This window comes from Streptomyces sp. NPDC045956, from assembly GCF_056430705.1.
The window spans coordinates 409,489-522,803 of the sequence record NZ_JBWKKZ010000005.1; the positions used below are offsets into that span (position 1 = coordinate 409,489).

At 72.6% G+C, this 113,315-nt stretch carries 98 protein-coding genes and 4 pseudogenes (2 of these 102 only partly in view); 43 read left to right on the forward strand and 59 right to left on the reverse strand.

From position 1 onward, the window contains the following. Window positions 1–568, forward strand: partial view of a hypothetical protein gene (locus tag AC07FV_RS16435; RefSeq protein WP_479087841.1) — the 3' portion only. 1,424 nt of this gene lie to the left of the window's left edge; 568 of the gene's 1,992 nt are visible here — the last part of the coding sequence; its start codon lies off the left edge, out of view; its stop codon occupies window positions 566–568. Between the two features lie 130 nt (window positions 569–698). Here AC07FV_RS16435 and AC07FV_RS16440 read toward each other — a convergent pair whose 3' ends face one another. From AC07FV_RS16440 to AC07FV_RS16470, 7 genes are all read right to left on the reverse strand, one after another. Then, window positions 699–1,508 carry a GvpL/GvpF family gas vesicle protein gene (locus tag AC07FV_RS16440; protein WP_479087843.1) on the reverse strand — a complete coding sequence of 270 codons (810 nt, stop codon included), beginning with the start codon at window positions 1,506–1,508 and terminating at the stop codon, window positions 699–701. Further along, on the reverse strand, window positions 1,505–1,819 hold the full coding sequence (locus AC07FV_RS16445; protein WP_356611528.1) for a gas vesicle protein K: 315 nt from the start codon (window positions 1,817–1,819) through the stop codon (window positions 1,505–1,507). Before AC07FV_RS16445 ends, AC07FV_RS16440 begins: the two co-directional genes overlap by 4 nt. 61 nt (window positions 1,820–1,880) lie before the next feature. After that, the gene (locus tag AC07FV_RS16450; RefSeq protein WP_479087845.1) at window positions 1,881–2,810 is read right to left on the reverse strand and encodes a gas vesicle protein; all 930 of its coding nucleotides are present in this window, start codon (window positions 2,808–2,810) and stop codon (window positions 1,881–1,883) included. Next, entirely contained in the window at window positions 2,803–3,270 is a 468-nt protein-coding gene (locus AC07FV_RS16455; protein ID WP_479087847.1) for a gas vesicle protein, read from the reverse strand. Before AC07FV_RS16455 ends, AC07FV_RS16450 begins: the two co-directional genes overlap by 8 nt. A gap of 216 nt (window positions 3,271–3,486) precedes the next feature. Further along, window positions 3,487–4,023, reverse strand: a complete 537-nt coding sequence (locus AC07FV_RS16460; protein ID WP_479087849.1) for a hypothetical protein — start codon at window positions 4,021–4,023, stop codon at window positions 3,487–3,489. 136 nt (window positions 4,024–4,159) lie between these two features. After that, window positions 4,160–4,765, reverse strand: a complete 606-nt coding sequence (locus AC07FV_RS16465) for a class I SAM-dependent methyltransferase (RefSeq protein ID WP_479087850.1) — start codon at window positions 4,763–4,765, stop codon at window positions 4,160–4,162. 33 nt (window positions 4,766–4,798) lie between these two features. After that, window positions 4,799–5,041, reverse strand: a complete 243-nt coding sequence (locus AC07FV_RS16470) for a DUF5133 domain-containing protein (RefSeq protein ID WP_479087852.1) — start codon at window positions 5,039–5,041, stop codon at window positions 4,799–4,801. Between the two features lie 262 nt (window positions 5,042–5,303). Here AC07FV_RS16470 and AC07FV_RS16475 point away from each other — a divergent pair, with 262 nt between their 5' ends. Both AC07FV_RS16475 and AC07FV_RS16480 read left to right on the forward strand, forming a co-directional pair. Further along, on the forward strand, window positions 5,304–6,149 hold the full coding sequence (locus tag AC07FV_RS16475; protein WP_479087854.1) for an RNA polymerase sigma factor SigF: 846 nt from the start codon (window positions 5,304–5,306) through the stop codon (window positions 6,147–6,149). A gap of 168 nt (window positions 6,150–6,317) precedes the next feature. After that, the gene (locus AC07FV_RS16480) at window positions 6,318–6,773 is read left to right on the forward strand and encodes an ATP-binding protein (RefSeq protein ID WP_479087856.1); all 456 of its coding nucleotides are present in this window, start codon (window positions 6,318–6,320) and stop codon (window positions 6,771–6,773) included. Window positions 6,774–6,815: 42 nt separating this feature from the next. On the opposite strand, the gene AC07FV_RS16485 is transcribed toward AC07FV_RS16480, so the two are convergent. The 4 genes from AC07FV_RS16485 to AC07FV_RS16500 form a co-directional block, all read right to left on the reverse strand. Then, on the reverse strand, window positions 6,816–7,787 hold the full coding sequence (locus AC07FV_RS16485; protein WP_479087858.1) for an anti-sigma factor RsbA family regulatory protein: 972 nt from the start codon (window positions 7,785–7,787) through the stop codon (window positions 6,816–6,818). Continuing rightward, entirely contained in the window at window positions 7,784–8,638 is an 855-nt protein-coding gene (locus AC07FV_RS16490; protein WP_479087860.1) for an MEDS domain-containing protein, read from the reverse strand. The genes AC07FV_RS16485 and AC07FV_RS16490 overlap by 4 nt, the downstream gene beginning before the upstream one ends. A 186-nt stretch (window positions 8,639–8,824) precedes the next feature. Continuing rightward, window positions 8,825–9,184, reverse strand: a complete 360-nt coding sequence (locus AC07FV_RS16495; protein WP_479087862.1) for an STAS domain-containing protein — start codon at window positions 9,182–9,184, stop codon at window positions 8,825–8,827. Then, window positions 9,181–10,497 carry a PP2C family protein-serine/threonine phosphatase gene (locus AC07FV_RS16500; protein ID WP_479087864.1) on the reverse strand — a complete coding sequence of 439 codons (1,317 nt, stop codon included), beginning with the start codon at window positions 10,495–10,497 and terminating at the stop codon, window positions 9,181–9,183. The genes AC07FV_RS16495 and AC07FV_RS16500 overlap by 4 nt, the downstream gene beginning before the upstream one ends. Before the next feature lie 268 nt (window positions 10,498–10,765). Here AC07FV_RS16500 and AC07FV_RS16505 point away from each other — a divergent pair, with 268 nt between their 5' ends. Further along, entirely contained in the window at window positions 10,766–14,926 is a 4,161-nt protein-coding gene (locus AC07FV_RS16505; RefSeq protein WP_479087866.1) for a SpoIIE family protein phosphatase, read from the forward strand. Next, complete coding sequence (locus AC07FV_RS16510; RefSeq protein ID WP_384701952.1) at window positions 14,926–15,222, forward strand: STAS domain-containing protein; 297 nt, start codon at window positions 14,926–14,928, stop codon at window positions 15,220–15,222. Before AC07FV_RS16505 ends, AC07FV_RS16510 begins: the two co-directional genes overlap by 1 nt. Window positions 15,223–15,278: 56 nt before the next feature. Here the strand turns inward: AC07FV_RS16510 and AC07FV_RS16515 are convergent, their stop codons facing one another. Next, a complete protein-coding gene (locus AC07FV_RS16515) occupies window positions 15,279–16,226 on the reverse strand; it encodes a DUF389 domain-containing protein (protein ID WP_479087868.1) in 948 nt (315 codons plus the stop codon). A 219-nt stretch (window positions 16,227–16,445) separates the two neighbouring features. Here AC07FV_RS16515 and AC07FV_RS16520 point away from each other — a divergent pair, with 219 nt between their 5' ends. Beyond that, complete coding sequence (locus AC07FV_RS16520; RefSeq protein WP_479087870.1) at window positions 16,446–16,943, forward strand: cupin domain-containing protein; 498 nt, start codon at window positions 16,446–16,448, stop codon at window positions 16,941–16,943. Between the two features lie 27 nt (window positions 16,944–16,970). On the opposite strand, the gene AC07FV_RS16525 is transcribed toward AC07FV_RS16520, so the two are convergent. The 4 genes from AC07FV_RS16525 to AC07FV_RS16540 are packed head-to-tail and all read right to left on the reverse strand — an operon-like array spanning window position 16,971 to window position 29,540. Beyond that, the gene (locus AC07FV_RS16525) at window positions 16,971–22,955 is read right to left on the reverse strand and encodes a hypothetical protein (RefSeq protein ID WP_479087872.1); all 5,985 of its coding nucleotides are present in this window, start codon (window positions 22,953–22,955) and stop codon (window positions 16,971–16,973) included. A gap of 26 nt (window positions 22,956–22,981) precedes the next feature. Further along, window positions 22,982–25,504 carry a hypothetical protein gene (locus AC07FV_RS16530; protein ID WP_479087874.1) on the reverse strand — a complete coding sequence of 841 codons (2,523 nt, stop codon included), beginning with the start codon at window positions 25,502–25,504 and terminating at the stop codon, window positions 22,982–22,984. 52 nt (window positions 25,505–25,556) lie between these two features. Further along, window positions 25,557–28,463 carry a DUF6603 domain-containing protein gene (locus AC07FV_RS16535; RefSeq protein ID WP_479087876.1) on the reverse strand — a complete coding sequence of 969 codons (2,907 nt, stop codon included), beginning with the start codon at window positions 28,461–28,463 and terminating at the stop codon, window positions 25,557–25,559. Window positions 28,464–28,469: 6 nt separating this feature from the next. Further along, the gene (locus AC07FV_RS16540) at window positions 28,470–29,540 is read right to left on the reverse strand and encodes a WD40 repeat domain-containing protein (protein ID WP_479087878.1); all 1,071 of its coding nucleotides are present in this window, start codon (window positions 29,538–29,540) and stop codon (window positions 28,470–28,472) included. A 522-nt stretch (window positions 29,541–30,062) separates the two neighbouring features. On the opposite strand from AC07FV_RS16540, the gene AC07FV_RS16545 reads away from it, so the two are divergent. Continuing rightward, complete coding sequence (locus AC07FV_RS16545; protein ID WP_479087880.1) at window positions 30,063–32,012, forward strand: phospholipase D-like domain-containing protein; 1,950 nt, start codon at window positions 30,063–30,065, stop codon at window positions 32,010–32,012. 128 nt (window positions 32,013–32,140) lie between these two features. Then, window positions 32,141–32,515 (forward strand): antibiotic biosynthesis monooxygenase family protein, encoded by a 375-nt coding sequence (locus tag AC07FV_RS16550; RefSeq protein ID WP_479087882.1) that lies wholly within the window; start codon window positions 32,141–32,143, stop codon window positions 32,513–32,515. Window positions 32,516–32,616: 101 nt separating this feature from the next. Here AC07FV_RS16550 and AC07FV_RS16555 read toward each other — a convergent pair whose 3' ends face one another. The 7 genes from AC07FV_RS16555 to AC07FV_RS16585 form a co-directional block, all read right to left on the reverse strand. Continuing rightward, the gene (locus tag AC07FV_RS16555) at window positions 32,617–34,812 is read right to left on the reverse strand and encodes an FG-GAP-like repeat-containing protein (RefSeq protein WP_479087884.1); all 2,196 of its coding nucleotides are present in this window, start codon (window positions 34,810–34,812) and stop codon (window positions 32,617–32,619) included. 151 nt (window positions 34,813–34,963) lie between these two features. Then, window positions 34,964–35,521, reverse strand: a complete 558-nt coding sequence (tpg, locus tag AC07FV_RS16560) for a telomere-protecting terminal protein Tpg (RefSeq protein WP_479087886.1) — start codon at window positions 35,519–35,521, stop codon at window positions 34,964–34,966. 12 nt (window positions 35,522–35,533) lie between these two features. Further along, window positions 35,534–37,801: a telomere-associated protein Tap gene (gene tap / locus AC07FV_RS16565; RefSeq protein WP_479087888.1), complete on the reverse strand. Its 2,268-nt coding sequence runs from the start codon at window positions 37,799–37,801 to the stop codon at window positions 35,534–35,536. Between the two features lie 112 nt (window positions 37,802–37,913). Continuing rightward, complete coding sequence (locus tag AC07FV_RS16570) at window positions 37,914–38,654, reverse strand: hypothetical protein (RefSeq protein WP_479087889.1); 741 nt, start codon at window positions 38,652–38,654, stop codon at window positions 37,914–37,916. A 70-nt stretch (window positions 38,655–38,724) separates the two neighbouring features. Next, window positions 38,725–40,059 (reverse strand): enolase C-terminal domain-like protein, encoded by a 1,335-nt coding sequence (locus AC07FV_RS16575; RefSeq protein ID WP_479087891.1) that lies wholly within the window; start codon window positions 40,057–40,059, stop codon window positions 38,725–38,727. Window positions 40,060–40,103: 44 nt separating this feature from the next. Next, entirely contained in the window at window positions 40,104–41,441 is a 1,338-nt protein-coding gene (locus AC07FV_RS16580; RefSeq protein ID WP_479087893.1) for a gluconate:H+ symporter, read from the reverse strand. A 566-nt stretch (window positions 41,442–42,007) separates the two neighbouring features. Further along, a complete protein-coding gene (locus AC07FV_RS16585; RefSeq protein ID WP_479087895.1) occupies window positions 42,008–42,883 on the reverse strand; it encodes a LysR substrate-binding domain-containing protein in 876 nt (291 codons plus the stop codon). Between the two features lie 506 nt (window positions 42,884–43,389). Here AC07FV_RS16585 and kdgD point away from each other — a divergent pair. Further along, the gene (gene kdgD / locus AC07FV_RS16590; protein ID WP_479087897.1) at window positions 43,390–44,316 is read left to right on the forward strand and encodes a 5-dehydro-4-deoxyglucarate dehydratase; all 927 of its coding nucleotides are present in this window, start codon (window positions 43,390–43,392) and stop codon (window positions 44,314–44,316) included. Window positions 44,317–44,522: 206 nt separating this feature from the next. On the opposite strand, the gene AC07FV_RS16595 is transcribed toward kdgD, so the two are convergent. Beyond that, the gene (locus AC07FV_RS16595; protein ID WP_479087899.1) at window positions 44,523–45,032 is read right to left on the reverse strand and encodes a hypothetical protein; all 510 of its coding nucleotides are present in this window, start codon (window positions 45,030–45,032) and stop codon (window positions 44,523–44,525) included. Window positions 45,033–45,331: 299 nt separating this feature from the next. Here AC07FV_RS16595 and AC07FV_RS16600 point away from each other — a divergent pair, with 299 nt between their 5' ends. Further along, window positions 45,332–45,586, forward strand: a complete 255-nt coding sequence (locus tag AC07FV_RS16600; protein ID WP_479087901.1) for a hypothetical protein — start codon at window positions 45,332–45,334, stop codon at window positions 45,584–45,586. Here AC07FV_RS16600 and AC07FV_RS16605 read toward each other — a convergent pair. The 10 genes from AC07FV_RS16605 to AC07FV_RS16650 form a co-directional block, all read right to left on the reverse strand. Further along, window positions 45,572–47,188: a SpoIIE family protein phosphatase gene (locus AC07FV_RS16605; protein ID WP_479087903.1), complete on the reverse strand. Its 1,617-nt coding sequence runs from the start codon at window positions 47,186–47,188 to the stop codon at window positions 45,572–45,574. The genes AC07FV_RS16600 and AC07FV_RS16605 overlap by 15 nt on opposite strands. After that, window positions 47,185–49,071: a hybrid sensor histidine kinase/response regulator gene (locus AC07FV_RS16610; RefSeq protein ID WP_479087905.1), complete on the reverse strand. Its 1,887-nt coding sequence runs from the start codon at window positions 49,069–49,071 to the stop codon at window positions 47,185–47,187. The genes AC07FV_RS16605 and AC07FV_RS16610 overlap by 4 nt, the downstream gene beginning before the upstream one ends. Next, window positions 49,068–50,114 carry an ATP-binding SpoIIE family protein phosphatase gene (locus AC07FV_RS16615; protein ID WP_479087907.1) on the reverse strand — a complete coding sequence of 349 codons (1,047 nt, stop codon included), beginning with the start codon at window positions 50,112–50,114 and terminating at the stop codon, window positions 49,068–49,070. The genes AC07FV_RS16610 and AC07FV_RS16615 overlap by 4 nt, the downstream gene beginning before the upstream one ends. Then, entirely contained in the window at window positions 50,102–50,521 is a 420-nt protein-coding gene (locus tag AC07FV_RS16620) for an anti-sigma regulatory factor (protein WP_392888346.1), read from the reverse strand. Before AC07FV_RS16620 ends, AC07FV_RS16615 begins: the two co-directional genes overlap by 13 nt. Beyond that, the gene (locus tag AC07FV_RS16625) at window positions 50,518–50,895 is read right to left on the reverse strand and encodes an STAS domain-containing protein (protein ID WP_383644097.1); all 378 of its coding nucleotides are present in this window, start codon (window positions 50,893–50,895) and stop codon (window positions 50,518–50,520) included. Before AC07FV_RS16625 ends, AC07FV_RS16620 begins: the two co-directional genes overlap by 4 nt. Continuing rightward, the gene (locus AC07FV_RS16630; protein WP_479087908.1) at window positions 50,892–51,740 is read right to left on the reverse strand and encodes an STAS domain-containing protein; all 849 of its coding nucleotides are present in this window, start codon (window positions 51,738–51,740) and stop codon (window positions 50,892–50,894) included. The genes AC07FV_RS16625 and AC07FV_RS16630 overlap by 4 nt, the downstream gene beginning before the upstream one ends. Window positions 51,741–52,499: 759 nt before the next feature. Then, on the reverse strand, window positions 52,500–54,332 hold the full coding sequence (locus tag AC07FV_RS16635) for a cholesterol oxidase substrate-binding domain-containing protein (protein WP_479087909.1): 1,833 nt from the start codon (window positions 54,330–54,332) through the stop codon (window positions 52,500–52,502). A gap of 286 nt (window positions 54,333–54,618) precedes the next feature. Continuing rightward, window positions 54,619–55,353, reverse strand: coding sequence for a dienelactone hydrolase family protein (locus AC07FV_RS16640; protein ID WP_479088039.1), 735 nt, complete (start codon window positions 55,351–55,353; stop codon window positions 54,619–54,621). Between the two features lie 774 nt (window positions 55,354–56,127). Beyond that, window positions 56,128–56,559, reverse strand: a complete 432-nt coding sequence (locus tag AC07FV_RS16645; protein WP_479087910.1) for an RNHCP domain-containing protein — start codon at window positions 56,557–56,559, stop codon at window positions 56,128–56,130. A gap of 19 nt (window positions 56,560–56,578) precedes the next feature. After that, window positions 56,579–56,917: an RNHCP domain-containing protein gene (locus AC07FV_RS16650; protein WP_479088041.1), complete on the reverse strand. Its 339-nt coding sequence runs from the start codon at window positions 56,915–56,917 to the stop codon at window positions 56,579–56,581. 662 nt (window positions 56,918–57,579) lie between these two features. On the opposite strand from AC07FV_RS16650, the gene rsgA reads away from it, so the two are divergent. From rsgA to AC07FV_RS16665, 3 genes are all read left to right on the forward strand, one after another. Next, complete coding sequence (gene rsgA, locus AC07FV_RS16655) at window positions 57,580–58,695, forward strand: ribosome small subunit-dependent GTPase A (RefSeq protein ID WP_479087912.1); 1,116 nt, start codon at window positions 57,580–57,582, stop codon at window positions 58,693–58,695. A gap of 17 nt (window positions 58,696–58,712) precedes the next feature. After that, entirely contained in the window at window positions 58,713–59,459 is a 747-nt protein-coding gene (locus tag AC07FV_RS16660) for an SAM-dependent methyltransferase (RefSeq protein WP_479087914.1), read from the forward strand. A gap of 718 nt (window positions 59,460–60,177) precedes the next feature. Beyond that, complete coding sequence (locus AC07FV_RS16665; protein ID WP_479087916.1) at window positions 60,178–61,044, forward strand: GNAT family N-acetyltransferase; 867 nt, start codon at window positions 60,178–60,180, stop codon at window positions 61,042–61,044. A gap of 29 nt (window positions 61,045–61,073) precedes the next feature. Here AC07FV_RS16665 and AC07FV_RS16670 read toward each other — a convergent pair whose 3' ends face one another. The 4 genes from AC07FV_RS16670 to AC07FV_RS16685 all read right to left on the reverse strand — a co-directional run bounded on the left by AC07FV_RS16670 (window position 61,074) and on the right by AC07FV_RS16685 (window position 62,951). Beyond that, window positions 61,074–61,400, reverse strand: coding sequence for a DUF1048 domain-containing protein (locus AC07FV_RS16670; RefSeq protein ID WP_479087917.1), 327 nt, complete (start codon window positions 61,398–61,400; stop codon window positions 61,074–61,076). Between the two features lies 1 nt (window position 61,401). Beyond that, window positions 61,402–61,758 carry a DUF1048 domain-containing protein gene (locus AC07FV_RS16675; protein ID WP_479087918.1) on the reverse strand — a complete coding sequence of 119 codons (357 nt, stop codon included), beginning with the start codon at window positions 61,756–61,758 and terminating at the stop codon, window positions 61,402–61,404. Then, complete coding sequence (locus tag AC07FV_RS16680; protein ID WP_479087919.1) at window positions 61,755–62,081, reverse strand: PadR family transcriptional regulator; 327 nt, start codon at window positions 62,079–62,081, stop codon at window positions 61,755–61,757. Before AC07FV_RS16680 ends, AC07FV_RS16675 begins: the two co-directional genes overlap by 4 nt. A gap of 210 nt (window positions 62,082–62,291) precedes the next feature. Then, entirely contained in the window at window positions 62,292–62,951 is a 660-nt protein-coding gene (locus AC07FV_RS16685) for a hypothetical protein (protein WP_479087920.1), read from the reverse strand. 236 nt (window positions 62,952–63,187) lie between these two features. Here AC07FV_RS16685 and AC07FV_RS16690 point away from each other — a divergent pair, with 236 nt between their 5' ends. The 3 genes from AC07FV_RS16690 (at window position 63,188) to AC07FV_RS16700 (ending at window position 67,267) form a co-directional block, all read left to right on the forward strand. Further along, window positions 63,188–64,723 (forward strand): helix-turn-helix domain-containing protein, encoded by a 1,536-nt coding sequence (locus AC07FV_RS16690; protein WP_479087921.1) that lies wholly within the window; start codon window positions 63,188–63,190, stop codon window positions 64,721–64,723. A gap of 349 nt (window positions 64,724–65,072) precedes the next feature. Further along, window positions 65,073–65,795 (forward strand): polyprenyl diphosphate synthase, encoded by a 723-nt coding sequence (uppS, locus tag AC07FV_RS16695; RefSeq protein ID WP_479087922.1) that lies wholly within the window; start codon window positions 65,073–65,075, stop codon window positions 65,793–65,795. Further along, window positions 65,792–67,267, forward strand: coding sequence for an oxygenase MpaB family protein (locus AC07FV_RS16700; protein ID WP_479087923.1), 1,476 nt, complete (start codon window positions 65,792–65,794; stop codon window positions 67,265–67,267). Before uppS ends, AC07FV_RS16700 begins: the two co-directional genes overlap by 4 nt. A gap of 60 nt (window positions 67,268–67,327) precedes the next feature. On the opposite strand, the gene AC07FV_RS16705 is transcribed toward AC07FV_RS16700, so the two are convergent. Next, window positions 67,328–67,996, reverse strand: a complete 669-nt coding sequence (locus AC07FV_RS16705) for a DUF4232 domain-containing protein (RefSeq protein ID WP_479087924.1) — start codon at window positions 67,994–67,996, stop codon at window positions 67,328–67,330. Window positions 67,997–68,330: 334 nt separating this feature from the next. Here AC07FV_RS16705 and AC07FV_RS16710 point away from each other — a divergent pair. After that, window positions 68,331–69,102: pseudogene (locus AC07FV_RS16710) on the forward strand (SpoIIE family protein phosphatase); the annotation flags it as partial. Between the two features lie 36 nt (window positions 69,103–69,138). On the opposite strand, the gene AC07FV_RS16715 reads toward AC07FV_RS16710, so the two are convergent. The 3 genes from AC07FV_RS16715 to AC07FV_RS16725 form a co-directional block, all read right to left on the reverse strand. Next, window positions 69,139–69,780 (reverse strand): sigma-70 family RNA polymerase sigma factor, encoded by a 642-nt coding sequence (locus tag AC07FV_RS16715; protein WP_479087925.1) that lies wholly within the window; start codon window positions 69,778–69,780, stop codon window positions 69,139–69,141. A 190-nt stretch (window positions 69,781–69,970) separates the two neighbouring features. Continuing rightward, complete coding sequence (locus AC07FV_RS16720; protein WP_479087926.1) at window positions 69,971–70,690, reverse strand: hypothetical protein; 720 nt, start codon at window positions 70,688–70,690, stop codon at window positions 69,971–69,973. 198 nt (window positions 70,691–70,888) lie between these two features. Next, on the reverse strand, window positions 70,889–71,083 hold the full coding sequence (locus tag AC07FV_RS16725) for a hypothetical protein (RefSeq protein ID WP_479087927.1): 195 nt from the start codon (window positions 71,081–71,083) through the stop codon (window positions 70,889–70,891). A 72-nt stretch (window positions 71,084–71,155) separates the two neighbouring features. Here AC07FV_RS16725 and AC07FV_RS16730 point away from each other — a divergent pair, with 72 nt between their 5' ends. From AC07FV_RS16730 to AC07FV_RS16740, 3 genes and pseudogenes are all read left to right on the forward strand, one after another. Next, window positions 71,156–71,833: a 2-phosphosulfolactate phosphatase gene (locus tag AC07FV_RS16730; RefSeq protein WP_479087929.1), complete on the forward strand. Its 678-nt coding sequence runs from the start codon at window positions 71,156–71,158 to the stop codon at window positions 71,831–71,833. Between the two features lie 80 nt (window positions 71,834–71,913). After that, window positions 71,914–72,531, forward strand: coding sequence for a hypothetical protein (locus AC07FV_RS16735; RefSeq protein ID WP_479087930.1), 618 nt, complete (start codon window positions 71,914–71,916; stop codon window positions 72,529–72,531). Window positions 72,532–72,650: 119 nt separating this feature from the next. Continuing rightward, a pseudogene (locus AC07FV_RS16740) lies at window positions 72,651–73,116 on the forward strand (hypothetical protein). 155 nt (window positions 73,117–73,271) lie between these two features. Here AC07FV_RS16740 and AC07FV_RS16745 read toward each other — a convergent pair. Genes AC07FV_RS16745 through AC07FV_RS16760 form a run of 4 tightly spaced genes read right to left on the reverse strand, consistent with a single transcriptional unit; the run spans window position 73,272 to window position 77,098 of the window. Beyond that, window positions 73,272–74,666: an NAD(P)/FAD-dependent oxidoreductase gene (locus tag AC07FV_RS16745; protein ID WP_479087932.1), complete on the reverse strand. Its 1,395-nt coding sequence runs from the start codon at window positions 74,664–74,666 to the stop codon at window positions 73,272–73,274. Further along, entirely contained in the window at window positions 74,656–75,849 is a 1,194-nt protein-coding gene (locus AC07FV_RS16750) for an MAB_1171c family putative transporter (protein WP_479087934.1), read from the reverse strand. Before AC07FV_RS16750 ends, AC07FV_RS16745 begins: the two co-directional genes overlap by 11 nt. Then, a complete protein-coding gene (locus tag AC07FV_RS16755) occupies window positions 75,846–76,463 on the reverse strand; it encodes a toxin (protein ID WP_479087936.1) in 618 nt (205 codons plus the stop codon). The genes AC07FV_RS16750 and AC07FV_RS16755 overlap by 4 nt, the downstream gene beginning before the upstream one ends. Beyond that, the gene (locus AC07FV_RS16760) at window positions 76,460–77,098 is read right to left on the reverse strand and encodes a hypothetical protein (RefSeq protein ID WP_479087938.1); all 639 of its coding nucleotides are present in this window, start codon (window positions 77,096–77,098) and stop codon (window positions 76,460–76,462) included. The genes AC07FV_RS16755 and AC07FV_RS16760 overlap by 4 nt, the downstream gene beginning before the upstream one ends. Window positions 77,099–77,349: 251 nt before the next feature. On the opposite strand from AC07FV_RS16760, the pseudogene AC07FV_RS16765 reads away from it, so the two are divergent. The 5 genes and pseudogenes from AC07FV_RS16765 to AC07FV_RS16785 form a co-directional block, all read left to right on the forward strand. Then, window positions 77,350–77,573, forward strand: a pseudogene (locus AC07FV_RS16765) (short chain dehydrogenase); the annotation flags it as partial. Window positions 77,574–77,655: 82 nt separating this feature from the next. Further along, complete coding sequence (locus AC07FV_RS16770) at window positions 77,656–78,225, forward strand: snapalysin family zinc-dependent metalloprotease (RefSeq protein WP_479087940.1); 570 nt, start codon at window positions 77,656–77,658, stop codon at window positions 78,223–78,225. Between the two features lie 238 nt (window positions 78,226–78,463). After that, the gene (locus tag AC07FV_RS16775; RefSeq protein ID WP_479087942.1) at window positions 78,464–79,156 is read left to right on the forward strand and encodes a GntR family transcriptional regulator; all 693 of its coding nucleotides are present in this window, start codon (window positions 78,464–78,466) and stop codon (window positions 79,154–79,156) included. Window positions 79,157–79,355: 199 nt separating this feature from the next. Then, window positions 79,356–80,627, forward strand: a complete 1,272-nt coding sequence (locus tag AC07FV_RS16780; RefSeq protein WP_479087944.1) for an amidohydrolase family protein — start codon at window positions 79,356–79,358, stop codon at window positions 80,625–80,627. A gap of 74 nt (window positions 80,628–80,701) precedes the next feature. Beyond that, entirely contained in the window at window positions 80,702–81,994 is a 1,293-nt protein-coding gene (locus tag AC07FV_RS16785; RefSeq protein WP_479087946.1) for an amidohydrolase family protein, read from the forward strand. Between the two features lie 47 nt (window positions 81,995–82,041). Here the strand turns inward: AC07FV_RS16785 and AC07FV_RS16790 are convergent, their stop codons facing one another. Together AC07FV_RS16790 and AC07FV_RS16795 are read right to left on the reverse strand one after the other, a co-directional pair. Next, window positions 82,042–82,386: a hypothetical protein gene (locus tag AC07FV_RS16790; RefSeq protein ID WP_479087948.1), complete on the reverse strand. Its 345-nt coding sequence runs from the start codon at window positions 82,384–82,386 to the stop codon at window positions 82,042–82,044. Between the two features lie 74 nt (window positions 82,387–82,460). Next, a complete protein-coding gene (locus AC07FV_RS16795; RefSeq protein ID WP_479087950.1) occupies window positions 82,461–82,895 on the reverse strand; it encodes an STAS domain-containing protein in 435 nt (144 codons plus the stop codon). 106 nt (window positions 82,896–83,001) lie between these two features. Here AC07FV_RS16795 and AC07FV_RS16800 point away from each other — a divergent pair, with 106 nt between their 5' ends. Beyond that, window positions 83,002–83,358, forward strand: a complete 357-nt coding sequence (locus tag AC07FV_RS16800) for a helix-turn-helix transcriptional regulator (protein ID WP_479087952.1) — start codon at window positions 83,002–83,004, stop codon at window positions 83,356–83,358. Between the two features lie 126 nt (window positions 83,359–83,484). Here AC07FV_RS16800 and AC07FV_RS16805 read toward each other — a convergent pair whose 3' ends face one another. Then, the gene (locus AC07FV_RS16805; protein ID WP_479087954.1) at window positions 83,485–83,940 is read right to left on the reverse strand and encodes a VOC family protein; all 456 of its coding nucleotides are present in this window, start codon (window positions 83,938–83,940) and stop codon (window positions 83,485–83,487) included. A 225-nt stretch (window positions 83,941–84,165) separates the two neighbouring features. Between AC07FV_RS16805 and AC07FV_RS16810 the strand changes: the two genes are divergently transcribed. From AC07FV_RS16810 to AC07FV_RS16845, 8 genes are all read left to right on the forward strand, one after another. Further along, a complete protein-coding gene (locus tag AC07FV_RS16810) occupies window positions 84,166–84,402 on the forward strand; it encodes a hypothetical protein (protein WP_479087956.1) in 237 nt (78 codons plus the stop codon). A 202-nt stretch (window positions 84,403–84,604) separates the two neighbouring features. Continuing rightward, window positions 84,605–85,258, forward strand: coding sequence for a YceI family protein (locus AC07FV_RS16815; RefSeq protein WP_479087958.1), 654 nt, complete (start codon window positions 84,605–84,607; stop codon window positions 85,256–85,258). Between the two features lie 133 nt (window positions 85,259–85,391). Beyond that, the gene (locus AC07FV_RS16820) at window positions 85,392–85,961 is read left to right on the forward strand and encodes a glycerol-3-phosphate responsive antiterminator (RefSeq protein WP_479087960.1); all 570 of its coding nucleotides are present in this window, start codon (window positions 85,392–85,394) and stop codon (window positions 85,959–85,961) included. A gap of 241 nt (window positions 85,962–86,202) precedes the next feature. Then, entirely contained in the window at window positions 86,203–87,468 is a 1,266-nt protein-coding gene (locus AC07FV_RS16825) for an MFS transporter (RefSeq protein WP_479087962.1), read from the forward strand. A 17-nt stretch (window positions 87,469–87,485) separates the two neighbouring features. Next, the gene (locus AC07FV_RS16830) at window positions 87,486–88,262 is read left to right on the forward strand and encodes an SDR family NAD(P)-dependent oxidoreductase (protein ID WP_479087964.1); all 777 of its coding nucleotides are present in this window, start codon (window positions 87,486–87,488) and stop codon (window positions 88,260–88,262) included. Between the two features lie 56 nt (window positions 88,263–88,318). Further along, window positions 88,319–89,782, forward strand: a complete 1,464-nt coding sequence (locus tag AC07FV_RS16835; protein ID WP_479087966.1) for an FAD-binding oxidoreductase — start codon at window positions 88,319–88,321, stop codon at window positions 89,780–89,782. Window positions 89,783–89,876: 94 nt separating this feature from the next. Next, window positions 89,877–91,316: an FGGY-family carbohydrate kinase gene (locus AC07FV_RS16840; RefSeq protein WP_479087968.1), complete on the forward strand. Its 1,440-nt coding sequence runs from the start codon at window positions 89,877–89,879 to the stop codon at window positions 91,314–91,316. Window positions 91,317–91,358: 42 nt separating this feature from the next. Beyond that, window positions 91,359–94,115: a SpoIIE family protein phosphatase gene (locus AC07FV_RS16845; protein WP_479087970.1), complete on the forward strand. Its 2,757-nt coding sequence runs from the start codon at window positions 91,359–91,361 to the stop codon at window positions 94,113–94,115. A 13-nt stretch (window positions 94,116–94,128) separates the two neighbouring features. Here AC07FV_RS16845 and AC07FV_RS16850 read toward each other — a convergent pair whose 3' ends face one another. The 4 genes from AC07FV_RS16850 to AC07FV_RS16865 form a co-directional block, all read right to left on the reverse strand. Beyond that, window positions 94,129–94,893, reverse strand: a complete 765-nt coding sequence (locus AC07FV_RS16850) for a DUF1275 family protein (RefSeq protein WP_479087972.1) — start codon at window positions 94,891–94,893, stop codon at window positions 94,129–94,131. Continuing rightward, the gene (locus AC07FV_RS16855; RefSeq protein ID WP_479087974.1) at window positions 94,890–95,954 is read right to left on the reverse strand and encodes an NAD(+)/NADH kinase; all 1,065 of its coding nucleotides are present in this window, start codon (window positions 95,952–95,954) and stop codon (window positions 94,890–94,892) included. Before AC07FV_RS16855 ends, AC07FV_RS16850 begins: the two co-directional genes overlap by 4 nt. A 323-nt stretch (window positions 95,955–96,277) precedes the next feature. After that, window positions 96,278–97,246 carry a DUF3500 domain-containing protein gene (locus AC07FV_RS16860; protein ID WP_479087976.1) on the reverse strand — a complete coding sequence of 323 codons (969 nt, stop codon included), beginning with the start codon at window positions 97,244–97,246 and terminating at the stop codon, window positions 96,278–96,280. 208 nt (window positions 97,247–97,454) lie between these two features. Beyond that, window positions 97,455–98,030 carry a dihydrofolate reductase family protein gene (locus AC07FV_RS16865; protein WP_479087978.1) on the reverse strand — a complete coding sequence of 192 codons (576 nt, stop codon included), beginning with the start codon at window positions 98,028–98,030 and terminating at the stop codon, window positions 97,455–97,457. A gap of 280 nt (window positions 98,031–98,310) precedes the next feature. On the opposite strand from AC07FV_RS16865, the gene AC07FV_RS16870 reads away from it, so the two are divergent. The 3 genes from AC07FV_RS16870 to meaB are packed head-to-tail and all read left to right on the forward strand — an operon-like array spanning window position 98,311 to window position 103,319. Then, entirely contained in the window at window positions 98,311–100,122 is a 1,812-nt protein-coding gene (locus tag AC07FV_RS16870) for a methylmalonyl-CoA mutase family protein (RefSeq protein WP_479087980.1), read from the forward strand. Beyond that, the gene (gene scpA, locus AC07FV_RS16875; RefSeq protein ID WP_479087982.1) at window positions 100,122–102,302 is read left to right on the forward strand and encodes a methylmalonyl-CoA mutase; all 2,181 of its coding nucleotides are present in this window, start codon (window positions 100,122–100,124) and stop codon (window positions 102,300–102,302) included. The genes AC07FV_RS16870 and scpA overlap by 1 nt, the downstream gene beginning before the upstream one ends. Window positions 102,303–102,314: 12 nt before the next feature. Beyond that, window positions 102,315–103,319, forward strand: coding sequence for a methylmalonyl Co-A mutase-associated GTPase MeaB (gene meaB / locus AC07FV_RS16880; protein ID WP_479087984.1), 1,005 nt, complete (start codon window positions 102,315–102,317; stop codon window positions 103,317–103,319). 85 nt (window positions 103,320–103,404) lie between these two features. On the opposite strand, the gene AC07FV_RS16885 is transcribed toward meaB, so the two are convergent. Continuing rightward, complete coding sequence (locus AC07FV_RS16885) at window positions 103,405–104,058, reverse strand: TetR/AcrR family transcriptional regulator (protein ID WP_479087986.1); 654 nt, start codon at window positions 104,056–104,058, stop codon at window positions 103,405–103,407. 283 nt (window positions 104,059–104,341) lie between these two features. On the opposite strand from AC07FV_RS16885, the gene AC07FV_RS16890 reads away from it, so the two are divergent. From AC07FV_RS16890 to AC07FV_RS16905, 4 genes and pseudogenes are all read left to right on the forward strand, one after another. Then, window positions 104,342–106,264 (forward strand): RICIN domain-containing protein, encoded by a 1,923-nt coding sequence (locus AC07FV_RS16890; protein WP_479087988.1) that lies wholly within the window; start codon window positions 104,342–104,344, stop codon window positions 106,262–106,264. Between the two features lie 231 nt (window positions 106,265–106,495). After that, window positions 106,496–107,359, forward strand: a complete 864-nt coding sequence (locus AC07FV_RS16895) for an alpha/beta hydrolase (protein ID WP_479087990.1) — start codon at window positions 106,496–106,498, stop codon at window positions 107,357–107,359. A 119-nt stretch (window positions 107,360–107,478) separates the two neighbouring features. Beyond that, window positions 107,479–107,758, forward strand: a pseudogene (locus tag AC07FV_RS16900) (LacI family DNA-binding transcriptional regulator); the annotation flags it as partial. Between the two features lie 388 nt (window positions 107,759–108,146). Further along, window positions 108,147–108,521, forward strand: coding sequence for an ATP-binding protein (locus AC07FV_RS16905; RefSeq protein ID WP_479087992.1), 375 nt, complete (start codon window positions 108,147–108,149; stop codon window positions 108,519–108,521). On the opposite strand, the gene AC07FV_RS16910 is transcribed toward AC07FV_RS16905, so the two are convergent. Then, window positions 108,475–108,978 (reverse strand): ribosomal maturation YjgA family protein, encoded by a 504-nt coding sequence (locus AC07FV_RS16910; RefSeq protein ID WP_479087994.1) that lies wholly within the window; start codon window positions 108,976–108,978, stop codon window positions 108,475–108,477. The genes AC07FV_RS16905 and AC07FV_RS16910 overlap by 47 nt on opposite strands. A gap of 191 nt (window positions 108,979–109,169) precedes the next feature. Between AC07FV_RS16910 and AC07FV_RS16915 the strand changes: the two genes are divergently transcribed. Further along, a complete protein-coding gene (locus AC07FV_RS16915) occupies window positions 109,170–109,385 on the forward strand; it encodes a hypothetical protein (protein WP_479087996.1) in 216 nt (71 codons plus the stop codon). A gap of 141 nt (window positions 109,386–109,526) precedes the next feature. Here the strand turns inward: AC07FV_RS16915 and AC07FV_RS16920 are convergent, their stop codons facing one another. From AC07FV_RS16920 to AC07FV_RS16930, 3 genes are all read right to left on the reverse strand, one after another. Next, window positions 109,527–110,516 carry an MASE1 domain-containing protein gene (locus AC07FV_RS16920; protein WP_479088043.1) on the reverse strand — a complete coding sequence of 330 codons (990 nt, stop codon included), beginning with the start codon at window positions 110,514–110,516 and terminating at the stop codon, window positions 109,527–109,529. Between the two features lie 50 nt (window positions 110,517–110,566). Next, window positions 110,567–111,397 (reverse strand): PP2C family protein-serine/threonine phosphatase, encoded by an 831-nt coding sequence (locus tag AC07FV_RS16925; RefSeq protein WP_479087998.1) that lies wholly within the window; start codon window positions 111,395–111,397, stop codon window positions 110,567–110,569. A gap of 269 nt (window positions 111,398–111,666) precedes the next feature. Next, the gene (locus tag AC07FV_RS16930) at window positions 111,667–112,224 is read right to left on the reverse strand and encodes a pyridoxamine 5'-phosphate oxidase family protein (RefSeq protein ID WP_479088000.1); all 558 of its coding nucleotides are present in this window, start codon (window positions 112,222–112,224) and stop codon (window positions 111,667–111,669) included. Window positions 112,225–112,365: 141 nt separating this feature from the next. On the opposite strand from AC07FV_RS16930, the gene AC07FV_RS16935 reads away from it, so the two are divergent. After that, window positions 112,366–113,184: a siderophore-interacting protein gene (locus tag AC07FV_RS16935; protein ID WP_479088002.1), complete on the forward strand. Its 819-nt coding sequence runs from the start codon at window positions 112,366–112,368 to the stop codon at window positions 113,182–113,184. A 124-nt stretch (window positions 113,185–113,308) separates the two neighbouring features. On the opposite strand, the gene AC07FV_RS16940 is transcribed toward AC07FV_RS16935, so the two are convergent. Continuing rightward, on the reverse strand, window positions 113,309–113,315 hold the end of the coding sequence (locus tag AC07FV_RS16940; RefSeq protein ID WP_356611668.1) for a VOC family protein. Its footprint extends 386 nt past the window's final position; 7 of the gene's 393 nt are visible here — the last part of the coding sequence; its start codon lies beyond the right edge, outside the window — the gene reads right to left on this strand; its stop codon occupies window positions 113,309–113,311.

Below are 113,315 nucleotides of genomic sequence, written 5' to 3' on the forward strand. Positions count from 1 at the left end.
CCACCTCACCTACACCCCGCTCCCCGGCGGCGGCACTCCACCGGCCCGCGGGCCCAGGGAGGCGACCGGCACGGCCGCCCTGACCGCGTGGAGCCGGCTGGCCTGCGACCTCGGCGGCCGCCCCGACGCCCCGGTCCGCGCGGTCAACCTCTGGGACTTCGCCGAGCAGCGCCTCCCCCGCGGAGCCGGACGCGCCCTGTGGTCGTGCTCCCGTGCGGTCACCTGGCGCGGGGACGGCGACGTCTCGGTGCACCTGCGCACCGAGGGGCCGACGGCCGCCCGACCGGTGGCGCGGGAGGACGACACGGCCGCGTGCAGCAGGTTCGGCCGGCACGTCGTGGCCGGAACGCGCTGGCGCTCGCCGGAGGGCGACTGGTACGTCCTGGCGGCGGGCAGCCGCGCGGTGACGAGCCTCGACGTCACCGGCGACGTGAGGGCCGAGGCCGACGGACCGAGCCTGGCCCGACGGGCCGCGCACGACACGGAGTTCGAGGTGACCGGCCGGCTGAGGACCGGGGAGACCCTCCCCGGCCTCCCGGCGGCCCGGCCCGACACGAACGCGCCGTGACGGAGCCCGTCCCCCACCGCGACACAGGCCGAGGCGGAACTCAACCGGTGCGGTGGCCACCGCCCGCACGGCTCCTGACGCCGTGCCGGTCACCCGGACCGGCCGACCGGGCCGGGCGTCCCCACCCGTTTCAGCCCGCCGCGGGTTCCACCGCCGCCTGGGGTCGCGTCTCGGCGAAGGAGTACGGGGGCCAGGGGCCGAGGAAGCGGATGCGGAGCGCGGGTTGCCCGGCCTGCGCGTCACTCAGGACGGCGCCGACCGAGTCGATGTCCTCGCGCCGGACGAGCAGCGCCGCGGACAGGACGCCGGTCTCCGCGGGGTCGCGGTGGGTCGCACCGCGGTCGCGCAGGTCCTCGACCACAGCCAGCAGGCGACGCCGGAGTCCGGCGTGCAACGTGTCCGCGACCTGCCCGGCCGCGTTCTTCTCGCGCTGCTCCCGCTGCTTGGCGAGAAGTCGGCGCATGCCCGGCGACCGGGTTCCCGTCTCGGTCTCCTCCGGGCCGGTGGCGCTACCGTCGGCGGCCGCGGCCGCCCGGTCGAGGGTGACCTCCACGCGCAGTTCGCACCGCCCGGACAGCGCTTCCAACTGCCCGGTGACGTCCGCCTCCTGATCCCGGACCCAGTCGCCGAGCCGCTGCTCGGCAGTGCGTCCGGAGGCGGTGTCGGCCGCGACCAGGACGTTGAAGGTCATCGGCAGCACACTGCCGACCCGTTCCCAGACCGTGGTGACCGCCTCGCTCTGTTCGGCGACCCAGCGCCGCACCTGGTCGTCGCCGCCCTGGAAGGGGGCCGGCGCGGCCTCGTGCACCAGCGCGGCGACGCCGGTGCCCGGCACGGCCACCACACGCAGGGGACGTCCGTCGAGACCGGTGACCCCCTCGGCGGCGTCCGGCCGGTCGGGCAGCAGCGCGTACACGTACAGCGCGGTGTTCTCCGTCATCGGCCGGCCTCCTCCGCCCAGCGCTGCGGGTTGATCAGCTTGTCCACGACGTCGTCGACCACCTCGTCCAGCCCGCGGTGCAGGTCGGCGACCGAGCCGACGATGCCGTGGTCCTCCTTGATCTGCTCCATCGCCTCGTCCAGTTCCAGCAGGGCGTCGGCGAGGCGTTCGGCCTCCTCCGGGGCGAGGTCGCCGCCGTCGATGCGCCGCATGGCCTGGCGGTCCAGTGCCTCCTGGATCACCTCGACCAGCGTCACGACGAGGGACAGCACCCCGTGCTTGAGGCTCTTCTCGTCGACGGTCAACGGCATGTCGTCTTCCCTTCTCTTTCCTGCACGGTCCTGCTCCCGGTTGCGGTGCTCCCGGTACCGCTCACGCGAGGGCCGGCTCGGGGGCCGCGGACGTCAGCCACCGGAGCCAGCGCTCCGGGTCGTCGGCGGAGAGCCGGATCTCCTCGCCCGCCGTGGTGCGCAGCACGAGGACGCTCCCCTCGCCGCCGGGCCCGTACCCGGCCGCACGCGCGACCCCGGCCACGTCCGTGGTGTCCAGCACCAGTGCGGGCCGTCCGTCCACGGGCGACTTCCAGGTGAGCCGGCCGGCCGTGAGCCGGGCTCGTCCGCCCCGCCACAACGGGCCGGACCTGCGCGGTTCCTCGTACCACAGGTGTCCCTCGGCGATCGGCGGCTCCTCCTCCCCGGCGGACCCGGTCGGCAGGACCGGCGCGAGGCGCCCGGCGAGGGACTCGACGAGCAGGTCGTGCAGTGCCTCCGGTTCCCTCGCGGAGAGCAGGTCCCGCCGGCCGCCGGCCGAACGGACCTCGAGGCGCAGGCGTTCCTCGCCGCCGACCGTCTCCTCCGGCTTCAGCCGGACGTCGGCCACGGCGCCGAGTTCGGTCTGCCAGAGCACCTCCCTGGGCTCCTCGCGCAGCACGACGAGACGCTGGTCGGTGAGGTACACGGTGCCGGGCCGCCAGCCCTGGTAGACGCCCTCGGTCAGCAGGTGGCCGCCGCTCATCCGGCGGACGATGCCCTCCCCCTCGCGCAGGTCGAGGGCTCGGCGGACGGCGGAGCGCTCGGCCCAGGCGCGGGTGGCCTCGTCCCAGTTGCGCATCATGCCGTACTCCAGCATCGTCTCCATCCCGGCGATGGCCGCCCGCACCGAGACGCCGATCAGCGGGATGTCCGCGACCGCGACGATGAGGTCGAGGTGGAGGACCGCGCCCTTGTTGAGCAGCACCTCGACGAGGTCGTCCAGGGTCACCCTCGGTTCGCGGGTGGGCCGCATCGGGGTCGGGTCAGTCACGCCGCTCGGCCTCTCGTCCGCTCGCGGCCTCCTCGTCGGCCGCGCCGTCCGCCACGGCTGCCCGGCCGTCCGTGTCCTGGCGGCCCGTCAGCTCGGCCTGCCCTCCGCCGTCCCGCAACTGCGCCTGCGCACTGCGCCAGCCGCACCAGGGACACCACTGGTTCAGCAACTGGTCGACGGGGGCGCGCTTGCCGCACGCCGGGCAGGTCTCCTTCTCCTCCCGGGTCTCGCGCCACGCGGCGGTCTCCGTGTCCGTGCCGGAAGGGAACTCCAGTCCGTAGCGGGCGGCCGTCTCGAAGGAGGCGAGGGCCGCACGCAGCCGGATGCCCAGCAACTCGACCCCGGCGACCGAGACCATGATGTCGGCGTTCAGCACCAGGCCCTTGTCCAACAGGGTCTCCACCACGTGCGCGAGGCTTCCCTCGCCGTCCCGCCGGGGCTGCATGGGGGCCGCGCTCACCGCCGGCACCGTGCGGGCCGACGGCTCGCGTCCAGGGGCGACCGCGGGAAACCCGCCCTCACTCGGAGTGGTCCTTCCGGGAAAGCTGCTCATTCCAGCCGCCTTACCGGTCTTCCGGCATTCATACACCGTGGCGTGTCGCATCGGATGAGCTCAGCGTCACAGGGGGGACGCGCGGAAGGGGTGGGCCGTGATCCCCGGCAGCCGGCGCACGCGCTACTCGATCAGCGCGTCCGCCGCGATGACCAGGAGCCCGATCAGCATGTCCATGAAGCCCGCCCGGAAGGAGGACGGCCAGCCCAGCCCGGCGGTGCGGGCCGCCGAGACCCCGAGCACGAACAGGGCGACGGTGTTGAACAGCAGGGCCCCCTCGACCGCCGTCTCCTCCGTCCACCACTCGGCGACCGCTCCGAGCAGGAGGCACACGGTGGGCAGTACGGCGGCCGTCAGCGGCCACTCGGCCAGCACCGCCCGCGCCCTGCCCGGCTTGGCCGACCCCTCACCCGACGCACGCCGGGCGATGACGTGCGCGTACCCGTGGGCGGCGCCGGACGCCAGAGCGGTGAGCAGGACCCACAACGCGTCCTGCCCGGGATCGGCCTCCTCGCCCGGGACGTCCAGCGCGGCCACCATGGCACTCGCCAGCACCAGACCGTAGATGCCCCTGAACAGCCAGCGTTCGGCGAGCCCCGGACGGAGGGCACCCTTCGGTGGGGCGGGCTCGGGGCGGACGTCACGGGCGCGGTCGGGCATCGCATCGCCTCGGTGCGGAGGGGGACTGGGCCCCCATGCTCACCCGCTGGTCGCCGCCCGGGACGACGCCACGCTGACCGGGGCGCTCACCGACCCGCACGAGTGGGCCGCCCGGGACGGATCGGCCCCCCGGGCGTCAGCGGCGATGGACGCTGACCGCGTAGCCGCCCCCCTCGTAGGGGTCGGCGTCCCAGGTGGCGAAGCGGTCGGTGAGGGAGAGGCCGGCCTCGGCGCAGTACGCGTCGTACTGCGCCAGGGTGAGGCCGGGCGGCACCGGGAGGTGCTCCCGGTCCAGGCCGAAGCCGGCGACGAGGAGGCCGCCGGGGCGCAGGGCCCGGGCCAGTACGCCGGCCACGGCGGCCTCGGTGCCGGGGGCGAGCAGCGGGAAGACGTTGCCCGCCGCGACCACGAGGTCGAAGCCGGGGGTGAGTCCCGCGGCGGCCGGGTCGAAGTCCGACAGGTCGGCCTGGACCCAGGTCAGCCGCGGGGCGGTGCGACGGGCCACGGTGAGCATGGAGGCGTCCTGGTCCACGCCCGCGCCGTCGTACCCGAGTTCGGCGAGCTGGACCAGGACCCGGCCGGTGCCGCAGCCGGCGTCCAGGACGCGCGATCCGGGAGGCACCAGCGTGGCGCACAGGCGCGCCTCGCCGTGCACGTCCTGACCTCGTTCGGCGAGTTCCGCGAAGCGCGCGGCGTACTGCTCTCCGGACCCGCCGCCGGTCAGCTGCTCCCATCGGTTCATGACGGGAAGCCTATGCCCACCCCCGGCCGTGACCTACGCGGCGAGTGCCTCCTCCTCACGGGAGACGCTCGTACGGTCGGTGTACTGCTCCAGCAGCGCATCGGCCGTGCGCAGGGCGTCCTCGGCCGTGCGGGCTCCGGTCATCACGCACAGCGTGTAGGTGGTGTCCTCGAGCGTCCTGCTGGTCAGGCCGGTGGGGCACACGTCGTGTTCGATGCGCGCCTGAGCGAACCGAGCCAGGACCGAGCGCAGTTCCTTCTCCGCCGGAATGATCATTGTGGTGCGTCTCCCCTCACAAACCCCGCCGGTAACGGCCTCATGGCACCTGACGGCCTCGATCGGGGACCGGTGCGCGTCAGGCAGAACACCGAATGCCCCACGCCGAGAGGTCTACACCCCCCGTGACCGCGCACCTGGCGGCGCCGTCGGAGCGGCGTATGGAAAAATTATTCGTACGGCGTTGCATACACCCCCGACCCGGGGGTATTGGCCGGGTCGCTGCTGACGAGCAGACAGCTGGAACAGAGAGGGCCCCATCATGGCGACAATGACCGCACGGATCACCGAGCACACCACCACGGGCATGCCGGAGGTGGCGGACCCGTCCAAGGTGGCACCGAAGGACGCGCGGGAGTTGTCGAAGCTCTTCTTCCAGCAGCTGACGGCCCTCGAGGAGGGCACACCGGAATACCAGTACGCGCGCAACACCCTCATCGAGATGAACATGTCCCTCGTCCGCTTCGCCGCCGGCCGGTTCCGCAGCCGCGGACCGGAGGAGATGGAGGACATCGTCCAGGTCGGCATGATCGGCCTGATCAAGGCCATCGACCGCTTCGAGCTGACCCGCGAGGTCGAGTTCACCTCCTTCGCGGTGCCCTACATCGTCGGTGAGATCAAGCGCTTCTTCCGCGACACCTCCTGGGCCGTGCACGTGCCCCGCCGCCTCCAGGAGGCCCGCGTCCAGCTGGCCCGGGCCACCGAGGAGCTGCGCAGCCGCCTGGGCCGCAACCCCACCACCAGGGAACTCTCCGAGCTGATGAGCCTGCCGGAGGACGAGGTCGTCGAGGCCCGCCTGGCGGCCAACGGCTACAACTCCGCCTCCCTGGACGCGGCCATCAGCGGCAGCGAGGACGGCGAGTCCGCCCTCGCCGACTTCATCGGCGCCGAGGACACCGCCCTCGCCCTCGTCGAGGACTTCCACGCGCTCGCACCGATGATCGCCGAGCTGGACGAGCGCGACCGCCAGATCATCCACTGGCGCTTCGTGGAGGAGCTCACCCAGAAGGACATCGGCGAGCGCCTCGGCGTCTCCCAGATGCACGTCTCCCGCCTGATCTCCCGCCTGCTGGCCCGCCTGCGCGAAGGCATGCTGGACGTGGCCTGAGCCCGGGGCCCTTGACCGCGGGCCACCGGGACAGCGGGCGCCGCTCCCTCGCCGGGCGAAAGGCAGTGACCGGCGGAAAGCGGAACTATCGTAGGGACGGCGAATGTTCCGGCGAAGCGGGAGACGTCGGCGCGCAGCGCATCACGCGGGGGTAACGTGGCGATTGACATGGGTGGAGCCGGGCAGAACGGTCCGTCGATACGACGGGGGCCGGACGGCGCGCAGGCGGGTCCGCAGGGGCTCTCGACGACGTTCCGGCGGGAGACCCTGCGGATCGCCGAGGCCCGTCGGGTCGCGGTCGAGTACGTCACCGCCTCCCAGCGGGGCGGCGAGCAGCCCGTGTCCGAGAGGGCGACCGACGCCGTCCAGCTGGTGGTGAGCGAGCTGATCACCAACGCGGTGAAGTACGGGCGCGGGCTCATCGAACTGACACTGTCCCGCACCGGCGACACGCTGACCGTCACCGTGCGGGACGGCGGCACCACGCTGCCGGTCACGAGGTCGGCCGATCCCGGCCGGGTGGGACAGCACGGTCTGGAGATCGTGGCCGCCCTGAGCCAGTCCCTCGAGATCCTGCCCGAGGCGGCCGGCAAGCGGGTCACCGCGCTGATCGCGCTCCGCTAGACCGGCGGTGTCCGTCCCGTCCACCGGACGGCACCGGGCCGCTCAGCCGAGGCTGACGTGGAGGCGTACGGTCGTGCTGTTGTGACCCGTGTGCACCTCGAGCAGGTCGCACAACTGGCGGACCACCCACATGCCGTGTCCGCGTTGCCGCTGCGGGTCGGGGGGCAGATAGCCCACGAACCAGCCGGAGTCGTTGTCGCCCGTGCTGGTGACGTCGCACACCACGCGCCGGCCCGAGCGCCGCATCACCAGCTCCCCGGCGCCTCCGCCGTGCTGGACCGCGTTGGTGGCCACCTCGTTGACCGCGAAGACCAGACGCCCGGTCCCGTCCTCGGACAGGCCCATCCGGACGGCGGACGCGGCGACTTCGGCCCGCACGGCCGACAGGTCGGTTCCGAAGCGCATGACGAGGTCTCCGTCCTTCGTGCCCAAGGGCTGGAGCGGCCGTCGCCAGCCGCCCTCGGCCGTCGGATCCACGTACCGGTCGCTGGGCTGGACGGTCGCCGCCGCCTCTATCACCGGATGGGTCCGGCGGGCGCCTGCCACCACGTCCTCCGGCAGGACACGGGTGTCGTACGGGCAGACGATCCAGGCCGGGCAGTCGGCGAAGGCCACGTTGACGGCGGCCTCGTAGCGGGTCCACTCGGCCGTCTCCAGCGCGTCCCTGGAGGTCCAGACGGGCTCACCGATGACGCGCACCCGGCGGTGCCCCCCGGTGCCGGTGAGCCGGTCGACGTACCGGTAGTAGTCGCCCAGCGTGCGACCGGGCGTGCGGTACCACTCCTCGGCGTCCCCGAAGTCGATGTGGGCACGGGCCCCGTCGAGGGCCTGTCGCAGCAGGTCCGTGTTGCCCGGGGTGGTCACCGCCAGTACGGCGTCACCCTGATCCAGGCCGTCCAGGCAGAACGGCACCGTCGCGGCGAGGAACTCGTCGTCGCTGCCGTAGATCAACGCCTGGTGGGCGAGGTTGCCGCCGTGCGCGGGCAGCGGGTCCAGGGTGAGCGTCTCGGTCACGCGGTGGCCCTCCGCGGGGTGACGACCAGGGCCGGCGTCTCGTCGAACCCGACCATGGTGATCACCTGGCAGAGCAGAGGCGCCAGTTCCACCACGTGGAGTCGCCGGCCCGGCTCCAGCCCGGCCGCGCGCCGGGACAGGGCGCGGACCCCGGCGAGGTCGATGAACTCCAGGTCCGTCATGTCCACCCGGAGGTCGCCCGGCCAGGACACCGCCGTGTCCAGCGCCGCGGCGAGGGCGTGCGTGGTGCGGTGATCGACGCTGCCGGCCACGCGCAGGGCGCGACGCCCATCGTGGAAGGACGGGAGCAGGCGGAGCGTGCCGTCGTCGTGGAGCGGCTGGGCCTCCACGGCTCCGGGGTGGCACCGGTCGAATCCGTCCAGCTGCGCGCTGGTGAAGCGGCGGGCGTCGTACTGGCAGATGGCGGAGGCCTTCTGCCCGGCGAAGACCGAGTTGACCTTGGTCTCGTACTCGCCGAGCCGGTCGGCGCCGGGAACGGCACGCAGGGCCCAGCCCATCTCACCGCTCACCCGGAACCCGGTGTAGCCGCCGGTCAGCGAGTCCCTGACCTCGCGCTCCAGGACGGTCACCATGTCGTCGGCGTCGAAGGAGCCGGACGCCAGGTAGGTCTCGTCGGCCGTGGTCACCACGAGCTGACCCGTCTCCAGCGCGGGACCGGGGTCGATACCCGCCCCGGTCAGCCAGCCGATGACGTCCGCCGGGGCGCACTGGTCGGCGAAGTACATGACCCGCTCACCGCGCTCTATGCCGGCGGACAGGTAGGCCGTGACCACCCGGCGCTGCTCGTCGTCATCGGCGAACGCCAGGCACAGGTGATCACCGTGATCCATGTCACGGACCCGGCGTTCCGTACGCTCGTGTGTGAGCACTGCGGTCCCCAACCCCTCCCCCACCGCTCCGACCGGCCAAGGCCCCACGTCTCGTGCGGCTGGACGCGTGTACCCGCCAGTCTAGTCCGTCCAGGGCCCGCCGACACCGTCGCCGCCGAAGAAGCGGGAGGGCCGGATCGGGCCCGCTCACCCTCCCAGGGAGGCGATGGCGGCCTCGGTGGTCGGGTGGAAGGTGAAGACCTGGTCGAGTCCGACGACGGTGAAGACCCGCATCTGGTCCGGATTGACCCCGGCCAGGCTGAGCGGGGAGCCGGTCGCCTGCGCTCTCTGGTAGGCGCTGATGAGCACGGTGATGCCGGTGGAGTCGCAGTAGGTCAGTTCGGACAGGTCGATGACCACGCCGCTGTCGTCGAAGGGGGCGTCGTTGACCGCCTGGGTCAGGAGCTGGGCGGTGTGGTGGTCCAACTCGCCCGACACCTCCAGGACGAAGGTTCCCGACGGGGTCGCGTGCGGGGTGACGGTCAACAGGTGTTCGGAGTCGGTCACCGGTTCTCCTGGGGACGGGGTTCGATGGGGGCGGGTACGGACAGCGCGAGGACGGCGGTGTCGTCACTGACTCCCTCGCCCAGACGCTCCAGCAGCGCTTCGACCGACTGGAGCAGTTCGTCGGCCGTGCGCGGCGCCGTCTCGCTCAGGTGACGGGTCAGACCGTCCTCGTCGAGCATGGTGCCGTCCGGGGTGCGCGCTTCGGTGAGACCGTCCGTGTAGAGCAGGAGGCATTCACCCGGGAGGAGCCGTGTGGTGTTCTGCACGAACTGCGGGTCGGGCAGCATGCCGACGAGTTGGCCTCCGGCCGTGGAGATCGCCTGCACGGTTCCGTCCGCGCGCACCGCGAGGGTGGAGGGATGCCCGCCGCCGGCCAGCGTGATGGCGTGGGAGCCGTCCGGCAGGGGTTGCAGGACGCCGAAGACCGCGGTGCAGTAACGCGGGTCACTGCCCTGGTACTCCCCCTTGAGGACGGCGTCCAGGTTGGCCAGCGCGGTGCACGGGTCCGGGTCGTAGATGGCGGCGGCGCGCAGGGTGTAGCGGGTCAGCGAGGTCAGCGCGGCGGCGTCCGCCCCCTTGCCGCACACGTCGCCCAGGAAGAACGCCCACCGGCCGTCGTCCAGGGGGAAGAGATCGTAGAAGTCTCCGCCCACTTCGTCCGGTGAGGCCGTGTGGTACGCCGCGGCCACCTGGAGGCCGGGGACGTCGGGGAGGGCGGGCGGCAGCAGCGTGCGCTGGAGGGCCCGGGCGAGGCGCTCCGCCTCGGCGCGCCGCTCGCGTTCGGCCGCGACCGTGCGCATGGCCGAGAGCCGCAGCTCCAGCTCGTCCATGACGAGCGCGGCCAGGTCCTGGAGGGCCTCGAGCTGGTCGTCGGTGGGTTTGCGGGGCCGGGTGTCCAGGACGTCCACGGTGCCCAGGCGCTGTCCGTCGGCCGTGGTGATGGGTGCGGCGGCGTAGAAGCGGACGCCGAGGTCGCCGCGGACCAGGGGGTGGGCGAACGCGCGGCTGTCGGTGTCGGTGTCGGTCACCACGTAGGGCTCGCCGTGGAGGATGGCCGAGGCGCTCATGCCGGGCGCGCGGTCGGTCTCGGTGACGCCGCCGACCCCGTGGGCGGCCTTGAACCACACGCGGTCGGTGTCGACGATCGCCACGGTGGCCATGGGCGCGTCGAAGAGGCGTGCCGCCAGGGAGGCGATGCGGTCGAAGGCACCGTCGGGCGGTGTGTCCAGTACCTGGTAGCGGCGGACGGCTGCCAGCCGCGCCTCCTCGGCGACCGGTAGCGCCGGACCGGCCTGCACGGGGCTCGCCGTCATCGTCTCCCCTGCTCCTCGTGTCCGGCCGCTGATGACCGTCCGGGCGGTGGGTACCCGGTCGGCTGGCTTATCCTACGAAGTCGTCGCACGTGGTGGGCAGGCCCCCGGGCTTTTCCGCGTACGCGGCGACCGCAGTGGCGATGCAGGTGCCTTCCCCCGGTGCTGTCCTCGGGCGGTGGTGGGCGGACGGCAAGGAGTCAGGCGAGAGACGGCGCCCCGCGGGCCTGCCGTCTCGGCTGCCTGTCGGCGGCGTGAGGGAAGGGGCCCGGTGGAGCGTTCGCACGACGCTGCCTGTGAGACCGCGTCAGCGGTCGGAGCAGGCGTGTTCACTGCCGACCAGGAGATCGGCCAGGATCTGGCCCGCGTGGACTGGTCGGCGACCGCGCTGGGCGCGCCGGAGCAGTGGCCGCAGAGTCTGCGGACCGCGGTGAGCATCCTGCTGTCCTCCCGGTTCTCGATGTGGATGGCGTGGGGTCCGGACCTCACGTTCTTCTGCAACGCCGCCTACCGGCGCGACACCCTGGGCGCCAAGTACCCGTGGGCCCTGGGCCGGCCGGCCGGCGAGGTGTGGGCGGAGATCTGGGACGACATCGGCCCGCGCATCGACACCGTCATGAGCACGGGCGAGGCGACCTGGGACGAGGGCCTGCTGCTGTTCCTGGAACGGTCCGGGTACACGGAGGAGAGCTACCACACCTTCTCCTACAGTCCGCTGCGGGACGACCGGGGCGCCGTGGTCGGCATGCTCTGCGTGGTCAGCGAGGACACCGAACGGGTCATCGGCGAACGCAGGATGGCGACCCTGCGCGATCTCGGCTCCGACCCCAGCGTGGTCCGCACCGAGCAGGAGTGGCTCGCCTTCGCCAACCAGCAGCTGAACGGCAACCGACGGGATCTGCCGTTCACCCTGACCTACCTCCTGGCGGACGACGGTTCCGCACAGTTGGCGGACGCCACGGGACTGGCCGGGGGGCACCCCGCCGCGCCCGCGACGCTGCCGGCCGACGGCTCCGGTGTCTGGCCGGTCGCGGCGCCCACGCGCGGCGAGTCGGTGCTGATGTCGCTCGAAGACGCTCGGTTCGGTGGCCTGCCGGCCGGGGACTGGCCGCGCTCGCCCTCGCAGGCGCTGGTGCTGCCGCTGCTCCAGCAGGGCGGCTCCCCTTACGGGTTCCTGGTGGCCGGGCTGAACCGCTACCGGTCGCTGGACGACGCCTACCGCGGGTTCGTCGAGCTGGTCGCGGGTCATCTCGCGGCGGGCATCGCCAGCGCCCGCAGTTACGAGGCCCAGCAGCGGCGGGCCGAGGAACTCGCGGAGCTGGACCGGGCCAAGACGGCCTTCTTCTCCAACATCAGCCACGAGTTCCGCACGCCGCTGACCCTGATCATGGGACCGGTGGAGGAACTCCGCTCGCAGCTGGCCGGAGCCGACGCCCAGGTGAGGGAGGAGCTGGACGTCGTCCACCGCAACGGTCTGCGCCTGGGCAAACTGGTCAACTCCCTGCTCGACTTCTCCCGCATCGAGGCCGGCCGGATGCAGGCCCGCTTCGAACCGGTCGACCTGTCCCTGGTCACCGCCGACCTGGCCAGCGTGTTCCGCTCCGCCGTCGACAAGGCCGGTCTGGACTTCCACATCGACTGCGCCAGGCTCCCCGAGCCGGTGTACGCCGACCGTGGCATGTGGGAGAAGGTGATCCTGAACCTGCTGAGCAACGCGCTGAAGTTCACCTTCGACGGCTCGATCCGCGTGGGGGTGCGCGCCGAGGACACGCACGCCGTCGTGACCGTCGCCGACACCGGCATCGGCGTGCCCGCGGCGGAGATGCCGCGCCTGTTCGAGCGGTTCCACCGGATCGAGAACGCCCGTTCCCGTTCCAACGAGGGCAGCGGTATCGGGCTGGCCCTGGTCAAGGAGCTGGTGGGGCTGCACGGCGGCACGATCACCGCCGACAGCACCGAGGGAGGGGGAACCTGCTTCACGGTCCGTCTGCCGTTCGGGTCGGCCCATCTGCCCTCCGACGCTCTCGTGCCCTCCCGGGACGGCCGGGGCTCGTCGACCGCCGACCCCTATGTGCAGGAGGCGCTGCGCTGGCTGCCGGACGAGGTGGCCTCCGACGCCCGCACCACGGTGACCGCGGCCGACCCTTCGGGGTACGCGACCGCCCCCGCCGTCTCCGCGCGGGTGCTCGTCGCCGACGACAACGCCGACATGCGGGAGTACCTCACGCGGCTCCTGGACGGTGCCGGGTACGAGGTGGACACCGTCGACGACGGTCTGGCGGCCCTGGAGGCCGTCCGGGCCGACGCCCCCGATCTGGTCATCAGCGATGTGATGATGCCCGGTCTGGACGGCCTCGGTCTGGTGGCCGCTCTGCGCACCGACCCGCGGACCGTGTCGGTGCCCGTGGTGCTGCTGTCCGCGAGGGCCGGGCAGGAGGCTTCCATCGAGGGTCTTCAGGCCGGTGCCGACGACTATCTCGTCAAGCCGTTCGCCGCGGCCGAGCTTCTGGCCCGGGTGCGGGCCAACGTCGAGCTGGCACGGCTGCGCAACCATCAGGCGCGCTGGCGCAAGGCCTTGGTGGACTCCCTCCAGGAGGCGTTCTTCGTCTGCGACGAGGAGGGCGCCGTCATCGAGATCAACACGGCCTTCACCGACATCCTGGGCTTCGATCCCGAGGGCCTGCCCTACCGGCCGGTGCACCCCTGGTGGCCGGACGCCGAGCGCGACCCCGAGGCGTACCGCGAGGTGGGCGAGGCCTTCGCGCAGGTGCTGAACGATCCCAAGGGGTCGTACACCATTCCCGTCATGCACCGTGACGGTCACCGGCTGTGGGTGACCGCCACCTTCAACCGGGCGCAGGATCCGGACACCGGACGCCAGGTGACCGTGGGTACCTTCCGCGACGTCACCGCCGAGCACTACAGGGTGCAGCGCGAGAGCGCGCAGGCCGCCCTGAGCATGCGGCTGACGCAGGCGACCAGCCTGCCGGAGGCCCTCGCGGGCTCGCTCGCGGTGCTGAAGGACCTGTGGCGCGCCGAGTGCGTGCTGGCCGCGGTCGGGACCACCGGGCAGGAGGTGTCGGTGACGGCTACCGATGCCGACCTGCGCTGGCAGGACCTGTCCGCCGAGCGCCGGGAGCAGTTGTCGGGCTGGCTCGACGGGCCGCTGCTGACGCCTGTCGACGACACCGACGGGGCGGGCATCACCGTGAGCCATCCGGAGGGCTCGATGGTGCTGTGGATCGACCTCGGCGAGCACCGGCCGTTCGTCGGTGAGGAGGACCGGCTGCTGCTGTCCGTCCTCGCCGGCCAGCTCGCCCAGGGGCTGGCCCGCGCCTACCAGATCGACCAGCAGCGTGAGACGGCGATCGCCCTGCAACGCTCCATCCTCGGTCCGTCCGACCTCCCCGAGGGCTTCGCCGTCCGCTACGAGCCCGCCACCCGTCCGCTGGAGGTCGGCGGTGACTGGTACGACACCGTCCGGCTCCAGGACGGCCGCATCGGGATCGTCGTCGGGGACTGCGTCGGGCGCGGTCTGGAAGCGGCCACCGTCATGGGTCAGTTGCGCAGCGCCTGCCGCGCCCTGCTGCTGCAGGACTCCAGCCCGGCACAGACCCTGATGGCACTGGACCACTTCGCCGCCGGAGTTCCGGGCGCGATGTGCACCACGGTGTTCTGCGGGGTCCTCGATCCGGACACCGGCAGCCTCACCTACTCGAGCGCCGGCCATCCGCCGGGGATACTCACCCACCCCGACGGCTCCATCGTCCTGCTCGACGAGGGCCGCTCCCTGCCGCTCGCGGTCCGCCCGGGCAGGGAACGCCCCGAAGGCACCTGTACCGTGCCCGCCCGCGCCACGCTGCTGCTGTACACCGACGGTCTCGTGGAGCGTCGTCGGCGCCCGTTGACGGCGGGCATAGACCAGGCCGGCGAAGCCGTCCAGGCAGGACGCGACGTGGCGGTCGACGATCTCGCCACACACGTCATGTCGCAACTGGCGCCTTCCGGCGGCTACGACGACGACGTGGCGTTGCTGCTTTACCGCCACCCGGCCCCCCTGGAGGTGGCCTTCCCGGCCGAGTCCTCGCAGCTGGCGCCGGTCCGCAAGGCGCTGCGCAGTTGGCTCGACCAGTGTGAACTCCCCCCGCACATGGTGCAGAACGTCCTGGTGGCGGCCGGGGAGGCGTGTGCCAACGCCATCGAGCACGGCCACCGGGACGCTCCCGGCGACACGGTGCGCCTGCGCGCCGAGGCACTGGTCGACGACCTGCGCCTGACGGTGGCCGACACCGGCCGCTGGAAGGCGCCGCAGCCCGTGGCGAACAGTCACCGCGGCCGGGGCGTGGCCCTGATGCGGGCGCTGATGCACCAGGTCACCATCACCTCCGGCACCGCCGGCACCACCGTCGACATGCACACGAGGATTGCCTGATGAGCACGCTTCTGACCCTGACTCCGAGTCGACGGCCCGATGGTGTCCATCAGTTGACAGCCGTCGGTGAGATCGACATGAGCAACACCGACGCGCTCGCCAGAGCGATCGAGACGACGCAGGGCCCTCTCGTCCTCGACCTGACCGAGGTCGAGTACCTCGACAGCGCGGGACTGAGCGTCCTCTTCCGCCACATCGACCGCCTCCAGCTCATCGCCACCCCGCTGCTCGCACCGGTGCTGGAGGTCTCCGGGCTGTCGGAGCTGACCACCGTGCGCGGCCCGGGCGACGCCTGACGGTCCGTCGGGGCGCCCCGGGCCGCGTACGGCCGGCCCGGGGCGGGCACCGGGGGTCAGGAGTTCTCCGGTTTCCTGAAGCGGCTGCGCCGGGTCGCCCACAGGGCCTTCTGGGTGACCAGGGTCAGGGTGCCCGCCACGACGATGCCGAAGAGGTTCAGCAGCAGCTGTTCGCTGGAGCCCACCATCTGGTCGGTGTCACCGAAGCTCAGGGCGACGGCCGCGTTGGCGGCGGCCGGGACCGTGGTGACGGAGATCGCCACGCCCACCAGGGCGCCGGACTTCGCCGAGGTCAGCGACAGCGTGCCGGCGATCCCGGCGAGGATCGCCACCACGAAGGAGAAGGCGTCGGGGGCGTAGACGAAGCCGGTGTTGGGCCGCTCGCCCTCCAGCATGCCCTCGGTGAACAGGCCGAACCCGGCCATGATCCAGCTGAAGCCCACCGTGACCGCCATCGCCACCGCGAAGCCCACCAGCAGGGCGATCAGTGAGCGCAGTGCCAGGCGCGGGGCACGCTGCACGACGGCGGTGCAGATGCCGGCCAGCGGACCGAACTCCGGGCCGACCGCCATCGCTCCCACGATGAGGATCGCGTTGTCGAGCACCACGCCGCAGGCCGCGATCACCGTGGCAATGGTGATGAAGACGACATAGGTGATGGAGAGGGTCGACTCCTCGTGCGTCGCCTCCTCCAGTTGTTCCCACAGCACCGCGTCGGCGGGCTCGCCCGGGGCGTCCTTCTCCGCCTTGTCGGCGCGTTCGGACAACGACAGGTCGATGTTCTCCGCGGTGATGGCGCCGCAGCGGTCGATGCCCAGCGCTCTGAGCCCGCCGACGACTTCGTCGCCGGCCTCCCGGGCCACGTCGCACATGACGACGTCGCCCTCGGGATCGCGGGCGACGCCGGGCAGCACGACCAGGTGGGTGGTGCCCACCGTCCGCTCGATGAGATGGACCACCTCGTCGGTGCGGTCGGCGGGGGTGATCACGCGCAAGTGCAGCATCCGGTATTTCTACCGGATGCCGCGACCGCCGTCACAGCGCCCGGGGTCCGTACCGCGACCGCCCGTGGCCGTCCCGGCCGATCCGTGCCCGTCTCCGGACGGCCTGCGAATTGGCCCAGGGATCGGGCCGTCGATTGCACCACTCACCTGGTCAACTCAGCGTTCAGAATGGTGAGTACGAGGGCACCGAGGGGGCCCGCCGACAGGGGAGAACACCAGATGAGCGACATGCGGACCGACTTCGCGCCGGTTGTGACCCGAGCCGGCGAGGCGGAGACGACGAGCGACCCCAGCAGCACGATGACGCTGCTGGCCGACTCCGAGGCGACGGGTGGCCTGTTGACGAGTTACCGCTCGACCTTCGCCGAGGGCGCGGTGGGCGCACCGGCGCACTTCCACACCCGGGCCGCGGAGATGTTCTACGTCATCGACGGCTCCCTGCGCGTCCTGACGGGCGAGACGGTGACCGTGCTCGGCGCCGGCGACTTCCTGCTCGTGCCGCCGCACACCCCGCACGCCTTCGCCGCGGCCCCGGGGTGCACGGCCGATGTGCTGTTCACCTTCACTCCGGGGATGGCGCGCTTCGACTACCTGCGGCTGCTGGGCCGGGTCATGCGCGGCGAGGCGGGGTTCGAGGAGATCAAGGCGTCCTCGGAGCGTTTCGACAACCACTACGTCGACAGTCCGGTGTGGAACGCCGCGTCGGCCACGGGCTGATGCCCGTGCGCGGTGCCCCGGGTGCCGTCACGGCCAGGGGTCGGTGGGACGCACCGTGTCGAAGGCGAGTCCGCTGGAGCTCTCCCCCGTCCCGGGGCTCTTCTCCCTGCGGACCCAGCTGTGCCACGAGCCGTCGCACCAGCGAGCCAGCACCGGGCGGCGGACGACGTGCACCCCGTCGCGCGGCACCTCCTCCTCGTGCACCCACAGATCGGGGGTGAGGAGCCGGCCCTCGGGGGCAGCGTCGCGGCCGGGGCCGGTGAGCGAGGTCAGCCGGAAGTGGATCCGGGCGGGGGCGTCCGCCTCCGGAACGAGCGGGAACCAGTGGTCGGGAACGATGCTCTGCACCGCGTACGCGGGCAGTTCTCCGGCCACCGTCGGTTCGGGCGGCCGGGCGCGCGCCCAGCGGTCCCGGCGGTCGACCTGTTCGCCCCGCTCGTCGGTGAAGTGGTGCTGCACGGCCCACGCCAGGTTGGCCAGTTCGTCGCGGGCCAGCATCACACGTTCCAGCGGCTGCCCCGACTGACCGCGTTCGGTGGGCAGCATCATGAGGCCCGAGGTTGCGGGGTGGTCCGGATCCGGGCCGCTCAGCTGGAACATGGACCATCTCGGGTCGTCCCGGCCGGCGCGCCGCACCAGGTGGTGGCGTCCGAAGACGTCGCGTACCAGCAGCTGGTCCAGCACGGTCAGGGAGGCGGTGGGGACCTCCAGCGGGACCAGGAACCAGTCGTTGCCGAAGACCGTGGCGAACGAGATCAGCAGCAGCCGTCCGGTGTCGAGCGTGGACACGTCCGTCGCCCCCAGGTCGACGCGGGCGTCCTCCATCTCCCAGAACCGGTCGGCGGGCAGCCCGCCGTAGCGCACCGTCGCGGGGAGGCTCTCCTCGGTGAACGGGAGGCGCTCCCCCGGCGGCGCCCCCACCGCGTCGGGGTCCGGGTGCACGTCCAGGGAGTACCAGTCGAGGCCGTCGCCGTGGTACTCCGCGGCGCGCAGCACCGTCCCGCCGACGGACAGTTCGGCGGCGTACTCGAAGCGGTGGGGGTCGAAGCAGTCCGGGCCGTGCTCGGTCTGCCGGCCGGCCCACCAGCCGCGCCAGGCGGCGAGCACCTCGCCGAGCCGCGGGTCCGGTCCGACCGCGAAGGTCCCCTTGTCGAGTGCCTCCGCCACCGACGCCGCGTCGGGGACCCGTCCGGCGAGCAGGCCGACCAGGCTCGCGTCCGGTTCCCCGGTCCGCAGCAGGTGGGGGGCGAGTGCGTCGAGAGCGGTGGCCGGCAGGGCGGCGTCGTGGCACATCCTCAGCAGTGCGGCGCCTCCTTCGGCGCACAGCCGCCGGTCGTCCGGGGACGGCGGCTCGTCCTCGATAGCGGTGTCCAGCGGGCCCAGGCGTGGGTCGTAGCGCACCCAGTCGGCGGCTCCGGCGGGCCGCCAGGCGTCGAGGGGAGCGCTGGCGCCGGTCATCCGTACCACCGCCGGGGAGCCCGCGTCCTGGGCGGCGAACTCCCCGAACTGCCACTGCCGGGTGAGGAGCCACAGCGGGTCGTGCACCCGGGCCGCCAGACCCGACTCGACGTCGGCGGTGCGGTGCGTGGTCTCCAGCCGGAACGGCCCCTGCGGGTCGGTGTTGGGCCGCTCGGTCTCGATCCGGGACAGTGCGGTGCCGGTCGCACCCTGCTGGGAGATGCTGATCGCCGGGAGCAGGTCGTCGAGTCGTTGCAGGTCGTCGCGGTCGACGGCGCGCAGCCGGGCCAGGTCGAGGGTCTCGCGCAGCACCTGGACCAAGGCGTCGGCGGTCCAGCCGCGGCCGAGGTCCGGGGGGACCGCGAGGAGCATGCTGTGCGGGGCCTTGGCGTCCGGGCGGTCGTAGTGGAAGGCGACTCCGGTGAGTTCGGTCTGCGGGGCCGGCGGGGACGTCTGCGCGGGCTGTTCGGAGCCGGGCAGCAGCTCGATCCACTCGTCGAGGACGAGTCCGGTGACCGTCGCGTCGGGCGCGAGGTCGGCCGGTGCGTGCCAGACCAGGTGGGTCGTCGCGGGCGGGCGTTGCTCGGCCGGGAAGGTGCCGCCGATCCAGGCGTCGCCGGGCAGGGTGGGATGCTGGGCCGCGCGCAGTCGTTCGGCTCGTCCGGCCCGCGCGCCGGCCAGCAGCAGGGTCTCGTGCAGGGCGCGTACCGCGGGGCGGACGGCCGCGTTGCGCATGAGCCAGTCCTCGATACCGGCTCCGGGCAGCTCGGCGCGGCCCGACGGCGGCGGTGTCGGCCCGCTCAGGGCGGGAAGCAGCGGCACGTCCGCCCCGAGCACGTCGGCCAAGGCCGTCCTGGCGCGCGACAGCCAGGCGTCGCTCGTGTCCGGCGTGAGCTGCCGCGCCGCCAGGGCGCGCAGTTCGGTGGTGGCGGGGTGGCCGACCGCCCGCGGGCTGTCGGCGAAGGCGGCCAGTCGCGTCTGGACGGCGGTCGGGTCGGCCGACCGCCCGGCCGGTTCCTCGGGCAGCAGGGCGGGCAGCAGTGGCTGGGCGGTGGACAGCAGCGTCCTGATGCGGGTCGCCGTGCCGTGCAGCGCGCTCCAGCCGGGTCCGGAGAAGGCGACCGGCGTGTCCGCCGCCACGCCCTTGGCGTCGCGCACCGCTCGGTGCAGTCCGATCGGTTCGACGGCCGCCGCGTCCAGTACCGTGCTCAGCGCACCCAGCCCCAGGCCGTCGGCGGCGAGTTCGAACTCCTGCCCGTCACCCAGCAGGCCACCGAGCGCCCAGCCCGCCGCCGGACCGAGCAGGTGGGCGACCCAGCTCTCCAGCTCGGGGTGCAGGTCGGCCACCGGATCGCTCGGCCAACCGGTCGCCCCGGGGGGTCCGGCGGGCAGGAGCACGGCCGTGCGGTGTGTCAGTGCGCGTGCCCGGTGCGGGGTCCGCAGCACCCGGAAGGTGTCGGGTACGTCCTCGCCGCGGCCGAGGGTGTCCGCGGTCAGGCCCGCGCGGATCGGGTTGCCGCCGACGAGTTGGTGGACGCTCTCGGCCAGCACCAGGTCGCCGACCGCGTCGAGCGCGTCCGCGAGGTCCTCCAGCAGCGGTGTCACCGCCGCCCGGTCCGGGTCCGCCCGGACCACCGGTTCCCCGTCGATGACGCTGGACCGGTCGCCGGCGGTCGCCCCGGCCCGGGCCAGGGCCATGCCGTCGACGACGTTGCGCGCGGAGATCGCCTCGGCGCTGCGCGCCCACAGGTCGGCGTCGGCTTCCGGCACCGGGGTCTCGGTCACCACGGGGAGGGGGAACTGCCGTCGGAACCGCTCGACGAGGTGGTCCAGTCCGGCGTCGTGCAGGGCCCGTTCGAAGCGGTAACCGAGCAGCGGTCCCAGGGTCTGGCCCTGGCGCACGCCGCCCAGCAGCCAGCGGGCGACCCGGGCGCGGCGGGAGGTGAGGTCGACGGCGTAGCTCTGCTCGTCGGGGTTGCCCAGGAAGCCGGAGCGCAGGACGGCCGCCGTGGCCGCGTGCTGGAGCGAGGGAGCGTGGATGTAGCCGTCCTCGGCCGACACCTCGACGGAGGTGTCGGTTCCGTCCAGGACGATGTCCTGCTGCTCCCGCGCGTGCGGCGGGCCGAGATTCTCCACCCAGCCGTACGCCCCGAGCCGGGTGCCGACGACGCCCCCCGCCCTCAGCTCGCCGAGCCGGCCCGACGCCAGGGAGGTGATCCAGGCGTCCAGGCGGTGCGCGTGGACGTCCACGACCTCCATGAGCAGCTCCGGCAGACGGGTCACGGGCACGGCCGCGAGGGCCCGCAGCGCCTCCTCGAACCGGGGCAGCGCGGTCGCGGCCTGCCGGGCGGCCTCGACGCGGGCCGCGCGGTCCTGGTCGCTCAGTCCTTCCAGCACGTCGGCCACCAGTTGGTCCACGTCGCCGGTCACGGCCAGCGCCCGGCGCAGCGGATCGTCCGTGCTCTCGCCGAGGTCGCCGTGGAAGGCCGACCAGTTGGGCAGGAAGAGCAGGGCGTCGAGGAGTCCTGTGGCGTCCGGTTCGGTGGCCGGCTCGTCCGGCCCGGTGGCCGGCGTGCCCTCTCCCGGTGGTTCCGCGCCGTCCGGTGGCTGTTCCCCGGCCGGTGGTCCGCCCTCGGCTGCCGGCTCCTCCGGCGGGGCGGGGAGGTCGAAGAAGGTGCCGCGCCGGGGTGGTGTCTCCCGGCCCGTGGACAGCTCCACGGGCCACGCGAGGTCGTACGCCGGCGCGTCCAGCTCGCCCGCCAGGAAGGCCCGTACGGCGCCGAGGTAGTCCGCGGTCGCCGTGGCCCGGGCCGGGAAGGCCTCCGGGTCGGGGGTGATCCGGTCGACGAACGCCGGGACGCCGGTCTCCTCGTCCAGGCCCCAGCCCAGGAAGGTCGTCCCGTCGCCGCTCGTGGTCCAGCGCACCGCCGCGTCGGGCGGTATCCCGGGCAGGCCCGTGCGGGCCGGGGGCGCGTCGCGCTCGGTGCTGGACACGGCGAACTCGGGCCCGTTCATCCGGCGCATGGCCAGACCGGTCGCCACCGGCAGTCGCCGCAACGCCTCCACCGCGACCCCGTCCACCGGCTCGCCCGGCCGGATCCTGGGAACGGGGTCGACGGCGCTCTCGTCGTTCAGCGCGCTGCGCCAGCACTCCCGCAGCCTCAGCAGCCAGGGTGCGAGCAGCGCGCCCGCGTCGTCGACGCGTTCGGCGCGCCAGTCGTCCAGCGCGGTGACGGGCAGGACTCCGTACGGCTGGCGGCCGACCCGGAGCACGGGGAGGGGCCCACGGCTGCGGACCTGCCGGGCGAGGTGTTCGCGGACCGTGCGCCAGGGTCCTTCGGGAGCGAAGGCGGCCCCCTCCTTGGTGCCGAGGTCGAGTGTGGTCAGCGCCGCCTCGGCGAAGCCCTTGCCGAGGGTGGGCCAGGTGAGCAGGGTGAGGGCCGCCACGGTCGCCGGATCGGTGTCGGCCGCGCCGGGACAGGAGCGGAGGAAGCCGGCGTCGGGGAGGCCGAGGGCCTCGGCCAGCGCGTCCGCGACGGGCCGCTCCCCCGCCTCCGGGTCGGGGTCGGGGCCCGGGAAGGCGGGAGCCGAGGACCAGCCGGAGCGACTGCGGGGCGTGTTGTTGGTGGCGGTGCCCGAGGGCAGCAGACCGAGTCCGCCGCCGAAGCGGTGTCCGTGCAGCAGGTCGCGCAGGAGGGCCGCGCCGTCCGCCGGGGTGTCCTCACGCACACCGACGACGAGCAGTTGGTCGAGGTGTTCCGTGCTCTCGGGCGGGAAGACCAGCTCGATGCCCATTCCGGCCTTGAGGGCTTCGAACCAGTCGGTCTCCCAGCCCTCCTCCTCGCCGCGCAACAGGCCGATGGGCAGCGGGTCCGGGATCGGGCGGCCGGGTCTGTCCACCACCACCTGGCCGTCGCGCAGTCCGAGGAAGCGCCACCGCTTCGGCATCCGCACTCCGTGACCGGGGCGCTCGGCCGGATCGTCGGGGCGCGTCCCGGGCGGCGGGGCGCCCGGGCGGCAGGCGTGGACCGTCCAGGACGCCCGGGCGGGACGCAGCTCGGTCAGTACCTGCTGCCAGGCTTCCGGGCCCGGGTTCTGCCAGTAGGCGGTTCCCGCCCGGGCCTCGGCGGGGGTCAGGGCGGGCTCGAACCAGGAGAGCTGGAGGTCGTCCGGGTAGACCCGCACCCGCAGGGTCCGCGGCTCCCACCAGATGGTCTCCAGCCGCACCGGAAGCAGAGCGATCGGTGCGGTGTTGTCGTCGGGGAACAGGGGCTCCCCCTCGCCGAGGGCCACTGTCAGCTCCTCCTGGGCCGCGGCGGCCAGGTCGTTCAGTTGCCGGGCCCTGCCCTGCAGCTCCGGCAGTGCGGCCTCGGCCTGGGCGAGGAGCACGGCGGACGGCACGGTGTCGGGGAAGTTGGGGTCGGCGAGGCCCGCCGCGACGTGGGCCCGCAGGCGCAGCACCACGGCCGACTGCTCGTCGGCGAGCGCCTGGGCGGTATCCGCTTCGGTGCGTGCCCGGTCCGCCTGTGCGCGGGCTGCGAACGCGTCGGTCATGTCGGTTCCTGTCCTCGTGACGGGGGTCAGCCGCCCAGCAGCCTGGAGACCCGGAAGGCCAGCTGGAACGGCTGCTGGAAGGCGATGCGCGCCATGTCGGCCGCGTCACCGGCCCACGCGGCGGACCCGTCCGCGGACGGGACGGGCGGGGGCGGGACCAGCGGGACGCACTCCAGGACCTCCACGTCGAGGCCTTCCCACGTGAGGTCGGCCCAGGTCTCCATCGGATCGGGCTGAGGTCCGGTGTCGAAACCGAACTGGGTGCCCTGCATCGGTTCGCGGAACACGAAGAACCAGTCCTCCGTCCGGGCCCGTTCCTCGCTCAGACCGGCGAACAGGTACAGCACGGTGGACTCGTCCAGTGCCATCGGGGTGGCCGCCGCCCCGTCGAACGCGGGCGGCAGCCTGCCGCCCGCCCCCGGTACGGCGACCAGGGAGGTGCCGGGGAAGCGGCGCAGCAGCGCGCCGCGCACGAGCAGCGCCAGGTCGCCCGCGCGTCCGGTGCGCAGCCGGCTGCCCAGCGGGGCGTCGGGCGGCCACAGCGCGATCTCCTCGACGTCGGCGTCGTCGCCGGGCCAGAACCGGGCGAACGGGGTGCCGCGCTGGTCGGTGGGGAACTCCCGCCAGAGCAGTTCCCGGTTGAACTCGTGGTTGAGCCCGACCAGCAGCGCGGCGACGAACTCGGGGTTGGTCTCCACCAGGGTCACCGAGTCGGGTGGCAGGGACTCGATGCCCGGGAGGGCCCACTCGGGCCAGCGGGAGAACAGTTCCCCGGCGATCGGCACGGTGAACCTCGGGTGGGTCATGATCGGCCGCAACGGCCGGGAGGGGTCCTCGGTGCGCCGGGCCCAGAAGTCGCCGGGGACACGGTCGGCCATGCGCAGGACCTGCTGGTGCGTGGGGCTGAGCCGGTCGCGCAGTTCGGTCGGCAGGCCGGGGCTGCCGGGCGTCTCCTCGACGGTCATGCCCATGGTCCGCAGGCTCCGCACGAGGACCGGTTCGGCTGGTGCGCTTCCCCCGTCCGTGCCGCGGTGGGCGCGGCGGGACAGGGCTCCGTTGACGCGGGTCAGCCGGCTGAAGGAGGTACTGGCCGCTCCGGTCGGTACTTCCTCCGCCGAGGCGAGCATGGTGGCCAGCGTGGTGGCGTCCGCGTCCGGCTGGAGGGCGGACACGGTCAGGCGTGCGCCGGCCGGCGCCAGCAGGGTGACCAGGTCGGCCAGGCCCAGCGGGCCGAGGTGTTTCTCCTTGGCGCGCTCGGCCGCGGCGGCGGCCAGTTCCCCCGTGGCCAGCAGCCGGTTCGCCTGCCGGATCTCACCCGCCTGCTCCCAGGCCCTGGCCATCAGGAACTCCTGTTCCAGTTGCACGTAGCGGGTGCCCAGTGCGGCGGCCACTCTGCGGCGGACCTCCAGATTGAGTGCGGACATCCAGCTGTCCGGTGCGGTGGGCACGGTCTGCTCCCCGGTGTGGTGGCTGCCGTAGAGCGGCGGTCCCACGGCGGCGGCCCGTCGCTTCTCCGCGGCCTCCGGGTCGACGGCGGGTTCCGGGGCGGGCCCGCGGAGGCGGACCGCGGCGTTCAGGCGCTCCGCGAGCAGGGTGCGGAAGCGTTCCTGGGCCGCGGGGTCGGTCCAGGTCTCGGGCACCGTCGTGCCCGGTGGCCGGAGTGCCCCGTCCATGGCCACCGTGGCCGGCCCCGGGGAGGGCTCGGCGGGCCAGGGGCGGCCGACGTCGAGGGTGCGGCTGCCGAGTCCGGCGTCGGCCGCGGGGCGGAACACCAGTCGGCGTGCCAGTGCCTCGAAGGTGCCCGCCTCCCCGGTACGGAAGGTCCACCAGTGGTAGACGGGCAGGTCCACGGTGCCGGTGCCGGCGAGGGGCCAGGCGTCGTCCGTGGCCGCTCCGACGGATGCCGCGCGCAGTCCCGCGTCCCGTCCGGCGGCGGTGGCGGGCACCACCGCGGCGATCCAGCCGCGGTCCGGGGCGAGCCGGCGCGGGCACAGCAGCCGGGCGACGACACCCGGCGTGTGGTCGCGCGCGCCCTGCTCGACGAGGCGCCTCGCGCTCTCCGTCTCGGTGACGGTGTCCGGCAGACGCGCTTCGACGTGGGCCCAGGCCCATCGCTCGGTGAGCCGCGGCAGCGCGGTGACCGGAGCCGTCAGCACGGGCAGCGGGTGAGCGGGCCGCGGTGGGGCCGCCTCGTCGTCGGCCACCACGATCAGGGCGAGCCAGGGCTGCGGTGTCGGCGGGACGAGCCCCGGCACCATGGCCGGGGACAGCAGCCAGGGCAGGTCGGCGTGGGCCAACTCGACCCCGGCCAGCACGTTCTCCGGGGCGTCGGGCGTCCCGGGGCGCGGTTCCTCCCGCAGGACCGTGCCGTGGTCGAAGCCGAGCACGTCTCCGGGGCCGACCAGGGCGAGGTCCGGTCCGGGCACCGTCGGGCCCTCGTGACGGCCCTCGATGTCACGGCCGAAGCGCACCGAGGTGGCCAGCGTCCGTCCGGTGGCCGAGGCGCCGGCGCCGGTCCGCGCCCAGGAGAAGAACCATCGCGTGCTCATGCGTCGCTCCCGACGGGAGAGGGGGGCCGGGTGGGTGCGCCGTCCCGGGTGCTCATCGGTGTTCCCAGGTCTCGACGAACCGCGGGGGTCGCGCGGCCTGGGCGCGGGCGGCCTCCCAGGGGTCCCTCGTGGCGTCGACCGGGGTGAAGTCGTCGATCAGCGGCTGGAGGGTGTCGGCGGCGACCATGGTCAGCGTCGCCGGTCGCACCGTGACGGTCACCTCCGGGGTGCGCCACCTCGCCAGCCGCTCGGCGGCGCCGGCCGGCAGGGTCGCTTCGTGCTGGAGGAGGCCGGGCCATAGCGAGGGTTCGCGTTCCTGTTGCGGCTCGTAGGCGGTCTCGTAGACGTCGTCGACGCGGTGCCCCTCGCCGGTGCGGCTCTGCTCGGTGTGCGCCCGCAGTCCGCCGGCGTGGCTGACGAACGCGGGCTCGGTGAGCTGCTGGTCCTCGGTGAGGTCGAAGAACTCGCCGGGGACGAAGCGCTCGGGCAGTGAACGGGCGCCGTCGGCGGCTCGGGGCTCGCCGAAGGTCACCTCTTCGATGGTCCAGGTCTGCACCGGCACCGGTCGCCGCTCGAACCGGGAGATCGGCACGCCCAGTGGCACCACTTTCTGGGTGATGCGGAGTGCGGCGTCCGGGTGCACCAGTGTTCCCTCGGTGAGTTTCCCGGTCGCCTCGGGTGTGAAGACCAGGCCGGTGCGTTCGGCGGCCGGCCGCTCGGCCGCCCAGGCCGCCGTCCGGCGCAGTTCCTCGGCGAGTACCGGCAGCGGTTCACGTCCGCGGCGGTCCGTGACGGGCGGGGGCGGTCCCCAGAGGATGTCGAAGTCCAGCTCGACGTCCCAGAACAGCACCGAGATACTGCCGGTGCCCCAGGCGTGCCAGCGGGCCGGCCCTTCGAGCGTGAAGTCCAGAGCGACACCGGCCAGTCGGCGCCCGAACGCGCGCACCGCGACACCGGCACGTACCTGCACGGCGAAGGCGAACACCGGGTCGAAGACGAACAGCGCGTCGAGCCCGAGCCAGCCCGTCACCCCGCAGCCCGCGATCGTCGCGTCCAGTTGCACCTGGCCACCGAACATCACGGCGTTGGAGGTGACGGCGAAGTAGGCTTCCATGCGCAGTCCGAAGCCGTTGCCGGGGGCCAGGTCGATCTGGAGCCGGTCGAGCGCGGGCACCCCGGCCGGGCGGGTGTAGCGCGGGTGGAAACCGCCGGTGGACAGGACGAACTCGGGTCGCGCGCCGCCGCGTACCAGGAGGTACAGCTCGCCGCGCACGGCGAGGCCGACGATCCACGAGCCGGTCAGCGACACCAGCAGTTCCACCATGGGGACGGCCGGTTCGATGCGTCCGAGCACGCCGGCCTGGAGGCGGACCAGGGGCAGGGCGGGATCGGGCAGCCCGACCAGGAGGCGTCCGAGCAGGATGGCCCTGGGCGGCGCGGGCAGTTCGAGGATCACCGCTCCGGACAGCGACACCATCCGGGCGCCCCAGGTGAGGCGGATCATCGGGCCGACCAGGATCCTGCCGGGCGCCACGGGGAACGCCGAGCCGAGGGAGCCGATGATCTCCTTGGCCCGTTCCACGGCGCGGTCGGGGAACAGCACGTGGTCGGCGTTGCCGTCGCGGACCAGCTGTTGCAGGGCGGTGACTTCGACGCGCCGGTTGATGCCGACCAGCCCGCCGACCGCTTCCAGCGCGAATCCCAGGCCGAGCTGGATGCCCGGGGGCGGGAACTGGGCGGCGAGCAGGACCAGGAAGCTCGTGGGGGCGTCCCCTTCGGGTGGCCGGAACAGGGCCATGGCCTGGAGGCGCAGTACGCCGAGGTCCATGTCGATCAGCCCGCCGTAGCTGTGGTCCTCGTTGCGGCGGACCATGCCGCCGCCCGACACCGGCGGCACCTTGAGTTCCGTGCCGATGGCGTCCGGGAAGCGGGGGCGGGGGTTGCTCCCGTCGAGGCCCGGGCGGGTCCCCGAGGACAGGGCGACGGGCAGTTCGACGCCGGCGCCGTCGATGAAGACCCGCAGGGGCAGTCCCGGCAGCCCCGCGGTCGCCGACACGGACAGGCCGACGCGTGTGCCGTCGCCGTCCGAGATCAGCTCCAGCGCGGCGTCCCGGGTGGAGACGTGCGGTGCCTTCAGTCGCAGGGGGAGGGGGACGCGCAGGGTGCCCGTCCCGGTGAAACGCAGTCCGGCCGTCCGGTCCGCGCGAAGGGTGACGTCGACCGGTCGGGCACCGCCGGCCGCCGGGTCCGTCCCGCCGCCCCCGACGAGTGCGGCCAGCGCGGCCGGCAGGATGGACGCGGTGAGCCCGCGCAGCTCGATCTCGAAGGCTGCGGCGCTGTCGGGTGCGGCGGTCACGGTCAGGGCGATGCCTTCGACGCCCACTCCCGGTCCGTCGGTCATCCCGGCGGCCAGCTTCCCGGTGCGCTGCACCTTGATCGTCGCGGTGCCCCGGGTCGCCGCCGGCTGGAGCCCGGGGCCGAAGGCGGCGTCCCAGCCCTCCGGGGCTTCTGGGCCGACCGCGATGCTCGCCTCCGCGCTCCAGGGCTGCGGCACCGTGGTGGGCAGCGTCAGTGTGGCTCCCGGGGTGACCACCAGGTCGAACACCGGCCCCTCCGGCGTCACTCCGAGGACGGCCCGTCCACCCGCCGGACCGGACGGATCGGTCAGCACGAGGGCCACCCCGAGCGGGGCGCCCGGGGCCCGGCGCCAGCCGTGCAACCGCAGCGGCACCGGTGAGTCGACGGCCAGGTCTCCGAGCATCTCCCGGACGAGTTCGACCAGCGAGTCGCCCGCGGGGAGCCGGTCGTGCACGGCGAGCAGCCGGCCGGCCAGCACGGTGCCCGCGGCGGAGGGGTCCTCGCCCAGCTCGGGCAGTTGCCCGACCAGGCCGTCCACCGCGCCCCGGACCAGGGTGCGCAGCTGACCGGCGATGTCGTTCAGGAGTTGATGCGGGTCCATGCCGCCTCACCCTCGCGTGGAGTTGGACTCACCGTTGTCGATCACCAGGGCGCCGGTGAAGCAACCGACGCCCAGCCAACGCCCGTCGGGGCTGAACTCCAGGGCGAGCACCTCGTCGGTGGGCGCGGCGTAGATCTCCTGACCCGTGAGGCCGAACAGCCGGACGACGTTGTCGATGGAGGCGCTGGCCGCCAGCTTGCCGTTGGGGCTGAACGCCACGTGGGTGACGGCGCCGAAACCCGGGTCGGGCGCCCCGGGTTGCAGCTTCGGCACGCGGCACTTCTCGAGCCCGGTCTCGGCGTCCAGTACCCGGGTGAAGCCGTCGGCGCCACCGACCACCGTCCAGCGGCCTCCGGGGTCGTAGGCCAGGCAGTTGGGAGCGGTGGTGTGCTCGTCGGGCTCCTCCGGATCGGTCCATACCGGGGTTCCGCCGGCCGACTGGAACATCCGGACGGTGTCGTCGGCGGAGCAGCACAGCACCATGTCCGCGGCAGGACTGAAGGCGACCGCGTGGACGGCGTCGTCCGGGGTCAGCTTCCCGAGGACCTCGCCGGTGGCCAGCTCCACGACCCGTGCGTCGCCGGTGGACTGGTGGTTCCCGCCGTGGCGGTGGTCGACGGCCAGCGCGACCCGGGCGCCGTCCCCGCTCACGTCCACGTCGGCGATCAGCGGCGGGTCGACGGTGACGCGCCGGGTGATGGCGCCGGTGGCGGGGTCCAGTACGGCGACGAGGACGTCGGTGGTGGCGATGATCCGTCCGTCGCCCGCGAACCTGACGGTGTTGACCGAGTTCCCCGGTTCCAGCGGGCCCTGCCAGGTGGCCGAGCCGTCCGTGCCGCTCCGCAACGACACCTGTTCGAAGTCGGCGACGACGAAGGCGCCGCCGGGTCCGAAGGCGATGCCGGTCACGGCCCCGCCCACGGGCACGTCCAGTTCCTTGCCGATGAGGACCGGGCGCACCCTCAGGATGCTGTCGCCGCCGCCACTGGCGAAGCGGGTGCTGTCGGGGCTGAAGGCGATGGCCTGCACCGAGCCCTGGTGCTCGACGGAGCGGGCCACCGTTCCCGGCTCACTCATGACAGGCTCCTTCCGAGGTCGGTCGCGACTTCGGTGTCCTGAAGAATCAGAGGGTGGCTCCGGCGCGACGGCGCCCGGGGGACTCGTACGGCCCTGGAACCCGGCCGGAGCGGGGGCGCGTCGTGCGGGGGGCCCGCGAGCGCCGGCTTCCGGCTGCGTGTGATTCCTGCAATTCACCAACCTAATCGAAAGCCGCACCGCCCGCCACGCGGGCGACCGCGGCCGGGAGCACCGCCCGCAGCCGTGTCGGACAACCCCGGTCCGCTCACCCGCGCACCCGAGAGGCGGATACCTGACGTTTCGTCAGATGTGCTCTGTTCGGAGGGAGAAGGCCAGACACCGCGAGGACCGTCGGGCGCTCCGGCCTCGCATGGCAGGGCGGCCGCGCAGGTGCGACGATGGATGAGTGCCGACCCGTCGGGGCGGGCATCCGGGCCGGCCCCGCTGTGACCGGCCGCCGCACGCCCGTTCCCCCCCCCGGCAGCCGTCCCGGGCTTCCGTGCCTCGGGAAGGAGTTCCGGCATGCTCACTTCCGTACTCTTCGCCGGCGATCCCCTGCTGGAGTCCGTCGCTCAGGACCAGGACCGGATCTCACGCACCCGGCACCGTACCGACCCGGCCGTGCGGAAGGTGCAGGTCGCCCTCCTCGACTGGGACCCGCAGTGCCTCCCCCTCTTCGGGGCGGACGGCGACTACGGGGACGAGACCGCCGGCGCGGTCGCCCGGTTCAAGCGCGAGGTGCTCGCAGTCCCCCCGCCCGAGGTGATCGACGACGTCGGCCCGCTGACCGTCCGGAAGCTCGACGAGATGCGGACGCGGTCCGAACAACCGCCTCCCGCCCCGTCCGCCGCCCCGGCGGACTGGCTGCTGACCGACGGCGACATGAGTCCCTTCCGCGCCCCCGCCTTCACCCTGGACAACGTGGTCCTCTACTTCGTCGACGCCGAGGGGTACTACGACACGCTGGCCTCGCGCCTGGACGGCCTGCGCGGCGGGGACCAGGTGCTGTTCGCCGGCTGGCGGTTCTCGCCCGAGCAGATGCTGCGCCCGGCGGTCGCGGGCTCCGCGGGGATCCTCGACCGGCTTCGCGGCCTCCGCGCCCAGGGCGTCGTCGTCCGCGCGCTCCTGTACGGTTCGCACTTCTCCACGCTGCCGGTGCGCAGGCCCAGGGTTCCCACCCTGCCGTCCAAGGACAACTTCGACTTCCGTACCGGGCTGGTCGACGCCGGTGCGCAGGCGGTCTTCGACGCCCGGGTGCCGGAGTTCGGCTCCCACCACCAGAAGTGCGCGGTGGTGCAGGGTGCCGCCGAGGGCCCGGCCGCGTTCGTCGGTGGGATCGACGTCTGCCTGGACCGCTGGGACAACGCCGCACACGTCGACCCTCCCGTACGGCAACGGGAGCCCGACTTCCTGGGGCAGAAGATCTCGCTGCCCGGTTGGCACGACGTGCAGTGTGCGGTGTTCGGCCCCGCCGTCGGTCAGATCTGGCAGGCTCTGGCGCAACGCTGGAACGACCCCACCCGGCCCAGCCGGGTCGACGACACACCCGTGCCTATCGCTCCCTCGGAGGCGCCCGGACCGTCACCGTTGTCCGGCACGCAGGCCGTGCAGGTGCTGCGTACCCTCACCTGCAACGGGATCTACTCGTTCCTGCCGGGCGGCGAGTTCACCGTCACGGCCGCCTACCGCAAGGCCGTCCGCCGGGCGCGGCACTACATCTACGTCGAGGACCAGTACCTGTGGCCCTCGCCCCTCGTCGACGACCTGCGGGACGCCGCCGCCCGGGGCGTCCAGGTCGTCCTGGTCACCGCGCGCGACTTCGACGCTCCGGGGCTGGCCGACACCCACAAGGCGCTGCGGGCCGAGGCCCTCCGGCACATCGCCTCCGCCGCGCCCGCGAACGTGCACTGCTTCCATCTGGAGCAGGCGGCGACCGCGCTGCAGATCTACGTCCACGCGAAGCTGATGATCGTGGACGACCTGTACGTCGCCGCGGGCAGCGCCAACCTCAACTTCCGTTCCCACACGACGGATTCGGAACTGCATCTCGGCGTCTTCGACACCGACCTCACCGACGGCACGATGGGCGGCGCCCCGCACCGGGTCGGCGTGTCCGTCCGTGCCCTGCGGACGCAGATCTGGGGCGAGCACCTCAACGAGGACCCGTCGCTGCACGAGGACGCGCTGGTGGGCCTGGGCCGGATGCCGCAGGCGGGCGGCAAGACCGGGCATCTGGTCGGCTTCCCCGTGCCCTCGCAGGTGCCGGCCGTGGACTGGCGCGAGACGCTGCGGGAACTGCTGCGCTCCGTCCAGCACATGGAGCACTGGCAGCTCCTGGCACCGGTGGTGCTCGGCCCTCTCGCGCCCGCCGTCCAGTTGGTCCCGGGACTGGACCTCGGGACCGTCGCGGACCTGATCCCCGACCCCGAGGGCTTTTTGCGCAGGCTGCTCAATCCCCGGACCGTGTGCTGAACGGCGCCGGGGCCCGGTACCGCGCGTTCCGCCCCGCCGTCCGGGCCGCGGAGGGCCGCGCCGGTCGGCTTCCGGGGATCGTCACGAGGGAGGACGCAGGGCGTCGCGTACCGCCTTACGGTGGCGTCATGGGAAGTCATGCGCAGGACGCGCCCGCGGGACCCGTCGGGCCTTTCGAACCGCCGTACTACGTCGCCGTCTTCACGACCGTGCGGACACAGGACCAGAGCGGTTACGGCGAGACCAACACACGCATGGAAGAGCTGGTGAAGGACGTCCCCGGCTACCTGGGGATGGACCACGCGCAGACGCCCGGCGGGCTCGGCATCACCGTCGGCTACTTCCGTGACGCCGAGGCCCTCACCGAGTGGCGGACCAACGCCGAGCACCGCGCGGCGCAGAAGCGCGGGCGAGCCGAGTGGTACCGGAGCTACACGCTGCACGTGGCCAAGGTGGAACGGAGCAGCGGGTTCACGCGGGCGCAGGAGCCGCCGACGGGCTGACCGGCCGGTGCCCGGCCCTCGGAAGGGCCGGGCACGGCGCGGGTGTCCGGCGTGACGCGGGCTGGGCCGGCGGGAGCGCCCCGGCCGTGCCGTCGCCGGCGTCAGACGACGGGCTGCTGGGCGCTGCCGGGGCGGTCCAGGCCCATCGACTGGCGGCCGAGGAACGGGGCCTTCCAGGAACCCGTGCCCCGGTAGAGGTAGTTGCCCTGGGGGCTGAAGGCGGCGAGGTCGCTGCGGCCGTCGCGGTCGGCGTCACCGACCGCCACGAGGTGGGTGTAGGGGCCCCACCCGGCGCCGATCCGGGTGCGGGGCGCGAACGTGCCGTCGCCCTTGCCCAGGTAGAGCCAGAGGACCCCGTCCTTGTCCCGGGCGACGAGGTCACCGGCGGCGGCGCCGCCGATGTTCCCGACGGCCGTCAGGTCGTTGAAGACGCCCCAGCCGCCGCCCACCTTCTTGCGCGCGGAGAAGGGCGCGGTGGCGTTGCCGGTGCCGGGGTAGAGCCAGAGCACTCCGGACCGGTCGGTGGCCAGGAGGTCGTTGCGGCCGTCCCCGGTGAGGTCGGAGCCGCCCGTGACCTTGTCGTAGGCCTGCCAGCCGCCGCCGACCTTGGCACGGGTGGCGAACCCGCCGCGGCCGTTGCCCTGGTAGAGCCACAGGACACCGGAGGTGTCCCGGGCGACCAGGTCGCCGACCTCGGATCCGCCGAGGTTGCCGGTGGCCTCGATGCGGTCGTAGACGTTCCAGCCCCCGCCGACCAGGGCCTTGGCCTCCCCCGCGCCGAGCTGTCCGCCGCCGGTGCCCGCGTCGAAGCGGGTGTCGCTGCGCCAGAGCCTGCCCGCGGCGTCCCGGGTGAGGACGTCGGGGGTGCCGTTGTCGTTGAAGTCGTGCGGCTGCCCCTTGCGGGTGACGGTGAAGGTCCCGTCGGCGACGGCGGCCGGACCGATGCCGTTGAGGGGCGCGGCGACGGCCTCCCAGGTGTAGGCGCCGTTGGGGGCGGACTCGGACCCGGCGGCGACGAGGCCGTTCCAGTCAAGCGTGACGGACGGGGTGGCAGGGTGCTTCGCGGTGGCGACGAACGTCTTGCCGCTACGGACGTGGCGGAGCGTGATCCCCACCTCGACGTTGGCCCGGGACAGGTCCCAGCGCAGGGCCGCCGACCCACCGTTCTGGTCGAGGTCGACGACCGCGGGGACGGTGTTGCCTGTGATCTCGACCTTGGTGGGTGCTTCGGCGTTCGCCACCCGGGTGACGACGGGTGTGCCCCCGTCACCGGCGGTGATCTTGAACAGTCCCTCGCCGTCCGCGACGGTGCCGCCGCGCACGTACAGGCCGTCGGGAGCGGCGGCGGACGAGGTCAGGTGGTCGAGCAGCTTCACCGAGGCGCCGGTGGCGGGGTGGTACGCGGTGACGGCGTGCAGGGGGTTCGGCGCGGCCGCGGAGATGCCGTCGGCCTCTCCGTACACGACCCAGTCGCCGACCAGACCGACCTGGAGGTCACTCGCGTACGCGGGGGCGACCGGGAGCTGCCGCACGGCGTCGGAGGCGCGGTCCAGGAGGAACACCGCCGGGGTCTCGGTGCCGTCGCCCTCGGTCCAGACGACGTGGGTTTCGGAGACGGCGAAGTCGCCCCCGGTGGAACCGGCGGTCCTCTCGTGCGTCTCGTGGACCGAGCCGGTGGCGAGATCGATCAGTGCCCACTTCTTCAGGGCGCCGTCGGTGAAGGTCAGCAGGGCGTCCTCGGGCGTGCCGGGGGTGATCGAGAAGTCCTTCGCACCGGCCGGCAGCCCGGTGACGGTCTTCACGCCCTCGTCCGCGGTGTGCTTGCGCAGCTTGACGGTCCCGTCGGTGTCGACGGTCGTGAAGATCGCGCTCGCCGCCGAGCCCGCGTACCGCGGGTCACCGGCCAGGTCCCCGACGAAGACGTCGAACCCCGACAGCGTCTTGAGGTTCCGCTGCTGGATACCCCAGCGGCCCTCGAAGACGAGGTAGTCCGCCGTGCGCGTCGAACGGACGTGGGTCCGGCTTCCGTAGCCCGTCCCGGCGACGTTCCCGTAGCGGGTCCAGCGCGTGTCGAGGGACCCGTCGGCGCGGGTGATGAAGCCGGTGAGGCCGGCGTCGACCAGCTTCGCCTTCTTCAGGAAGGGCATGGAGACGGCGTCGGAGGCCGCCGTGTCCGCCGTCACCGCCGCGGGGGCGGCCGTGGCCGGCACGGACAGGACGCCCACGCCGGGCGTCACGGTGAGGACGGTGGTGACGGCGACTACCAGCCGACGTCGGGTCGATCGGGCCAGGGGCACGTGATGTTCCTTCTTGACGCAACAGGCGCACCATGCGCCTCTCAGCCCTATGACTCACCACGTGACGAATGGTTGTACGAACCGAGGTGAATCTTTCCTCGCCCCTGTCCGCCGGGGCGCGAACGGCCGGCCGGTACGTGCCATGCGTGTCCTACAGGTCGAACTCGATGTGCTCGACGTCGGTGAAGCGCACCTCCTCCAGGGCGCCGGCACGGCGGCCGCCGTCCTGGAAGTAGGTGTCCTTGAGTGCCTCGGCGGCGATCTGCTGCAGCCGCTGGTCGCTCTCGCCGGCCTGCTGGGCGTCGAAGAGACGCGCGGCGTACTGCGGCGGCAGCGCGACGGTCAGGTGCCGGACCCTGCTCTCGTCGGTGGAGCCGACCGGTGCGGTGTAGCCGATCCGAGCCCTGGTGTCGATGACGATGCCGTCCGTGGTGGCCGCCCGCTCCTTGGCCCGCGCCCGGATCTGCGGCTGCCACCGCGCCGTGACCTCTCGCTCCAGGCGGGCCGCGAGGTCGGGGCGGGGAGTCCTGATCTGGTTCTTCACGTAGCGCTCGACGGTGCGCTGCGAGACGCCCAGCGTCCGGGCGGCGGCCCTGGTGCCCTTGAGCTGCCGGACCAGGTAGCGCATCCGCGCACCCGCGCTCTTGGGCACCGGGCGGGTGAACGCCTTCTGCACCGCGCTCTCCAGACCCTTCCCGAACAGGTCCATCGTGGCGTCCTCCTACTCCCCGTGGTCGGCGTCGGTGACGGTGCCGTCCTTGATGTACCGCGCGAGGTTCAGCTCCGGAGCCTCGAAACGCTCCCGCACGCCCTCGCCCCACAGGACGCTCTGGGTGCCCTCGTGCTTGACCAGGCCGGGGTTGATGCCGAGCTTGAAGCCGCCGGGCAGCGGCTTGCCGTCACGGTAGGGCAGGACGTCCAGCGGCGAGGCTCCGTCGGCCGCGTAGACGACGCAGTCGGACAGGACCGCCACCGGGTACCGCCCGGTGGCCGCCGCGTGCTTGACGATCTTGCGGTGCAGGTTGATCCGCGTACGGGAGATGACCGCCGCGCGGATGTCCGGCCGCCACGTCGGACGGGACAGGGCACGCCACGGCTCACCCGGACGCCATCCCTCCCCGCGCGGGCGCTCGCGCAGCTTGCCCAGGCCGCCCTTCACGGTCGCCTTGATCGCCGACACGACGATCGCCAACTCCGGGTCGCGCTCCTCCCAGCCCTGCATCGCCGCGAGGAAGTCGGCCGGTGGCAGGTCGGCGTGCACGCCCAGGTCGGCCATGGTGGTGAGGAAGGCGTCCCTCAGCCGCAGGTACCAGGCGTCGAGATAGCGGCCGTTCTCGGGACGGACGTACGCCTCGACCGGACGTACCTCGTATCCCAGCTCCACCGCGTACGCCACGGTCGGCGTCGCGTACCAGGCCGGGCCCTCGGGACGTTCGCCCTTCGGCGTGAACGGGCTGGGCAGCAGGTCCGCGTCCAGGTCGGTCCATCCGTCCTTGCCCGTCCTCACCCGGGAGAGATCGACGTGCGAGAGGTCGACCAGCCAGGAGCCGGGCAGCTTCGGGTCGAACGCCGGCGCCCTGACGTGCGCGGGCGCCCCGAGACCTACGGTCAGGCCGTTGGCCCCGGCCGCGAAGGCCATGTTGACGTCGATGCCGACGAGGTGGCGGCGCATGCACTCGTCGTCGGTCAGCGGCCGCGCCCAGTCGTACGCCTCCTCGAAGAGTTTCTCGTCCGGCCCGCGCAGGTGGAACCGCGGCAGGTCCGCCAGGAGCGGGTGCCCGTCGGGAGCCTCGCACGGCGCGCAGTCCACCGGGTCCTTGCCCAGTGAGCCGGGGTTGTGCGCGGAGTGACGTCTGCCGTCGGCGCCGGGTTCGGAGGCGCGGGTCGGCGGGTGCAACGCGGTCATCAGTTCCAGGCCGGTCACGGCCGTGGAGCCGCGCGGCGTCATCACCCTGGACGCGTACACGCCCAGCACGCGGGCCAGCTCCGCCGGCGGCAGGCTGCCGGCACGACCCCAGTGCCGGGCGTCCAGCGCCTGCCAGGACGGGATGCACAACTGCACGCAGGCCCGGTTCGCGCCGGTGGCGGGGCGGTAGATCCGTGCCCACGGTCCGAACCCGCGCTTCGTCAGCTTCCACTCGGCGCGCTTCAACTGCTTGACGACCTTGTGGTCCTCGGGGATCCGTCCGGCCAGTCGCTCGTCGTCCGTGAGGGCGGTGGGGAGGCCGTAGCGCTCCAGCGCCGCCTCGGTGAGCACCAGCAGCGGATCGGCGTCCTTCCCCGGGGCGGAGAGTCGGGGCTGCCCCAGCTTCGCCGCCTCCAACGTCCACTCCACCAGCGCCGGCAGCGACTTGGCGGGCACGTCGAGGACGAGACCGCCGCGGCAGTACGCCAGCACCTGGCCGTCGGCACCGACGTCGACGACGGCGAGCGGTCCGTTCGCGAACCGCGGGTCGGCGCCGCTCGCCGGTACCGCTGCCGGACTCTCCCTGCCCGTTCGGCGTGGCGTCGACGACGGCCCGCTGGTGCGCGCCGGTCGTGGAGCGGACGGCGGGTCGGCGGGAGGCCGCCCGGAGACGGTCCGGTTGTCCTCGGTCGCCTTCGGGACCGCGCGTGCGGGCTCCGGGCCCGTGACCGGAGCCTCAGGGGCTCCGGCTGCGGCTGCTGCTGCGGCCGGGGCGGACGGGCCGGTGGGTACGGCAGGCGCCGGGGTCGCGGTGGGCGGCCCGGTTCTCGCGCCGGGCGTCGGGTACAGCTCCGCGAGCCGGCCGAGCAGCCGGGCGTACGCCTCGCGCTCCGGGCCGCGGGGCTCGGTCGGCTTCTTGCTCGACTCCCAGCCGGACACCGTCGCCCGGCGCACCTTGAGCGCGGCGGCCACCTGCTCCAGGGTCAGGCCGTGCGCGGTCCGCAGCCGCTTGCGCTCCTCCGCCGGCGGCAGCTGGGCGCGGGACGCGATCAGTGCGTCGACCGCGTCGAACAACTCGGACATCCGGCACCTCCTCGGCCGGAATCCTACCGGTGACACGTACGGAACCCGTACGCCGGCCGTACACAACGCGTACGGACGCCTGGGTGGCCTGCGACCCGCGGATGGCGGCCTGCTACGAGGCGGTATGCGCTTCGGTCCGAGACGCCCTGCCCTCCTCACCGACGGACTGTGCCCGCTCTCCGGCTGCCGTGGCCAGCCAGGTCCGCCAGACGTGCCGGGTGTTCGGCACCTCCGGACGATCCAGGAGCCAGAGAACGTAGCCGGCATGTCGCCGTGCCCATGGGTTGTCCGACCGCGCTGCTCTGTCCAGCCTGCCGCGCAGGTCCGCACCGTCCACGGCCCGGGCCACGCGCACGTACTCGCGGTCCTTGCAGCGGTAGGGCCTCCGCACGACGGTCTCGACCAGTTCCACCAGCTTGCCCCTGACCGCGTCATCGTGGTGAGCGGCGGCCAGGTCTCGAACGAGGTCCTCCTTCGTGCCCCATGACTTGGCATACCGCGTCCATTCCTGCGGATACCTCGCCTCCCATTCCAGGAAGCACAGCGCGTAGGGAAGACCCGGCCATGTGCCGATGCCGGAACCGCTCGGCCGGTCCCACAATCCGCTTGGCAGCGAATGCCGCAGGGCCTTCTGGTAGCGGCGGTGCGCCACCTGCCGTCCCAGCGGACACCCGCGCCGCCACGCCCTGTTGTACCGGTCCAGAGCGTCCTGGGCGTGGCTTTCGGCGGCCGTCAGACGGGCAAGCGCCACAGCGCGTTCGACCGGATCGCCTGCCGTCAGCCCGAACGCCCATCCCAGTCGCTCGTACCACACGTCGGCACCGTCCACGCTCACGCCCGCGTCCTTGTTCACCCGGCGCATCATGCACCACCACAAGCCGCGGTTGCCATCACTTCCCCAGTGCTGCGCAGTACCGCCGTGCCTAGCGCACGAGGCAGGGCCGCTTCGCGTCGAACTCCCAGCCGGGGACCAGGTAGCGCATGCCGAGGGAGTCGTCCCGGGCGCCGAGCGCCTTCGTCCGGTACAGCTCGTGGGCGGCGAGCAGCCGGTCCATGTCGAGCCGCACGCCCAGGCCGGGGGCGTCGGGCACGGCGATCTCGCCGTCGACGATGCGGGGCGGCTCCACGGTGAGGCTTTCCAGGCCCTCCTGCCATATCCAGTGCGTGTCCAGGGCGTTGTACGCGCCGGGGGCCGCGGCCCCGCAGTGCGTGACCATCGCGAGCGAGATGTCGAAGTGGTTGTTGGAGTGGCAGCCCCAGGTCAGTCCCATCGCGTCGCACAGCTGCGCCACGCGGACGGAGCCCTGCATGGTCCAGAAGTGCGGGTCGGCCAGCGGGATGGAGACCGACTGGAGGGCGAGGGCGTGGGTCATCTGCCGCCAGTCGGTCGCGATCATGTTGGTCGCGGTGGGCAGGCCGGTGGCGCGGCGGAACTCGGCGAGCACCTCGCGCCCGGAGTAGCCGCCCTCCGCCCCGCAGGGGTCCTCGGCGTAGGCGAGCGTGCCCACCAGGGGTGCGCACAGTTCGACGGCTTCCCTCAGCGACCAGGCGCCGTTGGGGTCGAGGGTGATCCGGGCCTCGGGGAAGCGGTCCTTGAGCGCACGTACGGCCTTGACCTCCTCGGCGCCCTCCAGGACGCCGCCCTTGAGTTTGAAGTCGCGGAAGCCGTAGAGGTCGTAGGTGGCCTCGGCCTGCCGGACGATCGCCTCGGGGGTGAGGGCCTCCTCGTGGCGGATCCGGTACCAGTCCACGTCCGCGTCGTGGCCGCGGACGTACTCCAGGTCGGTGCGGTCGGGGTCGCCGACGTAGAAGAGGTAGCCGAGCACCCGCACGGAGTCCCGTTGCCGGCCGTCTCCGAGGAGGGCGGCGACGGGCACGTCGAGGTGCTGGCCCAGGAGGTCGAGGAGCGCGGACTCGACCGCGGTGACGGCGTGGACTGTGGTCCGCAGGTCGAAGGTCTGGGCGCCGCGCCCGCCGGAGTCACGGTCGGCGAAGCGGTCCGCGATCTCGCGCAGGACGCGCTTGTAGTCACCGACCTTCGCGCCGACCACGAGGGATTCGGCGTCCGTGAGAGTCCGGGTGATCTTCTCCCCACCCGGTACCTCACCGAGGCCGGTACGCCCCTCGGAGTCCGTCAGGACGACGATGTTGCGGGTGAAGTAGGGGCTGTGGGCGCCGGAGAGGTTCAGTGCCATCGAGTCGCGGCCCGCCACGGGATAGACGGAGAACGCGGTGACGGTCGGCTGGTTCCTGGTCATGTCTTCTTCGGACTCCTCGTATGCGGTGGTGCGACGGCCGGTGGTCACAGGCTGAGGACGTCGAGGGCCCGTTCGGCCACCAGGACACCGCCCAGGCCGAGGACCGACAACACGGTGGTGTAGGTGGTGCGGACCTTGATCGCTTGGATGACGGAAAGGTTGAAGTACTCCTTGAAGAGCCAGAAGCCGGGGTCGTTGACGTGCGAGAAGGCGATCGAACCGCAGGAGACGGCGAGCACCATCATCTCCGGATGCACACCGCTGCCGGCGAGCAGTGGCAGCACCACGCCGGAGGCCGTGACGACGGCGACCGTGGCGGACCCCAGGGCCACCCGGAGGATGGCGGCGATGAGCCAGGCCAGGACGACGGCGGAGATGGACCAGGAGTGGGTGACGTCCTTGATGTACTCGGATATGCCGCCCTCCACCAGCACGTTCTTGAAGGCCCCGCCGGCTCCGATGACCAGCAGGATCATCGCCATGGCCTTGACCGCCGAGGAGCAGGACTCGCTGACCTCCGCCAGGCTCCGTCCCGTGCGGGGCCCGAAGGCCCAGACGGCCAGCAGCAGGGCCAGCAGCAGCGCGATCGGTGCCGAGCCGATGAACGCGACCGTGTTGAGCAGCGGGCTCTCCCCGGACGCGGCCATGTCGGTCACCGCTGCGCCGGCGATCAGGACGACGGGGAACAGCGCGACGCACAGCGACCAGCCGAGGCCGGGCATCTCCTCGTCGCTGAACTGGCGGTCACTGACCAGCCCCGCGGGGATGGCCGGGTTCATGGCCTTGATGAACGGCAGCCGCGGCCAGAGCAGCGCGATGAACGCGCCGACCGGCACCGCGATGAACAGACCGTAGAAGAGCGTCAGTCCGACGGAGGCGTCGAAGGTGGCCGCGACGGCGGTGGGGCCGGGGTGCGGCGGAAGGAAGCTGTGCATGGTGGACAGGGCGATCGACATCGGCAGCCCGACCCACAGCAGGTTCGCGCCGGTGACCCTGACCAGGGTGAACGCGATGGGCACGACGATGATGAAGGCGACCTCGTAGAACATCGTCACGCCGATGAGCATGGAGGTGACGACCATGGCGACCTGTACCCAGCGGGGTCCGAAGGCGTCGAGGAGCTTGTCGGCGATGCGCTGGGCGGCGCCGGAGTCACCCATGACGCGGCCGACCATGGCACCGAGCCCGATGGTGAGCATCGTGTCGCCGATCTGACCCCCGATGCCTTCGGAGAGGACGTCCGGGATGTCCGTCACCGGGATGCCCTGGACGACGGCGACACCGACGGCGACCAGGAGGAGGGCCGCGAAGCCGTTCAGCTTCAGCCTGGTCATGAGGAGTAGCAGAACCAGGACGCTGATTCCCACTACGAGAAGTGGCATGGCAGTTCCCCTTTGAACTGTGGTGTGGGTAGCCGGGCCCGAACGCCGCAGGGGTACGGCACGACTCCGGTGGGGGCGGAGCGGGACGCGGCCGCGGATTGGCGGCCGTCCCGGGAGCCGGGGCGGCGGTCCGGTGCGGGCACACGGCACGGAGGGGCGGTGTGCCGGGGCGAGCGCGGGGACGACGTGCGGTGGTTCGGGTTGCGTGCCGCCGACCGCTGGTGGGCCGGAAGGCCGCCCCGCGTGTCACCTCACCCGTGACCGGGGGGTCCGACGGCGACGGCTCCCCTGTGCGGCTTCTCGCGGCCGTCGACGGTATGGCGCGGGCGTGGTGGTTCCGAGGGCGGCTGTCGCCGCCGGCTCGTCCTGCCGGACGAGATCGAGCATGGACGAATCTCCTAGACCTGGGAGGAGAGCGGCAACGGGCGCCGCCTACGGTCCGAGCCACGCGGCCGGTGGCTGAGTTGACCGTAGAGTTGGTTCTGATTCACGTCCATGTCGAATTTTGTTGCTTGCCATACCTTTCCTGGATGACCGTTCCGTGAAGGCGACGTGTCAGGCCGGGGTCACAGGTGCCGGAGCAAGGCGTCGAGTGCCGGATTGTCGTTGTCGGGCCGCCATACGAGGCTCAGCTCCACCGGCTGCGGGTCCGGCAGGTCCACCGTCCGGAAGACGACCCCGCCGTAGCGCATCCGGGCCGCGGCCTCGGGCACGAGGGCGGTGCCCCAGCCGCCGTCGACGAGCGCCAGGATGCTGTGCACCTGCGTCAGGTACTGGGTGAACACCGGGCGGGCCCGTACGGACCGGAAGATGCTGATCAGCAGTTCGTGGAAGTAGCGGGCCTCGATGGGCGAGTACATCAGGAAGTCCTCACCGTCGAACTCCTCGATCCGCATCGGCCCTTCCCCCGCGGCCAGCGGATGAGCGGCGGGGAGGGCGGCCAGCAACCCCTCACGCAGTGCCGTGCGGGCGGACAGATCGGCCCCCGTGCTCGTGGGCCGGATCAGGCCCAGATCGAGCGAGCCCTCACCGAGGGCCTTCAACTGATCGCGGGTCACCAGCTCCTGAAGCAGGATCTCCACTCCGGGCAGCGCCGCCCTGGCGGTCTTCAGCAGGGAGCCGAGCGCGGAGTGGGCACTGGCCGCCGTGAACCCGACGGCGAGGGCCCCCGCCTCGCCGGTGGACACCCGGCGGACGGCGAGGGCCGCCTGCTCCGACTGCCGCAGGATGCGGCGGGCCTCCCCCAGGAAGGCCCGGCCGGCCGGGGTGAGGCGCACGCTCCGGTTCGTGCGGTCCAGCAACTGCACGCTCAGCTCGCCCTCCAGCAGCTGGATCTGCCGGCTCAACGGCGGCTGCGTCATGTTCAGCCGTTCCGCGGCGCGCGTGAAGTGCAGTTCTTCGGCGACGGCCACGAAGCTCGTCAACTGGGTGAGAGTGAACACTGATGCTCTCCAGGTATCGCGAGATCCAAAAACTGTGTTGGACGTGAATCATTCGCGACCGTAGCGTCGGACGTGGACAGACGGCGACCCTGCGCCTGCCTCGGTCGCGACCTGCGACCGGCGGGGGCGTCGCACTTCGGAGCACGCAACCATGGTTCGAACCCGGCACCGTCACCGGGGTGCCTCCCCCGGCCCACCCGCCCTCGCCCGGAGGTAGGGCCCGACCGGGCCCGGCACCCACCTCGCCTCATCGGCGCCCACCCACCGCCATGTCTTGGCCGGCGACGGGCCGGTGACCGTCACGCCGCTGTCGGCCCCGGCCGGAAGGCGGCCGCAAGGCCCCGGCGCGGGCGGTGTCGAGAACGGACAGCCGCGCTGCCCGTGCCGGCACCACCGCGCCACCGCACGGTGGACGACCCGAGGCGAGGCCCGCCCACGACACCCCCGCGCACCCGCCCGCCGCCACCTCACCACCACCCCGCCTCCGCGACCCTCAGGAGCACTCCATGACGTCCTACTCCCCGGAAGAACTCGGCCAGCGGATCGGCTCCGGCCTGCTCTCCTTCCCCGTCACCCACTTCCACGACGACCTGTCCTTCGACGAGGACGCCTACCGGGAGCACATCGCGCGGCTGTCCAAGTACGACGTCGGCGGCCTCTTCGCGGCCGGCGGGACGGGCGAGTTCTTCTCCCTCACTCCCACCGAGGTCGAACGGGTCGTGGCCGCCGCAGCCGACACCGCTCCCGGCGACACGCCGATCCTGGCCCCGGCCGGATACGGGACCGCCACCGCGGTCGAGTTCACCGCGGCCGCCGAACGCGCCGGCGCCGACGGCGTCCTGCTCTTCCCGCCCTACCTCACCGAGGCGGGCCAGGAAGGACTGGCCCGGCACGTCGAAGCCGTCTGCCGGTCCACCTCGCTCGGCGTCGTCGTCTACAGCCGCGCCAACGCCGTCTACTCGGCGGACACCCTCGCGCGTCTCGCCGACACCTGCCCCAACCTGGTGGGCTACAAGGACGGCGTGGGCGACATCGACACCATGACCCGCATCCACGCCCGGCTCGGCGAGCGCCTCACCTACGTCGGCGGTCTGCCCACCGCCGAGACGTTCGCCCTGCCCTACCTGCAACTGGGCGTGACCACCTACTCCTCGGCGATCTTCAACTTCGCGCCCGAGTTCGCCCTCGCCTTCTACGCCGCCGTCCGCGAGCGCCGACAGCCGGACGTCACGCGCATGCTGTCGGACTTCGTACTGCCCTACACCGAGATCCGCAACCGCCGCGCCGGGTACGCGGTCAGCATCGTCAAGGCGGGCATGACCGCCACCGGTCACGGCGCGGGCCCGGTCCGCCCCCCGCTCACCGACCTGACCCCGCCCGAACTGGACGAGCTCCGGACCCTGATCGCCACCCTGCCCGGCACGGCGGTCTGACCGGGCACGGGCCCCGGCGGGTTCGACCTCTTTGCCGACCTGGAGGGCCGCCCTTGACCGGTACGGCCGGTCGGCGCGAGTGCGTACCCGACGACAACGCCCAGGAGGGCCCCGGCGACGCGGGGCGCGAGCCGGTCGAGCGAGTGAAACGCCGGCACCCTCGTCCGTCGTCAGCTGAACCGGGCGGCCACCGAAGGACACGCCTGCTATTCGTACGAGTCGATGCCGATCGAGTACGCGGCACCGGAGGTCAGGTCGGAGCGGCTCTCATGACCGTCTTCCGCGAGCGACTCGGCGGTGAGGAAGACGATCCGCAGGCTCATGGATTCCTTGACGAACCGCAGATCGCCGGGCGCGGCGTCGGGGTCCGGACTCCAGCCTTCCCGGGGGGCCGCTGCCCGGTAGTGCGCCGCCACTTCAGCCCGTGTGCCGGGGAAGGCGTAGATCCGCTCGGCGGACACCACGACGTCACCGCTGTCCGCCCAGCAGCCGGCGTCGACGTTCTCGAACCCCCGCGCGGCAGTCGCCTCGTGGGGCCTCGAGTCGAGGATGCCGAAGGTCGCCACCTCCGTGATCCGGGCGTCCGTCCCCTCGCAGTCCCGGGCGAGGTCCATCAGCGAGCAGCCGCCGAGCATCGAGACCGCCAGCGCGGTCGCCAGGAGAAGGGGCATCCGCCGCGCGGCGGCGGAGAGGCCGGGAACGGGCCTGCGGGTCACGGAGCCTGCTCCGAAAGAAGTCACGGCCCGGTTCTACCAGATGAACTCGACGCCCTTCGGCCGGACTCCGGCCGAGGGCCGGCTCCAGGCCGGCCTCGTGCCATGCACAGCGCGGACTTCCGCGCCGTCCGGCGGTCACCAGGACGCCGGTTCCGACTCGGCACAACTCCCGCCCGGTCCCTCTCTCACACCCAGCTCCGGCGCCACATGCACATCAGAGAGGCACCCTTCGTGCAGCAGCCGCGTGGTGCGGTACGGCTGCTGGCCCGGCGGGGGACGGTGCGCGCGGTGCCGTCCCGGTGACGGTGGCCGCGGACGGATGCACCGAGCTGGGGGTGCTGCCCGGCATCCATCCGGAGTGGCTGGGCGACCGGGGCTTCCTTCAGGCGCACGGGGTCCGCTACCCGTACGTCTGTGGTGAGATGGCCAAGGGCATCAGCACCGTCGACCTCGTGGCGGCGGTCGCCGCCGGCGGGGTGCTCGGCTTCTTCGGTGCGGCGGGAAGGGCACCCGCGGGCGTGCGCCGCGTGCGGGGGACCCTACTGCTGTCCTGAACGCTCCGGGGCGTTGAGGTGTACGGCCATGATGGCGATGTCGTCGCTGCCGTCCGGGGGCAGGCGGTCCAAGAGGTCGTCGCACACGTCCTCGGGCAGCCGCGGGGCCCGGACCAGGACGTCGGCCAGGGAGTCCAGGGACTGCTGCAAGTGGATGTGGCGGCGTTCGATCAGGCCGTCGGTGACCAGGAGCAGCAGGCTGCCGGGCTCCGCCGTGACCCGGTGCGCCGGGGGGTGGGGCAGGCCGAGGCCGAGCATGGGCCCGTGCTCCTCGACGAAGACGGCGGTGCCGTCGGGGGCGCGCACCAGGGGCGGAAGGTGGCCGGCGTTCGCGATGTGCAGGACGTCGGAGGCGTACTCGATCAGGACGACGCAGAGGGTGACGGCGGTACCGGGTTCCACGGAGGTCAGCAGGTGATCGAGGTGGGAGAGGATGACGTGGGGCGGGTGTCCCTCGATGGCGTAGGCCCGCAGGGCGTGGCGTACCTGGCCCATGACCATGGCGGCATCGAGGGAGTGTCCGGCGACGTCTCCGACCGCGACCACGAGGCCGCTGGTGGTGCTGATCGCCTCGTAGAAGTCGCCGCCGATCTCGGCGCGTTCGCTGGCGGGGAGGTAGCGCACGGCCAGGTCGGCGCGTGTGGTGCGGGGCAGGTTCTCGGGCAGGAAGCTGCGCTGGAGGGTGAGGGCCAGGGCGTGTTCCTCGCTGTAGCTGCGCAGTGCCTCCAGGGCGAGGGCGCTGGCCCGGGCCAGTTGGTGCAGGAGCGGGTCGTCGTCGTCGAGGGCGATGGCGTCCGCGGGGACGAGGATGACGACGGGGGGCCGGTCGGACTTGGCCTGGCCCACGACGGTGTGGCGCCGTGCGGGGTCGCGGACCGGTACGGGCAGGCAGGCGGGGTCGGGCAGGCCGTCGTCGGTGTCGGTCCGGGCCTCGGCGCGGTCCTCGGGGGCGGGCACGGGGTGCACCCGGGTCTCGGCGGTGGCCGGGTTCCCCTGCCCGTGGGCGGTGTGGGCGACCAGGGCGTCGCCCTGCGGGGTGTGGAGGAAGGCGGCGGTGTCGCAGCGCAGGACGGAGGCAGCTCCCTCGGCGGTGGCTTTGATCAGTTCGTTCGCGTCGGTGGCGCTGTAGACGGCCAGGGTCGCGCGGTTGAGGAGGTGCAGCCGTTCGGCGAGGAGTTCGGCGCGGCGGCGGGCTCGGGCGTAGCGCAGGGTCGCCGTGACGGTGGCGAGGAGTTCTCCCGGTGCGATGGGTTCGACGAGGTAGGCGTCGGCGCCGCGGTACAGGCCCCGGGTGCGGTCCTCGGCCGAGATGGCCGACGCCGAGATGTTGATCACGGGCATCGCCGCGGTGGCCGGGTTCTTCTTGATGTGCTCGCAGACCTCGAAGCCCGTCATGTCGGGCAGGCGTACGTCGACGATGGCGATCTCGGGAAGCTCTTCGAGGGTGCGCAGCAGCTCGAGCGCGCTGGTGCCGTCCTCCGCGGTGGTGACCCGGTGTCCGCCGCGCTCCAGCGTGGTGGACAGGACGTAGCGGTTGGTGGGGTCGTCGTCCACCACCAGGATGCGGGCCGGGGCCTGGTCGTCGGAGTGCTGCTGGGTCATCTGTCTTCCTCGAGCGGGTACGGGGTCGCGAAGAGGGGGGCCGGTGGGGAGGCTGCCCCGACGCTGGTCCGGGTCAGTGCCGCGGCGAGGCCGGCCGGGGTGAGGCGGCCCTTGTCCAGCACGGCGCGGACCGGTTCGATGCGGCCGACGGGCACCTCGCCCGGATCGGTGGCGGTGAGCACGACCACGGGGATGTGGGCGGTGGCCGGGTCGGCGGCGAGCAGGCGCCGTACTTCGTAGCCGTCGAGTGCGGGCATGTCGAGGTCGAGGAGGACGGCGTCGGGGCGTTCACGCCGGACGGTGTCGACCGCGGTGGTGCTGTCGGTGACGCAGGTGACGCAGGTGACGAGCCGGCCGATGAGGGGCCGGAAGCCGGTCAGGAACGCCTGGTCGTCGTCCACGACCACCACGGACCATTCGGCGAGGGGTTTCCCGGGCGCGTCGAGGGGGTCCGGCTGGGAGGTGGCGGCCGCTTCGCGGGGGTCGGGGGCCGGCCCGTGACCGTCCTGGGAAGTGAGGAGGGAGGGGGTGAGGGCGGGGATGTCGACGACGACGAGGGTGCCCTGTCCCGTCTCGCTGTCGAGGCTGAGCGTGCCGCCCAGTGCCTCGGTGAGTCTGCGCGCGTAGGGAAGACCGAGACCGGTGCCGGTCCGTCCCCGCTGGTGCTGGCCGGGGACCTGGTAGAACTCCTCGAAGACCCGCTCCTGTTCCTCGGGCGGGATGCCGACGCCGGTGTCGAGCACCTGGAAGCGGAAGCGGCGGTCCTGGCCGGTGCCGTGCTCCGTGACGTCCACGGTCACCGAGCCGTCGGTGGTGAACTTCAGGGCGTTGGAGAGCACGTTGCGCAGTATCCGGGTGAGCATGACCTCGTCCGTGACCAGCGCCCCCGTCTGCGTGTAGTCGGGGACGCGCAGGTGCACTCCGGGCTGCGTCATGCTCTGGAGGGTGCCGCGCAGCTGGTGGAAGAGGGCGCGCAGGTCGGTGTCGACGGGATGGGGTTCCAGGCGGCCGGCCTCTGCCTTGGCGACGTCGAGGAGTTCGTCCACGAGCGCCAGGAGGGTGTTGCCGGAGGCGTGCACCAGCGAGACCTGCTGGCGCTGCTCGGCGGAGAGCGCTTCGGCTTCGGGGGCGAGCAGCAGGCGGGTGAGGGCGATGACGGCGTTCACGGGCGAGCGCAGTTCGTGGCTGACGTTGGCCCAGAACCGCGTCTTGGACTCGTTCGCCTGCTCCAGCTGGCGGGTCTTGTCCTCCAGGTCCGCGTAGAGAGCGACGACGCCGCTGTTGGTCTCCTCCAGCTCGCCGGCCAGTTCCGAGTACAGCGCCAGGACGCCGGTGTTGGTCTCCTCCAGTTCGGTGTTCAGGCGCTGGAGTTCGTCCTGCTGGTGCTGGGACTCCTCCAGCGCGGCCAGCAGTTGACGGTTCTGGGAGCGGAGCGCCTCGATGAGGTCGGTGCCGCCGTCGGTGGCGAGGAGCGTGCCGCGCAGGTGGTCCGCCAGGACGGTGAGGGGTTGGGTCAGCGCGGTCGCGCGCTGTTCCAGGACGAGTTCCTGGCCGTCGCCGGTGCGGGAGGTGCGGCAGTCGTCCAGCAGCCGTGACGCCGCGGCGAGCAGGGAGGCGGAGGGCTGCCGCTCTCCCTGCCAGCGGAACCGGAGGGAGAGGACGGCGTCTCCCGCCCGCCCGGCCAGCGAGAGCCGGGCGGTGAGGGAGGCCGCTCCCAGGAGGTGCTCTCCGGCCTCGCTGACGACGGTGGACATCCGCACCAGAGGGCTGCCCGTCAGGTCCAGGGCCCGGCACGCCATCTGGGTGCGGCGGCGCAGGGTGACCACGTCGCCCCCCTCCCGCAGGGCGAGCGTGAACACCTCCTGGGACGGGTCGCCGGTCATGGCTGCCGGTGCACGGCCACGACGATCCCGGCATCGTCCCTGCGGACCGCGGCCTGGCTGAAGATCTGGGCGGCGACGATCGAGGAGTCCTGGGCGAAGAGGCCCGGGAAGTCGGCGGGCTTCCAGCGGTCGCTCAGGCCGTCGGAGTGCATGATCAGGGCGGCCCCGGGCGGCAGGGCCGCTTCGAAGGTACGCGGCCTGGGCATCTGCACACCCGCGATGCCCGGCAGTGACGGCAGGCCCGTGCGGCCGTTGGGCGATCCCACCAGGGCCGCGATGTTGCCGGCTCCGCTGAGCTGGACCCGCCGGGCGGCGGCGTCGACCAGCGCGATCGCCACCGCCGCGCCGCGCGTGTTGCGCAGCGCCAGGTGGACGTCCTGGAGGACGTCGGCGGGCGACGACTGGCGGCTGCCGCGGAACGCGCTCCTGGCCCGTTCGCCGGCCTGGGCCGCCAGCGGGCCGTGGCCCAGGCCGTCGCACATCATCAGCAGCAGTGCGTCAGGACCGTCCGCGGTGCGCACGGCCCAGGTGTCGCCGCACGTCTGCTCTCCGCCCAGCGGGCGCGTCAGGCCGCCCGCGTCCAGCGGTCCGGGCAGCGGGTTCGGGCCGTCGGGGTCGGCCCAGAACCGTGCCTGGACGACGGTGCCCCGGCCGGGCAGGGAGTGGATGCCGGAGACGTCCGCCATCCGCGCGATGGTTCCCAGCCCGAGGCCCAGGCTCCCGGAGGCGGACGTCCCGTCCCGCAGGGCGTGGGGCAGGTTGCTGATGCCGGGGCCACTGTCGAGGGAGAGGCATTCGACGGCGGCGCGGTCGCGGGCCCGGAGGATGCGCAGGGCCATGGAGCCGTCGTGCGCGTACTTCAGCAGGTTCGTCGCCATTTCCGTCACACAGAGTTCCAGGGCGGCGACCTGTGTCTCGGGCAGGCCGAGGCTGCGGGCGAGCTGTCCCGCCTGGCGGCGGGCGGAAGCCGCCAGGGCGACGTCCGCACGCAGCCAGTGGACGTCGCCGGCCTCGGCGACCAGGGTGGAGTTCACCGGTTCCACTTCACGATGGTGACGGTGGTGCCCTCGGGGCCCGTCTGGATGTCGAACTCGTTGACCAGGCGCTGGGCCCCGCTCAGGCCCAGGCCCATGCCCTTGCCGGAGGACCAGCCGTCGGTCAGGGCCTGCTCGACGTCCCGGATGCCCGGTCCCTCGTCCCGGAACTCCACGAACACTCCCACGCCCCCCTGGCCGGCCACCTCGGCGGCACGGACGACGCCGCCTCCGCCGTAGACCAGCATGTTCCGTGCCAGTTCGCTCGCCGCGGTGACAAGCTTGGTCTGATGGACCAGCGAGAGGCCGCTGTGCTGCGCGAGGATGCGCACGACCTGCCGGGCCTGGACGACGTCCTTGCTGGTCGCCACCGGAACGCTCTCGAACGTCGTGTCCCCGGTCACGTAATCCTTCATGCGCGGCCTGAGCCGGTGGTGCTGAGACGCCGCAGCAGCTTCAGCCCCCGCTCCAGGTTGAGCGCGGTACGGACACCCTGCAGGGACAGCCCCAGCTCCACGAGCGTCATCGCCACCGCGGGCCGCATGCCGACGACCACCGTCTCCGCGCCGAGCATGCGGGAGATCGAGGCGTTCGTGGCGAGCATGCGCCCGACGAAGGAGTCGACGATCTCGAGTGCGGAGATGTCGATGACGACACCCTTCGCGCCGGTCGAGACGATCTGCTGCGACAGGTCCTCCTGCAGGTCCAGCACCATCTGGTCCTCCAGGTCGATCTGGATGGAGACCAGGAGGATCTCGCCGATCTTGAGGACGGGTACGCGGTCGGTCACAGCAGGCCCCGAACGTCGTCCTCGGCGTCCTTGGCGACTTCGCGCACCGCCTGACGCAGCGCGTCCGCGAGGGACGCGTTGGTCTGGATGTCACCGAACTGGATGCCCAGGGCGACGATGGTCTGGGCGATCTGCGGGCGAATGCCCGAGATGGTGCACTGTGCGCCCATCATGCGTGCGGCGACGACGGTCTTCAGCAGGTGCTGGGCGACCTGGGTGTCGACGGTGGGCACGCCGGTGATGTCGATGATCGCGTGCGTGGAGTCGGTGTCGACCAGGGTCTGCAGCAACTTCTCCATGACCACCTGGGTGCGCGCCGAGTCGAGCGTGCCCACCAGCGGGACGCCGACCACGCCGTTCCACAGCTGCACCACCGGCGTCGACAGCTCGAGGAGCTGCTCGGCCTGCGAGGCGATGATCTCCTCGCGCGTACGGACGTACGCCTCGGTCGTCAGGAGGGCGAGGCCGTCCAGGAGCTTGGCGAACTGGAGGTAGGTCCGGGTGCCGTGCTCCTCCGCCGTGAGGGCCGGCTCCAGGACCTCCTTGAGCGCGAACACGCTCGTCGCCGTCTCCGTCGGAGTGAAGCCCTGCCGGGCCCGGCTGCGGGAGAGTTCGATCAGCAGGCTGCGGGTCTCCCCGTAGGCCTCGCCCCGGGCGTCGAGACCGCCCGCCGCGATGGCCTGGACGATGGCCTCGTACAGCTCGCCCAGTTCGCGACGCATCTCGGCGACGCTGAGCCTGCCTTGCAGAGCCTCACCGACGATGGCGCCCCACTGCGCGAGAAACTCGTCCCGGTGCGAGGTCAGAGACTCGACCAGCAACTTCGTATTGTCTTCCGGTGCCACGTCGCCCCACTATGCGATTAAGTGAATGTATGGTCAAAGATACGGCATGACGCCTCCAGCCGAAGGGCTGAGGCGAGTCTGCGCATGCGGTGACCGCGGGCGGAGAGCCTTGGCCGGATGGCCTGATGCCGGTCCGACCTGCCGGGGAAAACGGACTGATCTTCTCCAGGCCCGGGCCAGCCGTCGTCCTCGCGGGCGTGAACAGCGGGCCCGTCGATATGACCGTGGAGATCTACCGCGTCGGCGTCGTACTTCCCCGCCTTGCCGAGACGTGGGACGAGGCCGTGGACCACAGCATCGAGTCCCTCACGGGCGACATGAGAGTCGCCGCCATGATGGATGCCCCCCCGAGCTGCCCGTGCTGACACCGTTCGGGCCCGGTCCCTACCGCGCCCGCGGCCGTGACCGGGCGCACGACGGATATGGCCGGGACAACGGGAGCCCCACCTGATCCACCAACACAGCGACCGCTTCGGGCGATCCATGAGGCAATCCACACAGACTCTGCCGTACCAAGTCGCTGCACCTGAGCCGGCCGAGGAAGACCGGAGACGAGCGGCCGAGGCAAAGCTGCGCCGACGCGGAACCTGACCGCTGAGGGGGCGGGGCCACGCCATCCCGTCACCCGTCCTCGCTCGACACCGCGCCACCGGCCACCGGCCACCGAGGGGGTCCGTTCAGTGTCAGGGGCCGGTCGCCGAGGTCTCGGCGTCTCGCTCGATTCCGTCGCGCTCTGTGTCTGCGACCGTTTGCTGTTCTTCAGCGCAGCAGCGCGTCGAGGAAGGGGCTGGAGATCACGTGGTGGGGGTCGAGGCGGTTCAGGGTCGCGACCGCCTCGTCCCAGCCCGGGCCGCCTCCGGCGCGCAGGGCCGCGGGGACGGTCCGGGTGAGGACGTCCGGGTCGGACCATGCGGCGGTGTCGGTGTAGGCCCAGCCCTTCGACCATTCCACCCGTACGGTCGCCCGTTCTCCGTCCAGGGCCAGGAGGAACTGCTCGATGTCCCGGTAGAAGCGGTGCAGGGCGGGTGTGGTCGGCAAGGAGAGGATGTCGATCCACACGGCGATGTCGGCGTCCGGCCGGTCCGGGCGTGGTCGCAGGGCGGACAGCAGCGGTGGCCGGGCACCGGGGACGCCGCACACGGCGGGGACCTCCAGGCCGGTCACCCGGATCTCCACCTGGCCGTTGACCGGGTACTCGCCTCGTGCGGCGTACTGGGCGAGGAGCGTGCGGTGGAAGTCGGCGAACTGGCTGACCACCCACTGCAGGTCGGCGCGGCGGGTGAGGACGGCGTAACCGTTGGCCGTCTCGCGCAGGGTGGTGGGCCGCACGTACTCCAGCAGGTTGCGGGAGGCTCCCCACAGGTCGGAGCGGAGCCCGCCCGCCAGCAGGTGGGTGAGCACGTCGCCGGTCAGCACGTCCCGCACGAGGGTCTTCGACAGCAGGACGTCGGTGATGTCACCGGTGAGGGCGACCTTGGCCAGCAGGTACTGGACCTGTCCGAAGAGCGGGGCGCTCGCCCAGGCTCCGGAGACGAGTGTTCCGGCGAGACGGGCCACCGGCTCGGGAAGGGAGTCGGAGAAGGGGTAGTTGTAGGGTCCGTCGACCGCCCGGGAGGCGAACGGCCGGTCGGGGGCGACGCTCCAGACCTTCAGCCAGGGCTTGTCCGTGAACGCGAACCAGATCGCCTCCGCCCGGCCGGTCCTGTCCACGAAGGAGGCCAGGGTTCTGGTGCCGGGCGGGGCCCCGGGGGCGGCGAAGAGTTCGGTGGCGGGGATGTCCAGGAAGGACCGGCAGCGCAGGTTGTGGTCGGTGCCCATCCGCAGCACTGCTTCGGTGACGAGGGAACGGCCGAGGTGGGTGAGGAGCGCGTCGCAGTCGGGATCGGCCCGGTGGACCGTCCGCAGGATGTAGCGTCCGGCGGCTTCGTCCCAGACGACCGCGGTCAGCTCGGTCACCAGGTTGCTCATCGAGCCGTAGCCGTGCCCGGGTGACGGGTTCTCACCGTTCGCGGGGACGGCCGTTCCGTGCGCGCCGATGGCCAGCGCCCCGCCGACGGACAGTTCCCCGGGAGCGGGTGCGGCGACGACCCCGTAACCGTGCGCGCCGGCGAACGCTAGGAGCCTCTCCAGCAGGGCACCGGTTTGCACCCGGATCAGGGCCGAACCGTCGGTGTCCTGCCGCTCCAGTGACATCCCGGTGAGGTGTGCGGTGGTGTCCACCAGGACGACCCGGGCCGCGGCGGGTGTGCCGTCGGCGACCGTGAGCGGAGCCCAGCCATGCCGCTTCCCTTGGGCGCGTACCGTCCAACCGGCACCGTGCGCCCAGTTCACTACGTCGAGCAGGTCCTGCGGGGTACGTGGCGTGCAGGTCCACAACTGGTCGGCGCGGATCTCACCGGCCCAGTTCTCGTAGACGCGCCGGAAGACGTCGAGCCCGGGCGGGAAGCCGGACGGTGAGGGTACGTCGGCGTAGGCGCTGTCCGGCCGGACCACTCCGCGCCACAACCAGGCCCCGCCGCCCGCGGCGATGGATGACGCGAGGAGCCTGCGCCGCGACAGTCCGCCGTCCTGAAGCGAAGAATCGTCCGTCATCCCCGAAACCTCCCCTGGTCTCGCCTGACTTCGGACCGGCCCTGGCGGGTCGATCGAGCACGGACGCTAACCGGCCGACGAGGAGTCTCGTAGTCATATGGTCGTTCGATCTACACGATCGAGTGATAACCGGGCGAACACCCTTTCCGGGGATTGCGGAACCGATGCGGCCCTACCGACGGCCTTCGCAGGCCGCATCGCGCGGCCCAGCGCCCCCTCCCCCCTCCCGCCTGCACCTCCGCCTGCGCCTCGTCGGGGACAAGGGCCAGGCCCGACGCGTCGTCCATCAGCGGCCGCGCCCCCTCAGTGGCAGGCACTCGGCGAGCAGGTCGACGACGTCGCGCCAGGCTCGCTGCGCGTGCTGTGGGTGGTACCCGACGCCGGGGACCGCGGGGTGGTCGACCGGCGGGTGGTGGAAGGCGTGCAAGGCGCCGCCGTACACCGTGAGGCGCCAGTCGACGCCCGCGGCCTGCATCTCGGCGGTGAACGCGTCCCGTTGCGCGGGCGGCATGATCGGGTCTTCGGACCCGACGCCGGCCCACACCGGACAGCGAATGCGCGCTGCCTCGCCCGGTCGGCCCGTGGTGGTGGCGTTGACTGTCCCGATGGCGCGCAGGTCGACGCCGTCACGCCCGAGTTCCAGCCCGACGGCTCCCCCGGTGCCGTAGCCGACGGCGGCGATCCGGTCGGGGTCGGCCCGCGATTGGGTGCGCAACACGTCCAGCGCCACATGGCCGATGCCCCGCATCCGGTCGGGATCAGCGAGCAGCGGCAGGCAACGGGCCAACATCTCCTCGGGGTCGCCGAGATACCGCCCGCCGTGAAGGTCGAAGGCCAGCGCCACGTATCCCAGCTCGGCGAGAGCGTCGGCCCGGCGGCGTTCGACGTCGCTGAGCCCCGTGCCCTCCGGCCCGAGCAGCACTGCGGGCCGGCGGTCGGTACCGGCCGGGAGTGCGAGGTGCCCGGTCATCGTCAAACCGTCGGCCGGATATTCGACCGTACGCGTCGTAATCGTCGTCACGAGACCGGACTGTAGTGACCACCGAGCCCGGTCCGGCCGGAGTTCTGCCGTTGGCAGACAGTCGGTAACCAGGCACAGCCGGCCATGCCGGGCCGGCGCCGCGAAACAGTGCTCGGCGATCATTGGAGGCGAAGACCAGCATGCAGAACCACTCAGCGGCCAACCGGCTTGGGCGGGAGCTTCCTCAGCCGTTCGCTCCAGGCGTCACTACCCCTCACCCCTTCTCTTCGCTTCACGCCGTTGGCGGACCACAGTCCCCACGGCAACTCCGATCACGGCGACGACTCCCAGGATGATCGTCGCCGACATGGAGTCGTTGATCGGCGTAAATGCCAGGTATCCCATTCGAACCCCTCTTGGGCACATTGCCGGTGGCGTCGGCGAGGTAGCAGTAGGCCCCCCCTCAGTCGCCGTGGAGTTCAGCATGCCCGGGGGCTCGCGGACGAATCCGGTGTCCCCAGCCGGCCGCCACCGCGTCAGCAACCTCGCTGAGGACTGCCTTCTGATCTGCGGAGTGGTGCTGAGACTGAGGTCTTGCCAACGAGAAACCACGTCCGGTGCCCGTGGAAGAAACGAGCGCAGTGTCGCGACGGCGGCGCTGCGCGGCGAGCAGTCGAGATTTCGCCGTCTGTACGCGAGAGGCCCCCGTGGGCGGGCCTTGGCCACCGTGCTCCGAGGCCTGAAGAAAGGGCGAAGCGTACGGGCGCGGATGCGCTCGTACGCTTCGCCCCTTCTTGCGGTCCCGCGGCCCTACGCCGCGAGGCGCGGGTCAGGTCACAGCTGGAGCAGCGCTCGGTGGGCGATGCTGCTGTCGCGCAGCGGTTTCAGCGCGAGGCGCATCAGGGCCAGTGCGTTGTCGTCGCCGGCGATCCGGTTGGCGCTGAGTTCACCGCAGGACTGGCAGTGGTGAATGATCATCCACTCACCGTCCGGCCGCACGGACATGCTCAGTGCTTCCATCCGTCCACTGCAGGCCGCTGCCCGGTCACCAGGGATCCGGCGGTCGACGTGCAGGCTGACCAGGCAGTTCGGGCAGTGATTGCGGTGGGTGGTGCCAGGCGCGTCCAAGGACACGACCAGTCGGCAGCCCACACACCTGAAATCGTGTCCCCGGTGACCTCCCTGGCGGTGCAGGACGTCCTTGCGCCGCTGTGGGCGCCGCGTGCCCTGCGTCCGTCTGCTGGAGTTGTTCGCTCGTCTCGGCACGGGTTCTCCTCCTTCCGGTCTACAGGTCGCCGAATGCTTCGAGCGGGAACGGCGGTTGTGCCAACGGCCGCACGGCCATGCGCATCAAGATGAGCTGGTTGTCGTCGGTGCGGACGGGACCGGAGGCCAGCTCGTCGCAGCGCACGCAACGGTGGATGACCATCCAGTCGCCGGTGCGCAGCACGGCGACGGAGATCGGCGACATTCGGCCCAGGCATTCGCTGGGGCTGCCCTCGACATGGTCGAGAACGTGCTGGGAGTGCAAGCACGACGGGCAGTGGTTTCGCCGTGTGCCGTCGCCACTGGCGGCGGTGACCGTCAGGCCGCACCACGCGCAGGTGAAGGTGCCGGCCGGCACGGTGTTCGGACCGGTGGAGACAGTCTTGTTGGTACTGGACTTGGTACTGGACACCCGGAGGGCTCCTTGCTGAGAAGTCGGTGATGACAGCAAGAGCAGGCCGAGCGGCCTCGCCGAGGACGCGCCCCCGTATGCCGCAGCGCGCGGGGACTACGGGAGATGCGGGCAGGTCACAGCACCGGAAAGCCGCGTCCGTCAGCCGTCCGGGTGGGACGGGTCAGGAGGAGGAGGCGGCGGGAGCCGTGCAGCGAGGACGCGCGCGGCAAGGGCCGGGGCACAAAACTCACTCCTCTTCGGGGCCGACAGGCCCAGTAGTTCGACGGGACGCCCGACGGTAGCAATGACCCCTCAGCGGGTGTCAACGGATTATCGGACGTGCCACCGCGGCGAACAGCGCAGTTCGTGAGACAGCCCCGCGTTGCCCGGGTCGACGCGGAGGTCGTGCAAGGTGCTACGGTTTTGGGCAAGTGGCGACCAGGCCACTCTTGGAGATCGGAGGAGATGCGCGATGACGGTCGTGGTGACCACCGCTGTGTGCGGTGCCCGACTCGTTCGCATCTCTCGGGTCTCGGCCTGACCTTTCCTCTGCCGGCCTCCCCTCCGCGGGAGTGCTTCGGGCACGTCTGCCGTCCGGCGAGGCCCCCTCTCAAGGGTCTCTTCACTTGTTTCACCACCACGCTTCACATCCATCTGCTCTCTCTCATCCTTCGCGTGTCCTGACTCTGGTCGACTACGGCTGGGACGCGGAGCGTGAGCGGTCCTTCGCCTCTTCGAAGGACGAGGGTCTGGTGCCGGGCCGCGTCGTGCGGGCCGAGCGCGGTCTGTGCGACCTCGTCGCCCACACCGGCCCCGTCCGTGCGACGGTCCTCCCCTCCTCGGGTACCGGTGACCGGCTGACGCCGTGCACCGGCGACTGGGTGGCCGTCCGGCCGTCCGGCCCGGCGACCTCCGCCACCGTGGTGGAGGTACTGGAGCGCCGGACCGCCGTGGTCCGCTCCACCTCCTCGCGCACCTCCCACTCCCAGGTACTGGCCGCGAACGTCGACACCGTCGCGGTGGCCGTCTCCCTCGCCGACCCGCTCAAGCTCGGGCGGATCGAGCGGATGCTCGCCCTCGCCTGGGAGAGCGGCGCCACGCCGGTGGTCGTGCTCACCAAGGCCGACCGGTCCACGGACCCCGCATCGGCGGCGTCCGAGGTGACCGAGGCGGCCCCGGGCGTGGAGGTGCTGGTGACCAGCGCCACCACCGGCGAGGGCCTGGACGTCCTGACCGCCGTCCTGTCGGGCACGGTCGTCCTGCTCGGCCCCTCGGGCGCGGGCAAGTCCACCCTCGGCAACCGCCTGCTCGGCGAGGACCTCCTGGCCACCGGCGCGGTACGCGGCAGCGACGGCAAGGGCCGGCACACCACCGCCTGGCGCGAACTGGTGCCGCTGCCTCACGGCGGAGTCCTCCTGGACACCCCGGGCCTGCGCGGCGTCGGCCTGCACGACGCCGACGACGGCCTGGAGCACACCTTCGCAGAGATCACCGAGCTGGCCCGCACCTGCCGCTTCGCGGACTGCGCGCACACCACCGAGCCGGGCTGCGCGGTACTGGCAGACATCGAGAACGGCCACCTCACCCGGCGGCGCCTCGACAGCTACCACCGGTTGCGGCGCGAGAACACCTACGCCGCCTCCCGCACGGACGCGCGGCTGCGCGCCGAGCTGGAACGGCCCCTGAAGCAGATCTCGCGCCAGGTGCGCGCCCTCAAGCAGTCTCCTCACTTCAAGGCATGACGGAAAGGAATCTGGTCATGGACCTTCCCCGCATCTTCACCATCCGCGAGAGCGGCCACCGCATCCACAACCCGCTGACCGCGGACAAGCTCGCAGTCCTGGGCGAATCCCTCCGGCTCCCCGCCGGGACCCGGGTGCTCGATTTGGCCAGCGGCTCGGGCGAGATGCTGTGCACCTGGGCCCGCGACCTGGGCTTCACGGGCACCGGAGTCGACATCAGCACTCTCTTCACCGAGCAGGCCCAGACCCGCGCCGCCGAACTCGGCGTCGCCGACCGGGTCGAGTTCGTCCACGGTGACGCCGCAGGCCACGTCGCCGGCCAGCCGGTCGATCTGGCCGCCTGCGTGGGCGCCACCTGGATCGGCAACGGTGTCGCCGGAACGGCCACGCTGCTCCAGCGCAGCCTCCGCCCAGGAGGAATGATGCTGATCGGCGAACCCTTCTGGCGGCGGACCCCTCCGGACGAGGAGACCGCCAAGGCATGCCACGCCACCTCCATCGCCGACTTCCTGCTCCTCCCCGCTCTGATCGAGCAGTTCCAGGAACTCGGGTACGACGTCGTGGAAATGATGCTGGCCGACCAGGACAGCTGGGACCGCTATGCCGCGGCCCAATGGCTCAGCATGCGCCGCTGGCTCGATGAGAACCCGGACGACGAACTCGCCCCCGAGGTACGGGAAGAACTCACCACCGAGCCCGCCCAGTACGCCCGATACGGGCGTGAGTACCTCAGCTGGGGCGTCTTCGCCCTCATGAAGCGCTGACACTCCAGTCCCGAGTGGGCCCGGACACCAAAGGTCCGGGCCCCACTCGGGACACTTCACCACCACGGCGATCAAGCCGCCGGCAAGGGCGAGCCGACACCCTACGCCGCCGTTGCAGGCCCTGGCCTTCTTCCAGGGGCAAGGTCGGCGTCCGGCCGTCAGAACGACTCGGCGCAGCGCCGCGGCCGACGAGGCCCCCGGACAAGGGGGACCAGGCTGCGTAGACCGGTGGAGCGCCCCCGCGTCACCACTGCTACGCCCGGCCCCGCACTCGCCGACGGGGTCGGTCGGCGCGCACCGGATGTCGTCCCGGAGTCGGCGCGTCACCCGCAGGGGTGATCACGCGCAGGGTCCGCCTCCGCCCGGGCCGGAGCGCCGGAAGAGCAGGCGAGGACCGTCCCCCCGCGGTCTCCGCCGCCCCGGCCACTTGCCCCAGAGGCTCCCCCCGGCCGGGGCGGACACCGCGGGTGCGAGCCCGCTTCTTCCGACGCGGTATCGGCCGCGTACCGGGTCCCGCCCTTCGCCTGCCCGGCCGCAGTCGAGGGCCGGCGGAATCGTTGAGTCCGAGGGCGCCGCACGGGGACGGAGTGCTGTCGTGGCAGTCGAGGCCGCGGTGGGATGCGGGCGTTCGGGGTGGGTAGCGGGTGAAAAGGCCACGTCACGTGTCCAGTTACTGGATGTCGGCACGGTCCTTTTGCCGTGCCCCTACACTGCGCGGGTGATCAACGACCTTCCTGCGGGACTCACCGCCCGGCACCCCAGGGCCGACGATCACCTGCGGGTGCTGGCCGTGCTGGACAGGTGGTGGGGCGGGCTCAAGGGCGAGGCAGGTTCGGTCGAACGCGCGCTGCTGCTTCCGCACCTGTACTTCCAGCACTTCACCACCACCAGTTTCGTCATCGAGCGCTCGGACGGAGAACTCGCCGCGTTCCTCGTCGGCTTCTTCTCACAGACCGAACCGGACGTCGCCTATGTGCACTTCGTGGGCGTCGACCCGGCGCAGCGCGGACTGGGGATCGGACGCGCCCTCTACCGTGCCTTCTTCGCCCTGGCACGGACTCACGACCGCCGGTATGTCCACTGCATCACCAGCCCTCAGAACGCCGCCTCGCAGGCCTTCCACGCCCGCCTCGGGTTCGTCGCCGCGCCCACCCGGCGGGACTACGACGGCCCCGGACTCGACCGCGTGGCCTTCGTCGCCGACCTCGCCCGGGAGCCGGTCCGCCCGACGCGCCGACTCCGGGTGCTGGACGCGGTCCTGACCCTGGAACACCGTCCCGAGGGCGGCGAGCCGGGCGGCGACGACTGGCTCGCCCAGGTACGAGCGCCGGAAGGACTGACGGTGATCCGTCCTGCGGACGGTTCGGTGTCCCCGGCCGATCGCTGGATCGCACTCTACGACGCCGATCCGAACCACGGACTCGACGAGCCGGGCCTGCTGGCCGCCGTCATCGCACCGTTGGCGCGCGCCGCGATCCCGGTGTTCGCCTCCTCGACCTACCACGCCGACCTGGTACTTGTGCCCGAACGGCGTCGTGATCGGGCGCTGGCTGTTCTGCGCTCGGCCGGATACGGGATCGGCTGATCCAGCGTCGTGAACCGGTCCGATGGCTGTCACTTCCCGGCTTCGCCGGGTCTTCCGCCGAGGGATGCCTGGTAGGCGTCCGCGTGGGTGGGAACGTCCTTGATCAGGTCGTCGCAGAACGCGGCGACGTCGGTTCCGATGAGTTCAAGGACTCCCTGGCCGGCGGCGGCTCCCTCCTCGAAGAAGTCGACGATCTGCGGGAGCAGGGGCCCGTCGGACAGGCTGACCGGTCCGACCTTGAACAGGTACTTCTGCATCTCCCCGTAGACGATCCGGTAGTCCGGCGGGAGTGCCTTGACGCGGGTGACGTGCGCCCGCCACTGCTTCTTGCCTGCGACGATGTCCTGGACGCTCACGTCAGCCTCCCAGCCGGCTCAGTTTCCGTGCGACGTTGCGGTTCAGCTGCTCGCGCCACCGGTCGCGATGGGTCCGGGCCCCCGCTCCGCCGGCCAGCGCCGTGCAGAAGCCCTGGATGTCGTCGCCGAGAACCTCGTGGACGCTCTGCCCGTCCGCCGCCGACACTTCGAGCAGCCCCAGGGCGGAGTCGAGGAGCGGGGTCAGGTTGCGGCCGGTGAAGTCCCCGTAGGGGAAGAGGTGGGCGACGATCTGGTCCCACGCCGCCCGGTGGTCGTCCGGCAGCTCCGCGACCCGGGCTCCGAACGCCTTCCAGTCCCTGGTGAGATCGCTCCCTGTCGCCTTCTCCCAGAAGTTCATCTCCCGCCCTTCTTGAGCCTGTCGATGCGTGTGGAGAGGTACTGCCACTTCGTCCAGAACCGTGCGCGTTCCTCGCGTCCGGCGTCGTTGAGCGCGTAGAACTTGCGCGGCGGGCCGACCCCGGACGGCCGCTTCGTCACCTGGACGAGCCCGTTCCTCTCCAGCCTCAGCAGGATCGTGTACACCGTGCCTTCGACGACGTCGGCGAAGCCGAGCTCGTTCAGCCGGCGAGTGATGGCGTACCCGTAGGTTTCCTCGCTGCCGATGATCTCGAGCACGCAGCCTTCGAGCGTGCCCTTCAGCATCTCCGTCAGGTCGTCCATCTCGGGTGCTCCTCAGCCCTGCCGGTACTGCGTGATACCGAATACCGCTATACGGTATCACTGAGTAGCGGAAGCGGCGGGCGTACCGAACCCCGTCTCCGGTGCCGCGCTGTCTCACCGACCCTTTCCGTGAGGGCGTGGGTGGGACGGGGCCGTCCTTTCGACCCCCGTGGCGAAAGGACGGCCCCTGGCTGTGCGGTGGCGGACCGGTCAGTACAGCTTGTTGACGGCCGTGGTCGTGGTCTTCTTGAAGGCGGTCACCGGCGCGCTCCGGAAGTCGCCCATCTGGCCCCAGCCGACGACGGTGACGGTCCTGCCGTCCCGCCCGACCGACAGCAGGGAGACGTCGTTGGCGCCCCAGGACGTCTCGGTGTGCAGGCCGCGGACGCGGGCGCCCTCCTCGACCGGCAGCGTGCCGTAGTCCCGGCCTTCGGCCTCGACGTCGGGCGAGGCCTCCTCGATGCGGTCGGCGCAGGTGCGGATCAGGTCGTCGTAGTGCTTCGCCAGGGCCTTGGCCTGGGCGGCCGTACCCGTCACTACGGTCAGCTGCACGGCGTTGGTGTCCAGTTCGGTCCAGAACTGCCGGTGCCGGTAGTCGTAGGAGGGCACGCCCTCCGTGCTCACGCAGCCGCCGAGTGCCTCCGGGAATCCTTCGGTGACCGGGCCGGCGCTCCAGGACGACGTCGGGTGCGGCGGCAGCTGGGAGGCCGACAGGAACTTGGGCGCGGCGGCCTTCGGCTTGACTGCGACGGCCTTCGGCTCGACGGTCGTCGGCGCGGCGCCGGCGGCCGGTGCCGTCAGGACCGTGCCCGCCGCGAGGGCGGCGACGGCGAGTGCGGTGAGAGCGCTCGTTCGGATGCGCAGAGACATGGGTGTTCCCCCGTGAATGGGTGCGTGGACGTGGATGCCGCGGCGAGGCCGGCTGGTCGGCCCGGGCCTGGCCGGTGCGGTACCCGAAGCATCAGCGGTCACAGCGGCCGAGCGCAACAGCCGACGGCCGACCGGACACGGTGGAACCATCCCAGCCCGTCTGACGTGCAGGTCTATGGGGTGCCTGGGACGGGGTCCCGGGCCCGGGCGGGGTCGTGAGGGGACAGGGAGGCCTTGTGTCGGCACAGGACGGCGGCGACGGCATCGACGCGGTGGCGGAGTTCGCGGCGCTGCTGCGAGCGCTGAAGGAGCGGACGGACCGCAGTTACGGCTCGTTGGCCCGCCGTCTGGGGATGAACACCTCGACGCTGCACCGCTATTGCGCGGGCGACGCGGTGCCGCTCGACTTCGCCCCGGTGGAACGCTTCGCGGCCCTGTGCGGGGCGAGTTCGCAGCAGCGTCTGGAGCTGCACCGCCGTTGGCTCCTGGCGGTGGCGGCCCGCCGCCGGCCCCGTGCGGCGGGGGCGGCGCCGAGCACGGTGCACGCCGTGGCCCCGGAGGCGGTCGCCGGCGCTGCGGGCGGAGCCGGCACTGCGGACCCTGCGGTGGACACGGCGGAGACAGCGGTGGAGGGAAGCGCCCGAGTGGACGCGGCGCCGGGAGCGGGTGGCGGGCCGGCCACCGATACGGCCCCTGCGCCCGAACAGCACGGGGCACCCGCACCGCCCGAGCCGCCCTCACCGGTCGCACCCTGCGAACCCGGCGAACCCGGCGCACCCGGCGCACCGCAGAGCGCGCCCGCGTCCTCGCGCCGCCCCTGGTATCGCCGTAGGCGTCTCGTGGCCGGGCTGGCCTCCGTGTCGGCCGTGCTCGCGACACTCGGGGCGCTGTCCGCGCTGCCGGAGGGCCGGCCGGCGTCCGGCAGTGGGCCCTCGCAGGTCGCCGCCACGACGTCGGCGTCCGGTACGGCGTCCGGCACTGCGGCGTCCGCTGCGGCGGGGGCCGGGGCGCCTGAGCGACGGGGCGCCTCGCCCGGTCCGAGCGGCACCCCCGCCTCCGAGCGGCCCTCGGCCTCCGCCACCGCGAAGGAGCAGCAGGACGCCTCCCGCCCACCCGGTGCGGCATCCGCCCCGCCCGGCGAGCAGCCCGCCGAACCACCGCTCACCTGGTCCGTCGACTCCCAGGCCTGGAAGCTCGGTTGCGGTCACGACTACGTCATCGCCAAACCGCCCAGCCAGGTCCCCCCTCCCCCGGCCCCGCAGGACGCGGCGCCCTGGGCGGCGACGCAGAGCGCCGTGCACGGCGGCGAGACGCTCGTGCGGCTCTCGGTGCAGGGGCGCAGCGACACGGCCGTCGTACTGGAGGCGCTGCGGGTGCGCGTGGTGGGCCGAACGGCTCCGGCCGAGGGCAACGCCTACGCCATGGACCAGGGTTGTGGCGGCGCGGTCACTCCGCGGTACTTCGCCGTGGACCTGGACAAGGACCGCCCCCTGGCCCGCGCGGTCGCCGGAAACGACTCCGGCACGCCGATCCCGGCCGTGCACATGCCCTACCGCGTCTCGGCGCGGGACCCCGAGGTGCTGCTGGTCACCGCCGGGACCAGTACCTGCGACTGCCGCTGGTACCTGGAGCTGGACTGGTCCTCGCAGGGTCGCACCGGCACGGTGCGCATCGACGACGACGGACGCCCGTTCCGCACCAGCGCCATCGAGGGCCTCCCCCAGTACACGTACGACACGCTGGCACGCCGGTGGGGCCTCGAGTCGGAGTGAGGGCGGGGCGCGCGCCGGGGGTGTCGGCGCCGGGCCGGAGGCGGGGGAAGGCGTCACCCTCTGCCACATCCGAACGTACGAGCCAAGGGTGACGGTCCCGTCTTCGGCCGGTCAGGGCCCCTTTCACACTGTCAGACTGCCGCAGGCGAGGCTCTGGCCGGGGTGTGGGATCGGGCAAGACGGGGTGGGCGTGACCAATCAGGCTGCCATCGATCATGGTGCTGCGGACGAGACGGGGCCGCAGGGGGAAGACCGCGGTGTTCCGCGGGCACGCACGGCCGCGTCGGCGCGGCCGGGTGAACGGGCGGACGGTGACGGGCTCGACGGGCAGCGGCGGGAGGGGCGCCCGGTGCGCGGCGTGCCACGGCACGTGGCCTGCGTGATGGACGGCAACGGACGGTGGGCGCAACGGCGTTCGCTTCCCCGCACCGCTGGGCACCGGGCCGCGGAGACCACGGTCATCGACACCATCGAGGCGGCCCGGGCCGCCGGTGTCGAGTGGCTCAGCCTGTACGCCTTCTCCACCGAGAACTGGAACCGCCCCGGACCCGAGATCGCGTTCCTGATGCGGCTGGTGCGCAGGGTCGTGCGCAAGCACGCGCCGCTGCTGCTGGCCCGTGGCATCCGCTGCCGGTTCCTGGGCGTCGCGGACCCGCGTATCCCCCGCGAACTGACCCGGGATTTCGACGACCTGACGACCCTGACGGCCGACAACCGGGGGATGACGCTGACCGTCGCCTTCGACCACGGGGGGCGCCGGGACATCGTGGAGGCCGCGCGGTCGCTGATCCGCAGCGGGACGCCCGCCGATGAGGTGACCGAGCGGCTGTTCGCGGACCACCTGCCCTTCCCCGACACCCCCGATGTGGATCTGGTCATCCGCACCTCCGGAGAGCAGCGCATCTCCAACTTCATGCTCTGGCAGGTCGCCTACGCCGAGTGGGTCTTCCCCGAGGTGCTCTGGCCGGACTTCCGGGCCGCTGACTTCCTCGGCTGCCTGCACACCTACCGGTGCCGTGACCGCCGCTTCGGTGGCGTGCCGGCCGCGACGGACGGAGACCCTTCCCGATGAGCGACACCACGACAACGGCCAGCGAGGCGCCCCTGTTCGGGCCGGAATCCGCGTTCGGTTCCTTCTTCGACGATCCGCGCTGGGCACTGGCCATGATCCGCGCCACCGTGCTGGAGGCCGCGCACCCGCAGATCGGCGCCGCCCTCGTCGACCACTCCACGTTCCTCGCGCATCCCTGGCGCCGACTGCGCAACACCTTCCTGAGCATGCGGCGCATGTTCGGCGCGGACGCGGCGGTACGGGAACGGGAGGCGGCCCGGCTCAACCGGCTGCACGCCCGGATGAGCGGCTCCGATGCCCGCGACCGCCCCTACGACGCGACGGACCGGGCCGCCCGGGCCTGGGTGGTCGCCACGCTCTTCGAGAGCGCGGTCACCATGTGCCGGATGAGCGGCCAGCCGCTCGGCCAGGACACGATGGAGCGGATGTACGCCGAGTACCGCGCCTTCCTCGCCGCGCTGGACGGCGACGCCACCGCCCTTCCCGAGGACCTGGGCGGCTTCTGGCGGTACTTCGACGGAGTCGTCGAGAACGAACTGGAGAACACCGAGGCGGCCCGCGTCATCCTCTACCGCCTCTTCGACCACCTGCCCGCCCCGGCGCTGCTGGACGGGGCACCGGCCCTGTGGGCGGCCGGTCGCAGCGTCGTCGGCCCGCTGCTGGGGGCGATCACCGTCGCCTCGCTTCCCGAGCCGTACCGGCGCCGGGCCGGTCTGCCGGAGCTGCCCGGTGCGCCGGCCCTCATGCAGGGGGCCTACCTGGCCGCCGGGCTCGCCCGCTTCCTGCCGCAGGGCTGGATCAACGCGGAGAGCATCATCGAGGTCCTCTCCCTCTCCCCCGGCAGTGACGACCCCCGCGCCCGGACCGTGGCCGCACTGCGCTCCCGCATGAGGCGCGCGGCGGCCCTGCTCCGTCTCCTGTCACCGCTGGGCGGCGAAGTCTCCTCCGAACCTGACCAGGCGACAGCCTCCTCGCCGGGCGGCACGGGAGAGGGACGGCGTGCGGCGGAGGACTTCTTCCGGGAGGTGCTGGACCAGACGGGCGACGGCCACCTGGACTGGCCGGACCTCGCGGCCATGGCCCGCGAACTGGCCACCCGCCTCGACCTGGACGAACCCGAGGAGACCCGCCTCTACGACGCCTTCGCCGCCTGGTGGCGCGAGTTGCAGGCCGCCCTCGACACGGACGGCGACGGCCGCGTGAGCGCAGGCGAGTACGCCGCCGCCGTGCCCTCCCTGGCCGGGCCGGCACTCATCCGCGCCGCCGAGGTCCTTTTCGACGTCACCGACAAGGACGGCAGCGGAACCATCGACGCCGACGAGTACCGGGCCCTCTTCCGCACCGCCTTCCACCGCGACCTGGCCACCGCCGACGGCACCTGCGGCCGGAGCGCGTTCGTCGCCGACTTCCTGTCCTTCATGTCGGGGCGCCGCACGAGCACCCCCTACGATCCCCTCCTGGCCGACGCCTGACACGGATCACGTCGGCGGCAACCTCGGTGCGGCACGCGGCGTCGCCGGCGACGTGGCGGGTCAGTTCGCCCCGCCCTGGCCCGCGCTGCCCATCGGGCCGACGCGTACGGGCGTGCCGGAGCCGTCGGTGACGGGCAGGGTGGCGGCGCCGGGCCAGGCGAGGGTGACGGACTTCGTCTCGTCGGGCGGTGTCACGACGAGCCCGGTAATGCCGACGCCGGAGCCGCCCGTGTCGTTGAGCGGGTAGGTGATGCCGAAGGAGACCGCCGCGCCTTCCCTGAGGACCATGGAGTCGGCCTTCTGACCACTGCGCTCGGCGGACAGTTCCCCTTCGCCGGTCTTCAGGTCGACGCCCGCGTAGCCGGCCAGGGCGCAGTCCCGGCCGCCGCCGTTCCTGAACGTGACCGCGACCGACCCCTCGGGGTCGCCGTCGATGATGGCGTCCGTGGCGGTGACCTCCAGCTCGTCGGTGCGGCACTTGCCCGTGCCGGCGTCCGAGCCGCTCCCGGCGTCCGTCTGCCGCCCGCCCGAGCCCTCGCCGGCGGAGTCCTTGCCCTCTCCCTGGTCCGAGGAGCCCGAGTCGGAGCCGCCGCCCGACGAAGACCCGGAGGACGCGGAGGACACGGCCGGTCCGTCGCCCTGCGTCGTGCCGTCATCGCCGTTGCACGCCGTGAGCGAGAGACCCGCGGCGACGACCAGGGCGGTGAAGGTGAGCTTGCGAACGCGCATGGGTTCTTCCTCAGTCGCGTGGGGATGCCGCCCGCTCCGCACTTGTCGGTCCGGTGGGCGCTTGTGACCACCAAGAGCCGTCCGGCCCGCCTGCCCGTTCCGCCCGCCTCCTCCCCAAGACATCCCTGTTACACGTCTGGCCCGGCACGACGCTCCCCACCCCGTCGGATCAGGCCCCCTCCCCGGTCCTCGACCGACGCCGTCAGAACGGAGTACGGGGTGGGGACACAGTGCTCCCACGGCCGGGGAGGAACATCGTCCGACCGGCCGGGGCGCCCGTTCCGGCCGGTCGGCGGGTCACGAGGCACGCGCACCGCGCCCTGGACGTGACCACGGGGCGACCTGTCTGCACTCGGTCTACGATCCGGTGTCGCGCCGGTGTGTCATGACCCGGGCGGGGCACCTGCCGCCGGCGGTCGTCGATCCGGACGGCCGGCCGTCCTTCCCGGAGCTGCCGGCCGGTCCGCCCCTCGGTCTCGGCGGCCTGCCGTTCGAGTCGGCGGAGATCGAACTGCCCGTGGGCAGCCTGCTCGCCCTCTTCACGGACGGCCTGGTCGAAGCGCGCGACCACGACATCGACCACGGCCTGACCACGTTGGGGCGGGTGCTCAATGACCGGCACGCGTCCTTGGAGGAGCTGTGCGACCGGGCCGTGGCGGAACTCCTCCCCAGCGGCTCGACGGCACGACACCGCACTGCTGCTCGTCCGCACCCGCGAACTGGGCACCTCGCAGGTCGTCGAGTGGGAGCTGCCCGCCGAACCGGTCACCGCGGGCCGCTTCAGGGACCTGGCCACCGGGCAACTGGACCGGTGGGGACTGGAGGAACTGTCGTTCACGACCGAACTGGTCGTCAGTGAGCTGGTGACCAACGCGGTCAGGCATGCCGCCGGGCCGGTACGGGTGCGCCTCATCCGGGACCGCACCCTGCTGTGCGAGGTCGCCGACACCGGCCACACGTCACCGCACCTGCGCCACAGCAGCGCGGACGACGAGGGCGGGCGGGGCCTGTTCATCGTCGCCCAGCTCGTCCAGCGGTGGGGGACGCGCTACTCCGGCACCGGCAAGACGATCTGGACCGAACAGGCCTTTCCCGCCCCGCAGTAGGCCTGCGGGGCGTCGCCGGGGGCGTCTCGGGGTCTGTCAGGCGGTGGCGCCCAACGGCTCGGTCCGCTCCGCCTCGTGCAAGGCCCGCATCAGGGAGGCGCGGGCCCGGGCGACGCGGGACCGGACGGTGCCGACCGGGCAGCCGCTGAGCGCGGCCGCCTCCGCGTAGGGGAGACCGACGAGTTGGGTGAGGACGAACGCCTCGCGGCGCTCGTGGGGCAGTGCCGCCAGCAGGTCGCCGAGCGCGATGCCGTCGTCGAAGCCCGGCAGACCGCGTTCCTGCGCGCATTCGGCGAGGGTCTGCCAGTCGTCGGTGTCGGCGAGGCGCGGCCGGGCGGAGGCGTGCCGGTAGCTGTCGACGACCGCGCGCCGGGCGATGGACAGCAGCCAGGTCCGGGCGGAGGAGCGGCCCTCGAAGCGGTGCAGGCTGCCGAGGGCCCGCAGGAAGGTGTCCTGGGCCAGGTCGTCGGCGGTCTGGGGATCCACGCCGAGGTAGGTGACGAAGTGCCGTACGTCGCGGTGGAGGGCGCGGACGAAGTGCTCCACGGCCTCCCTGTCACCGTCGCGGGCGGCGAGCGCCCAGGATGTGGTCGATGCGTCGGCGGACGTCCTCGCGCCGCGGCCGCGCGGGATCCGTGCCGTCATATCGCTCGTCTCGGGCAGGGCAGGACTGATCACCTGGTGTCCTTCTCGGGAGGCCGGACGCCCGGGACGCGGGTGTCCGGCACCCGGATCCGGCCGCGGGCGACGCGGTGCGGATCCGGTGGCGGTGTGGGAGTGGCGGGCGGGTCCGCGCACGGCGGCGTACGCCCGCCGCCCGAGCCGCCCGGGCGCGCTGCGCCGTGGCGGTGTCGGGGAGCCGGCTGTCTCAGGCGACAGCGGTCTCCGCAGGAGGGCCCCGAGAGGTGATCGCGTACACGAGGAGGAGCCGGCGCGGCCTCCGTGCCGGGCGGCCACGCCGGGCGAGGAGGCGGGGCCGGTGCGGGAGCCCAGGCAGGGCGAGGCCCAGCCGCAGGGGGGCGGCCAGCCATCCGGCGACGGCCCGCAGGACGCGGAAGGCCGCGCGTTCACCGTGCGCGAGCCACACGCCGCTCAGCAGTGCGGCCAGCAGGTGGGCGGCCGTCATGCCCGTGGACGACATCCCGCCCATGGTGTGGCCCATGCCTGCCAGGGAGTCCGCGACATCCGTCGCGCCCGTGGTGGAGGCGCCCTGTGCCATGGAGTGCAGGGCATGCCCCATGTGCGCCATGTGCGCCGTGTGGTCCGTGGGAGGGGTGCCGTCGGCCATGGCTCCGAGGGAGGCGGACGGCGTCGGGACGGCGACCGGCACCATCCACTCCTGCGCGTACGAGAACCAGGCGTGCAGGGCGGTCTGGGCGGCCACGGCGACCGAGGAGACGAGCATCGGGCCGCGCTCGCGGCCGGCCAGGGCCCACGCGGCGGTCCCGGTCACCGCCGTCGCGGGGGCCAGGGCCCACCAGGGCACCGAGGCGCCCGACATCAGGACGTGGCCCAGGGTGGCGAGCAGCACGCAGACGGCCGCGAACACCGCGGCCCTCGTCGTGCGCGAACACCACCCAGCATGCATGGCGGCTCATCCTCGCATCCCTGGCTCCGCCGTCGTGGGGGATACGGAGCGACACCCCCGCCGGCACTCAGCACTGTCCCGGTGAGTGACGTCACAGTAAAGACCGGGAGCCCGAATCGGGTGCGGGGCGACACCTCCACGTCGGGTGCGGTGCGCGAGGCCCCGGCGGCCGACGGGAGGCCGACGGTCACGCACTGCTCAGACCAGCGCCTCCTTGTAGAAGATGCTGGAACGCCGGTCGCCCTCCGCGCCGGTGGTGAAGCCGATGAAGAGGCGCGCCTCACCGGCGTCGGTGCGGCAGACCGCCAGGCCCTCGGGCTCGCGGTGGTGGAGGGTGGAGCCGGCCCTGGTGAGGACGGGGCCCTGCGAGGAGGCTCGTACCTCCGTCTCCATGGACGGGAGCTTCCGTTCCGCGCTGCCGGCAAAGGGATGGCGGTCCGTCACCGGGTACGCGATCATCGGCCCGTGGACACTCGCTGTGCAGCCATCCACGAGGTGGTCGAGACCCCGCAGGTGGCGGTCGTGGTGGACGTCATGCGTGCGTTCACCGTGGCTGCCTGGGCCTTCGCCCTGGGGGCGGAGAAGATCGTTCTCGCCGGGTCGTTGGACGAGGCCCTGGTGCTCAAGGCCCGGCATCCGGAGTGGGTGGCGATCAAGGACGGTCCGCCCGCGCCCGGGTTCGACGCCGTCAACTCACCCGGCCTGCTGCGCTCCTTCGACCTCGCCGGGCGGACCGTCGTACAGAAGACCACGGCCGGGACGGTCGGGGCCCTCGCGGTCAAGGACGCGCCGCTGGTGCTGTGCACCGCGTTCGTGGTGGCCGAGGCGACGGCGTCGCTCCTGCGGTCGTCCGGGTCGGACAGCGTCACGTTCGTGATCACGGGCGAGGACGGGCGGGCCGACGAGGACCTGGCGTGCGCGCAGTACATCGCCCACCGGACCGCCGGGGCGGAGGCGGATGCCGCGGACTTCCTCCGCCGCGCCGCCGCTTCGCGTGCCGCCGCCGAGCTGACCGCGGGCGTGCGCAGGGGAGCACACGCCGATGACGTGGCCCTCTGCCTCGAGATCGACCGCTTCCCCTTCGCCATGGTGGCGAGCGCGGACGGGCCGCTCATGGTCCTCCGACCGCGCACCCTGCACTGACGACCCCGACCGGGCGGCCCGTCCCAGACGGTGGCACACCGTCCCGTACCACGGCTCACGCCCTCGGTACGCTCGCGTGCATGGGGCTGGACATCACCGTGCTGATCGCCGACTGGGCATGTCTTGGCGGCGTCCCGCCGAGGGAGCGGCTGCCTCGACTGCGGGAGGCCTGGTACGCCGACGAGACGGGACTCCGGGACGACGACGCGCCGACACCCGAGGGCGACTGGGCGTGGCCGCGGGGGCGCCACAGCACCTCCTTCGCCGTCTACGAGTTCCGGGGCACCCTCGGCTCGTTCAAGCCGCACTTCTGGGCCGTGGAGCGCTGGGAGTCCGTGCGTCACCATGCCGACCCGCAGCTGCGGACCGCGTTGGACCCACTGCTGCTCGGGCTGGTCCGCGAAGGGCTGGACGAGACGAGCGGACACGCGCGACCGGGGTTCTTCGGCGCCGACCCCGCCGCCACCCGCGGTCTCCTGCTGGCCCATCCGCCCGACGGTGTGCGGGAACTGGCCGCCAGGTGGGAGGGGGCCGTGCGCCGTCTCGGCGGGCTGCGGGGCGCCTTCGACGAGCACGCCGCCGCTCCCGGCGGGTGGGTCGGCGACTTCGACGAGTTCACCGGCCTGCTGACCGACTGGGGTGACGTGCTGTCCGAGGGCGCCCGGCGCGGCTGGGGAGTCGTGGGCCTGAGCGAGTGACGCACGCGATCCGACACCCGTGCCGTGCACCGTCCTCCTTCAGCTCGTCCCAGCGGCACTGCGGAGCGGTCGGGGCACCGCGCCCGGCCTGTCGGAGGTGGCCACCAGCCTTGCGCACCATGGGCATGGAGATCGACGTGGTGGCCCACCCGGTCGACGACGAGGTGGAGAGGTCCTCAGGATGGCCGAGACGGTGGGCGAGCCCGTCACCGTCACGTTCAGGTGGGAGGGACGCGAAACGGAGCACCTGATGCTGGTGCCCGCGTCCACACTGGCGCTCTGGGAGCACTGAGCCCCCGACCACCGCCACGCGAGGCACACCGAGGACGAGGACGAGGACCGGGCCGCTGCGGGGAGTACGCGACACGAACTCGCCCATCCGGAGGAGTTCGGTCCCTACACGCTGCTCGGACGGCGGGTGGGAGGGCGGACGGCGGTCGCACCCGAGGGTGCGGTGGTCGCCGAGCTGCTCGCCCCGGAAGAGGCCCGCCGGCTCCAGGACGGGGCCCGCGAGGTACGCCAGGGGTTCATGGTCCCGAAGCAGGGGCGGCGTTCGAGGAGTTCCTCGCCCGGCAGAAGCACTGAGCAGCGCCCCTCCTGCCGCACGGCGCTGGGCGTGGGCGGCACCCGGTCACTGCGGGCAGCCGCCGGCGCAGAGCACACCGGCCGTCCCGCCGACGCCGTCACCGGCCGCCACGGGGACGACGTGGCTGGTGGCGACCGGGGGACTCCCGCCGGATTCAGGACAGGGCGCTCTTCCTCTCGCTGTCGCTCAGGGGCGGGCCCGGTAGCCGCGGCTTCTTCGGGCCGAACAGCATCGGCAGGAGCATGTCGGGCGAGAACAGGCGAGTGGGCCGCTTCTCCAGGCTCATCACGTCCAACAGGGCACCCAGCGCACGCGGATGGGCTGCGCCGGTCTCGACGGCACGGTCGACGTAACGGGCCAGCAGCCGCTCGGCTCCGGTGAGCGGAGTGTCCGTCGCACCGGGGTAGAGGGCGTCCTGACCCACCGCCAGGTCCCAGGCCGCGCCGACCGGGCGGGCCGCGGCGCGCTGGAGGCGTCTCGCGGTGCCGGGGGCGGTGATGCTCGTGGTCCTGAGGACGGCGCGTACCGCGAGGGCGCACTGCGCGCCGACCGTGAGGCCGTGGCCGTACACGGGGTTGTAGCCGGCGACGGCGTCTCCCAGGACGACGAACCCGGCGGGCCACTGCCCGGCCTTCTCGTAGTAGCGGCGGGTGTTGGCGGTGGACCGGGAGGTGGCCACGTCACCGATCGGTTCGGCTTCCTCGAGGAGTTCGCCGATGACCGGGTCGCCGAGGCTTCGTGCGAAGCCGACGAAGGCCTCGGGGTCGCCGCTGGGCTCACCGCCCCGCGTGCCGGAGAGGGTGACGATCCACCGGCCGTCCTCCACGGGCAGGATGATGCCGCCCCGGCCCGGCGCCTTCGCGGGGTTGGCCTGGACGTTCACGATCGGAAAGGCCAGGTCGGCGGTGGCGTGAGGGGCGCGGAAGACGCGGGTGGCGTAGGTGACCCCGGCGTCCACCGTCCGTTCGGCGGGCTGCGGCAGGCCCAGTTCCGCCAGCCAGCGCGGGGCGCGGGAGCCGCGCCCCGAGGCGTCGACGACCAGGTCGGCCGGGAGCGTCGACTCCCCGTCGCCGTCACGGACGCGGACCCCGGTGACGCGGGTGGCGTCGCCCGCCGGTCCGAGCGCCGTGGTGTCCTGCCGCAGGGTGATGCGCTGGTCCGCGAGGACATGTGCGCGCAGCACGGCGTCGAGCAGGTCACGCGAGCACACGAGGTTGCGGTGGGGGGTCGCCACGAACCGCCTGAACCAGACCTCGTTGGGCGCCCGGGAGACCATGTCGCCCATGATGTGCGCCAGGCGTCCGCCGCGGGCGACGACCTCGTCGACACTGCCCGGCAGCAGTTCGTCGAGGGCCCGCACTCCCCCGCTCCACACGAGGTGCGCGTGCCTGGCCTGCGGAACGCCCCGCCGCGCGGTCGGTCCGTCGGGCAGGACGTCCCGCTCGACGAGGACGACGTCGGCGAACTCCGCGAGGGCGGCGGCGGCGAACAGGCCGGTCGCGCTGGCCCCGATGACAACGGCTGCGGGGCGGCTCGTGCTAGGAGGCATCTGTGTTGGCGCTTTCTGTTCTGGTCACCCGTCGAAGGATGCCGTCGATGAGGCGGGGCTGCCGCAGGCTCTGGGAGATCTCGTCGATGTGGTCACTGACGTCGGCGCCGAGCTGCTGCTTCTCGAAGGTCACCCGGGCCGGCGTCTCGTCGCGGTGGGCCCGGAGGGCCGCCCGGACGGTGACGGCCCCGGCGAGGCCGCGTGCCCGGCCCTCGTCGAGGCCGGCCGGCGCGGCGTTCCACGCCCGCAGGTGGAGGTCCCGGTCGAGGTAGGGGGCCAGGATGCGCAGGGCGTCGTGGATCCTCTGCTGGCGCTGCACCAGGCGCAGGCCCAGGGGCATCCGGCGTCCCGACCGGGGGGTGACGGGCGACGGCACCACGTCGCGGACGGCCGACCACAGCGGGCGCAGCTGCCGGTACTCGCGCCGCTCGTGCAGCCGGTTCCGCAGGGAGGGCCCGACCTGGGGCACGATGAACCCCACGGCGACGAGGATCGCTTCCAGGAGGGCGAACGGCGGTGCCACCCGGGTGCTGAGGCCGTCCCAGTCCTGGCCCGACCAGCGCGCACCGAGCGCGAGCGCCTTCACCGCGTCGAAGACGACGCCCGAGGCGAAGCCCAGTTGCAGGCAGACGACGCCCGACTTCAGCCAGCGGTTCTCGATCCTGGGCCACCACTTCCACAGCATGTAGGTGGCGACCAGGGAGGACACCATGTGCGCGAGCAGGTACAGCAGGATGTGCTCACGCATCCAGGGCGTGCCCGCGTAGTAGGTGTCGAGGTCGTAGATCCGCGGTTCCGGCACGTCGGCGAGGAGGAACGTCGTCCACAGGCCCACGACGACCCCGGCGTAGATCCGGTAGACGTTGCGCATCCGCTGTCGGCGCCGAGGGGACGGCTCCTCCCTCCACCGCATGATCATCGTCAGGCCGGTGGCGCAGAACGCGGTCAGGAAGCTGTACGCCCAGGGGGACGCGATGTTCGGTACTCCGGTCAGCTCGTTGAGACGGTCGATGTTGGCCGGCGTGATGACCACGAGGACGACGGTGGCGAAGCTCAGCAGCAGGGTGGTCGCGCGGACGTCGGGATCGCGCCAGGCCCGGACCAGGGTGGGGAACTTGAGGACCAGGGCGAGCAGGAGCAGCACGGTGGGGACGGCGTACGGGATGTGGAAGGGGGCGTTCACAGGATGCGGCCGCCGCGGTCGAGCAGCGAGAGGTTGATGCGTCCTTCGACGGTCGCGGCGCTGACCGGCCCCTCCGCGTAGCGGCCCTTCATCCAGGAGCGCACTTCCCGGCCGAAGAGCAGGCCGAAGGTCTCCGCCTCGACCTCGTGGTGCTCGACCGTGTCCGCTCGTGCCGCCACGGTGAGGACCGCCTCGCGCGGTACTTCGCTCGGTGCGAGGATCTGCTCGACGGCCCGGCGGACGGCCTCGGGGTGCTGCCGGGCGGTGGGGCTGCGGGCGGCGCCGTGCAGCCCGGCTATGTGGTGGCCGCGGTCCTCTTCCTCCTCGTGCCAGAGTTCGTGGCCGAGGATGACGAGTTGGGCCAGGGGGGCGGTGTCCTCCTCGACCACGATGATGGAACGGTCCCCGAGGTCCAGTCGGGCACCCGACACGTCCACGTCGGCCATGTCCTTGGGGAACCTGCTGAATCTGAGGTCGATCGGCCGTCCCTTGCGGACGCTCATGGCCCGGCAGAACTCCCGCATGACGTCGCGTGGGTCGGCCGGCCGGCTGAGCGTCTTCGACGCCTCCGCGCCCAGGGCGCTCAGCAGTGCCCTCATGGCTTTGCCGCTCATCGCCCGCCGTCTCCCCCCTGAGGCAGCACCGACCTCAGAACTCCTTCCAGAAGGCGCTCCAGCTGCGCCCGTGGAACGGACCCGTGCATCCGCAGGTCCGAGCTGACCACGCCGTACCGGTCCAGCAGTGCCGCGACCGGGTCCATCTCGTGCAGGGCCGCCTCGGGGCCCAGGTGCGGATGCTCCAACTTGTGCGCCAGTGGGCGCAGGACGCGTGCGAGCGCCTCGTCGGCCGGCGCGGTGAAGAACGACTCCCCGCCCTCCACGCCGAAGAATCCCACCAGGTGGTGCAGGAGTTCCACGTTCGGCGTCTTCCTGCCGTCGCAGACCGCGCGGGCCCATACGTCGGAGATGCCGGTGCGTGCGGAGACCTCGGCGGCCAGGTCCCTCATGATCGTGCCGTGGCGGCGCAGGTGGGCGTCGCCGAGCGCCTTGATACGTCCGCGGACCCGTTCGCCGACCGTGTCGTCGGGCGGCCTCCCGCCTGCGAGCAGCTGCCGGACGACGCTCTCCGGCAGGGCCGTCGTGGCCGCCAGCACCGAGGGATCGAGGAACCGGGCACGCGTGAGGCCCTGCTCTTCGATGGCCCGGTCCAGGCGCAGCAGCGTCCGGGCCAGCGAGGTCTGCGACTCCAACGATCTGCTCCCTGATGGCCGAGGCGCCGGAACTGCGTGGCAGCGTACGCACAACTCCGCACGGTGACAACGATCGTTTATCGGCCATCAGCGATCGTTGACCGCCTCATCCGCCCTGCCCGCTAAGGCCGTTGCGGCGCCGTCCCGCGCCGAGGCGGTGGCGCCCGCGACCGAGGCCGTCCCGCCCTGCGGCGTTCCTGCGGTGGGACTCGTCCCCGCCGCGGCGGGGATCAACGCAGTGCCTGCGGGCCGTCGTCGGCACGGTGCACACGGCGCAGTTGCCGCCCTGCTCGCCGCCACCTCCCCCGAGGCCGTCGGCGGGGGCTTCTACGGGCCGAGGGGGTCGGGGCACATGGGTGGCCCGCCGGCACCGCAGAAGCTGTACGGCCGGTTGCGCGACGCCGAGGAGGCACGGCGCGTCTGGCGGATCTCCGAGGAGCTGACGGGCGCTCACTTCAAGGGCCAGCCGGATTGACGGATTGGCGGTGGGGAGACGTGGGCAGGGAGGCACGTGATGTCATGAACGCGACTACCTTCCCCCCACGAGGAGGTCGACCATGCACGTCCGCACCCTGACCGGCGGCTTGGCCGCGACACTGCTGACGTCCCTGTCCCTGCTCGGCGGCCAGGCGCTGGCCGCCGTCCCCTCCGAAGGCTCAGCGCCACCCGCTGCCGCCGCCCGGGTCCTCACCTATGACGCGAGCGGCGCCGCGGAGTTCAGGTCCGCGGTCGATCGCGGCGCGGCGATATGGAACGAGAGCGTCGACAGTGTGGAACTCCGCCCGGCCGCGTCCGGGCAGCGCGCCAACATCCGCGTCCTGGCGGACAACGGCTGGCCGCGCGCCCTGCCCGGTTCCCTCGGCAACGGCACCGTCTACATCGGGCGCCAGGCCGTGAACCAGGGGTACAACACGGTGCGCATCTCGTCCCATGAACTCGGCCACATCCTGGGCCTGCCGGACCGCAAGCCCGGCCCCTGCACCAGCCTGATGTCGGGCTCCAGCGCGGGCGTCCCCTGCACCAACCCGTACCCGAACGCGGCCGAGAAGGCCGAGGTCGAGGGCAACTTCTCCGCGACCTCCCGAGCCCCGGAACCGGCCCCCGGGCCCGTCCTGGTCGGAGACTGACCGAGGACTCCGGGAGCGGCCGTGCACGACGCGCGCCCCCCTCGTGACCACGGGCGGGGCGCGCCGTTCCGCGACGCGCCGACAGGCGTCGTCGTCGCTCCCGGACCGTCCTCGCATCGAACCCCCGGCCGATGCGACGGGAGCTGTCGAGCACGCCGGGCGACGAACCCGTCCGGACCACCGCCCGCCCGGGCGAAACGTATTCTCGTGCTGACCACGACAGCGAGGGACGGTCCACGTGGCAGCCAGCACACCGCAAGCGGAGCAGACCCGGACGTCGCTGAGCGCGCAGGCCCGGGAGGCCGTGCGCCGGCGCATCGTGGACCGGCGGTACCCCATGGGCGCACGTCTGGTGGAGCGGGAGGTGGCCGAGGAACTGCGGATGTCCCGGGTGCCGGTCCGCGAGGCGCTGCGCGCCCTGGTCGCCGAGGGGCTCCTCGAACTGCTCCCGCACAGCGGCGTGCGCGTACGCCGGCTGGAACGCGCCGACGTCCGGTACCTGTACGAGGTGTGGGAGCCGCTGGCCGTCCAGGCGTCGAGGCTGGCAGCGCGCCGGGTCGCCGCCGCGGACGGTCCGCCGCCGGAGCTGGCGGCGCTGCACGCGTCGCTGTCACGGGCCGAGGAGGCCGCCGACCAGGACGAGGGCGCCCGCGAGGTGGCGGCGCACACGGAGTTCCACGAGCGGATCGTGGCCCTCGCGGGGAACCCGCTCCTGGCCCGCACCATGGAGCAGCTCGGCTGGCAGTTGCAGTTGCTCTTCGGGATGCGCGCCGAGCCCGCCCACATGCGGGCCCAGCACGCGGAGATCTTCCGGCACATCGCCGCGGGCGACGACGAGGCGGCCGCGGCGAGCACCCTGCTGCACGTCCGGGACAGCAGGGCCGTGGCACTGCGCTCCCTGTTCGGGGACACCTCTTTGTATACCAAGTAGGCCCAACGCCTGACCATCCTCCTCCACCCTGAGCCCGAACCCCCACAAAGTCTCCGCACCATGGATCTCGACGCCCCGGTTCCCGGCCCTGCGGCGCCTCACCCTTGCCGACCCGCGCTCCTTGGTATACAAAATGACGCCAGTACCTCCCGTGACTTCCCCCCGTCCGGTTGGCTGTCGATCGCCCCCAGGAGCCCGCATGTGCGTCGAACCCTCCGAGCCCCCGTCCAGCAGGCTGACCCGGCGGGGCGTGCTCGCCGCGTCGGCGGCCCTCGCCGGCACCGCGGCCGCCCTAGGGACCGCCGCCCCGGCGACCGCGGCGCCGCATCGGCGCCCGCCGCGCACCGGTGACCTGGTCGTCGAGGGCGGCACCCTGCTCGACCCGGCGACCGGCGAGGTCACCGAGGACGCCGTCGTGGTCGTCCGTGACGGCGTGGTGCGTGCGGCGGGTGCCCGCGGCCGGACCACCGTCCCGGCCGGGCTGCCGCGACTGGACGCCCACGGCCAGTGGGTCCTGCCCGGCCTGATCGACGCGCACATCCACCTCAACACCGCGGCGGAGGCACGCGACGCGGTCGGCAAGGGTGCCACCAGTGCGCGCAGCGGGTCCACGAACTTCTTCCAGGACATCGCCGTACGGGAGCTGGCCCGGCGGGCGCCCACCCTGGCGCCGCGGCTTCGGGCCGCGGGAGTGTTCGTCACGCCGGACCTCGGCGACACCGTCCTCGCCGACCCGGAACTCACCGCGCTGGCCGGTTCGAAGGACGGGGTGCGCTCCCCCGAGGCCCTGCGCCATGTCGTACGGACCAACCTGGCGCGCGGCGCGGACGTCATCAAGACGCGGGTGAACGAACGGGCCGGACTGCCCGACCAGGACCCGCTCACCCAGGTCTACTCGCACGCACAGCTCAGCGAGGTGGTCGCGGCCGCCCGTGCCGGTGGCAGCGGCGTCCTGTGCCACAGCTACAGCGAGCGCGGCTGCCACGACGCGGTGACGGCGGGCGTCCGATCCCTGGAGCACGGTGTGTTCGTCACGGAGCGCACGCTGTACGAGATGCGCCGCAGGGGGACGTGGTTCACCCCCACCCTGACGGCCATCGCGGGCCTCGCGACGTCGGCGGATCCGGTGCTCGCCGAACGGGGCCGCACCTATCTGCCGGTCCTGAAGCGGGCGGTGCTGGCCGCGCACGAGGCCGGTGTGCCCCTGGCTGCCGGCACCGACTCCTCCGGCGGCTCGGTCGACCCCATCGGCCGCGAGGTGGAGCTGATGCACGCGGCCGGCCTGTCACCGCTCGACGCGATCCGCACGGCCACGACCCAGGCGGCGAAGCTGCTCGGCCTGGAGGGCACGGCGGGCCGGCCGACCCGCGGTCACGCGGGCGACCTGATCCTGGTCGCCGGCGACCCGCTGGCCGACCTGGGCGTGCTCTCCGCCCCGACCCGTGTGGTGCGTTCGGGCATACCCCGCTGACCGCGCCCCGCGCCGAACGGCGTGGAAGACGGCAGCACCGGCCCCCGCCCCCTCTCACCCTCCAGGAGAACGGCATGACTCCGCCCTTGACCCGACGCCACGTCATCGCGGGCGCGGCCTCGCTCGGCGGCACCGCCGCCCTCGCCTCCACCACGGCACAGGCGGCACCGGACCCCGCCCGCTCCGCGCGGAAGGCCGTCGTCTTCCGCGACGTGCGGCCCTTCGGGCGGCGGGAGGCGGTCGATCTGACGGTCGTCGACGGTCGGATCTCCGACCGGCCCGCGCCCCGGGGCGCGAAGGTGGTGGACGGTGCCGGACGGATGGCCCTGCCGGCGCTCGTCGACGCGCACATCCATCCCGACAAGACGAGTTGGGGTGGCGGGTGGGTGTCGCGCCGGCCCGCGGACTCCATCGCCGACTACTGCGCCCAGGACGTCGACCTGTACCGCTCCCAGCGGCGCCCCGTCGGGGAGCGGGCCCACGCCCTGATGGCACACGCCGTGACCCGCGGGACCCGTGCGATGCGGGCCCACGCGGACGTGGCGCCGGCCTACGGTCTGGCCGGTGTGGAGGGCGTGGCCGAGGCCCGGGAGCGCCTCGCGGACGCGCTGGACGTGCAGATCGTGGCGTTCCCCCAGCACGGCGTGATCCGTACCCCCGGCACGGCTCAGCTGCTGGCGACCGCGGCGCGCGAGGGTCTGGTCGACCTGATCGGCGGCATCGACCCGATCAGCTTCGACCAGGCGCCGGAGGAGCAGCTCGACCTTGTCTTCGACCTCGCGGACCGGCACGGCGTCGGGGTGGACATCCACCTGCACGACCGCGACGAGAAGGGCACCCGGGTGCTGCGCGGCATCATCGAACGCACCCGGGCCCTGTCCCTGCGGGGCCGGGTGACGGTCAGCCACATCTTCTGCCTGCCGTTCCTCGCCGAGAGCGAGCTGCGGTCGACGGCCGAGGACCTGGCCGAGCTGGACATCGCCCTGACGACGGTCGCGCCGAACGAGTCCCTGGTACTGCCCGTGACCACGCTGCGCGAGCACGGGGTACGGGTCGGGCTCGGCTCGGACGGGGTGCGCGACTCCTGGAGCCCCTTCGGGAACGCGGACATGCTCCACCGCACCCATCTGCTGGGCTGGGTCACCGACGTACGTCTCGACGAGGAGCTGTCCTCCTGCTACACCACCGGGGCGCACGGGGGCGCCGACGTGATGGGCCTGCCCCGGGCCGACCTGGAACCGGGTTCGCCGGCCGACTTCGTGCTGCTGCGCGGCGAGTGCCTGCCGCAGGTCGTGGTCGACATGCCCCAGCGCGACATGGTCGTCCACGGAGGCCGGGTGGTCGCCCGCAACGGCGAGCTGGTCTGAACGGTGGGGTGGGCCTCCGGGCGTCGGGAGATCGGGGCGTCGGGGGATCAGGGCGGAAGCCGGTGGGCCTCCTCCGCGTCGAGGGACGCGAGTCCTTCCTCCCAACGCCGGCGGCGCTCGTCCTCGCTCTGTTCCCACCAGGGTGTGCCCCGTTCCCCCAACGCGATCTTGGCCCGGTGCACCCGTGCCCGCGCCTCGCGCTCGGCCTCCGGGTCACCGGCGGTCGTGGCCGAACGCACCGCGCGCCGGGCCGACATGAGGTGACGCCGCAGCCGGGCCTCCGTCTCCTCGGGTACGGACGGGTCGGTCGCCCGCCACTTGCGTCCCCGCACGACGACGAACCGGCCGTCGGGGGTCCTGTCCGGCGGCTTCTTCGCTTCCACACGGGCCATCCTGCCCGCACTTCCCTGCAGCACCGGCACCGACCTGCCCGCAGGCCCGATGCTCCACGGGGCAGCGGCGGAACCTAGCCGACAGCGGCGTCCTCCACCGTCCCGCGCACCTTCAGGATGGTGTCCACGCCGGTGAGTTCCAGGATCCGTTTCAGCTGGGCCGTCGGCGCGGCCACGCGCAGATCGGTGGACAAGTGGGTGTGGATCAGGAGGTTGAGGAGTGTCGAGTCCGCGAACACGATCCCGGAAGCGTCCACGACCACCTTCTCGTGCTTGGCCGCCGCCACCTCCATCGCTTCCGCCAGTGGCGTGATGGAGTGCATGTCGTACGCGCCGTTCGCGACGACGACCCACGCGCCGTGCCACTCGTACTGCACCACCGCCGCCCGGTCCGGAACGCGCACACCGGTCGGTACGGCAGGCACCCCCCGCTCGCCGTCGGCATCGACCGCTCGTCCGTGTGTCGCGGCCTCTGCTCCGGCCCCTGTTCCGGCCTCGTCGACAGACACCCTCGGGTCCCTCCTGTGACTCTCCCGTGGGGGATCGCGCCATCCATTACGCGAAAAGTATGTCACGTATTCTGCATCAGGCAAAGATGGTCATACAATGCTGCGCATGGTTGGAGTATCTGAGTCGCACAGCGGATGGACGTTCATCACCAACCACGCGCGCGTACTGGCGGCCATCGCCGACAACCCGAACATCCGGATCCGCGACATCGCCGCCCACTGCCGTCTCACGGAGCGCGCCGTCCAGCGGATCATCTCGGACCTGGAGCAGGACGGTTACCTGTCCCACACCCGCGACGGGCGCACCAACACGTACCGCATAGACCCGGACAAGGTCCTGCGTCACCCGGCCGAGGCGGGCCTCACCGTGGCCTCGCTGCTCTCCCTGCTGGTCCAGGACGAGACCGACCGCATCGGGCAGACGGGGCCGCAGCCCCTGATGGAAGCCAACAGCGCCCACTGACGACCCTCCGGCAGACCTCCCGCCGGACCGTCGAGGACGGTGGGAGCGTACGCCGGTGCGGCGGGTCGGCAGCGACGTCGGGGTACCCGTCGAAGATCCGCTCCTCGGTGGCGCGCCCGGACGTCCTCACTGCGGGCGGTCCCGCTCCCCCTCCGGTACCGGGTGCGCCGAGGAGACGAAGAGGCAGAACGGATGCCCCGAGGGGTCCGCGAGCACGTACAGCGGCTCCTCCTGATCTCCGGAGCGGTCGAGCAGGAGTTCCGCCCCCAGCGACTCGGCCCTCAGACGCTGACGTGCCAGCGCCGCGGAGTCCGGCACGGTGAGATCGAGGTGCGCCTGCATCGGAACGTCGTGCAGCGGCCACGTCGTGCGCGGGAGCCGGTCCACCAGCTGGAAGGCGAGGCGGTTCGTTCCGTCGGGCGTGCGCAGCACGAGCCAGTCGGGTGCCTCCGGCGCGCCGTCGGCCGGGGGTTCGTCCCCCGGCCGGTACGTCAGGCCGAGCAGGTTCCGGTAGAACTCGGCCAGTCGCCTGGGATCGGTGGTGTCCAGCACGGTGTGCAGCAGCCGGGGGTACTCGCCCATGGATCCTCCGCGTCGCCTGGGTGTTCCGCTCCTCTGCCGGTTCCCCGTCGGAGGCGTTCCCCACACGGCCGGGCCGTCGAGCGTCCGGGAGGGCGCGGCCGCGGGATGCGTGCCGACCGCCCTCGGCGCCACCCGCTCCCCCGAGCGCCCCGGGCCTCGCCGCACCCCGTGGTGCCCGCGGGTCGGGGACGGGGCGGCGCCGGGTCCAGGCCTAGGATCGGCGGCGTGGACATTCCCGAGGATCTGATCGTTCTTGAACGGGCCGCGGAAGAGCAGCGTGCGCGGCTCGCCGGACTCGACGGCGAGGAGTTCGACGCGCAGCACCGGGCCTGGCGTGCGGCGGCCCAAGCCGCGCAGGCCGCGATCGCGGACCACGCCACGGTCAGCGGCCAGTCGGCGGAAGGTGTCGAGAGCGCGGTCAAGCGCGCCGTCCGGCAGGCAGAGGAGGATCCCGCCGGGTAGCCCGGCGGGACACCGGCCCTCACCCCCTCCCGGCGCGATGGCCCCCCGGGTCGGCACCGGGCGGCGGCACCGGATTCATGTCGATCTTGTGCAGTTCTGCGGTCGGCATCATGGAAGCCAGACGAGGTCAGACATCTTGCCGCGTCCTACCGGTCGGCTCCGTGATAGCACCAGGTGACCGACTCGGAAAGGCCACGACTCCATGGGTATCTTCAGCCGCCGTCAGACCGCCGTCATCGACCCGCCGCCGGCTGTCGACTCCGACCACCCCCTCGGGCGGTCCGCGACGAGCGACGCCATGCTCGACCCGGCGCTGCGGGCACTGACCGGACACTGGACCATCGACCGCCCGCACAGCCGGATCGGCTTCTCCGTGCGGCACGCCATGGTCACGACCGTGCGCGGGGCCTTCGCCGACTACGACAGCACGCTCTACTTCGACGGGGCCCGGCCTTCCGAGTCCCGGGCGGAACTGGTCATCCGCGTCGCCAGTGTCGACACGGGTGTGGAGCAGCGGGACGGTCACCTCGTGGGCCGGGACTTCTTCGACGCGCGCCGCTATCCGGAGATGACCTTCCGCAGCACCTCCACGGTCCACGAGGCGGGCGAGAGCTTCCGCATGACGGGGGACCTCACGATCCGCGACCGGACCCGGTCCGTGGAGATCCAGTTGGACTACCTCGGCTCCGTCATGGACCCGTTCGGTTACGAGCGCGCGGGCTTCGACGGCACCACGACCATCGACCGCAGGGAGTGGGGTCTCGTCTACAACCAGCGGCTCGAGGCCGGCGGCAGCATGGTCAGCGAGAAGGTCCGGCTCCAGTTCGACATCTCGGCGATCCGCGCCACCCGATAGGTTCCCCGGGCCCGCTCCCGCCGTGCGCCGAACCTCGGCCACGCGGGCCGGGCGCCGGGGGCCGGAACCGGCGTCATACCCTGAGGGGAGGACGCCGTCCGCGCCTTCTGCCTGTGCCTCCCGGGAGAGCTCTTTGGACACCACACCGCTGCCCGCCCTCCTGGAGGACCACCCGGTCGTCGCCAGCGTCAAGGACGCGGAAGGCCTGGAGACCGTACTGCGCTCCGACTGCCGCATCGTCTTCCTGCTCTACGGCACGCTCCTGGACCTCCCCGAGATCGTCGACCGTCTGAAGGACGACGGGCGGACCGTCCTGGTCAACGTCGACCTGCTGGAAGGTTTCGCCGGCAAGGAGATCGTGGTCCGCTACGTGAAGGAGAAGACGCGCGCCGACGGGATCCTCAGCTCCAAGGCGTTCATGGTGCGCGCCGCCCGCGAACTGGGCCTGTACGCGGTGCACCGCTTCTTCCTCATCGACTCCCTCTCGTACCGCAAGCTCGCCCCGCAGGTGCGGTCGTCCCAGGCGGACTGCGTGGAGATCCTCCCCGGATGCATGCCGAGGGTCATCTCCTGGGTCGTCGCCGACATCGACGTGCCGCTCATCGCGGGCGGCCTGGTCTGCGACCGGGACGACGTGTTCGCCGCGCTGAAGGCGGGGGCCGCCGCCATCGCCTCGTCGAATACCGACGTATGGGAGATGTGACACACCCGGCGAACCCTTGACACTCGCCGGAGCGTCACTCTAGGTTTACGTCGCGGCCACTCGATCGGCCGCCACAATCGCATATCGGCTTCGGTTCCGCGCCGGAGCAGTTACTAGAGACCAGAGAACAGTAACCACTCGCTCGTCGAGGGTTGCTGTTCTTTTTTTTGCCCGCTTACTAGCCACAACGAGGTGGACTGTGAACCGAGCCAGGAAATGGACGGGATTTCTGATCCTGTCGATGTCGTGCGGCATCATCTTCCAGGTCGCCTACATCCGCTTCGTCTTCCTCGGCCCGACCGCCGAGGCGCTGCACCTTTCGACGCAGGACTACGGCAACATCATCTCCGTGTTCGGCATCGTGGCGATCGTGATGTACTTCGCGGGCGGCTGGTTCGCCGACAAGTTCTCGCCGAAGACCCTGGTCACCCTGGGTCTGGCCGGGACCGGCGTACTCGACCTGTACATCGCGCAGGCCCCTGGTTACGCCGGGACGCTCATCGCCCACGCACTCATGGCGGTGTTCGGCACCGGCCTCTACTGGCCGGCTCTGCTCAAAGCCATCGGAATGCTGGGCGACGCCTCGGAGCAGGGCCGCCTCTTCGGATTCCTGGAAGGCGCGCGGGGGGTCACCTCGACCCTGATCGGCTTCGTCGGCACCGCCCTCGTGGCCACCGCCGTCACCCAGGCCGCCGGGGTCGCCTGGCTCATCCGGCTCTACGGAATACTCGCCTTCGTGTTCGCCGCGCTCGTCTGGTTCTTCGTGGACAGCGACAAGGAGAAAGTGGCCGCGCTGGATTCCAGCACCGTCACGTTGAAGCAGTTGTGGCGGGCCGCCAGGAACAAGTACACCTGGCTCATCGGGCTCACCGTCATGATGATGTACTGCTTCTACTCCACGCTCGGCTATTTCTCCCCGCTGCTCGAATACCGCTACGGAATCGCGGCCGGCCTGATCGGTGTCATCGGCGTCGTGCGCACGTACGTCTTCCAGTTCGCCGCCGGGCCCGCGGGAGGCGTGATCGTCGACAAGGTCACCCGGTCGACGCCCCGCTTCCTGCGCTGGATGTTCGTGGGGTGCGCGGCCGTCGCCGCGGTGTTCCTGGTCATGCCGCGCAGCCCGGCCCTCGGCGGGGTCGCCGTCGCCCTGATGTTCCTGCTGTGCCTGTTCGTCTTCGCCGGCCGGGGCGTGTACTTCGCCACCGTCGGCGAGGTGGAGATCCCGGCGAACGAGCGCGGCGGCGTCCTCGGCCTGGTCTCCGGGATCGCGTTCCTGCCCGACGCGTTCCTCCCCTCGCTCGCCGCCTGGTGGATCGGCGACCCGTCGGCCAGTCCGGCGGTGCCCGAGCGCGGCGGCGGCTACACGACGATGTTCGTCTTCCTGCTCGCCGCGGCGCTGCTCGGCCTGCTCTTCACCACGCTCACCATCCGTACCCGCCGCAGGGAACTGGCCGCCCGTGCCGAGGCGTCCGCACCGGCTCCCACCGAGCCGGCCCCCGCGATCTGAGGAAGGTCACTCCCCTCATGGACATCACCGAGTTCAACCGCGACTTCTTCTCCCTGGACGGCCGCAACGCCGTCGTCACCGGCGGCAACACCGGGCTCGGCCGGGCCTTCTCGCTGGCCCTCGCCAAGGCGGGCGCCAACGTCTTCGTGCCCTCCGTGACCGAGGACGACGGCACCACCCGCAAGCTGATCGAGGCCGAGGGCCGCCGCATGGAGTTCATGGCGGCCGACCTGACCGAGCCGGGCGTGCCCCGCCGGATCGTCGAGGGCTGCGTGGAGGCCTTCGGATCGGTCGACATCGTGGTGAACTCGGCGGGCATCTGCACCATCGCCGACGTCGAGCAGTTCGGCCGCGAGCAGTGGGACCCGATGATCGACATCAACCTCACGGCCCCGTTCGAGCTGAGCCACGAGGCGATCCGGTTCATGATCCCGCAGCACTCCGGCAAGATCATCAACATCGCCTCGATGTTCTCCTTCCTCGGCGGCCAGTGGTCGCCCGCCTACGCGGCCACCAAGCACGGCATCGTCGGCTTCACCAAGGCGTACTGCGACGAACTCGCCCAGCACAACATCCAGGTCAACGCCATCGCGCCCGGTTACTTCGCGACCAGGATCACCGAGGCGACGCGGGCGAACCCCGAGACCAACCAGCGGGTCCTGGACCACATCCCGGCCGGCCGCTGGGGCGAGGTCGCCGACCTGATGGGCGCGACGGTCTTCCTCGCGTCCCGCGCCTCGGACTACGTGAACGGCCACGTCCTCCCGGTGGACGGGGGCTATCTGGTCCGCTGAGCCCGCCGCCGCAACCGACCGCTCCCCCCACACAGCACACCAAGAGGTAGATCACCATGGCCCAGTCGCTCTCCAAGCTGACCCGCGAAGACATCGTCGCCCGCCTCACCGACCTGCTCACCGCCGAGCAGATCGTCACGGACGGCGAGCAGCTCAGGCTCGCGAGCGTCGACCGGTTCAAGAAGTACCAGTCGGTGCACGGCATCTTCGACGGCCCGATCCCGGCCGCGATCGTCAACGCCCGTTCCACCGAGGACGTGTCGAAGGTCCTGGCCTTCGCCGACGACAACAGGATCAACGTGGTGGCGCGCACCGGCCGCACGGGCACCGAGGGCGGGCTGGAGACCGCCGTCGAGGACACCATCGTGCTCGACGGCTCCGGTCTCGACGAGATCGTCTCGATCGACGCCGAGAACATGCAGGTGACCGTCCAGTGCGGCGTACCGCTTCAGGTCCTCGAGGACAAGCTGCGCGAGCAGGGACTCACGACGGGCCACTCCCCGCAGTCCAAGCCGCTCGCCCAGTACGGCGGGCTCGTCTCGACCCGCTCCATCGGCCAGTTCTCCACGCTGTACGGCGCGATCGAGGACATGGTGGTCGGTCTGGAGGCCGTCTTCCCCGACGGCTCGGTCACCCGGATCAAGAACGTCCCGCGCCGCGCGGCCGGCCCGGACATCCGGCACATCGTCATCGGCAACGAGGGCGCCCTGTGCTACATCACCGAGGTCACCGTCAAGATCTTCAAGTACCAGCCGGAGAACAACGAGTTCCACGGCTTCCTCGTCGACGACATGGCCACCGGCGTCAAGGTCATCCGCGAGGTCGTCACGAACGGCTTCAAGCCCTCGGTCGTCCGCGTCTACTCCCCCGAGGACGCCCGCCAGCACTTCTCCCACTTCTACAAGGAGAAGGTCGTCGTCGTCTTCGTGGCCGAGGGCCCGAAGGGCATCGTGCGGGCCACCAGCGAGGAGATCGAGCGCGTCGTCGCCCAGTACCCCCACGAGAAGGTCGACCCGCGGCTCATCGAGGACTGGTTCGACCACCTCAACTGGGGTGTCGACAAGATCGAGGCCGAGAAGCGGGTCATGCTGGCCAAGGCCGAGCTGGGCTACACCACCGAGGTCTCCGTCGACTGGTCGCGCACCGTCGAGCTGTACGACAACGTGATCCGCCGGATCCGCACCGAGTTCCCGGCCGCCGACGACCTGGTCATGCTGGGCGCCCACTCCTCGCACAGCTACCAGACCGGCACGAACCTCTACTTCGTCTACGACTACAGGATCAACTGCGAGCCGCGGGAGGAGATCGAGAAGTACCACATCCCGCTCAACGCGATCATCGTCGAGGAGGCGCTCAAGGTCGGCGGCTCCATGGTCCACCACCACGGCGTCGGCAAGTACCGTGCCCCCTGGACCGCCCAGGAGCACGGCAGCGCCTACCGGATCCTGTCGAAGCTCAAGGAGGCCTTCGACCCCAACGGGATCATGAACAAGGGCACCATCTTCCCGATGGACGCCTGACCGGCCTCCCCGGCGGGCCCCGGTCGGCTCCCCCACCGACCGGGGCCCCTCCCGCAGACGACACCCGACCCCGCACGACCTCCACGGAGTGGCCATGTCCAGCGCCCGCCCCCGCTACTTCATCGGCATCGACAACGGCTCGCAGTCGTCGAAGGTGACCGTGTTCGACGCCCACGGGCGTGCCGTCAGCGAGGGCCGTGCCGCGCTGCGCCCCTACGACACCCCGCGCCCCGGTGTCGTGGAGCACCCGGACGACGACCTGTGGACGTCGATCGGCGCCGCGAGCCGCGCCGCCCTCGCCGCGTTCGACGGGGACCCGGCGGACATCGTGGGTGTGGGGCTCTGCACCATCCGGTTCTGCCGCGCCCTCCTCAAGGCGGACGGCACACTGGCGCAGCCCGTCATGAGCTGGATGGACGAGCGCGTGGGCCTGCCCCACACGGACACCGACCCCGCGGTCGCACGCGTCACGACCAGCTCCGGCTACATCGGCCACCGGATGACGGGCCGCTTCCGTGACACGGCGGCCAACTACGCGGGCCTGTGGCCCCTCGACCCGGACACCTGGCAGTGGACCGACGACGACGCGCGGATCGCGAAGCTCGGCATGCGGCGGGAACTGCTCTTCGACCTGGTGCAGCCCGGTGACGTCCTCGGCGAGGTCACCGACGCCGCGGCCAGGCACACGGGCATCCCCGCCGGGGTACCCGTGGTCGCCACGGCCAACGACAAGGCGGTCGAGGCGCTGGGGTGCGGACTGCGCACCCCCGACACACTCCTCGTCTCGCTCGGCACGTACGTGGCGGGCATGGCGACGGGCCCCCGCAACGTCTCGGGTGCCACGGACTTCTGGGTCAACTACGCCTCCGTGCCGCGCTCCTACCTGTACGAGTCGGGCGGGGTGCGCCGCGGCATGTGGACGGTCAGCTGGTACCGCGACCTGCTCGGCGAGGAGGTCACCGCGGAGGCGCGCCGGGCCGGCCTGAGCGTGGAGGACCACCTCAACGGCGAGGCGGCGAAGGTGCCGCCGGGAGCCGACGGCCTGATGACCGTACTGGACTGGCTCGCCCCCGGTGAGGCGCCCTTCCGCAAGGGGACGATCCTGGGCTTCGACGGGCGCCACGGGCGCTTCCACATCTACCGGTCGATCCTCGAAGCCCTGGCGATGACGATCCACGACAGCACGGCGCGCATGGCGCGCGAGCTGGGCACCTCCTACCGCGAGGTGATCGTCTCCGGTGGCGGTTCGCGCTCCGACCTGATGATGCAGATCCACGCCGACGTCCACGGCGTCCCGGCCCGCCGCGCCGAGGCGGCCAGCGCGGCGGGGCTGGGCGCGGCGATCTGCGCGGCGGTCGGTGTCGGCGTGTACGCCGGCTTCGAGGAGGCCGTCACCGAGATGGTCCGCCCCGGCGAGGTCTTCCTCCCCGACCCGCGGAACACCGACCTGTACGGCCGCCTGGAGGCGGTGTACCGGGACGTCCGCGAGCACACCGACGCGCTCTACCGCCGCACCCACGCCCTCTTCGGCTGAGTCCCCGGGCGGCTTACCGTCGGACAGTGTTAGAAAGGGTATATGTCTGGGCGTTCCGCTCGATCCCTGCGCGCAGGTCGGCCGCCCGTCGACCTGGCCGGGGAAGGCGAGGGCCCGCACCGCTGGTGGCGGTGGCGCGGACGCAGCGTCGCCGGGCAGGTCCTCTTCCTCCAGGTCGTGCTCGCCGTCCTGCTGATCGTGGCGGCCGCCGTCGGGGTCACCGTACAGACCCGCAACGACACCGAGCTGGACGCGCAGGAGCGGTCACGGGCCGTCGCCACGGCTCTCGCGCGGTCCCCCGGGTTCGTCACCGCGCTGGAGTCGCGGGACCCCACCGCCGCGCTCCAGCCGTACGTGGCCGCGGCCGACGAGGACACCGGGGTGGACTTCGTCGCCGTGATGGGCCCGGACGGCATCCGCTTGGCCGACACCGATCCGCGGCTGATCGGCGAGCGCGCGGACGACGTGCGGCGGGCGGTGACCGAGGGGGCGTTCTCCGAGATCTACGAAGGGGACCCGTCGAACGCGGCCCGGGCGGTCGTGCCGGTCACGGACGGCCAGGGTGCCGTCGTGGGGCTCGTCGCGGCGGGCGTGACCCTGCAGACCGTCGGGGACTCACTGGAGGGGCAGGTCCCGATGATCCTCGTGGCGGGAGCCGGCGCGCTGGTCCTGGCCGTCGGCAGCGCCGCGCTGGTCAGCCGACGGCTGCGGCGGCAGACCCGCGGGATCGGGCCGACCGAGATGACCCGGATGTACGAACACCACGACGCGGTGCTGCACGCCGTCCGCGAGGGGGTGCTCATCGTGAGCGCCGACGGCCGCCTGGTGCTGGCCAACGACGAGGCGCGGCGCCTGCTGGAACTGCCCGAGGACGGCGACGGGCGGCTCGTCACGGAGCTGGGCCTGGACGCCGACATCGTCGACCTCCTCTCCTCCGAACGCTCCGTCACGGACGAGGTGCACCTGGCCGGGGACCGGCTGGTGGCCGTCAACACCCGGCGCACGGCCCCCTACGGCGGGCCCTCGGGCAAGGTGGCGACCCTCCGGGACACCACGGAGCTGCGCGCGCTGGCCGGCACGGCCGAGGTGGCACGCGAGCGGCTGAAGCTGCTGCACGAGGCGGGGATGCGCATCGGCACCACCCTGGACGTCACCCGTACGGCCGAGGAACTGGCGGACGTCGCCGTCCCGCGGTTCGCGGACTTCGCCACCGTGGACCTTTTGGACGCCGTGACGCGCGGTGACGAGCCCACGGGCGCCCCCACGGAGCTGCGCCGCACGGCCCTGCGCGGGGTCCACGAGGAGCATCCGTTCCGCCCGGTGGGGAGCGCCGTCGACCCGGTCGCCGCCCCCGACCTGCCCACCGCCAACGGCCCGGCCGGGGGACGCGCCGTGCTGGAGGCCGACCTGGCCGACGCCCGGCATCGGAACCCGGAGGGCGTGGACCGGGTCCTCGACGCCGGTATCCGCTCCCTGGTCTCCGTACCGCTCCAGGCCCGCGGTGTCCCGCTGGGCCTGGCCCGCTTCTGGCGGACGGAGGGCTCGCCCCTCTTCGATGCGGAGGACGTCACCTTCGCCGAGGAGCTGACCGCCCGCGCCGCCGTCGCCATCGACAACGCCCGCCGGTTCACCCGCGAGCACATGATGGCGGAGGTCCTCCAGCGCAGCCTGCTGCCGCACGTCCTGCCCCACCAGAACGCCGTCGACATCGCCCACCGGTACCTGTCCGCGCAGGCCCGGGTCGGCGGTGACTGGTTCGACGTCATCCCGCTGCCCGGCGCCCGGGTCGCGCTCGTCGTGGGGGACGTGGTCGGGCACGGGATGCACGCCGCGGCGACGATGGGCCGGCTGCGCACCGCCGTGCACAACTTCTCCACCCTGGACCTGCCTCCGGACGAACTCCTCACCCACCTCGACGAGCTGGTCAGCGGCCTGGACCAGGAGGATCCCGACAACCCGGACGGCGAGGGGATCACCGGCGCCACCTGCCTGATCGCGGTCTACGACCCCGTCTCGGGCGTGTGCAGCGTCTCCCGCGCGGGACACCTGGCCCCCGCGCTGGTCCACCCGCAGGGCACCGTGGAGTTCCCCGACGTGCCCGTCGCGCCGCCCCTGGGCCTGGGCGGTCTCCCGTTCGAGTCCACGGAGCTGCACCTGGCCGAGGGCACGAGCATCGTCCTCTACACCGACGGCCTGGTCGAACAGCGGGACCGGGACATCGACGCGGGGCTCGACCTGCTGCGCGGCGCGCTCGCCGACGCGGCCGGCGCCGCCCCGGAGGAGATCTGCGAGGCGGTGTTCGACCGGATGCTGCCCGAGCACCGGCGCGACGACATCGCGCTGCTCGTGGCCCGCACACGGCTCCTGGACCGCTCCCGCGTCGCCGACTGGGACGTCCCCCTCGACCCCGCCGCCGTGGGCACCGTACGCAACGCGTGCAGCCGCCAGCTGTCCGCCTGGGGGCTGGACGAGATGGCGTTCGCCACCGAACTGGTCCTCAGTGAGCTGCTCACCAACGCCATCCGGTACGGATCGGACCCGGTCCACGTGCGGTTGCTGCACGAACGGACCCTGATCTGCGAGGTGTCCGACGGGAGCAGCACCTCCCCGCACCTGCGGCAGGCCGCCATCACGGACGAGGGCGGCCGGGGCCTGTTCCTCGTGGCCCAGCTCGCGCGGCGCTGGGGCACCCGGTACACGCCCACCGGAAAGGTGGTCTGGACCGAGCAGTGCCTGGCCGACCAGCAGGTTCCCGACCTGGCGCTGCTCGCCGGACTGGACGACGTGTCCGAGCTGTGACGGCGCCCCGGCGTCAGCCGGCCGTGCCCCGCTCCCGGCCCGCACGCCCGGCGGCCGGGGCGTGCGGGGCGGCCCGGTCGGTGCGCCAGAGCAGCCAGGCGCCGGTCACCAGGGCGGCCGGGGCCACGGCGGCGACGCCGTGCAGCCACCGCTCCAGCAGGGCGAGTCCGGCGGCGCCCGCCACCAGGAGTCCCACGGTGGCCGGGGCCCGCCACCGCAGGCGCCCCCCGGTCACCGCGTCCGTCACGGCGTGGGTGAGCAGGCCCGTCAGGTAGGCCGTCGGCGCCCGGGCGCCCAGAGCCACCAGGACCCCCGCGTTCTGGCATCCCATCGCCGCGGACAGCAGGACCAGCAGGGCGGTGCGGACCGGGCCGCCGGGGTGGCCGTCCAGCCGGAGCCACCAGGCGGCGACCGCCCAGAGCAGGAGCAGTTCCATGAGCAGGAAGTCCGCCGCCGCGGCTCGCCGGGCCCGCCGGGCACGGGCGGCCGCCCAGCCGCCCGCGGCGGCGCCCACCACGTAACCGAGCACCGCCAGGCCCGCCAGGAGCGCCGGTGCCGCGTCCGCGTGCCCGAGGCCGATCCCGACCAGCGCGGAGTTCGCCGTCACCACGCTGGTGAAGACTCCGCCGAGCGCCAGGAAACCGAGCGCGTTGACCGCACCGGCACTGAAGGTGAGGAGCCGCGCCGCCCACACCTCCCGTCCCGGCCCCGCGCCGGAGCGCCCGGTGCCGTCTCCCGCACCGGTCCGCTCCTCGTCCCGGCGGGGCCGGGGCGTCACGCCCCGGGGGCCGTGGGCAGAGGCAGGGCGAGGTGGGCGAGGTCGCCGGGCGGCGGTGTGCTCACCGGCCACAGCGGGGCCGGGGTGCCGTCGGCGACGGCGGCCGGGGCGTCGGTCAGGCGCATGCGTTCCCGTAGCCGGCCGTAGAAGTCCACGGGTCCGAGCCGCACCGCCCGCAGGCGGCGGGGTGCCGCGTAGACGCCGAGCCAGTCCCCCGGGTCGAGGACGCCGCGCAGTTGCCCGTCGATGCTCACGGCGGCCTGCCCGGACCGTTCCAGGATCCGCAGTCCGACCGGCTCGTCCGGTGCGGCGACCACCGAGCGGTCGAACGTCATGTGCGGGGCGACCGGCGTGAAGACGAGCGCTTCCGCGCGGGGCGAGACGACGGGCCCGCCCGCGGCGAAGCTGTAGGCGGTGGAACCCGTGGGGGTGGCGACCACCAGGGCGTCGGCGGAGTACGAGGCCAGCAGCCGGCCGGAGACGTAGACGCCGACGGAGACCTGCCGGTCCCGCGACAGCTTCTCGAGCACCACGTCGTTGAGGGCGGAGACGTTGAGGGGGATGCCCCACTCGTCGCCGCTCTCGCAGTCGGTGCGGACCCGGGGCGGCGGCAGCAGCGGTCCCCGCCCGTAGCGCAGCAGCGCCTCCATGGCCTCGGGCACCTCCGGACGGCGGGACGCCCGCAGGGTGAGCAGCATGCGGCTCTCCGGGTCGACGTCGCCGTCCCGGACGGCATCGAGGGCGGAGCGCACCGCCGGTGCCGGGATCTCGGTCAGGAACCCGACCCGCCCCAGGTCGACACCGAGGATCAGGGCGTCGTTCTCGGCCGCCAGCCGGGCGCCGCGAAGGAAGGTGCCGTCGCCGCCCAGGGTCACGACGAGGTCCGGGTTCCCCGCCGCCTCCAGCTCCGCCCGCGCGCTGCGCCGGCCGTCGCCGCTCCACACGTCGATGTCGGTGCACCCGACGCCGTTCTCACCGCACCAGTCCCGGACGTCCCGCGCTGCCGCCGCGGCGCCCTCGCGCCCCCCGTGCACCACGAGCCCGACCCGTCCGATCGCCACAACCGTCTCCCTGCGCGCTCGCGAAAAGGTGCCCGGGGTCTGCTGTCCGCTCTGTTCGCCGCGGCCGTCGGTTCCGGCCACCCGGAACCGCATCCACCGGCCCCGGCATCTTCGCCGACCGTCGCGGCTCGACGGGCCGCGACATGCCGGGGCCGGCACAGCCGGTCAGCGGTCCACGGACGGCGTCGGTGCCGGGCCATGGTGTTGCTGAAGCCACCTGTTGAGTCCTTTGCGCCCGTTCGGTGGTTGTACGCCGTTCCCACTTTTCGAGTGTCCGGGCACCGAATCGCCGGCTCCGCAGGCCGGGATGGGTGCGGGCCGCCTCATCCGTGCCGGTCCGTGTAGTGGGCGCGGAGCAGGTCGGCGCCCCAGTCGTGGCGGACGTGCCGCCAGACGGAATGGGCGTGGTTGCCGTCGTCCTGGGTGTTGTCGTACTCGATGAGAAGGTCCGGGCCCCGGACGCAGTAGTAGTGCCGGTCCCCCGGTTCGCGGCCGCCCGCCCACGCGAACGAGAGGGTGTCCAGCCCGTGTGCCACGACCTCGGACCAGCACGCGCGCGCGTACGCCTCGGGCGCCCGGTCGAGGTAGCGGCGCACCAGGCGCTCCACCAGCCGCTGCTGACCGGGCGACATGTCAGCGTGCGCCAGGCCGGCCGGCAGCAGGCCCGGATCGGCGAACGGGTCGTCGCGGGTCAGGATGTCGTCCGGGGGTGCGGCGGCGAAGACGGCCCTCGACCGTCGGCCGGCGTCCAGGTCCGTGACCAGCTCCCGTGCCAGGTCCTCCTCCGGGCCCAGCAGCCGCCACCCGGCCCGAGGGCCGTGCGCGACGCGAGCGGGCTCCGCTCCGACGAAGTGCGGCGTCACCCGCAGCCCTTCGTCCGTGACCAGTACGTGCACGGCGAGGTGATGGCCGTTCATCCGCCAGCCCCAGGGGGCGTCACCGTCCGGGTCCCCGAGCAGGCGCACCCAGTAGCGGTCGGCCCCCGCGGCGCCGACGGTGGCGCGGCGGTGACGCTCCACCTCGATCGCCCCGCGCGCCAGCTCCGCGCCCGGTGCGCTGTGCGCCGCGGTCAGCAGCGCGTCGACGGCCGCGCGTTGCCGGGTGTCGAGGCCCTCGGTGGACAGGCCGGGACGCGGGCCGGGCAGATAGGTCCACTCCCGCAGCTCGGGGGCGTCCAGCCGGGCGGGCCACTCCCGCAGCTCACGTACCTGCTCGGGGTCGAGTACGCGCAGCAGCACGCGTACCGCCTCCCTCATTTCGGCGGCCGTCGCCCGCGATTCCCGCACGTCCACGTCTCTCCTCCCCGTCGGCGCCCGCTGGGACGCTCCCGCGGGGCGGTGGCGCCCCTGGAGCCCCATGGTGCGTCATCCGGAGGTTCGGGGACACCGGATCACCTGGGCGCGCCCTCGCTCGTCCCGGCGTCGGTACGGGTCCTGCGCCGAACCGGTGAGCCGCCGCCACCCTGGCCCGCTTCCGCCGCCTGCGCCCACGCCTCACCGTTCAGTGGAGGGTCGGCCGGTAGACGAGCTCCTGGATGTGACCGTCCAGCGTCCGGTGGTCGACCAGCTCCAGGTCGAAGTCGTCCGCTCCCCCGAAGACCGGGTCGAGCCCGCTCCGGCCGGTGATGACGGGGAACAGCGTGACCTGGACCCGGTCGACCAGGCCGGCGGCCATCAGCGCCCGGTTCATCGACAGGCTGCCGTGCGAGCGCAACGGCACCGGGGACTCCTCCTTGAGCCGGGCGACGACGTCCACGGCGTCGCCCTTCACGACGGTCGCGTCCGGCCAGTCCAGGGGGCCCTCCAGCGTCGTCGAGACCACGGTGGCCGGCAGGTTCCGCATCCGGGTGACCCAGGGGTCGCGTACATCCGACTCCTCGGTGCTCGCGGCCAGCATCTGCGCGAAGGCCCGGTACGTACCGGCCCCGAAGACCATCCGCTGCTCCGGGCCGTACAGGGCGAGACGGTGGTCGAGCAGCTCCGGGCCCTGCTTGCCCCAGTAGCCGGGCCAGTCTCCCCCGGCGGCGCCGTAGCCGTCGAGGCTGGAGAAGACGTCGAAGGTGTAGGTGGTGGTCACGTCGTCTCCTCGGTCGGGGTCCATCGGTGCGGGGGCGGTTCGGCGATCCCTGCGCGTGCGGTGCGGCGACCGTCCCACCCATGAGACCCGGCGGGCCGCCCGAACTCATCGCTGTGCCGGCCGGCGGGCGGCCCCGGCCACTCGAACGGCACAGGCGCCGTGGCCGGGTGCGTACAGCGAGGGGGGCGGGCGCCGACGACGCACGTCACACCGGCGGAGAGAACAACCTCACACCGGTCCGGCCTGCTGCTCGTCTGCCGGCCTGACCTAACATCCGAGCATGACGCTCCTGCCTGACGACGGACTCGCCCTGGCGGCCGAGTTCCCCGACGCGACACACGAGCAGTGGCAGCGCCTGGTGGCCGGTGTGCTGCGCAGGTCGGGCCGGGAGGTTCCGGACGACGAGGCGGAGGACGCCATGTCCACCGCGCTCCAGGACGGACTGCGGGCCCGTCCGCTCTACTCCGCGCGCGACGAGGCGCCGGGCCCCGGCCTGCCGGGCTTCCCTCCCTTCGTGCGCGGCAGCCGCCCCGAGGGCAGTGCCGTAGGCGGCTGGGACGTGCGCCAGCGGCACGCGTCGGCCGACCCGGCGGCGGTCCTGACCGACCTGGAGAACGGCGTCACCTCCCTGTGGCTGACCGTCGGCGGGTCCGCCGGCATACCCGTCACCGCGCTCGACCGCGCCCTCGACGGCGTCCACCTCGATCTGGCCCCGGTGGTCCTGGAGGCGGGCGACGCGTTCGAGCCGGCCACGCGGGAGTTGCTGCGGCTGTACGAGGAGCGGGGCGTTGCCGCGGACGCCGCGCGCGGGAACCTGGGGGGCGACCCGCTGGGGCACGAGGCCCGCTCCGGAAGGCCGTACGACGGCGGTGCCGTGACCGAGGCGGCCAGGCTGTGCGCTGCGCGCCACCCGGGGCTTCGAGCGCTGACCGTCGACGCGCTGCCGTACCACGAGGCCGGCGCCTCCGCGGCTCAGGAGCTGGGCTGTTCCCTGGCGACGGGCCTGGCCTACCTGCGGGAGCTGACCGCGGCCGGACTGGAGACGGCCGAGGCACTGGCGCAGCTGGAGTTCCGGTACGCCGCGACCGCCGACCAGTTCCTGACCATCGCCAAGCTGCGCGCGGCTCGGCGCCTGTGGGCTCGGGTGGCCGAGGTCTGCGGGGCGCCCCGGGCGGGCGCGCAGCTCCAGCACGCGGTGACCTCGCCGGTGATGATGACGCGCCGCGACCCGTGGGTGAACATGCTGCGCACCACGGTCGCCGCCCTGGCCGCCGGAGTCGGGGGCGCCGAGGCCGTGACCGTGCTGCCCTTCGACGACGCGCTCGGCCTGCCGGACGCCTTCGCCCGGCGTGTCGCCCGCAACACCTCCACCATCCTGATCGAGGAGTCGCACCTGTCCCGGGTCATCGATCCGGCGGGCGGCTCCTGGTACGTGGAACGGCTCACCGACGAACTGGCGCACGCCGCTTGGACGTTCTTCCAGGAGATCGAGCGGGCCGGCGGGCAGGCGGCCGCGCTGCGCTCCGGGACGGTGGGCGAACGGCTGGCGAAGACGTGGGCGGAGCGCAGCAGGCAGCTGGCGAAGCGGCGGGAGCCGGTCACCGGGGTCAGCGAGTTCCCGCACCTGGCCGAGAAGCCGGTGGTGCGCGCGCCCGCGCCCGAGCCGCCCACCGGAGGTCTGCCCCGGGTGCGGCGGGACGAGGCGTTCGAGGAGTTGCGCGCCCGCTCCGACGCCCATCTGGCCGCGACGGGCTCCCGTCCGCGCGTCTTTCTGGCCGCGCTCGGCCCGGCCGCCGCGCACACCGCCCGGCTCGCCTTCGCCGCCAACCTCTTCCAGGCGGGCGGCATCGAGGCCGTCGCGGAGGGCGGCTTCGAGGGCAGCGGCGCGCGGGAGGTGTGCCTGTGTTCGAGCGACGCGCTGTACGCGGAGCAGGCCGGGGACACGGCCGCCGCGTTGCGGGAGGCGGGCGCCGAGCACGTGTTCCTGGCGGGCCGCCCCGGACCGTACACGGGCGTGGACACGTATGTGTTCGCCGGCTGTGACGTGGTCGCCGTGCTGTCGGCGACCCTCGACCGCATGGGAGTGTCCTGATGTCCATCCCCGACTTCTCGGCGATCGAGCTGGGCACTGTGCCCTCCGCCGGCGCCGGCTTCGACGAGTGGCGTGCGGCCGTGAAGCAGGCCGCCGACGGTGACGACCTCCTGTGGGAGACGCCGGAGGGGATCACGGTCAAGCCGCTGTACACCGGGGAGGACCTGGAGGGCCTGGACTTCCTGGACACCTACCCGGGCGTCGCGCCGTACCTGCGGGGCCCGTACCCGACGATGTACGTCAACCAGCCCTGGACCGTCCGCCAGTACGCGGGCTTCTCGACGGCGGAGGAGTCCAACGCCTTCTACCGGCGCAACCTGGCGGCCGGGCAGAAGGGCCTGTCCGTCGCCTTCGACCTGCCCACGCACCGGGGTTATGACAGCGACCACCCGCGGGTGACGGGTGACGTCGGCATGGCGGGAGTGGCGATCGACTCGATCTACGACATGCGGCAGCTCTTCGAGGGCATCCCGCTGGACCGGATGAGCGTGTCGATGACGATGAACGGTGCGGTGCTGCCGGTGCTGGCGCTGTACATCGTCGCCGCCGAGGAGCAGGGTGTGCCACCGGAGAAACTGGCGGGGACCATCCAGAACGACATCCTCAAGGAGTTCATGGTCCGCAACACCTACATCTATCCGCCGAAGCCGTCGATGCGGATCATCTCCGACATCTTCGCGTACACCTCGAAGCGGATGCCCCGCTACAACTCGATCTCCATCTCCGGCTACCACATCCAGGAGGCCGGGGCGACGGCCGACCTGGAGCTGGCGTACACCCTCGCCGACGGGGTGGAGTACCTGCGCGCCGGGCGGCAGGCGGGCCTGGACGTGGACGCGTTCGCGCCGCGGCTGTCGTTCTTCTGGGCGATCGGCATGAACTTCTTCATGGAGATCGCCAAGCTGCGCGCGGCGCGCCTGCTGTGGGCGAAGCTGGTCGGGCAGTTCGACCCGCAGAATCCCAAGTCCCTTTCCCTGCGCACCCATTCGCAGACCTCCGGCTGGTCACTGACCGCGCAGGACGTGTTCAACAACGTCACCCGCACCTGCGTGGAGGCGATGGCCGCCACCCAGGGACACACCCAGTCACTGCACACCAACGCCCTCGACGAGGCACTCGCGCTGCCCACCGACTTCTCCGCCCGCATCGCCCGCAACACCCAGCTGCTGCTCCAGCAGGAGTCCGGCACGACACGGGTGATCGACCCCTGGGGCGGCAGCGCGTACGTGGAGAAGCTGACGTACGACCTGGCCCGGCGGGCCTGGCAGCACATCCAGGAGGTCGAGGCGGCGGGCGGCATGGCCCGGGCCATCGACGCGGGCATCCCCAAGCTGCGGGTCGAGGAGGCTGCCGCCCGCACCCAGGCACGCATCGACTCCGGGCGGCAGCCGGTGATCGGCGTGAACAAGTACCGGGTGGAGTCCGACGAGCAGATCGAGGTGCTCAAGGTGGACAACTCCTCGGTACGCGCCCAGCAGATCGCCAAGCTGCGGCGGCTGCGCGAGGAGCGGGACGAGAGCGCCTGCCGGGACGCCCTGGATGCCCTCACCCGGGCCGCCGGCGGCGGGGACAACCTGCTGGAACTGGCGGTACGGGCGGCCCGCGCGAAAGCGACCGTCGGAGAGATCAGCGACGCCCTGGAGAAGGTCTACGGACGCCACGCGGGCCAGATCCGTACGATCTCGGGTGTGTACCGCAACGAGACGGGCGAGTCACCGGCCGTGGAACGCACCCGGGCGGTGGTGGAGGCCTTCGCCGACAAGGAGGGCCGCAGGCCGCGCATCCTGGTCGCCAAGATGGGCCAGGACGGCCACGACCGCGGCCAGAAGGTGATCGCCACCGCCTTCGCCGACCTCGGCTTCGACGTGGACGTCGGCCCGCTGTTCCAGACCCCGGCCGAGGTCGCCCGTCAGGCCGTCGAGGCGGACGTGCACATCGTCGGGGTGTCGTCCCTGGCGGCCGGGCACCTCACGCTCGTCCCGGCGCTGCGCGAGGCGCTCGCCGAGGAGGGACGGGAGGACATCATGGTCGTGGTCGGCGGGGTGATCCCGCCGCAGGACGTGCCGGCCCTGCTGGAGATGGGCGCGGCCGCGGTCTTCCCCCCGGGCACCGTGATCCCCGACGCGGCCCGTGACCTGGTGCGGCGGCTGGCGTCCGACCTCGGACTCGGCGAGCTGTGAGCCGGTGACCTGATGGCTCCCGATCTCGACGCATACGTCGAGGGCGTCCTCGGCGGCAGACGCGCGGTCGTCGCCCGGGCGATCACCCTCGTCGAGTCCACCCGCCCCCAGCACCGCACACTCGCCCAGCAATTGCTGACCCGGCTGACGCCACACGCCGGCAGGGCCCGGCGGATCGGGATCAGCGGCGTACCGGGCGTGGGCAAGTCGACGTTCATCGACGCCTTCGGCACGATGCTGACCGGTCTGGGGCACCGGGTCGCCGTCCTCGCCGTCGACCCCTCGTCGAGCCGCACCGGCGGCTCCATCCTCGGCGACAAGACCAGGATGGAACGCCTGGCCGTCGACCCGGCCGCGTTCGTCCGCCCCTCCCCCACCGCGGGCACCCTGGGCGGGGTGGCGAAGGCGACCCGCGAGTCGATCGTGGTGATGGAGGCCGCCGGCTACGACGTCGTCCTCGTGGAGACGGTCGGGGTCGGCCAGTCCGAGACGGCCGTCGCGGACATGGTCGACTCCTTCCTGCTGCTCACCCTGGCCCGCACCGGGGACCAGTTGCAGGGCATCAAGAAGGGCGTGCTGGAACTGGCCGACGTCATCGCCGTCAACAAGGCCGACGGCCCGCACGAACGCGACGCCCGTACGGCGGCCCGCGAACTGGCCGGTGCCCTGCGGCTCATGCACGGCCAGGACGCCTTCTGGACGCCCCCGGTGCTCAGTTGCAGCGCGCGCGAGTCGGCCGGGCTCGACGCCGTCTGGGAACGACTGGAGCAGCACCGCACGCTGCTCGACACCACCGGCCGCCTCGCCGCCAAGCGCCGCACGCAGCAGGTCGACTGGGTCTGGGCCATGGTCCGCGACGAGTTGCTGGGCCGCCTGCACGCCGACCCGGACGTGCGCGCTCTCGCCCCGCAGCTCGAAGAGCGGGTCAGGGAGGGTGAGCTGACGGCGACGCTGGCCGCGGAACGCATCCTGGACGCTTTCACGGGCGACGCGGCCTCCCCCTCGGCTCCCGCCTGACGTCGCCGGTCCCGCGCCGCCGCGGAGTCACGCGCCGTCCGGCCCTCCCGGGGACGCCGGGCCCCGCCCCGGGCCGGACGGCCGTTCAGGACGAGAAGCGGCCGGGCGCCAGCGTGGCGAGGAGCGAGGTGATCACCAGGTCCGTCGAAGCGGCCATGGCGACCGAGTCGGGGTCCAGCAGCCACTGGACCTGGAGACCGTCCATGACGGCGATGATCGCGTTCGCCGCGTCGTGCGCACGGGCCGCGTCGGCCTCTCCGAGGTCGCAGGCCGCGGTCAGCGCGTCGGTGACGAAGGCCCGCAGGCCGGTGTACCGGTCGCGGAAGTACGGCTGTGCGGGGTGGTCGTCGGTGACGGACTCGGCCGACAGGACGGCGTAGAGCCGGACGATGCCCTCCCGTTCGGCGTTGCGCAGGGCCGTGTCGACGAGGTGGCGCAGGAAGTCGAGGCCCTGGGGGCGCTCGGTGCCCAGTTGCTCGATGTCCCCCTGGTCGCGCCGTTCGAGGACGCTGGTGAGCAGCAGCGCCTTGGAGCGGAAGTAGTGGAGGACGCCGGCCTGGGTCAGACCCGCGCGGTCGGCGATCTCCGCGAGGGAGGCGTTGTGGTAGCCCCGGGCGGCGAAGGTGTCCGTGGCGATGTTCAGGATGTCCTGCTGCCGCCGGCGTGCTGCGGGGCTGCGCGGTGTGCGGGGCTTCGCCACGGGGCCGCGCGCGGGTCTGCCCACTGATCGGTCGCTCACGTGCGACAGCCTACGATCCACCCCCGCCGTCACGAGACGAAGATCCCGGACCATCACCCTGTATGTGACCCACATCACTTACTAAGTGTTTAGTAGGTGTGCTTTCATGGCGCCGTCCTTCCGTCGGAGGTCCGCCTTCCGGCCGGGACGACCGCATGCCCTGCCCGAGGAGTCACGCCTGGGCCGGGGCCGCTCCTCCGCACAGCGAGTCCGCGCCGCTCCCGCCACGCCGTTCCGCCCGGCCGGTATCCCCGCGTACCACCGAAACGAAGGAGAGCCGCACATGCCGACCCGTACGAGAGCCCGTTCACCCAGAGCGCTTCTCCGGCGCGCCCGTGCCCCGCGAGTCCGGACCACCGCCGTCGCCCTGGCCCTCGCCGGGCTGGGCCTCGGCATAGGCCCGACCGGCACCACGGCGGCCCGGGCCGCCGACCCCGTGGCACAGGTGTGGGTCACCACACCGGACGGCGCCAAGCGGCTCACGGCCGAGGGCGACGTCCCCTTCACCGGCACCCCGCAGACCGTCGACATACGCGTCGACGCCGGCACCAGGGGCCAGCGGTTCACCGGCGCGGGAGCCTCCGTGACGGGCGCGTCGGCCCGCCTCGTCCAGAGCCTCCCCCAGGCCAGGCGCACCGAGCTGATGCGAGCCCTGTTCTCCCCGGCGGGCGACGGCATCGGCCTCACCTACCTGCGCCAACCGCTGGGCAGCACGGACTTCGACGCGACGCACGACCCGTACTCCTACGAGGACACCCCCGGCCGGTTCTCCATCGACCGGGACCGGGCCGAGATCATCCCCGTCCTCGAACAGGCCACCGCCGTCAACCCGTCGATCCGCTTCATGGGGTCGCCCTGGTCCCCGCCGGCGTGGATGAAGACCGGCGGCTCCCTCAACGGCGGCAGCCTCCGGCCGGAGCACTACCCGGCGTACGCCGACTACCTGGTCAAGGCGATCAAGGCCTATCAGCAGGAGGGCATCACCCTCACCGATCTCACGGTGCAGAACGAACCGGAGTTCGCGACCAGTTACCCGTCGATGTCGATGACGTCGGCGCAGCAGGCCGAGTTCCTGCGGGTCCTCGACCCGAAACTGACGGCGGCCGGGCTGCCGACGAACATCCTCGCCTTCGACCACAACTGGGACCACCCGGACTATCCGCTCGACGTCTTCTCCCGCACGGCGGGCATCAGCCGGGTGATCGGTGCCGCCTTCCACTGCTACGGCGGGCAGGTCTCCGCCCAGCAGCAGGTCCGCGACGCCGGCAAGCGCGTCTTCTTCACCGAGTGTTCCGGTACCGACAGCGCCGACGCCTCCGCGACGTTCGGCGACACCCTGCGCTGGCACGCCGAGAACCTCGTCGTGCAGAACTTCCGCAGCGGCGGCGAGACGGTCCTCACGTGGAATCTCGCACTGGACCGGAACGGCGGCCCGCACCAGGGCCACTGCACGAACCGGTGCAACGGCGTGGTGGAGATCGCGGGCGGCGGTGTGACCCGTAACGCCGAGTACTACGTGCTCGGTCACGTGAGCAAGTTCGTGGAGGTCGGCGCCACCCGCATCGGCTCCGCGAGCCAGGGCGCCGGAGGCGTGCAGAACGTCGCCTTCCAGAACCCCGACGGCTCCCGTGTCGCCTACGTGGTCAACACCGCCGCGAACGATCGACGTTTCTCCCTCACCGACGGCGGCAGGTCGCTCACCTACACCCTGCCGGCCGGGGCGGTCGCCACCTTCGTGTGGAACGGCACCGGCGGCGAGCCCACCGGGCCGATCGATCCGAACGCCTGGTACCGGGTCGTCAACGCGGGCAGCGGCGCGTGCCTGGACGCCGCCGACTGGGGCACCGCCGACGGGACGGCCCTTCAGCAGTGGGCGTGCGGGACCGGCGCCAACCAGTCCTGGCAGCTGCGTCCCACCGGCGCCGGCCACTACCAGGTCGTCAACCGCCACAACGGCAAGGCGTGGGACGTCGACGGCGGGTCCGGCGCGCATGCCGACGGCACCCGCGTCCACCTCTGGTCGTACGTGGGCGGCACCAACCAGCAGTGGCGGCCGGAGCCCCTCGCCTCGGACCGGTACCGCTTCGTCGCCCGGCACAGCGGCAAGTGCCTGAGCGTGGACAACGCCTCCACGGCCGACGGGGCGCGCCTGTCCCAGCAGCCCTGCTCCGGTTCCGCGGCCCAGGCGTTCACGCTCAGCCGCTGATCCTTCCTCCCCTCGAACGGTCCACTCCCGCACCCGGCGGGGCCCGGTGCGTCGACCGGGCCCCGCTCCGTTCCGCCCCGCACCGGTCGCCGGCGTGACCTTCGCCGGACCGGCTGTCCAGGGACGCAAGCGGAGCCGCAGAGACCGGTTGCGCCGCTGATCTTTCGCTGCGTAGGGTCCGTTGATCCATCGGGCAGCCGTTCGCTGCCCCGCCCTGAGAGTGGGTAGACCATGCAGCCGACGTTCGTCCTCGTACACGGCGCCTTCGCGAATTCCTTCTCCTTCGCACCCCTTCAGGCCGAACTGGGTCTGCTGGGGCACCGTTCCGTCGCCGTGGACCTCCCCGGCCACGGCTTCGCGGCGAGTTACTCGCACGCCTACCAGGCACCGCAGGACGCCGAAGGTCTCGCGACCGCGCCGGGTTCCCTGAAGGGGGTCACGCTCGCCGACAACGCCGCGCACGTGATCAGTGTCCTGGAGCGGGCCAAGGAGCACGGGCCGGTGATCCTGGTCGCGCACAGCCGGGGCGGCATCACGGCCACGGCCGTGGCCAACGCGCGCCCGGACCTCATCGACCGCATCGTCTACGTCGCCGCCTGGTGTCCGGTCCGTCTGGACGTGAACGACTACTACGCCGAGCCGGAGATGGCCTCGGTGGACGCCGCCTCGGTCGGCCTGGCGATGGCCGGGAACCCTGCGGAACTCGGGCTGCTGCGCGTCAACTTCCGCACCGCGGACCGTGACGCCCTCGCGGCGCTCAAGGCCGCCTTCCTCGCCGACGGCACCGAGGAGGAGTTCCTGACCTTCCTGAACACCTTCCAGCCCGACGAGAACCTCGACGTCGGCGGTGCCGACGACCGGGCGCAGGCGGCGACCTGGGGCAGCGTCCCGAAGACCTTCGTGCGTCTGGCGGACGACGCGAGCATGCCCCCCGTGATGCAGGACCGGCTGATCCGCGAGGGCGACGAACTGACGCCGGAGAACCCGTACGACGTGCGGACCCTCGCGGGCAGCCATCTGAAGTGGCTGGTCGACCCGGCGCCGTCGGCCCGTGTACTGGGGGAACTGGCCGCGCTCACGACCGGGACCGTCTGACCGCGCGAGGTACCGGGAGGCGCACGGCCCGGCGACGGCACCGGTGCGCGCGGGTGCCCGCCGGGTCGGGGAAGATGGTGGCGCCCACCCTCTCCCGCCGGCGAGGAGAGTCCGCGCGGATGCCGGCTTCCGCCCCCGGCCCGGGACAGCCGACCGTCGCCGACGTCGCTCGCGTCGCGGGGGTCTCGCGCACGACCGTGTCCCACGCGCTCAACGGACTCGGCAAGGCCACCCGCCGGACCCGGGAGCGCGTCCGGCGGGCGGCCTCGGAGCTGGGCTACCGCCCCGGTCCCCGGGCGCGCCGCCTGCGCCGCGGACAGGCGAAGGACGATCGCGCTCGCGTCCTCCATGCCGTTCGCGGTGGCGGGCGGTCCCTCACGGCTCGGGTTCTCCCTGGAGGGTGAGGTGGTGGGCGTCGACGAATCCGGGCGTCAGCAGGTGGCCGGGCAGGCGCACGGCGCGCGCGTGCGGATGCCTGCCGCGCAGTTCCCGGCCGGCCCGACGTCCCCGAAGAGTCCGCCGTCGACCACCACGGCCCACCCGTCGGCGGGCCCTCGGGCAGCAGTACGGCGTCCGGTGCGAGCTGAAGCCTGCCGGGGCCGCGGAGAACCCCTCGGTCGAATGTCTTCGCCCCGCTTCGTGGACATCGCCGCTTCGATCCGCCCACCGGGGGTAATCGCGACGCAGTGAAGTCGAGCCGGGATGGGGACCGCAGTGGATGACCGGGATGGGGACCGCAGTGGATGATTCGTCGCTACGGGCAGTGGGGTGGGCGCGTTCGCTGCCGATGCAGACCGGGCCGAAGTCGGCACGTGACTGGGCGCACAAGCACCTGGAGACCCTCGACTGGACGACCGGTGCCCCCGAGACGGTGGACGCCGTGCTGCTCACGGTGTCCGAACTGGTCACGAACGCGCACGTGCACGCCCGGTCGCACGCTCAGCTGGTGATGACCTGGGACGGCAGCTGCCTGCATGTGGCCGTCCACGACGCCTCCAGCACGCTGCCGCGCGCTCGGCCGCCGAGCGAGGAACGCCTCGGCGGGCGGGGGATGTTCCTCGTCGACGCCCTGGCCGACAGCTGGGAGGCGCATCCCTGCCCGGACGGCAAGACGGTCATCGCCTGCTTCCGTCCTCCGTCGGTGGCGGCGGACCCCCACTGACCTCCGTCTCGCGCAGCGGGTGGCGCGCACCCGGTCGGTCCGGGCGGGCGACGCGGCGCGCCAGGTGTCCGGCCGACCAGCCGACCGCCGCGCCGACCGCGTACCAGAACAGGTCGGGTGCGTTGAAGGTGGAGCCCAGGACCAGGCGGGCCGCCGTGCTCCGCCGGGACAGCTCCGCCGGGAGCTCGCTCAGTTGCAGGAACTCGACACCCCAGCTCACGGCCAGGGCGATGGCGGCGGCCCGCGGCGCCGTGACGCGGGGAGCGACCAGGACGACGAGGGTGAGCAGCAGCAGGGTGTACAGGGCGTCTCCGCCGTACTTGGCCACCTCCCCCTCCGCCGCGGCCCTGAGTCCCAGCCCGGCGGCGACGGTCGACGCGGCGGCCACCGCGGCCACCGCACGCGTACGGAGCAGGACGCCGTCGGCGTCGGCGCGGGGGCCGGCAGGGTGGACCATGCGGTCATTGTGCTGGACGCCCCGGCCAGGGCCGCCCGGCGGTCCGCCGGCGGGTGGCCGCCGGCAGGTCCCCGCGTCGGGTGCGCTGCGCCCAAAAGGGTGGCCGGAGGCCGTGTCGAACGGTCGCCGTGGGACCGGTTGGCCATCCTGGGCCGGTACCGGCGCCCATCCCCCACCCTAGGAGCACGGTCATGCCCACGGATTCTGTCGGACGCTTCCTGGCGGCTCTGGACCCGGACCACCGGGAAGCCGTCCGTGCCCGGTCCCGCGAGGAGCAGGAGCGCCTGGCGGAGGAGTGGGAGCGGGAGCTCCGGGCGGACACGGACCTCGACACCCTCGACGAGTTGTCCCCCTCGGCGGCGGAGGGCGAGGCGGCCCGACGGGTCATGGGGACGGAGCGCGACTGAGGGCCCGACGCCGAGGCCGGACGCCCTGGCGGTCAGGAGCCGCCCCACGCGCGGAGCCGACGTCACCGCCGGGACCCGTTCGCGGCGCGGACATGGCCGAGCCGTCCACAGCAGCGGGCCCGCACGACCGCGTCCCCGCGCTCACCGGGCGTCCCGGCCGGGTGTCCCCGCGTTTCCGGAGCCTCCGGCGTTGAGGTGCTGCAACGCCTCGACCAGCTCGTGACAGGCCCGCTCGACCGACCGTCTGGTGTTGAGCTGTTCGCTGATGACGGCGGAGAGCAGCAGCGCGGTCAGGCCCAGGGTCCCGTTGAACGCCTGCAGTTTCATCATGGTCTCGACATCGGTGAGCCCGCCGAAGGAGCCCGTCTCCTGCCTGGCCGCGACGGTGGCGACCACGGAGGCGAAGAGGGCGCAGGGCATCCCTCCCGCCAGCTGGAACCGCAACGCGGCCCAGACCAGGAGCGGGTACACGAGGAACAGGGCGCTGACCGAGCTGTAGGTGACCATCGGGACGAGGACGCACACGACGAGGGTGAGGCCCGCGGCCTCGATCCACCGGCCCGACGGGGGCGGCCGGCGTGCCCGGTGCAGCAGGAGCAGCAGGGGGGTGACGAGGACGACGCCCATGGCGTCCCCCACCCACCACGCCAGCCAGACGAGCCAGAAGGCGTCGGGAGCGAGTTTGTCCGTCAGGACGAGTACGCCGACGCCGGTTCCCGAACTGATCAGCATGGCCGTCAGCGCTCCCAGGAACACGAGGGCGAGGCCGTCGCGCAGACGGCTCAGGCTCACCCGGAACCCGACCGCGCGCAGCATCAGGCAGGCGCACACGGGTGCGACGGTGTTGCCCAGCACGATCCCGACGGCCGACAGGCCGGGAACCGTGAGCGACGCGACGACCAGCAGGGCGCCGAGCGCGATGCCCGGCACGCACCGGAACCCGAACAGCAGCAGACAGGCCACCGCGACGCCGGTGGGGGGCCAGATGGGGGTGACGACCGCTCCGTCCGCGACCAGCCGCTGCGAGAGCCCCAGTCGCCCCGCCGCGTAGTAGCAGACGGCGACGAGCAGCGTCTCGCAGGCGAGGACGACCGGTCGCGGCCATGCACGGATACCCACCACAGCAGTTATCAGACACCGAGGCGCCCGAGTCAGCGATCCCGGACGTGGCCCGTCCCGCCCTACGGCGTAACACCGCGCCCGTCGTGGCCCACGACGAGCACGGCGGCGTCGTCCTCGTGTCCCACCAGCTCCGCGTTCTTCAGTACGGCCGCCGCGAGCGAGTGCGCCTCCATGCCCGCGACGGCGGCGATGCCCGCGAGCCGTACGACCCTCGCGAGTCCTTCGTCGACGCTCAGGGAGGGCCCCTCCACCACGCCGTCCGTGAGCAGGACGAAGACGCCGCCCGTGTCGAGCTGGTACCGGGTCACGGGGTATTCGGTCCCCCGCAGGATGCCCAGCGGCGGCCCTCCCTCGTCCTCGGAGACCTCGGCCTTGCCGTCCGCCGTGGCCCAGACGCAGGGAATGTGCCCGGCCCGCGCGCTCTCCAGTTCGCCGGTCGCCGGGTCGAAGCGCATGAAGGTGCAGGTGGCGAAGAGGTCCTTGTCGAGGGTCAGGAGGAGGTCGTTCGTGCGGGCGAGCAGGTCGCCCGGTTCACTGGTGACGGAGGCCAGCGCCCGCAGGCCGACGCGGATCTGGCCCATGTAGGCCGCCGCGTCGATGGCGTGGCCTTGGACGTCCCCGACGGAGAGGCCGACCCGGCCGTCGGGGAGGACGAAGGCGTCGTACCAGTCGCCGCCCACGTTGAGTCCGGCGTACGCGGGTGAGTAGCGGGCGGCGAGGTGGATGCCGGGGACGACGGGCAGGTCCGCGGGAAGCATGTCGCGCTGGAGGGCGATGGCCAGTTCCATCTGGGAACGGCGCAGCTCGGCCAGTTCCCGCGTCCGGGTGGTCAGCGACGCCAGCCGGGCCAGCAGCTCTTCACCGTCAGGTGCGGGACGCCTTCGGAACATCCGCCACTCCCGGGCCGGGCCGCCTCCGTTCGGGCGTCACCGTGCGGTCGGGGCGGCCCGGAGACCGGCTCCCGGCACGCGCGTCGCGGCGGCCCGAGCACTTCTGGTCGCACATCACCCGGGGGTTTCTCGTACGCGCCCCGAACAGTGCAAGTCTCTCATTCACCCCCGGAAGGGGCATGCCGAGGCCGACGGTGCGGCCACGTGGGGCGGCGCCGTGGGGGCTCGTCTTTCGCGGACCCGCGTCGCTGCTGGCGGAGCCACTCGCGTCAGAACGACCAGCGCGTGTGGGTGTACACCCCGTCGTCCCGGCCGAATCCGTACGCCGTGGCCGGGGCGAGGGCGAAGACCACGACGTCCCCCTCGCGGATGCGGTCCCCCATCCCGTGGAAGGTGCCCTCGGGCGCGGTGATGTGCGGGCCGTACTTGTTCTCGTGCGCCTCGATCACCCGTTCCAGCACGGCCGGGTCGGTCACCGGTACCGCCGTGCCCTCGACGACGAGGTCGAGCCCTTCGGTGAGCGAGTTCCTTCCGGTGGTCAGCGCACAGTGCGCGTGGTGAGCGAGGTTGCGCGCCTTCTGTTCCCCGGGACCGGTCGAGAAGTACAGCACCCCGTCGCTCCAGGCGGCGATCACGGGGGTGACGTGCAGCCGGCCGTCGGGCCGCACCGTGGACGCCCAGAAGATCCCGGCCTCGTCCAGCCGTTGCAGGGCCTCGGTCCACTGCGTGGCGGTGACGGCCTCGGACCCCGGACGGGGGTTGAGCGCGGAACTGTAGCGGGCGTCGAGCTCGGCCGTGGGTCGCGCCGCTGATCGCTGTTCGGGCATGACGGACTCCTTTCCCTCCCCGTGTCGACCCGCCGGCGGCGCGGAAGTCATCGCCCGGCCGGGAGCCGGTGGAGCGACGGGACGCGGGCATCCGTGCGGGCGCCCACCGAACCACTCGGAAGTTAGGCTAGCCTTGCCTTCATGGCCAAGGTTCGTCGGCTCACGCCGCAGCACCCCCGGATGTTCCGCGCCCGCGTCGTACGCGCCGAACGGGTTTCCCCGTCCATGCAGCGCGTGACGGTCACCGGGGACAGCCTCGCCGAGTTCCCGTGGGCGGGCTACGACCACTGGTTCCGGCTGTTCTTCCCGCTGCCCCGCCAACAACGGCTCCGGCTGCCGGAGTTCACCGGTTCGCAGTGGTGGCAGCCCTATCTGGCGATACCCGAGCACGAGCGGCCGCACTGCGCCAACTACTCGGTGGCGGACTTCCGGCCGCGGTCCGCCGAGCTGGACATCGACTTCGTCGTCCACCGCGGTCCGGGAGGCGAGATCGAGGGCAGGGCCGCGATCTGGGCCTGCCAGGCCGGTCCGGGAGACACCCTCGCCCTGCTCGACCAGGGCATCCTGTTCGACTGCCCGCGCGACGCCTCCGAGGTCACCATCGTGGCCGACGAGACCGGTCTGCCCGCCACGGCGAGCATCCTCCGGTCCCTGCCCGCCGGCACCGTCGGACGGCTCATCCAGGAGGTCCCGACCCCGGACGACCGGCGCACGCTGGACGCCCCGGCCGGCGTGGCCGTCTCCTGGGTGGTACGCGAGGACCGCACCGCGGTCCCCGGCGCGGGCGCGCTCCGCGAGCTGCGGCGGCTCACCTCCGCCGCCGCGACCGGGTACGCCTTCGTCGTCGGCGAATCGGTGCTGGCCACCGAGGGACGCAGGCATCTGCACCGTGCGGGGCTGCCGAAGGACCGCATCACCTTCTCCGGTTTCTGGAAGCACGAGAAGGCCCAGGCGGCCTGAGCGGCCGCCGGGAACGGGCGCGCACCTCGCCCCCGCAGCGGCGAAACGCCCGCCGGCACCCCGGTGCCCCGCCCCCCGTCCACGGCCCCTCGCACGCGGGGGTGTCGGGAACCGCGCGGAACGCCTACTGC

Excerpts from the sequence above, each read along its gene's own strand:
- AC07FV_RS16490 (WP_479087860.1), bottom strand. The coding sequence starts at position 8,638 with ATGGATCACGGTGATCACCTGTGCCTGGCGTTCGCCGATGACGACGAG.
- AC07FV_RS16540 (WP_479087878.1), bottom strand. The coding sequence starts at position 29,540 with ATGAGTGAGCCGGGAACGGTGGCCCGCTCCGTCGAGCACCAGGGCTCG.
- AC07FV_RS16930 (WP_479088000.1), bottom strand. The coding sequence starts at position 112,224 with ATGCCCGAACAGCGATCAGCGGCGCGACCCACGGCCGAGCTCGACGCC.
- AC07FV_RS16770 (WP_479087940.1), top strand. The coding sequence starts at position 77,656 with ATGCACGTCCGCACCCTGACCGGCGGCTTGGCCGCGACACTGCTGACG.
- AC07FV_RS16500 (WP_479087864.1), bottom strand. The coding sequence starts at position 10,497 with ATGACGGCGAGCCCCGTGCAGGCCGGTCCGGCGCTACCGGTCGCCGAG.
- AC07FV_RS16800 (WP_479087952.1), top strand. The coding sequence starts at position 83,002 with ATGGTTGGAGTATCTGAGTCGCACAGCGGATGGACGTTCATCACCAAC.
- AC07FV_RS16725 (WP_479087927.1), bottom strand. The coding sequence starts at position 71,083 with ATGGAGACGGAGGTACGAGCCTCCTCGCAGGGCCCCGTCCTCACCAGG.
- AC07FV_RS16840 (WP_479087968.1), top strand. The coding sequence starts at position 89,877 with ATGTCCAGCGCCCGCCCCCGCTACTTCATCGGCATCGACAACGGCTCG.
- AC07FV_RS16480 (WP_479087856.1), top strand. The coding sequence starts at position 6,318 with ATGGGTGGAGCCGGGCAGAACGGTCCGTCGATACGACGGGGGCCGGAC.
- tpg (WP_479087886.1), bottom strand. The coding sequence starts at position 35,521 with ATGGACCTGTTCGGGAAGGGTCTGGAGAGCGCGGTGCAGAAGGCGTTC.
- AC07FV_RS16805 (WP_479087954.1), bottom strand. The coding sequence starts at position 83,940 with ATGGGCGAGTACCCCCGGCTGCTGCACACCGTGCTGGACACCACCGAT.
- AC07FV_RS16870 (WP_479087980.1), top strand. The coding sequence starts at position 98,311 with ATGACGCTCCTGCCTGACGACGGACTCGCCCTGGCGGCCGAGTTCCCC.
- AC07FV_RS16830 (WP_479087964.1), top strand. The coding sequence starts at position 87,486 with ATGGACATCACCGAGTTCAACCGCGACTTCTTCTCCCTGGACGGCCGC.
- AC07FV_RS16610 (WP_479087905.1), bottom strand. The coding sequence starts at position 49,071 with ATGACCGGCGACCCGTCCCAGGAGGTGTTCACGCTCGCCCTGCGGGAG.
- AC07FV_RS16465 (WP_479087850.1), bottom strand. The coding sequence starts at position 4,765 with ATGAACCGATGGGAGCAGCTGACCGGCGGCGGGTCCGGAGAGCAGTAC.
- AC07FV_RS16605 (WP_479087903.1), bottom strand. The coding sequence starts at position 47,188 with ATGACCCAGCAGCACTCCGACGACCAGGCCCCGGCCCGCATCCTGGTG.
- AC07FV_RS16745 (WP_479087932.1), bottom strand. The coding sequence starts at position 74,666 with ATGCCTCCTAGCACGAGCCGCCCCGCAGCCGTTGTCATCGGGGCCAGC.
- AC07FV_RS16815 (WP_479087958.1), top strand. The coding sequence starts at position 84,605 with ATGGGTATCTTCAGCCGCCGTCAGACCGCCGTCATCGACCCGCCGCCG.
- AC07FV_RS16835 (WP_479087966.1), top strand. The coding sequence starts at position 88,319 with ATGGCCCAGTCGCTCTCCAAGCTGACCCGCGAAGACATCGTCGCCCGC.
- AC07FV_RS16460 (WP_479087849.1), bottom strand. The coding sequence starts at position 4,023 with ATGCCCGACCGCGCCCGTGACGTCCGCCCCGAGCCCGCCCCACCGAAG.
- AC07FV_RS16915 (WP_479087996.1), top strand. The coding sequence starts at position 109,170 with ATGCCCACGGATTCTGTCGGACGCTTCCTGGCGGCTCTGGACCCGGAC.
- AC07FV_RS16635 (WP_479087909.1), bottom strand. The coding sequence starts at position 54,332 with ATGACGGACGATTCTTCGCTTCAGGACGGCGGACTGTCGCGGCGCAGG.
- kdgD (WP_479087897.1), top strand. The coding sequence starts at position 43,390 with ATGACGTCCTACTCCCCGGAAGAACTCGGCCAGCGGATCGGCTCCGGC.
- AC07FV_RS16550 (WP_479087882.1), top strand. The coding sequence starts at position 32,141 with ATGGGAAGTCATGCGCAGGACGCGCCCGCGGGACCCGTCGGGCCTTTC.
- AC07FV_RS16720 (WP_479087926.1), bottom strand. The coding sequence starts at position 70,690 with ATGCATGCTGGGTGGTGTTCGCGCACGACGAGGGCCGCGGTGTTCGCG.
- AC07FV_RS16925 (WP_479087998.1), bottom strand. The coding sequence starts at position 111,397 with ATGTTCCGAAGGCGTCCCGCACCTGACGGTGAAGAGCTGCTGGCCCGG.
- AC07FV_RS16790 (WP_479087948.1), bottom strand. The coding sequence starts at position 82,386 with ATGGCCCGTGTGGAAGCGAAGAAGCCGCCGGACAGGACCCCCGACGGC.
- AC07FV_RS16520 (WP_479087870.1), top strand. The coding sequence starts at position 16,446 with ATGAGCGACATGCGGACCGACTTCGCGCCGGTTGTGACCCGAGCCGGC.
- AC07FV_RS16510 (WP_384701952.1), top strand. The coding sequence starts at position 14,926 with ATGAGCACGCTTCTGACCCTGACTCCGAGTCGACGGCCCGATGGTGTC.
- AC07FV_RS16680 (WP_479087919.1), bottom strand. The coding sequence starts at position 62,081 with ATGGACGACCTGACGGAGATGCTGAAGGGCACGCTCGAAGGCTGCGTG.
- AC07FV_RS16705 (WP_479087924.1), bottom strand. The coding sequence starts at position 67,996 with ATGCGCGTTCGCAAGCTCACCTTCACCGCCCTGGTCGTCGCCGCGGGT.
- meaB (WP_479087984.1), top strand. The coding sequence starts at position 102,315 with ATGGCTCCCGATCTCGACGCATACGTCGAGGGCGTCCTCGGCGGCAGA.
- AC07FV_RS16780 (WP_479087944.1), top strand. The coding sequence starts at position 79,356 with ATGTGCGTCGAACCCTCCGAGCCCCCGTCCAGCAGGCTGACCCGGCGG.
- AC07FV_RS16575 (WP_479087891.1), bottom strand. The coding sequence starts at position 40,059 with ATGACCAGGAACCAGCCGACCGTCACCGCGTTCTCCGTCTATCCCGTG.
- AC07FV_RS16535 (WP_479087876.1), bottom strand. The coding sequence starts at position 28,463 with ATGGACCCGCATCAACTCCTGAACGACATCGCCGGTCAGCTGCGCACC.
- AC07FV_RS16445 (WP_356611528.1), bottom strand. The coding sequence starts at position 1,819 with ATGCCGTTGACCGTCGACGAGAAGAGCCTCAAGCACGGGGTGCTGTCC.
- AC07FV_RS16895 (WP_479087990.1), top strand. The coding sequence starts at position 106,496 with ATGCAGCCGACGTTCGTCCTCGTACACGGCGCCTTCGCGAATTCCTTC.
- AC07FV_RS16785 (WP_479087946.1), top strand. The coding sequence starts at position 80,702 with ATGACTCCGCCCTTGACCCGACGCCACGTCATCGCGGGCGCGGCCTCG.
- AC07FV_RS16475 (WP_479087854.1), top strand. The coding sequence starts at position 5,304 with ATGGCGACAATGACCGCACGGATCACCGAGCACACCACCACGGGCATG.
- AC07FV_RS16470 (WP_479087852.1), bottom strand. The coding sequence starts at position 5,041 with ATGATCATTCCGGCGGAGAAGGAACTGCGCTCGGTCCTGGCTCGGTTC.
- AC07FV_RS16660 (WP_479087914.1), top strand. The coding sequence starts at position 58,713 with ATGGACCTTCCCCGCATCTTCACCATCCGCGAGAGCGGCCACCGCATC.
- AC07FV_RS16700 (WP_479087923.1), top strand. The coding sequence starts at position 65,792 with ATGAGCGACACCACGACAACGGCCAGCGAGGCGCCCCTGTTCGGGCCG.
- AC07FV_RS16525 (WP_479087872.1), bottom strand. The coding sequence starts at position 22,955 with ATGACCGACGCGTTCGCAGCCCGCGCACAGGCGGACCGGGCACGCACC.
- AC07FV_RS16515 (WP_479087868.1), bottom strand. The coding sequence starts at position 16,226 with ATGCTGCACTTGCGCGTGATCACCCCCGCCGACCGCACCGACGAGGTG.
- AC07FV_RS16890 (WP_479087988.1), top strand. The coding sequence starts at position 104,342 with ATGCCGACCCGTACGAGAGCCCGTTCACCCAGAGCGCTTCTCCGGCGC.
- AC07FV_RS16755 (WP_479087936.1), bottom strand. The coding sequence starts at position 76,463 with ATGAGCGGCAAAGCCATGAGGGCACTGCTGAGCGCCCTGGGCGCGGAG.
- tap (WP_479087888.1), bottom strand. The coding sequence starts at position 37,801 with ATGTCCGAGTTGTTCGACGCGGTCGACGCACTGATCGCGTCCCGCGCC.
- AC07FV_RS16675 (WP_479087918.1), bottom strand. The coding sequence starts at position 61,758 with ATGAACTTCTGGGAGAAGGCGACAGGGAGCGATCTCACCAGGGACTGG.
- AC07FV_RS16825 (WP_479087962.1), top strand. The coding sequence starts at position 86,203 with ATGTCGTGCGGCATCATCTTCCAGGTCGCCTACATCCGCTTCGTCTTC.
- AC07FV_RS16845 (WP_479087970.1), top strand. The coding sequence starts at position 91,359 with ATGTCTGGGCGTTCCGCTCGATCCCTGCGCGCAGGTCGGCCGCCCGTC.
- AC07FV_RS16905 (WP_479087992.1), top strand. The coding sequence starts at position 108,147 with ATGCAGACCGGGCCGAAGTCGGCACGTGACTGGGCGCACAAGCACCTG.
- AC07FV_RS16935 (WP_479088002.1), top strand. The coding sequence starts at position 112,366 with ATGGCCAAGGTTCGTCGGCTCACGCCGCAGCACCCCCGGATGTTCCGC.
- AC07FV_RS16440 (WP_479087843.1), bottom strand. The coding sequence starts at position 1,508 with ATGACGGAGAACACCGCGCTGTACGTGTACGCGCTGCTGCCCGACCGG.
- AC07FV_RS16735 (WP_479087930.1), top strand. The coding sequence starts at position 71,914 with ATGGGGCTGGACATCACCGTGCTGATCGCCGACTGGGCATGTCTTGGC.
- AC07FV_RS16620 (WP_392888346.1), bottom strand. The coding sequence starts at position 50,521 with ATGAAGGATTACGTGACCGGGGACACGACGTTCGAGAGCGTTCCGGTG.
- scpA (WP_479087982.1), top strand. The coding sequence starts at position 100,122 with ATGTCCATCCCCGACTTCTCGGCGATCGAGCTGGGCACTGTGCCCTCC.
- AC07FV_RS16530 (WP_479087874.1), bottom strand. The coding sequence starts at position 25,504 with ATGAGCACGCGATGGTTCTTCTCCTGGGCGCGGACCGGCGCCGGCGCC.
- AC07FV_RS16580 (WP_479087893.1), bottom strand. The coding sequence starts at position 41,441 with ATGCCACTTCTCGTAGTGGGAATCAGCGTCCTGGTTCTGCTACTCCTC.
- AC07FV_RS16910 (WP_479087994.1), bottom strand. The coding sequence starts at position 108,978 with ATGGTCCACCCTGCCGGCCCCCGCGCCGACGCCGACGGCGTCCTGCTC.
- AC07FV_RS16545 (WP_479087880.1), top strand. The coding sequence starts at position 30,063 with ATGCTCACTTCCGTACTCTTCGCCGGCGATCCCCTGCTGGAGTCCGTC.
- AC07FV_RS16685 (WP_479087920.1), bottom strand. The coding sequence starts at position 62,951 with ATGTCTCTGCGCATCCGAACGAGCGCTCTCACCGCACTCGCCGTCGCC.